The sequence below is a fragment of the Vibrio sp. C8 genome (assembly GCF_054051265.1).
Genome location: NZ_JBPAOE010000053.1, coordinates 1 through 115,343 on the forward strand (window position 1 = coordinate 1; position 115,343 = coordinate 115,343).

Genomic DNA, 115,343 nt, shown 5'->3' on the forward strand with positions numbered 1-115,343 from the left:
AATCAGCGCGTGTTGGGAGTTCGAATCTCTCCACCCCTGCCATTATTAGAAGCCTCAGTCGAAAGACTGGGGCTTTTCAACATCTGTCGTCTGGCTGGTTGCTGGAATGTTCAATTGGCAGAGAAGAGGATTCCGCCAACACAAAAAAACTAAGGCCACATAGCTTATTACCGTGTGGCCTTATTATTTTATTAGCGCTAATCAACTAACGCTTATTCAGAGGTTTCTCCGCATTCTGTTTGCTGAGCTTCAACGCCTTTTAGACGCAAAGTCATGTCCTTTAATGCTGTGATTTTTTGCTGCTTAGCTTGAGCAAATTGAGAAGCTTTTTCACGCAGTTCTTTTTCGTCAACAAGCCATTCTCGCTGTTCTTTTGCCAGTAGTTGATGAGTGCTTGGTTTTGAATACAGAACCATTTCATCAGGAATCAATGAATGTACGCCTTCTATGCTAGGTTTGGCTTGTATACGTATTTCTCCTGCTTGTAACGAGGTGCGGATCATTGCTGGTGCTGTTCCCCATTCGACTAATCTTGGATTCGAATTCATGCGCTCTGTCGAAATCAATTCGGCCTCACCCAGTACCGTAAAAGTAATACTGTTTCTTGCTAAGCGTTTGATGTTGCCGCTTTCGTCTGTCACTTCAGCGACTATAGTAACCAACTGAGAACCGTCTGCGATGATAGGTGTGCTGTCATCCAATAAGCGGAGTCGTATACGCGTAGGGCGCCTTGCCGGATATTTAACTTCACGACAAACCATTTCGCCGTCAACTAATCCTTCTGCAATAAGGCAAGCATCCTCAAACAAGTCTGCTCGGTGTTTATCTTTTACCGTCATAAAGTCATAAGCATTTTTAAATTTGGCAGGTTTAAATGGAATGCCTGTGGTGGTGTTTTTGACCGAAACGGTTCCCACTTCAATACCACAGAAAGTTAATCTAACTTGGTCTGCATTACTGCACACGATGACGTCTGAAGAAGAAATAGGCGTCATTTCATGCAGAATCGCAATGTGATAGCCGCTTTCAGCAATAGGGTGTTCCACGAGAGGATTACGTTGGCCGCAGAACAGATCATAAGCGTATTTGGTCTGACGGAATGCATCCATGATACCGCCCCAGAACTGTTCTGGATGATAACCTCGTTGATGGTCAAAGCCATGCCATAGCGTGCCGCCTACATGCTGTCTTGGGGTTTGAAAAAGGGTGTTGATGCTGGTCGCATATTGATGACTGCCATCTCCAGAACCGAGAGCATAGTGCATGGCTTGGATAATTTGAGCTTGTTCCCCCCAACTGCGATGAACGCGGCTGCTTGAATTATGGGAGTTCCAGTCATCCACATTGTCTCCCCATTCTCGGGTAAAGCTAGCCTTGCCTTTGAATAAGTCAAACTTAAACTCGCCTGCTGAGAGTTTGTTACTTCTCATTTGATTCGGGTGGGCATAAACCATATCGGAAAACTGTTGGGCTTCAAGGTAGCTATCTAGAGGTACGATAGCGCCATACGGCTGCTCTTCGTGGACTATATAATAGATATCTTTGAGGAAACTCTCCGGCTGGTGAGTTTCATTAAGAGCGGGTTCGAAAGCCATAATCGATGGATGATTACGATCTCGACGGATCTTCTGTCTGATATTGGATTTTGCTTGCGACACAAACTGCGGAGAATCATTCCAGAATTGCCAACCGATGGAAGGAATAAGAAGCAACATACCAAGTTCATCTGCCGCATCCATGAAAGCCGGAGACTGAGGATAGTGCGCTGTTCTGATGACGCGCATACCTGTATCTCTGAGCTTTTTTACATCATACCAATGTAAGTTGTTGCTCAGAGCTGTACCAACATATGCGTGATACTGGTGACGGTTAACACCAATAAGTTTATCTTCAAATGCTTGTCCGTTGATATATAGGCCATCTTCGCCACGCAATTCGATAGTTCGAATACCAATTCTGATACGGACTTCATCCACTTTTTCTCCTGCCTGATTGAAGAGCGAACACTCTAACCAGTAAAGATGCGGAGAGTCAGGGTGCCAGAGCTTTGGATTTTCAACCGTAATCGACTGTTCTGCATGTAGGTTCTGCTGACTTGTTAGCACAATATCTGCGTTGGTCGATGTAATTTCGCTTCCTTGAGAATCAAATAAGCGGGTGTGCAGAGTCAGGGTGCAATCTTGAACATCTGTATTCGCTAAATGGGATTTAATATTTACAGTGGCACTTTGCAGTGAAACTTTATCGAAATGCACAAATATGCCACCTCCAGCAACTTCATCGACTTGATTGGCATGGGTAATGTAGGTGTGCGCTGTGGTATACAGCCAAACATGTCGGTACATACCACCGACATAGGTGAAATCGAGCTCGGACTGATTTTTACCCGCAGGGAAACTGGAATCATCGCTATTGTCGGCCATTACGCAGATCAGGTTGCTTGAGCCAACGTTTACATATTCGGTGATATCCAAAACCATACCGAGAAAACCTTCGCAATTTTCTCTTACTTTCTGCCCATTGATCCAAATTTGAGATTTGCCCTGAATCGCTTCGAAATTAATGAAAATACGTTTGTGAGAGAAATTATCGGGTAGGTCAAAGTGTTTGCGATACCAGACTTCTCCCTGATAGTTAATACTTCCGCTGGCATCCTCTGGGAGCAATTCAACACAATGCGGAGCATTGATGATTTCCCAGTGGCTGTCATCCAAAGACAGTTCACCCCCTTGAGGATGTGAGCCCTTAAAGAATCGCCAACCAGTACCAAAATTAAACAACTCTCTGGGAGATGATTCGGTGTGAAAGAAACCAGCCGTAGAGAATTGTTGATGGTTGGCACTCACCGTAGGTTTATTGGTTAATGAGCGATGCGATTGGCAAGGTTTGTATTCTGGGGAGTAGAGTTTGGTCATTGATGAAGCCCTAGAGAACGAAAGAGAACAACGCTTATCGACTAAATTACTTTGAAGCGAGGTAAATAGTTCTTAACGGAGCGCTGAAGAAAAAGAAACGGTATTTTATTAATCTTTGACCAATGGACTTAAGGTGCACCAGATGTTATTTCGATGCATTTCATAAAAATAGAGGCTCTTTAATTTTGCTATCGCAGCCAGAGAAAATGGCGAGTTGGAAGAGAATGCCTAAAACCTAATCTCGCGTTTTTAATTGTTACAAATTTGATAAATTTTGTTCTCTTAAGTCGCAGAGCATGGTCTAAGATTTGTTAAGTAAAGGCGAATGATTCGTAATGAACTAAGGACATTTCATGACAGAACGTATTGATACCCTAGCAAGCCAAAACCAACAAACAAGGGAAATACCGCAAGAAGCATTTGACTGGTACGACGAATATGCTCATGGACTGATTGACCGTAGAGAGTTTATGAGACGACTATCTGGGCTCGCAGTATTGGGTTTTAGCATGACAGTACTCACTTCTGCTTTACTACCTAATTACGCTTTGGCAGAACAGGTATCTTTTAACGATGCAAAGATCAAAGCCACTTACGTGGAATTTGATTCTCCAAAAGGACATGGCAAAGGACGAGGCTATTTAGTTATGCCTCGTGAGCTGACAGGAACTGCGCCAGTAGTTTTGGTTGTGCATGAAAACCGAGGTTTGAATCCTTACATTGAAGATGTTGCAAGACGTCTGGCGATGAATGGTTATATCGCATTTGCGCCTGATGCGTTATTCCCTCTCGGTGGTTATCCGGGCAATGACGACGATGGTCGAGCGATGCAAAGCAGTATGGATAAAGCCAAGATTGAAGAAGACTTTATTGCTGCTGCAATGTTTATTAAATCTCATGCCAATAGCTCAGGAAAATTGGGTGCTGTTGGATTCTGTTTTGGTGGCTATGTTGTGAATATGCTTGCTGCCACGATGCCAGACGCTCTGGATGCCGGAGTACCTTTTTACGGAACACCTGCAGCTGAAAGCATTCGTTCCAATGTCAAAGGGCCGTTGTTATTGCAGTTTGCAGAACTTGACCAGCGAGTGAATGCTACATGGCCTGATTATGAAAAAGTGCTGATGGCAAACAAAGTTCCATATACTGCGCACGTATACAAAGGCGTTAATCACGGCTTCCATAACGACTCTACGGGGCGTTATAACGAAGAAGCAGCGGAGTTGGCTTGGGAACGCACTTTGACCTTTTTCGGTGAACATTTAAAAGCATAGTAAATGGAACCAAGTGGCTCTTGTATTGAATGTTAAGACCTGAACTTTGATGCAAGAGCCGTTACTTACTGTCGCTCCCTATTTTTGAAGCTGTTATGATGTTCAAAAAGAAGGAGTAAGTTATGCCACATTTTCGTTTCCGCGCTGTAGAACCTCAAACGGTGCAAAACTTGTCAAAACCTCTCACGGATTCACTTCAGTCTTTGATGAATTCTCCTCGTGAAGATTTCACTTTCGAATATATCTACACCACTTTCTATGCAGAAGGTGAGGTAGCTGCTGCATACCCATTTGTGGAAGTATTGTGGTTTGATCGTGGGCAGGAAGTGCAAGATAAGGTGGCAGCGATTGTGACCGAACAAGTGAAAGGCATTGTTGGTCAGGATTCAAATGTTGCAGTCATCTTCACCGCTCTAAGTCCTACTGGCTACTACGATAATGCTCAGCATTATTAAGGGGTAAGTTGATGAATTCCGTTATTGATACGATTTTAAACCATCGCTCGATACGTGCTTTTAAAGATACTCCGATCACTCAGCAGCAGTTAGATACCATCATTAAGTCTGGTATTGCGGCTTCCAGTTCAAGCTTGCTTCAAGTGGTTTCGATTATTCGCGTAACCGATAAAGAGAAGCGTCAGAAGCTGGCAGAGCTATCTGGCAACCAACATTACGTTGCTCAAGCTGCTGAATTTCTGGTGTTCTGTATCGACTATCAACGTCACTATGAGATGAACCCAAATGTGAAGCCTGAGTTTATGGAACTGACATTGATAGGGGCGGTAGACTCGGGAATCATGGCGCAAAACTGCTTATTGGCAGCCGAATCAATGGGGCTGGGTGGTGTTTACATCGGTGGTCTACGTAATTCACCAAAACAAGTGGATGAGCTACTAGGATTACCGAAATACAGCGCAGTGCTGTTTGGCATGTGTCTGGGTCATCCAGACCAAGATCCTCAACTTAAGCCACGTTTAGGGGCGGATGTGATTGTTCACGAGAACAGTTATCAGCCTTTAAATAAAGAGGCGGTAGCTGAGTATGACCAGACTATGATTGAGTACTATCAAAGTCGTTCGAGCAATGTGAAACAACAAGGTTGGTCGGATCAAATTACCGCTAAGCTGAGTCAGGAATCGAGACCGTATATGCTTGGTTATCTGAATGACAAAGGTCTAGCTCAGAAATAATTGAGATTAGAACGCAACAAAAAGCCCAGTCACTGACTGGGCTTCGTTTTAAAGTGTTTAGAGAGCGATTACGCTAATCCCTGAATAATCACAAACTTCTCAAGCAACTCTTCTTCCGTTTCTACATGCTGCGGATCCGTCACGATACAGTTGGTGATCGGGCATACAGACTGACATGTCGGATTCTCGTAGTGTCCTTTACACTCAGTGCAAAGGTTCGGATTAATCTCATAGATGTTGTCACCCATAGAGATGGCACCGTTAGGACACTCAGGCTCACACATGTCACAGTTAGTGCATTTCTTTGTGATCAATAACGCCATGATTACTTGCCTACTGGGTTACGAGTATCTTGTCCAGCATTCAGGTTACGCATCAGTAGCGCATAGTTAAGATCCATGTCTTGAGGCACAGGGATATAAACAAAGTGACCGTTGCCTTTTGCGTCATCAACTGCTTCTGCTTTACGGTTTTCCATTGCTTCAAGAGTGAATACAACGTTTCCTTTTGGCGTCATCAGTTCTAGGCTGTCACCAAGCATGAATTTGTTCTTAACTTCTACTTCAGCCATATCGCCACGGCGCTTACCGGTAAACTCACCAACGAACTGTTGAGCATCAGACACTGAGTAGCCGTAGTCGTAGTTTTGGTATGCATCGTGAGTGTGACGACGTAGGAAACCTTCTGTGTAGCCACGGTGAGCTAGGCTTTCTAGAGTACCCATTAGGTTCTCATCAAATGGTTTACCCGCAACTGCGTCATCGATCGCTTTACGGTATACCTGAGCAGTACGTGCACAGTAGTAGAAAGACTTAGTACGACCTTCGATCTTCAATGAGTGAACACCCATCTGAGTCAAACGCTCTACGTGTTGAACGGCACGCAGATCTTTTGAGTTCATGATGTAAGTGCCGTGCTCATCTTCGTAAGCCGCCATTTTTTCTTCTGGACGGTGAGCTTCAGAAAGAAGCACAACTTCATCAGAAGGTTTACCTAAACCGAGAGTGTTATCAGGACGCTCTTCCTGAACTTCAATAGCTTGCGCAGCATTTGGATCAAACTCTTCTACGATTTGACCGGCTTCGTCTTCTTTGCCTTTTTCTACTTTGTATTCCCAACGACAAGCGTTAGTACAAGTACCTTGGTTCGGGTCACGTTTATTGATGTAACCTGAAAGTAGGCAGCGGCCAGAATAAGCCATGCAAAGAGCGCCGTGGACGAAAATCTCAATTTCCATTTCAGGGCACTGTTCGCGAATTTCTTCAATTTCTTCTAGAGATAGTTCACGAGAAAGAATGACACGCTCAACGCCTTGCGTTGACCAGAATTTAACTGTTGCCCAGTTAACCGCGTTTGCTTGAACAGAAAGGTGAATAGCCATTTCTGGGAACGCTTCACGAACCATCATGATAAGACCCGGATCAGACATGATTAGAGCATCTGGGCCCATATCAATCACAGGTTTAAGGTCACGGATGAAGGTTTTTAGCTTTGAGTTATGCGGTTGAATGTTGCATACCACGTAGAATTTTTTACCTAGAGCATGGGCTTCGTTAATACCGATCTGTAGGTTTTCGTGGTTGAACTCATTGTTACGTACGCGCAGGCTGTAACGAGGTTGGCCAGCATAAACAGCATCAGCGCCGTATGCGAATGCGTAACGCATGTTCTTAAGGCTACCCGCTGGAGATAATAGCTCTGGTACAAAAGTATTTTCAGTTGTCATTGTTTGTTTCTCAATCTGATCACAAGTCAGGCCAATACCACCTGATGGTATTGGAAGGGGCGCAAATTTTACGTCAAAACGTGAGCTGTGCCTAGTAAAGATTAAGAATATAAGGGGAAGAAAAGTAGGGAAAAACTGACTCCGCGAAGGCAGAGTCAGAAATGAAGAAATTAAGCGTCAGCTTGTGGAAGACCACCAAGCACTTCAAACAGATTTGGTAGAAATGCTGAGAATTCACCGCACAGTAGAGATAAGTCAGCATCTAGGCGAGCTGCTTGATCTTCACGAGGAATATCTTCGTTTTGATCTTTGAGTTCATCGCTGTACTGAATTCGTTTAATGCTGCAATCTTCCGCCAACACAAAGCTCAAACGATCTTGCCAGCTTAAGGCGAGTTTAGTGACCACTTTGTTCGCCTGAATATGGCTAAGGATTTCATCGCTGGTCAGCTCTTGTTTCTTACAACGAATTACTGCGCCGTCATCTAAGAAAGATTTCAGTTCGGCTTCATCAAGCAACTGGAAACCCTGCGGCAAATTGCCGTCTTTGACCCACTCAGTCAGAGTTGTTTCTACTGCCACTTCAGGAATAGCCGGTACTACAGGCAAGCTGCCCATACTCTTACGTAGTAATGCCAGCACATCTTCCGCTTTCTTATAGCTGCTTGCGTCAACCAGAATCAGGCCTTCTTTTGGCATGATCAGAACGTAAGTTAGATGGCTGCGGCTAAAGGCACGAGGAAGAAGATCAACAATGATGTCATCTTTGATGTTGTCTTTTTCTGTTTTCTTCAGCGGACGACCTTCTTCCGCTTCCATCAATGCGACTTTCTCGTTAAGAGAGTCTTTAATCACTGAAGCGGGTAGCATTTTTTCTTCTTTCTTGGCGCAGATGAGAATGCGGTCTTCGCTAACGTGAGTCATCATGTCGCCGTGTTTGCCCAGTGCGTGAACCCAGCCAAATTTTTGTTTGTCTTGGCTGCCACATGGCGTGAAACGGAACTCTGCCAGTTGTTTTTCTAGCTGATCGGCGTTGAAATTGACTTCGCGATTAACACGATAAGCCATACAGTTTTTAAACCACATATCTTTTCTTTTCCTTGTTCGAAAGGCCAACATGATAGGGGATTTTCCCGTCTATGTCTTAGGCGAAACACAAAAATTATCAACTTGTGCCAAGTAATATAAAACCATGAACAAGATAAGAAACTTATATTAAAAATTGTTTGCAATAGTCACAAAAGTGTCATATTCATTTTTCATAATGCATATGCTCAAGTGACTTCAAGATGCTTGGTTATACTGTTAATTAAAATAAAGGTTATTCAAATATGTCTAGAAGGATTCTAGTTGTTGAAGACGAAGCGCCAATCCGAGAGATGCTTTGCTTTGTTCTTGAACAGAAAGGCTACCAAGCAGTGGAAGCAGAAGATTACGACACTGCGGTAGAGAAGTTAGCTGAACCCTTCCCTGATCTTGTTCTACTTGATTGGATGCTACCTGGTGGTAGTGGCATTAACTTTATCAAACACATGAAGCGTGAAGAGCTGACTCGTAATATTCCGGTTGTTATGCTGACTGCTCGTGGTGAAGAAGAAGATAAAGTTCGCGGATTAGAAGTGGGTGCTGATGACTACATCACTAAACCTTTCTCACCTAAAGAACTTGTCGCTCGCTTGAAGGCGGTGATCCGCCGAGTCACACCAACAGCATTGGAAGAGTTGATCGATGTGCAAGGTTTGAAGTTAGACCCTGTTTCACACCGAGTGACAGCCAACGATGTCCCGCTAGATATGGGGCCAACTGAGTTTAAAATGCTGCACTTCTTTATGACTCACCAAGAGCGAGTGTACAGTCGTGAGCAACTATTGAATAACGTATGGGGTACCAATGTGTATGTGGAAGATCGTACCGTTGATGTGCACATTCGTCGATTGCGCAAAGCCCTTGAAGATGCCGGGCACGATAAGTTGATACAAACGGTTCGTGGTGCTGGCTACCGCTTCTCAACGAAAGCGTAAAGAGTTAGGCTCATAAGCGCCAGCCTTGAAAATAAAAGGCTTAAAAAGGATCAAGTTCGAGAGATTATGGTTGAACGATTGACTTGGAAAAAGCTGGCTTGGGAGCTGGCTTTTTTTTACCTTCCATGGATAGTGGTTGGATGGATTTTTGGATATATGCCGTGGTTGCTACTGGCAGCAACGGCGATTCAGCTTGTCTGGCATCTGCATAACCAGTTGCGCTTATCGGCATGGTTATGGGATGAGAAACGCCTGACCCCACCTTCTGGTTCTGGCAACTGGGAGTCTTTGTTTAACGGTATTTACCGACTACAACAACGCCAACGCAAAAAACGCAAAGAGCTGACTAACCTGATTCGTCGTTTCCGCAACGGTGCAGAATCATTACCTGATGCGGTGGTGGTTTTTCGTAGCGAAGGAAACATCGTATGGTGTAACCGCTTAGCTCAACACCTGCTCGGCTTTCGCTGGCCTGACGATTCTGGTCAGCCGATTTCCAATTTGATTCGTACGCCGGATTTCATCAAGTATCTGCAAAAAGATGACTTTTCCGAGCCTCTGGAAATGCGCTCACCACTCAACGTAGAACGTATGCTCGAACTGCGTATAGTGCCTTATACCGAAGGTGAGCATTTGATGGTGGTTCGTGATGTCACTCAGCTTAAACAGCTAGAAGGTATGCGCCGTAACTTCTTTGCCAACGTTTCTCATGAGCTACGCACACCAATGACAGTGCTACAGGGCTATTTGGAAATGACCGAAGACCCAGAAGTCTTGTCTGGGCCGATGTGGGGCAAGGCGCATGGCGTGATGACTGAGCAGCTCAACCGCATGAACAGTTTGGTCAATCAGCTTCTGACTCTGTCGAAAATCGAAGCTGCACCGATGCACGAGCTTGAAGAAGTGGTTAATGTACCTAGCATGCTGGAAATTCTGGAAAAAGAAGCCATCAGTCTCAGCGGTAGTGACGAACACAAGCTCACTTTTGAAGTAGATAAGAAGCTTAAAGTTCTGGCGGACGAAGATCAGTTGCGCAGTGCGATCTCTAACCTTGTCTACAATGCGGTGAAATATACGCCTCCGGGTGCTGAAATTTATGTCCGTTGGTATCAAAACGCGCAAGGTGCTTGTTTGGAAGTCGAAGATAAGGGCGATGGCATTGAGCCACAGCACTTACATCGTTTAACTGAACGTTTTTACCGCGTAGACAAAGCTCGTTCTCGTGATACTGGTGGTAGTGGCCTTGGTTTGGCTATTGTAAAACACGCACTATCACATCATGATTCGCACCTTGATATCGCAAGTGAAGTAGGCAAGGGAAGTAAGTTCTCTTTTGTTCTGCCTAAACGTTTGGTCGTACGATGATAAAACTCAGTCAGTGTTGTATTGCTGCATCGTTAATGCTTGCTCAGATGGCTTATGCGGTTGAGAAGTTACAGGACTATACCAAAACATCGGGTGTTGCTGGCAGTTTGTTGTCGGTAGGCTCAGACACACTTGCAGGTATGACAACACTGTGGGTCGAAGAATTTCAAACGCTCTATCCGAACGTCGATTCTCAGGTGCAGGCATCCGGCTCAGCTACTGCTCCTCCAGCGTTAACCGAGGGCACTGCGCAATTTGGCCCGATGAGCCGACCAATGCGTATGAGAGAGATTGAAGCCTTCGAGCGCGCTTACGGCTACAAACCCACAGAGTTGCGCGTCGCGATTGATGCCATTGGCGTATTTGTCCATCGAGATAACCCGATTGAAGGGCTGAACTTCAACCAGCTAGACAGCATTTTCTCGGAAACACTGCGTTGCGGAGCGGCCAAGTCTTCACAAACTTGGCAAGATCTGGGTTTGAGCTATGACTGGGCAAAGCGTGGCATACAGATGTTTGGACGCAATTCAGTATCCGGTACTTATGGTTACTTTAAACAGAATGCGCTTTGCGGCGGTGACTTCAAACGCAATGTGAACGAACAACCGGGATCGGCTTCGGTGGTTCAGTCGGTGGCATCATCAATTAACACCATTGGCTATTCTGGTGTCGGCTATCAGGTATCGGGCGTGAAACTTCTGCCGATTGCCAAATCTGGTACCGATTATGTATTGCCGACCCACGAGAATATCCTTTCCGGTCAGTATCCACTTTCACGTTATCTGTTTGTTTATGTGAATAAAAATCCGTTGCGTGATTTAACGCCGATTCAACGGGAATTCATCCGCTTTATCTTCTCCAAACAAGGGCAAAGCCTAGTAGCAAAAGATGGTTATGTGCCGATTTCCGCTGAAATCGCCAGTCAAGAACTGCAAAAAGTAGGGATTGAGTAACGGACAAAAAAGCCTCGTCGAAATGCGAGGCTTTTTAATGAACGGGTAAAATTAGAACTTAAGATCCCAACCGACGGCACGCCAGTACTCTTGTTCTGTGAGTAAATCGGCATGCAGCAGTTTGTTGTTTTCCAGCCAGTCTTTATCAACACAGCTTAAAGTCCATTCATCATCTTTGGCACTTAAGGTGAGTTCTGGTAATGCATCATCATTACGTTGTCCGTTGACTAAAATAGCCAGACGTAAAACGCGGATCAGACCAGTAATGTGTTTCTTCTTAAACAAAGAGAAGTCTGTCATTTCATTGAGCTTTAACGCTTTGCGTTGGAAACGAACCAAGGTTGAAAGCACCAGTTGTTGTTCACTGTTAAAGCCCGGCATGTTGGTATGACGCAGGATATAAGCAGAGTGACGATGGAATGCTTGTAAGCTGATGCTCAAACCTACTTCGTGCAGCAATGCGCTCCATTCCAGTAGATCAAACAATTCGCTGCCTGCTTTTAAGCCGAGTTCAGAGGATACGTTGTCGAGAAAATCGCGTGCGTAGCCTTTTACCTGAGCGGCATGTTCAAGGTCTACTAAGTGTTTAGCCGCAAGATTCTCTGTGGTGCGTAGACGAATATCAGAATATTTAAAGCGATCTTCCATTTCGTAAAGCAGACCTTCACGTAATGCACCGTCGGAAAAGTGCATCTCCTTGATATGAAGATCTTTAAATATCGCAGACAGAATCGCCACACCCGCCGCAAATACCGGCTTGCGATCATCAGTCAGCGTCGGCAATTCAATATCGTCAATCTTGTTCCATTCGCACAACTTGTCGATTAACTTGTTTAATCGATCTGGAGTGATAATGCCGTCTTCGTCGCCCAAACCGATAAGAACTTCGTGAATTGCTTTGATGGTACCTGAAGAACCAAACGCACTTTGCCAGCCTTTTTTACGATACTTAGAAGCCATAGACTCAAGTTTCTGCTCGGCTGCTAAGATGGCTTGCGCAAAGTTTTTCTTCGACAGTTTGCCATTGGCAAAATGCTGGTGGGTGTAACTCACACAGCCCATCTGTTTACTATTGACCAGCTCAGCTTCAAAGCCTTTGCCTATGATCATTTCGGTACTGCCACCGCCGATATCCACCACCAGCATCGAATCAGATTGAGGCTGAGTGTGAGCAACACCGAGATAAATCAGACGAGCTTCTTCACTACCGGGAATGATCTCGATAGGAAAAGGCATCACTTCACGAGCGCGCTGGATAAAAATGTGTGCGTTGTTGGCGCGGCGTAGCGTGTGGGTAGCTGCAATGCGAACATTCTCAGGTTCAAAGCCCTGAATTCGTTCTGCGAACATGGCTAAACACTCAAGACCGCGTTCAATTGACGGATTATCAAGATTACCGAGAGAATCCAACCCAGATGCTAAACGAACCCTCTGTTTATGACGGCTGATAAGTTGTAAATCTTGATCGACGACTTTAGCAACGACCATATGGAAACTGTTGGAGCCTAAATCAATGGCGGCAATTTCACGGCTTGAAATGGGTTGGTTCATAGGCGGTAACTTACTCTTGATGGGCGCTAGCCCCTTGTTTACGTGTCTGCTTTTCTACATTTTTAAGATAGTCATAAATCGCTATTTGAGAACGTATTTTTTTACGATTGCCACGTTTCACATAGCTGTTACTCATCTCTTTATCTATAACACGCGCTTTTACAGTATCTGTAAACTGAATGTTTAATATATCGATGATTTTTTTCTTCAAACGCTCATCACGAATAGGCGCGGTAACTTCGATGCGGTAATCGATGTTACGTGTCATCCAGTCTGCGGAAGAGATATAGATTTGTGGGTCGCCATCATTGTGGGTCATAAACACGCGCGGATGCTCTAAGAAACGGTCAACGATACTGATCACTTCAATATTGTCACTTACCCCTTCAACACCTGGAACCAGTGAACACATCCCTCGGATGATCATTCTGATTTTTACTCCGGCTGCACTGGCGCCATAAAGTTTGTTAATCAAACCTTTATCGACAAGGTTGTTCAGTTTAATGGTGATAGCCGCTTTTTTACCTGCTTTGGCATTAGCTATTTCGCTGTCTATCAAACGATATAAGCGGGTTCGTGAGTTTCGCGGTGAGACAATTAAATGGTTAAATTTAACCGGACGGAATGGGTTTTCAATATAGTTGAAAACACTGCGAACTTCCGTTGTCAACTCCTCATCGGCAGTCAGTAGAGAGAAGTCGGTATAAATACGGGCTGTTTTCTCGTGGAAGTTACCTGTACCGATATGCGCGTAACGAACAAAGTTATCGTCTTCTTTACGTGTGATAAGTAATAACTTGGCATGAATCTTCATACCCGGCGCGCCAAAGATAACGTGTACGCCAGCTTCGGTGAGAATTCGAGACCATTCAATATTGGCTTCTTCGTCAAAACGCGCTTGCAGTTCAACCACCACAACCACTCGTTTACCGTTATGGACAGCATCGATTAATGAGTTCATCAAGCGTGAATCTTTTGCTACGCGATAAACGTTAATTTTGATACTGATGACTTTTGGGTCAAAAGACGCTTGTCTCACAAACTCGGTAATGTGGTCAAAACTGTGATATGGATAGTGAAGCAAAATGTCTTTGGCTTTGATTGCTTCAAACGAGTTAGGGTAACCATCAAAATCAGCGCAACTTAGCGGTGGTAACGGTCTGTTTTCCAAGTAATCACGGCCAAAGTTTGGAAAACCAATAAAGTCTTTAAAATTGTGATAGCGACTGCCTGGCAACAAGCTGTCATAGTGGGAAATTTTCAGCTTATCGCATAAGAATCGCAGCATGGCTTCTGGCATTTCACGTTCATAAACAAAGCGAACGGGCATCGCGGTAATACGCTGGCTCAAACTTTCAGACATCTGCTCCAATAAGCTGTATTCAACTTCGTGGCCTAAGTCGTATTCGGCATCACGGGTCATTTTCATTGAGTAGCCCGCGATACTGTCGTAATCGAAAAAGCCTTGGAAAATACTCTCAAGACAGTAACGAATAATGTTGTCGAGCAAGATAATGGTTTTACGACGTTTGCCTTTTTGTTCTGGCACCATGACAAAGCGAGGTAGGTGATCGGTTGGGATTTCGATTAGCGCGTATTGGCAGTGGTCACCTTTTTTCAACTCAACGGTGATATAGGCGTACTCGTCTTTTAGGAACTGAAGAACGTCAATGTCGTCACGCATCAACAGGGGAGTGATATGAGGAAGTACTTCTTTCTGGAAGTACTTGGTTATCCACCGTTGCTGAGCTTCATCAAGTTGGGTCTCATTAACCAAAAAAATACGTCGTCTTGCCATTTCTAAGATCAGATCGCTGTAGAGCTGATCAAAATCTTGGTTGAGTTTGTAAGCTTTGGTTTGCATTTGCGATAGCAGATGTTTGGATTCATCGCTGCCACCACGTTCGCGGTTAATGAGGATCATGCGTTTCACATCCGCAAATCGCACCTTATAAAATTCATCTAAGTTGTTGGAAAAAATGCCTAAAAATCGAATGCGTTCGATAAGGGGTACGGTTTTATCAGCGGCTTCTTGTAATACGCGTTCGTTAAATGAAAGCCAACTCAGTTCCTTGTCGATATACAGCTTATCCGTACTCATGATACACCTACTGACTAGTTCTTTGACGTTGATAACAGTGGTCGTTAACTATGGTAGCTAACTCATGCAAAATATTGCTCCAATGTGACATTTTTATTGCAGTGAGTATTTTTGTTCGTAGAGTTGTTTTATTTTCAGTTGTTTAATGCGCTTTGTAATATAATTGTCACCTAAAGGAAATAGTATGACAAATTGGTTAAATAGGTAGATTTTTAAATGGTTCAAAGCACATTTTCATTGAAAGAACGAGATCAAAAACGATTAATCAAAGATCGTTTGGTTCGTCTTGCAGTGACATGCGGCGGCGTCAGTGTGCTGGGGGCTTTGGTACTGATCTTTATCTACCTTGGTATGGTCGTTCTTCCTTTATTTTCAGATTCAAAGTTGGAACCTAATTTTGCCAGTCAGCCTATTTCAGCTTCTTCACCTCAGTATCTGGCTATTGATGAATATGGTGAGCGTGGTTTTATCGTTCGTTCAAACGAAAGCGACAAAGATGCGAGCGCCGAGTTTTGGTTGTTGAATCACGAGAAAAGCTCTCCTATTTGGATTGAACACCTCAACATAAAACCCACTGTGTTTGCCACGTCAACACGAGATTCTGGCTGGTTTGCTATGGCAGATAGCGAACGAAATGTAGTTGTGGTTCGTCCTCAATTTCTTTATTCAATGACCAAACAAGGGCGCGGTTTTACGCCTGAACTTGAACATCTGTCATTGCCTAAAAACTTTAAGCTTTCTCCTCAAGGGGCATCGGTTCAGCAATTCAGCTTTGCGGTCACTGACGAGGAAACCGTGTTTGCCAGTTATCTCGATGACAGCTCAGTGTTGGTTCGTTGGGTGGATACTTCCACGCAAAACCAGCAAGGAGAGTTTCGATTCCCGACTCAGTTTGGCAAAGTCGACCAGTTGGTACTGACGCCGGATGCGAATACCTTGTACATTCGTTCAGGCACAGACCTCGTGGTGGCGCTTCGTGATGGAGGGCGTTTTCATATTCGTGAAGTGGTTGATTTGAGCCTTGGTGATAGTAAACATCGGGTTACGACAATTACCCTTCTGTCTGGCGCTCATTCTCTATTAGTTTCTCACAGCGACGGTTTGGTCTCCCAGTGGTTTGATGTTCTGCACACTGGCGATTCTGAACAAGGTGAACGCAAACTCACGCATATTCGCGAGTTTAAGTTGGCATCAGAAATGACCATGCTTTTGCCTGATACCTATCGCAAAGGTTTCTACAGTTTTTATAAAAATGGCTCGGTTCAAAGTCATTACACCACCAGTGAAAAGTTGGTGATTTTTGAACGTGCTTATTCCAAAGCGCCGACATTGGCTGCGATGTCAGATAACGAGCGTTATTTGGCTACTTATTCTGATGGCATTATCAGTGTCGCTGAGGTGGATAACGGCTATCCGGAAGTATCATTTTCATCCTTGTGGCAGAAAGTGTGGTATGAAAGCTACCCAGAGCCTCAGTACGTATGGCAGTCGACATCTGGTGGCGATGATTTTGAAGCCAAATTTAGTTTGGTGCCTATTGCATTCGGTACATTGAAAGCGGCGTTTTATGCGATGTTGTTTGCTGTGCCAATTGCTGTTTTAGGGGCGATTTATACTGCGTATTTTATGGCGCCGAAAATGCGCCGCGTCGTTAAACCAACCATTGAATTGATGGAAGCTTTGCCGACGGTGATTATCGGTTTCTTAGCTGGATTATGGTTTGCTCCGATCGTTGAGACGAATCTGGCATCTATCACTGCATTGTTTGTTTTGTTACCTGTCGCTATCTTCATGGTGGGGCTGGTTTGGTCGTGGTTACCACGTTCAATTATGCGTAAAGCTCATGGCTGGCACTCTTTAATATTGATACCTCTGCTGATTGCTTTTGTTGCTTTGATCTTATCGTTTACCAGTGAAATAGAGATGTGGTTGTTTGATGGTGATATACGTTTGCTATTAGCGTCACACGGTATCGATTTCGACCAAAGAAATGCGCTGGTGGTTGGTTTTGCTATGGGTTTTGCGGTGATTCCAACCATATTTACTATTGCGGAAGATGCGATTTTCTCTGTGCCGAAACACCTGTCTGACGGTTCGTTAGCTTTAGGCGCAACGGCATGGCAGACGTTAATTAATGTTGTGTTGTTAACCGCGAGCCCAGGTATTTTCTCAGCTATTATGATGGGCTTAGGTCGAGCTGTGGGTGAGACGATGATCGTCTTGATGGCAACAGGTAACACACCAATTATGGATTGGAATATTCTGGAAGGCATGCGTACTTTGTCTGCGACCATAGCGGTAGAGCTTCCGGAATCCGAAGTGGGCAGTTCGCATTTTAGAATTCTGTTCTTGGCTGCATTGCTTTTATTTGTGTTTACATTTGCAGTGAACTCGATCGCTGAGTGGGTTCGTCAGCGTCTTCGTGCGCGTTATCGTTCACTGTAACGGGTTGGATGGCTAAATGTCGTTATTGAAGTGGTTTAAATCGGGCTCTCCTTGGATATGGCTTACCGGCGGTGCGGTGAGCCTAAGTTTGATCTCGGTTCTTGGATTATTGCTGTTGATCGGCTGGAAAGGATTGACCTATTTCTGGCCTGCACCTCTGTATCAATGGCACAACTTAGCAGAGCCCAACAAAGTAATTATTGGGCAGCTATACGCTTCTGAAAGTGTGCCTGTCAGCCATTTGAAAGAGATGAATATCATTCTGTCTGCCGACGCTTTAGAAGAGGGAACAACAGAGCGTTTAAGCATTAAAGTCGCAAACCGAGACCTCTATCAGGCGGATTTTATTTCACTGTTGGTTGACAACGTTTCTGCACCTGAAAAGCCAACGGGTTGGGCGGTGATTGAGCGCACTCGTGATGGACAGTTTTTTGGAAAACCGGTCGGGTTTGAAAGAGCCGATGGTGAGAGCAGTGCTTATATTTCAACGCTTCTTGAGCGAGGATTACAAGAAGTGACGACGCTGCGTGAGCAGATCGATACAGTGATTGAACAAGAGATTCGGGTTGTCAGCAGTGCTTCAGAAAAGTTGAGACTTGAGAGAAGACGTTTAGAGCTCAACGGTAAGTTAACCGATGAATATCAGGTTGCCTATCAACAGCAAAAGCAAGTTCTGGATGGAAAACGAAAACAAGCTGAAGAACATCTGGATTTACTGAGAACTCAGCTAGGTCAGCAAACTTTGATTGTTGAAGACATGGCTGGAACTCGGGTTAGAATTCCTGTGAGTCATATTCTGGATATCTGGTATCCCAATGATATGAACACATTGGAAAAATTGACGCAGTGGTCGAAACAGGTTTGGGCGTTTTTATCTGAAAATCCACGCGAATCTAACTCCGAAGGCGGTGTGTTCCCGGCGATCTTTGGTACTGTATTTCTGGTGTTGCTGATGTCGGTTATCGTGATGCCCCTTGGCGTGGTCGCTGCGGTTTATCTGCATGAATACGCCAAAGACAATACCTTTACCCGCATTATTCGCGTAGCGGTGATCAACTTGGCGGGTGTTCCGTCGATTGTTTATGGCGTATTTGGTTTAGGCTTTTTTGTTTACACCATAGGTTCATCTATCGATAGCGTGTTCTATGCAGAGCGTTTACCAGCACCTACCTTTGGTACGCCGGGTTTGTTATGGTCAGCGCTGACATTGGCAGTATTAACTTTGCCTGTGGTGATAGTGACGACCGAAGAAGGTTTAACCCGTATTCCAAACTCTGTACGCCACGGGTCTTTGGCATTGGGGGCCACACAGTTTGAAACCATCTGGCGAATTGTTCTGCCTATGGCTAGCCCTGCTATGATTACAGGACTGATATTAGCGATAGCCCGTGCTGCGGGAGAGGTTGCACCATTGATGCTGGTAGGTGTGGTAAAAATTGCCTCAAGCTTACCAGTAGACACAGAGTTCCCTTATGTTCATTTGGAACGTAAGTTTATGCATTTGGGCTTTCATATTTATGATGTGGGTTTCCAAACCACCAATATCGAAACTGCGCGCCCTTTGGTTTATGCAACGTCATTTTTGCTCGTCACTGTTATTGTGGCTTTGAACTTAACCGCCATCAGCATTCGTAATAATTTGCGCGAGAAATATCGTACTTTAGGACAAGATTAAGCATGTTTTCTGTTAATCAAACTTTGGGCTATCAAGCCCCGTTGGATGTCAACAATCTAACTGACCAGCAAACCTCAATTTCAATTGAAGGTTTGAGTCTTTTCTATGGTCAGACAAAAGCGTTGAGCGATATCTCCATGCGCATTCCTAAAGGACAAGTAACGGCATTTATCGGTCCTTCTGGTTGTGGTAAGTCGACCTTGCTGCGTTGTATCAACCGAATGAACGACTTAGTGGAAGCGTGTCGTGTAGAAGGTGAAATCAAGCTGCATGGCAAAAACGTTTATCACCCGGATGTGGATGTTGCCACGCTCAGACGCCGAGTGGGCATGGTGTTTCAGCGCCCCAATCCATTTCCTAAATCTATTTACGAGAACGTGGTTTACGGTCTACGTTTACAGGGAATAAAGAACAGCCGAGCGTTAGATGACGCAGTTGAGCGCTCACTGCGCGCAGCGGCACTTTGGGATGAAGTAAAACATCGTCTGCACGAAAATGCTTTTGGCTTATCTGGTGGTCAGCAACAGCGTTTGGTGATTGCTCGCGCGATTGCTATTGAACCGGAAGTGCTATTGCTGGATGAACCGACATCAGCTCTTGACCCTATTTCGACTCTAACTATCGAAGAGCTGATCCACGAGCTGAAAACCAAATATACGGTTGTGATTGTTACCCATAATATGCAACAAGCAGCAAGGGTGAGTGACCATACCGCCTTTATTCATATGGGAAAATTGATCGAGTACTCAGATACGGACTCTATTTTTACTTCGCCATTGAAAAAGAAAACCGAAGACTACATTACTGGTCGATACGGATAAACGAACAAAAGCAGTTTTTGCAGAAGAACTTTGCGAGTTAAGGAACCATCATGCAGTTAGGTCGCCACATCTCTGGTCAATTCAATGTTGAGCTTGAATCCATTCGTACTCATGTATTAACCATGGGCGGATTGGTTGAGCAGCAGCTTTCGTTCGCGATGCAAGCGGTGAATAAGCAAGATATTGAGCTAGCAAGAAAGGTTGTGCGTGATGATCACAAAGTGAATGCGATGGAAGTATCGATTGATGAAGCATGTACTCGCATTATCGCTAAGCGTCAGCCTGCGGCAAAAGATCTGCGTTTGATTATGGCGATCATCAAAACCATTACCGATCTTGAACGTATCGGTGATGTCGCAACCAAAATGGCATACGTAGCGATTGAAAGCCCTTCTTCAAAAGAGAGTCATTTTCAGGTGTCTCTAGAACCGTTGTGTCGCAGTGCTGTAGCCATGCTGCACAAAGTTTTGGATGCGTTTGCTCGTATGGATGTGGAAGCTGCAGCAGAAGTCTATAAGTTGGACGATAAGTTAGATAAAGAGTACGAATCTGTGATTCGTCAGTTGATGACTTATATGATGGAAGACCCGAAAAACATTCCGCATATTCTGCAAGTCATGTGGTCTGCACGTGCGATTGAGCGTGTTGGCGACCGTTGTCAAAACATCTGTGAATACATTATCTACTTCGTTAAAGGCAAAGACGTTCGCCACTTGGGCGAACGGTCTATTGATGATGCATTACGTTAAAATCCAACGCGAATAATCATTACATAAGCGATTTTACAATTTCCGCGACTTTGCGTATGGCTTCTGGATTCGTCACAGGAACGATGAAGTCATCGAGGTTTTGATTTCCCATTTTTGCGCTGTTTGCCACCAACATCATGTGGCTTGCTCGCGTTGATTTTCCTGATAAGTGTACTTCTTTGACCAAGGTGTGAGTGACAATGACTTCCACGTTGTCACTTGATACACCTGCTCCCGCCATAATGGATAAGCGTCCATCTGCAAGTTGTACCATTTCTGCGATGACATCTGCCCCCGCTAATGCATTGCTGGCGAGACCTGAAGTTAGTACTCGCTCACAGCCGAGTTCGATGATGTCTTCTAATGCTTGGCGATAGTCTTGGCATTGATCGATGGCTCGATGAAAAGTCACACCTAACCCATTCAGTTTGGCGTGATTGACGATTCGGGCGCATTTCTGAGTATCAACCTTTCCTTCAGGGGTCAGAATACCAAACACGATACCTTGTAAACCCGCTTCAGCCGCCGCATCGATGTCATACAACATGGATTCCATATCGTCTTCATCGTAAAGGAAATCGCCTTGGCGAGGGCGGATCATGGCATAAACAGGAACAGACGAAATTCTCGCAGCTTGCTTCATCATGCCAAGACTTGGTGTGAGTCCACCTAAAGCCAAAGAAGAGCAAAGTTCGATGCGGTTAGCTCCCCCTTCGATCGCTAAATGTAGAGATTCAAGATTGTCGATACACACTTCGATGTTGTAGTTCATGATGGGCTCGCAGCTATTTGATGTGGGGATAAGTGTATACCAATCAGAGATGTTTTTATCTAATGGCTGTGCGATCTTTTTGCCCAATAAAAAAGCTCAAAGCGGATGCTTTGAGCTTTTACAAGACTTTACTTCTTAACTGATTGGCGGTGCGTTATCGCTTTATATATTGTCCAACCATTAACCCGAGTTGAGCGCGGGCTAAGAAGTGATTATTTTTTGCCTAAATCGTCTGAGTGCTCAGATAGGAATGCTGCAACACCTTTAGGAGATGCGTCCATACCTGCTTTGCCTTCTTCCCATTGCGCTGGGCAAACTTCACCGTGTTTTTGGTGGAAGTTTAGTGCGTCAACCATGCGTAGCATTTCGTCGATGTTACGGCCTAGTGGTAGGTCGTTAATAACTTGGTGACGTACTAGACCGTCTTCGTCGATTAGGAAAGAACCACGGAAAGCAACGCCAGCTTCTGGGTGCTCAACATCGTAAGCTTTTACGATTTCGTGCTTAACGTCAGCAACTAGAGGGTATTTAACTTGACCGATACCGCCATCAGCGATAGCCGTGTTACGCCATGCGTTGTGAGAGAATTGAGAATCGATAGAAACACCGATAACTTCAACGCCTTTAGCTTGGAAGTCTTCAAAACGCTTGTCGAATGCGATCAATTCAGATGGGCAAACGAAAGTGAAATCTAGAGGGTAGAAGAATACAACTGCTTTCTTACCTTTAGTGAATTCTTTGAAGTTGAATGTATCAACGATTTCACCGTTACCAAGTACCGCAGCAGCAGTAAAATCAGGGGCTTGACGACCTACTAGTACCATTTTTTTGCTCCTAAGCATTAAATTATGATAAGCCGACTTTCATTGTTGTCGGCTTAGTCCATGTATGTACGAGACAAACTATAGTACATTTTCTTAAATAGAAAAAAGCGAATTAAATAGATTAACTTAATCGAAAAAAGCGATAATAGCCCAAATCATAATTCACTGAACCGAAATACCTCAAAGATAATAATTACTATGAATAAATGGCCAAGCTTAAAGCAGCTTCATTACTTAGTGACACTGCATGAAACCCGCCACTTCAGCGAGGCGGCATTACGTTGTTTTGTGAGTCAATCTACCTTGAGCAAAGGCATTCAAAACCTTGAAGAGTTAATTGGTTGCCCGCTGTATGAAAAGAAAGATAAAAAAAGTCCTCTGGTTTTTACCCTTGCCGGAGAGCAGGTGGTAAAAAGAGGGCGAGAGCTACTCGCTAAAGGACAGGATTTAGTCGAAGTTGGTAAACTGTGTCAAACCGATGCGATGGAAGGGCAACTGAGACTGGGTTGTATCCCGACAATAGCGCCGTTTCTGCTGGTGGATTTGGTGCAAGAGGTTAACTTGCGTTATCCGAAGTTGCATCTTTTACTACGCGAAGATACTACGACGAATCTGCTTCAGAGCCTGAGAAATGGAGAGTTAGATGTTCTGATCCTTGCTCTGCCAATGGATATTGGAAATCTGGAAAGTCGCATTGTCGGCCGTGATGCTTTTCGTATGGTGATCAGCCGACATCAAGCCGATGCTATTCGAGTTCCCATCAAGTACGCAGACTTGCCTGATGAATCTGTATTCTTGTTGGAGAACGAACATTGCTTAACGGAACACGCGGTTTCTGCCTGTAAGCTAACAGAGAAAGAGAAGATTAATCCATTCACAGCCACGAGTTTACATACCTTAGTACAGATGGTTGCCAATGGATTGGGGACGACGTTTATCCCACAAATGGCGATTGAACACGGTCTATTAGAAAACCAGAATCTCGTGGTTATCGATCCTCCCGGTCAGCAGGCCTATAGGGAGATTGGTTTGATATGGCGTCCAAGTTCATCTCGCAGTCATACTTTTAACCTCCTTGCGGATTTGCTTTCAGAGATGTTGTAGCGCTTAGTCGCATGTCCTGCCGGTTGAGGTTTCTGCTTTTTACAGACTTTGAACACCTTATTCGCTCTCTGCTGAGTAGAAACTTCAATTGGTTCGCAAATATAGACGATCAGCTTATAGTTAAAATGCACTGGTGAAGGTGCATTTTTTAGTTTTTTATACTTTTCGAATCGCTTTTTCTGTGAAATTTCACAAGACTAAAAATTATGAAGCTTTCATAAAATTGTAAAAATTCACAAAGTTAATTTTACAGTTTTTGTCTTGCTCGATGTTTAAAGAAAAACGGCTTTCTCCGTCTAAGCTACCACCACTTCTGCACTCTTTGATCTTCAAAGCGCCTTTGCTGTTGTTTAAAGCGATTTTACACTTCGATTTTTAATGTAATTATATTACGTAATTAATTACATTTTTGTTGCCTGCGAAGTACTTAAAATATCAACCGAACAAAACTTTGAATTTTGCCGATATGCATTTTTGGGCTTTTACTAAACCCCTTTGTAAGTTAGTGTTTGTTTAGGTTTTGTAGACCTATGTCTAGTCTTAAATACGTTGCGATCTGATGTTGTTTGAGGGATTGTATAGGCATGGGAAGCAAGGGAAGCTCAGGAAATTAAAAATTCAATTTGTAGTTTTAAAGTTACAAATGAAATTTTAAATAAAAAGGAAGAAGATATGTTCGCTCAAACGTCAGATTCGAATATTGCTCTCGAGAGAGATGCTAGTTTTTGTTCCCGATTAAAAATCACTGGAGAGCTCAACTCAGAGCACGAAGCAATTTTTCCTAGTGAAGCGCAAGCTTTCTTATCGGAACTGTGTGTTCGTTATGCAGCAAGAGTAGATGAGTTACTTGCAGAGCGTGAACGTAAACAGCAAACAATCGACAACGGTCAGTTGCCGGACTTCCTGAGTGAAACCAAAGATATTCGTGAAGGAAGCTGGAAAATCCTCGGTATTCCGAATGATCTTAAGGATCGCCGCGTTGAAATTACGGGGCCAACCGATAGAAAAATGGTTATCAATGCTCTGAATGCAAACGTAAAAGTATTCATGGCTGATTTCGAAGACTCAATGTCTCCGGCTTGGGATAAGGTTTTGGATGGTCAAATCAACTTGCGAGACGCAGTGAATGGCACCATCAGTTATACCAATCCAGACAACGGTAAAAACTATCAACTCAAGGAAGACCCAGCAGTATTGATTTGTCGCGTTCGAGGTCTGCATCTACGTGAAAAACATGTGACGTTTGACGGGCAGATTATTCCGGGAGCGTTGTTTGATTTTGCTTTGTACTTCTTCAACAACTACAAAGCTCTGTTGAAAAAAGGCAGTGGTCCTTATTTCTATCTGCCAAAACTGCAAGCGTACCAAGAAGCGAAGTGGTGGAGCGATGTTTTCCATTTCACAGAAGACTATTTTGGTTTAGAAACAGGCACCATCAAAGCCACGGTATTGATTGAAACACTGCCTGCGGTTTTCCAGATGGATGAAATTCTGTTTGCACTGAAAGAACACATTGTTGGCCTCAACTGCGGTCGATGGGATTACATCTTCAGCTATATCAAAACTCTGAAAAAACATGCTGACCGTGTACTGCCTGACCGCCAAGTTGTGACTATGGATAAACCATTCCTAAACGCCTACTCGCGCTTGCTGATTTATACCTGTCATAAGCGTGGAGCATTTGCGATGGGTGGTATGGCGGCATTCATTCCAGCTAAAGATCCACAAGTGAATGCACAGGTTCAGGACAAAATTCGCAATGACAAATTGTTAGAAGCGAATAACGGTCATGATGGTACGTGGGTTGCTCACCCTGGGCTTGCTGACACAGCAATGGATGTTTTCAACCAAGTACTTGGTGAACGTGGCAATCAGTTGGATGTGAGCCGTATGTCTGATGCGCCTATCACAGCAGAAGAATTGTTGGCGCCATGTGAAGGTGTAAGAAGTGAAGAGGGGATGAGACATAACATTCGCGTTGCGCTGCAATACATCGAAGCTTGGATCTCCGGCAATGGTTGTGTACCGATTTACGGACTGATGGAAGATGCCGCGACAGCAGAAATTTCGCGCACATCAATTTGGCAGTGGATACAACACGAAAAGTCGTTGGATAACGGTCAGACCGTAACCAAAGAGCTGTTCCGTCAATACCTTGCTGAAGAAATTCAGGTGGTGAAATCAGAACTGGGTGAAGAACGTTTTAACTCTGGCAGATTTAGCGAAGCCGCTGAGCTGATGGAGAAACTCACCACCAGTGATGAACTGACCAACTTCTTAACCGTACCGGGGTATGAATATTTAGATTAAACAAAACCTTATAACCAATAACAACATTAACGTGAAACTTAACTGAAACAAAAGATAGTCAGATCAAAATCAGCGAGTGCAGTGCTGATTGCGAAAGGACGCACATATCAAGAGGGATAGATTATGACACTGACACGCCGCCAACAAATTGAAGCGTTAGAAAAAGATTGGGCAACGAATCCTCGTTGGAACAACGTAAAACGCACTTATACCGCTGAAGAAGTCGTGAACCTACGAGGTTCAATTATTCCAGCCAATACGATTGCACAACGTGGTGCAGAAAAGCTGTGGTCACTGGTTAATGGCAGTGCCAAGAAAGGTTATGTGAACTGTTTAGGTGCGTTAACCGGCGGTCAGGCTGTACAGCAAGCAAAAGCAGGTATTGAAGCGATTTACCTATCAGGCTGGCAGGTTGCTGCTGATAACAACACTGCATCAACAATGTATCCAGACCAATCACTTTACCCAGTAGACTCAGTACCGAGCGTGGTTAAGCGAATCAATAACTCTTTCCGCCGTGCGGACCAGATTCAATGGTCAAATGGTGTAACACCAGAAGAGGGCGTTGATTACTTCCTACCTATTGTTGCGGATGCGGAAGCGGGTTTTGGTGGCGTACTCAATGCTTATGAATTGATGAAGTCTATGATTGAAGCGGGTGCAGCAGGGGTTCATTTTGAAGACCAACTTGCATCCGTGAAAAAGTGTGGTCACATGGGCGGTAAGGTACTGGTTCCTACTCAAGAAGCAGTACAAAAATTGGTTGCAGCACGTTTAGCGGCAGATGTAGCGGGCACTACCACTCTGGTTATCGCACGTACTGATGCGAATGCGGCAGACCTACTTACTTCGGATTGCGACCCATACGATGCTGATTTCATTGTCGGCGAGAGAACCAGCGAAGGTTTCTATCGCGTCCGTGCGGGTATTGATCAAGCGATTGCTCGTGGTCTGGCGTATGCACCTTATGCTGACCTTGTTTGGTGTGAAACAGCGAAACCGGATCTGGATGAAGCGCGTAAGTTTGCTGAAGCGATTCTCGCAGAGTACCCAGATCAACTGTTGGCCTATAACTGTTCGCCTTCATTTAACTGGGAGAAGAACCTTGATGCAGAAACTATTGCTAAGTTCCAGCAAGAGCTTTCTGACATGGGTTACAAATACCAGTTCATCACATTGGCGGGTATTCATAACATGTGGTTTAACATGTTTGAGTTATCACACGCCTACGCTCAAGGTGAAGGAATGCGTCACTATGTTGAAATGGTTCAACGTCCTGAGTTTGCTGCAGCAGAAAAAGGCTACACCTTTGTTGCTCACCAGCAAGAAGTGGGAACGGGTTATTTCGATAAAATGACCAACACTATCCAAGGCGGAAATTCATCCGTAACTGCCCTTACTGGTTCCACTGAAGAAGACCAGTTTTAAAACCATTGATAATAACTTTTTCTGTGCATGAACTTTGAGCGGCTTCGGCCGCTCTTTTTTTGTTAGTTAAATTGTTACAACTAGAAATATATTTCGTCGTCAATATTAGAACTAGGGCGTAGGAAAATTCTTTTATTATCGTGTCTTATTTTTAAGAACTGAATAAGTGCAATAAATTCAATTAGTTAAAATAAATCTACAAATGTCCATTGTTTGACATTACCTCCCAGTGCATAAACAATCCGCAGTTCGTCGGTGGTTTACATAGCTATAGGTTAAGTGTGAAGCTATATAAATTCGTTAACATTCACGTTGTAAAAGTAAATTGATACCTATGAAAGAACTCGCAGCTTTAATTGTTGATGACAACCCAATACAATTAAGCGCAATGGAACGCCAATTGACAAAATTCGGCATCACCAATCTTATGACCTGTAATAGTGGTCAGGAAGCATTGCGTGCTGTTTCTGAACATCAGTTTGACATCATATTTAGCGATATCATGATGCCTGAAATGGATGGCATCACTTTGATTCGCAACTTAGATAATCTTGGTTATCAAGGTGCTTTAGCTATTACCAGTAGTGTCGGAAGTTCTATCGTTTCCTCTTTAACTTATATGAGTAAGAAACTAGGGTTTTCCAATGTTTATGAACTGAATAAGCCAGTAGCGGATTCTGTTTTGGAAGAGATGTTTCAAAAAGAAATTATCATTAAAAAAACCGCAATTAAACAGAAACTCAAAAGCGTAGATATGGAAGAGCTGATCAACGCTTTGCAAGATGGTCAGTTTAAAAATTACTATCAGCCTCAATTAGACTACACCACCCGTAATATTGTAGGTTTGGAAGCCCTTGCCCGTTGGGTGCATCCGACCAAAGGTATGATTTTTCCTGATATTTTTATCCCGATGTTGCACGACGGAGGAATAGAGTATCACCTGTTCAAAATTGTACTTGATAACGTATTGTCGGATCTTTCAGAAAATCGAATTCAATGTCGCGTGGCAATTAATGTTACGCAGCAAGATCTTGAGATTCCAAGTTTTGCTGATTATCTACTAGAGCAATGCACTAATTACGCAGTTGACCCAAGCTTCATAACTCTTGAGCTGACAGAGCAGGATATCTATAACGAATCGATTGAAATGATTACCAATGTCACACGCCTGCGTTTACACGGTGTGGGTATCTCAATTGATGATTTTGGTACAGGTAGCTCGTCTTATCTCAAGTTATCTCATTTGCCATTTACTGAAATTAAAATCGATAAGAATTTTGTATTCGGTTGTTTGAGCGATGCAACAAAGCAGTCGATCATACGCAGCATGTGTACACTTTCTAAAAGTTTACACATCAATCTCGTATCTGAAGGGGTTGAAGACGATGCTACTTGGACATTAATGCAGAGCCTGGGGGTGGATGTTTGTCAGGGATATTTGACTGGTAAACCAATGCCGATTGAAGCACTCAGCTTTATCGATGTTTCTCAGCGCTAGTCGGCTTGCCAAACATTATGATGCACTACTTTAAAATCTCAGTTGTCGCTCTGATTGCCAGTACTTCTCTGTTCTATGTCGTTATGGCTTCCAATATGGAAAGACTGGTAAACGGGAAGTTCACTCATGTTGATTCCATCGTAAAAACGTTAGAAATCAAAAAACAGAAAATGATTCTTCTTGGGCTGCTGGCTGAAACTGAGCGTCAGTTACCTGTGCTAATCAATGATTCAAATCTTGAGGAGTATGAAGTTTACAGTTATGCCGTTGAAGGGCATGAAGATCTGACAGAAAATGAGCGTACCATCATCCGAGTCATGCAGCTCAGCAATAAGTATGTTCCTTCGCTATTCGATTCCAAAGATGTATTTATGTACTTTCGTTCCTATGAAGGAAAGAAAATTTTTACCCATGAGTTGATCCCTGACTTTCCAATTTCAGAAGAACTTTTCGGTATTGAACGTTGTAGCATAACCGAAACGTGCTCGATATATGCTCGGCCATTTCAATTGATCGATAGAGTCATTGTCTCCCCTGTGTATAAAGACTTATTGTCAGGTGCTTACATTATGTCTATGTCGTCACCGGTAAGGGACTTTTCCACCAAAAAAATCGTTGGTGACTTTGTTGTCGATCTTCACATCCCGGTGTCTTGGGATCATGGTTTAACGTTTAGAACAGAAAAAAACAACAGCTTTAAAAGTACCATATTTGAGCATATGAATATTAACTTTGGCCGTACTTATACCCGTGAACACATCACTGATAATCGAAGTCGGATCATTTATAAACTCTCTTCATCGAATATTGCCATTGAATTTTTCTGGTTGTGGGTGCTTCTTTTTGTCTGCGCTTTCTTTGTTTATTGGAAGTGGGACGATTCCCGATATAACCGCAATCTACTTAAAGAAGTGCTTATTTCAGCAAATGAAGACGAACTTACAGGACTGTACAACCGCAAAATCTTCAAAGAAGACGAATTCATTTTTGCAACATCAAATAGGAAAACCTGCGTTATTGCTATTGATGGCAACAAAATAAAGAAAATTAATGATTTGTTTGGTCATGCTATTGGCGATAAAGCGATAAAACATATTGCGGACTCTATGAAAATCGTATTTGGTTATGATGGCTATTTGGTTCGAAACGGTGGTGATGAGTTCATTGTCGTCTTACCAGATTGTGACATAGACACAGCGGAAGCACTCGCTGATCAACTGAAAAGTGAAGTCCGTTCTTCTGTTATTGAACCAACGAGTATGCGGGTATCAGTGGCTACGGGTGTGACTGAAAAAGAAGAGTTTGAGAGTATTGAAGCGGCCATTTTACGAGCAGATGAAAGCTTATACCGAGACAAATATCAGCTATCTCGCTCTAGTTAGATATTTCATATTTATTTTTAATCCTAAAAAGCTGCCAATAAGGCAGCTTTTTTTGTCGCTAGATCTCAAAGTGTTGAGTTGTCGTGACCGTTTTAGGCACCCTTATTTGTTGAATGAATGCAGGTACTTGGCAAAAATGGGAGCAACAGTTTCTAGCAGTGATAGCTTGTATTCACTCTGGCAGCTTAGCGTTCCTACAATGACATTTTTGTACATCAACGGAAAGGTATAGAGTAGTTCGCTATTCTTGGTTCCTTGTGATAGTGCAATTGACTCTTCTTTGTCTGCGCTTTTCCATTCTAATGCTATATATGAGACCGCATCTAAATCCTGAATAAGGCTGATAGCTGATTCCAGCTTATTTTGGTGTGGCTCAGAGTTAAGAAGAATAATCGAGAGCTTGGAGAGCAAAACGTTTTCTTCTACTGCCAGTTCCAAGGCTTGGTTGTTTTGGCTAAGTGATTGCTCCAACCCTGAGTAGATATGTCCCATTTTTTCCGCCATACGATGAAAAGTGGAAGACAGCAGACCAATTTCATTGTTGAGGTGGTAATCAAGCGTAATATCGAAGTTACCCTGACGTATGTCTTGGCTCGCATTAGATAATTGAACGATTGGACCAACGACCTTATGGTTAATGTAATGAACAAAGTAAGTCACGATTAGCCCGACGAGTAGTACACCGACACAACTTGCCCAGATTAAATAGTGAAGTTTGTTTTCTGAGTGAAGTTGGATGTTGTATACCAGCTCATCAATGATATCGACAAAACTTGGAATGATAGGCAAAACTTCTTGCTCTCTTTGTGTGAGCAGCTTTTCTTTGATGCTTTCCCAATGTCTAACAACTTGAAAATAGTGTGTCTTGATCTCGTCAGTCGAGTGCCAGTCTGTAACAGATTTTAGGGCGTCTGAGTACAATACTGAGTCATATTTCTCTATGTACTTGAGTTTGTTCTCTGAGTTGTTTGTTGTGATGTCATAAGCAAGACGATAGCTTTGCATTCGTAAAGAACCAGAGAGATTAATAATTTCTGCATCTTTATCTAGAGAGATAAAAATAAGTGCTGAAAAAAGGCTGATCACAGTGCACAGAGCAAAAATGAGTGACATCGAATAGGAGGTTATGCCTGAAATAGATTTGTACTTTTTTAATTTCATAAGGTTGTAACGCAGATACGGATTAAGAGAAACATGACGACTTCGGCAGAAAAACAAACAGCCGGATTAAAATCCAGCTGCTTGCTTTTATCGATTTGAGAATTACTTCAGCTTGAAGAATCGCATCAGCTCAGCCAATGTTACCGACATTTTAGCCAGCTCTTGTGAAGCTTGGTTGCTGTCTGAAACCATGTTGACTGTTTGGTCTACTTTGTCACGAACGACCGTGATGCTTTCACTGATCATCTCTGCTGTTGTGCTTTGTTCTTCTGTTGCTGTTGCAATCTGAGTATTTAGGTTGTTGGTTTGAGCGACGCTCTCGGTAATAGTTGAGAATGCCACATTTGCCGATTCAGACTGTGTCACCGTCTCTTCAAGCATTGTTTGGCTTGCATTGATAGACTCTACAACATGAGAGGTATTGGTTTGAAGGGTGGTGATTTGACCTTCAATCTTTTCAACTGCTTTTTGCGTTTGCTGCGCTAACTGTCGGACTTCATCTGCCACAACAGCAAAACCACGACCTTGTTCACCTGCTCGAGCCGCTTCAATCGCTGCGTTGAGTGCAAGAAGGTTTGTTTGCTCTGCAATGTTTTGAATCACATTCATTACATCACCAACTTCTTCAGTACCAGTGCGAAGAGTTGAAATTTCTGCACTTAGGTCACCCATTTGTTGAGCAAGAGAACTGATTTTCTCCATCGACGATGACATGACTGTCATGCCTTTGTTTGCTTCTTCAGTTGCAGATTCTGCTTCTTGAGACGCAGTATTCGCACCAACAGCCACTTCATTAATTGCCGCAGACATTTCATTCATTGCAGTAGCAACTTGATCAGTCTCTTGTTGCTGAGTAATAGAGCTTTGCAGAACTTCGTGGTTGATAGCCGATAGCTGCTCTGAAGCAGAAGCCAGCATTTCACAGTTTTGTGTAATCTCTTCTACTGTGCTGTAGAATTTCTGTTCCATTTGACCCAGTGAGATGCGCATTTGTGCTACTTCATCAACACCCTCGACAGTGTGGTTAGTATGTAACTCACCGTTAGCCATGCGTTCAATAATGGATTTGGTGGTATTAATTGGACCTGTGATACTGCGAGTAACCCATTGACAAATTAACATCACCAGCGGCATTGAAATCACTAAAGCCATAATGACAGTTAATACTGCACTTTCAGCAACATCTGAAACTTGTTGTGCAAGCTTCGTTTGGCTCTCAAATGAGTTTTGCTTAATGTCAACGATATTATTTGTGATTTGGTTGCCTAAATTGGCTAGGTTTACATACCAAATTTCGTTACGTTGACCAATGATTGAAAATATCTCTTCAATGTTGCGATTAAAGACATCAACTTGTTTAACGACAGTGCCATTACGATACTGCGGATAAGTTTTATCGAACTCAATCATCATTTTTTGCAGTTGAGCAAATGCACTTTGGTAAAGCTCAAAATCACTTTCTTCGTTATCAATGAGGAAATCAGTGGCGTGTTGCAGCGCGATGGTAAATTGATATTCCGTTTCAATTACTCTCTCAAAAAGATCCATACTTATATTTGCGCTAGTATTACGAAGTTGACTGATATGCTTTTGTAGTTCTTCAGTGACGGACTGATTTGTACGCACAAGCTCGTTTCTGTGTTTCATCAAACGATTCACTTCGTTCAATTCAGCTTCATACTGATTAACACTATTCTTCATTTCAGTGAGAAGAGTCACCTGCTGAGGTGAAGTGCTGCTATTGATCTCTGCTTGAATAATGCTTTCCGTTGCCTTTAGTTCTTTCACTGCATCATTAAAGTTTTTTTCGTCTCCGCTAGCGCGGAAAGTCAAAGCTCGAATACGTGCAGTTAGCATATGCTCTTGAACATTGCTCGCTTGAATTGCGTTTTGGTTTACCTCTCTGAAATCATTGAAATCAGATTGAATGTCTTTAATCGCGAACGCTGCAACCCCTGAAATTATAAGAGTTGAAAGCGTTGTAAAGGCAATGATTAAGTATATTTTATACGATACCTTAGTGATTCTATTAAGCATGTGTTTCTTCTATATGGACAAACGGAATTAAACAAATTTTATACAAATAATCACTATCATCCAAAAAATCTTATTGATGAAATTTTATTTAATTTATTGTTTTGTATGGATAAATTTGCTTTGTATGACATAACCATTAGTCAAAAAAAAACAATCCTACATCTGTGGAGGAAATAGTCTGACAAGGACTGACATTTATAAAGTAAGACTGGGGAGCAAAGGTTAATATTATTGAATATTAACCTTTCATAAATGATGAGAAAGTGGCGGATTAGACGAAAAGATCGTTATAGGTCATCTTCGATTTCTTCGGGTTCGACTTCTTCTTGTAATTCAAGCAGGCTGATTGCTATCGAAACAAAGTCGCTATCGGTAATAATTCCGACTAATTCTCCTTTAGAGATGACAGGCAGGCAGCCCACTTTATGCTTCTGCATGTACATGGCACTTTCTTTTAACCCAGCTTGTGGGGAAACCGACATCACTTGAGTATGCATAAGTTCATAAAGTGGAGAGTCGTCCGTATACGAAGTCGTTCTTGAGGTTTTTTGCAGACTCGATTCTTGTGCGGCCAGTATGTCTCTTTGTGTGACAACACCAAGCAACCTTTTACTTGCATCGACAATCGGAATATGTCGAATATCTAACGCTTCCATCATGTGTTTGGCATCAGAGAGTGTGTTTGAACGCAGTAATGTGTGTGGATTACGAGTCATCATGTCTTCGACTTTAATCATATCCAACTCCTATCTCTTCAGGCTTGTAATAACGCGTTGGTTCTTGATTAAAGCATAGTTTTTCTACGGACAAATATCTGAGAGCTTGACCACTTTTATCTCGAATTGAGCGAATTCATTGTTGATTACAAACTATTGCTGATTCATTGGTGGTTAGTCGTGCACAATCCTGTATCTTGATGTGGCTTAGGTATATACTACCGCGCCGCGAAAAGATTCATCGCTAAACCCTGAAGAGAACGAATATACAGTCATGCAAGTTTCAGATTTTCATTTTGAACTTCCAGACGAGCTGATCGCTCGTTATCCAAAAGCAGACCGTACAGCCAGCCGTTTGCTGCAGTTGAACGGTAATACCGGTTCATTGACCGATAGCACCTTTAAAAATGTGCTCGACCTAGTCGAACCGGGTGATCTTTTAGTGTTTAACAATACCCGTGTTATTCCCGCTCGTATGTTTGGCCGTAAAGCATCGGGGGGCAAACTCGAAGTATTGGTTGAGCGTATACTTGATGAGCACACGATTCTTGCTCATGTTCGCTCTTCTAAGCCACCAAAGCCGAATACAGAATTGTATCTGGGTGAAAATGATGAATACCATGCCGTAATGGTTGCGCGTCATGATGCTCTGTTTGAAATTCGCTTTACGGACGAAAAAGCCGTATTGGAAATTTTAAATGACATCGGTCATATGCCATTGCCGCCTTACATTGATCGCCCTGATGAAGATGCAGATAAAGAACGTTACCAAACGGTTTATAACCAAAAGCCGGGTGCGGTAGCTGCTCCGACTGCTGGCTTGCACTTCGATGAAACTTTGCTTGAGCAAATCAAAGCTAAAGGTGTTGAGTTTGCTTATGTTACTTTGCATGTGGGAGCTGGGACATTCCAACCTGTTCGTGTAGATAATATCAACGATCACCATATGCACGCAGAATACGTAGAAGTCTCTCAAGAAGTTGTGGATGCGATTGCTGCAACCAAAGCTCGTGGCGGTCGTATTATCGCTGTGGGTACAACCTCTGTGCGTTCTTTAGAAAGTGCTGCACAGGATGCATTAAGCAAAGGTACAGAATTGGTTCCTTTCTTTGGTGACACTGAGATTTTTATTTTTCCAGGTTATCAATATCAGTTAGTGGATTGTTTGATTACCAATTTCCATCTACCTGAATCAACGCTAATTATGTTAGTAAGTGCATTCGCGAGTTACGAACATACTATGGCGGCCTATGAACATGCTGTGAAAGAGCAATACCGTTTCTTTAGTTACGGTGACGCAATGTTCATTACCAAGAGAACTATTTGAAGCGAAAAGCGTCATACTCTTGATTTATATTTGAAGCTATCTGGACACTTTTCCGGGTAGCTATTTGTACCTAGGCTAGTGTTAATTTAATACTGGGTGTAGGTATCAATCCGTCAGACTGTTTCTCTGACATTTGGAGGCTTTGTGAAACTACAATTCAATCTAAAAAAGAAAAATGGCAATGCGCGTCGCGGTCAACTGACTTTTGAACGTGGCACTGTGCAAACGCCAGCGTTCATGCCGGTCGGCACCTACGGTACGGTAAAAGGTATGACTCCTGAAGAAGTGGCTGATACTGGCGCACAAATTCTATTGGGTAACACTTTCCACCTTTGGTTACGTCCTGGCCAAGAAGTAATGAAAATGCACGGTGACTTGCATGATTTCATGAACTGGCAAGGTCCAATCTTGACTGATTCAGGCGGTTTCCAAGTGTTCAGCCTTGGTGATATTCGTAAAATCACCGAGGAAGGTGTGCATTTCCGTAACCCGGTAAACGGTGACAAGATTTTCATGGACGCTGAGAAGTCGATGGAAATTCAAAAAGACCTTGGTTCTGACATCGTCATGATTTTCGATGAATGTACGCCATACCCTGCAACTCATGATGAAGCGAAGAAATCAATGGAGATGTCTCTTCGTTGGGCTCAACGTTCTCGCGATCATTTTGACAAGCTTGAAAATCCGAACTCTTTATTCGGCATCGTTCAAGGTAGCGTATACGAAGACCTGCGTGATGTTTCTGTAAAAGGCCTGACTGAAATTGGTTTTGATGGCTACGCTGTTGGTGGTCTTGCGGTTGGTGAACCTAAAGAAGACATGCACCGTATGCTTGAGCACACTTGTCCACAGCTGCCGGAAGATAAACCTCGTTACTTAATGGGCGTTGGCAAACCGGAAGATTTAGTAGAAGGTGTACGCCGTGGTATCGATATGTTTGATTGTGTTATGCCAACACGTAACGCGCGTAACGGTCATTTATTCGTTACTGGCGGTGTAATCAAGATTCGTAATGCGGTTCATAAAACAGATACTTCTGCATTAGACCCGCATTGTGATTGTTACACTTGCAAAAATTACTCGAAATCGTATCTTCACCATTTAGATCGTTGTAATGAAATTTTAGGTGCTCGCCTGAATACCATTCATAACCTACGCTACTACCAACGTTTGATGGAAAGTATCCGTACTGCGATTGATGAAGACCGTTTCGAGCAATTTGTAGAAGAGTTCTACGCACGACGCAATCGTGAAGTTCCACCTCTACAAAAAGAGAAAGCTTAATGTTGATGCCAGCATGTGTGCTGGCATTAATGTAATTTCGTGCGCTAAGTTGGATTTATCTCTATTCCTGACTTGAATTCAACGTTGCGCAACCCAATAGATTTCAAACTAGACAAAACAACTTAGAGGACGTTTCTCAATGAGTCTAATTTCTGTAGCACACGCGGCACCTGCTGGTACTCCAGCTGGTGGTGGTTTTGAAATGCTAATCATGCTTGGCATGTTCGCGGTAATCTTCTACTTCATGATTTACCGCCCACAATCAAAGCGTGTAAAAGAGCATAAAAACCTAATGGCTTCTATGGCTAAAGGTGATGAAGTGCTTACCAGTGGTGGATTAGTAGGTCGCATTACTAAAATTGCAGAAGACAACGATTATGTGTCTATTGCTCTTAACGAGAACAACGAAATCGTTCTTAAAAAAGACTTCATTACAGCAGTATTACCAAAAGGTACGCTGAAATCTCTATAAACAGCTAGAGGATCTTCTCTGTGCTAAACCGTTATCCGTTATGGAAGTACTTGATGGTGGTATTTGTTATTGCCGTCTCTGCTTTGTATGCACTTCCAAATATTTACGGTGAAGATCCAGCTATTCAAATTACAGGGGCGCGTGGCGCCTCTGTAGATCTGACCACGCTGGATTCTGTCACTCAAGCGCTCGATAAAGCGCAGCTTTCTCATAAATCCATTGGTCTTGAAAATGGATCTATCCTTGTTCGATTTAATGACACTGATACTCAAATCAGCGCACGCGATGTTGTAAGTGAAGCTTTGGGTAAAGATACAATTGTGGCATTAAACCTTGCAGCATCAACCCCTGATTGGCTTGAAGCGATAGGTGCAGCACCTATGAAGCTTGGTCTCGACCTTCGTGGCGGTGTTCACTTTCTGATGGAAGTGGATATGGATGCCGCGATGGAAAAACTGGTCACTCAACAAGAAGAAGCATTCCGCAGCGAACTGCGAGAAGACAAAATTCGCTACCGTGCAATTCGTCCTCTTAAAGATTCAGTAGAAGTGGTGTTACGTGATGCTGAGCAACTTGCTCAAGCAAAAGCCTCTTTGGAAGCAAAACACCGCGATATGACATTCATTGCTTCTGATGAAAGCAATCAATTCGTTCTTAAAGCGCAATTCTCTGAAACTCGTCTACAAGAAATTCGTAATTACGCTGTTGAGCAAAACATCAGCATCCTACGTAACCGTGTAAACGAACTGGGTGTTGCTGAGCCTTTGGTACAACGTCAAGGTGCAACTCGCATTGTTGTTGAACTGCCAGGTGTTCAGGATACTGCTCGTGCGAAAGAGATTCTTGGCGCAACGGCAACTCTCGAATTCCGCGAAGTGGATGACAAAGCAGATTTAGCAGCAGCGGCTGCGGGGCGCGTACCTGCAGGCAGCGAAGTTAAGTTTGACCGTGAAGGTCGTCCTGCAGTACTTAAGAAGCGTGTGATTCTTGGTGGTTCAAGTATCACTGATGCAAGCTCAAGCACTGATGAATATGGTCGTCCTCAGGTAAACATCTCACTGGATAGTGAAGGTGGCGCGAAGATGTCAGCGTTCTCTAAAAAGAACATTGGCAAGCTTATGGCTACAGTGTTTGCTGAATACAAAGACAGCGGTCGTAAGACTCCAGAAGGTAAAGTTATCTTAGTTAAGCACGAAGAAGTGGTTAACCAAGCAACGATTCAATCTGCTCTTGGCCGTAGCTTCCGTATTACTGGTATTGATTCAGCCGCTGAAGCTCATAACCTAGCTCTTTTATTACGTGCTGGTGCTCTGATTGCGCCAATCTCGATTGTAGAAGAACGCACCATTGGTCCATCTATGGGGCAACAGAATATCGATATGGGTATTCAAGCGTGTATCTGGGGTATGGTTGCAGTAATGCTGTTTACGCTACTTTACTACCGTAAGTTTGGCCTGATTGCCAACGTAGCACTGTTTGCAAACCTTGTGTTGATCATCGGCGTTATGTCAATGATTCCTGGGGCAACCATGACCCTGCCAGGTATTGCTGGTATCGTATTGACCGTCGGTATGGCCGTGGATGCGAACGTACTGATCTTTGAACGTATACGTGAAGAGCTGCGTGACGGACGTAACCCTCAACAAGCTATTCACCAAGGTTACGCGAATGCGTTCAGTACTATCGCCGATGCGAACATCACTACCTTAATCACAGCAATCATTCTATTTGCTGTGGGTACTGGCGCGATTAAAGGTTTCGCGGTGACTCTGTCTATCGGTATTCTCACTTCAATGTTTACTGCAATTATCGGCACTCGTTGTATCGTCAACTTGTTGTACGGTGGTAAACGCATTAACAAATTGTCGATCTAAGGGTAGGAATTGGTATGTTTCAAATTCTGAAAACAGATAAATCGATCGACTTTATGCGTTGGTCGAAGTTCGCGTTCATTTTCTCGATACTCATGATCGGAGCTTCGATTTTCACACTATCGACAAAATGGCTGAACTGGGGCTTAGACTTTACGGGCGGTACACTGATCGAGGTTGGTTTTGAACAACCTGTAAACCTTGAAGAGATCCGTGTCGCGCTAGAAACGAAAGGCTTTGGTGATGCAACCGTACAGAACTTTGGTTCAGCTAGAGATGTGATGGTTCGTCTTCGCCCACGTGAAAATGTGGCAAGCGAAGCGCTGGGTAACCAAATCTTGGGTGCGATTAAAGAAGGTACCGGCGAATCGGTTGAAATGCGTCGTATCGAGTTTGTTGGTCCTAACGTAGGTGATGAACTGACAGAAGCTGGCGGTTTGGCGATTTTAGTGTCGCTACTGTGTATTCTTCTGTACGTGTCTATGCGTTTCGAATGGCGTTTAGCGGCAGGTGCTGTATTGGCTCTGGCGCACGACGTGATTATTACGCTTGGTATTTTCTCGCTTATGCAAGTTGAGGTGGACTTAACCATCGTAGCGGCATTGCTAACGGTAGTCGGTTACTCACTCAACGATACCATCGTTGTATTCGACCGTATCCGCGAGAACTTCCGCAAAATGCGTAAAGGTGAATCTGCTGAAATCATGAACAGCTCGATCACACAAACATTAAGTCGTACTTTGATTACTTCAGGTACAACATTGTTTGTGGTTATTGCCTTGTTTACTCAAGGTGGTGCTTTGATTCACGGTTTCGCAATGGCACTTCTACTCGGTATTACTGTGGGTACTTACTCTTCAATCTATGTTGCTTCTGCACTAGCATTGAAATTAGGTATTACTCGTGAGCACTTACTAACTCCACAAGTGGAGAAAGAAGGTGCCGAGTTCGACGAGATGCCATAAGAGAATAGAAAAGCCACTGAGTTCAGTGGCTTTTCTTTTGTCTCTTCAGCTACAGTCAGACACAAAAAAGCCCCAACCGTTAGGAAGGGGCTTTCTATTATCAGCTGTGACGGAGCTGTTATTTCAGAATCGCACTGTTACCGTTTTCACGGATGTGGTTCAGAATAGCCTTCACACCGCGTGGGCTAGAACCAACGATGTTGCCTGATTTCATGTAATCAGTACCGCCAGAGAAATCTGTTAGGATTGCGCCCGCTTCACGAGCAATCAGTTCACCTGCTGCAAGATCCCAAGGTTTCAAACCAAGTTCAAAGTAACCGTCAACACGGTTAGACGCTAGGTAACATAGGTCAAGAGCTGCAGAGCCAGTACGACGGAAGTCAGCACATTCAACAAATAGAGACGTCATAATCTTCATGTAAGATTCTGAGTGTTGCTTTTGTTTGAATGGGAAGCCAGTTGCCAAAACGGCACCTTGCAGGTCTTTGATTTGTTTGATACGGACACGAGCGCTGTTTAGCTGTGCACCTGAGCCACGTTGAGCTGTGAATAGCTCGTTTAGCATTGGGTTGTAAACACAAGCCACTTCAGTCTTGCCTTTAATACGAACAGCAATTGAAACGCAGAAGTGAGGTAAACCTTTTATAAAGTTTGTTGTGCCATCCAGTGGGTCGATAATCCATTGTACATCCTGATCTTTACCTTCGATCAGACCGCCTTCTTCGGCAATGATGCAGTGCTCTGGGTAAGAGCTTTTAATCGTAGAAACGATAATGTTTTCAGCTTCTTTGTCTACGTTAGTGACAAAGTCGTTCATGCCTTTTTGAGTGGCTTCGATTTTCTCAGGAGTTTCTAGAGATTTAGCAATATGATTGCCAGCCTTTCGCGCAGCGCGAATGGCAATGTTTAGCATAGGATGCATACGGATTTCCCAACGGATGTTAAAGAACGAAAAAAGCGGTGCGCAGTATACCAAATGTTTATCAAAATGGAAGTGGTTATTTTTTATTCATTCGACTCTAGGGGGAGTGAAGCTTCTGACCATTTTACTCAGGTTTATGTTAATATTCTGCGGTTATAAGTTGAGTAGCGTAAATACATCATGTTAAGCAATGTTAAAGTGGTTTTAGTGGGAACCTCTCATTCAGGCAATATCGGCTCTGCAGCACGTGCTATGAAAGTCATGGGGCTCAGCGAAATGGTCTTGGTTGATCCTCAGTGTGAGGTAGATGCTCAAGCTGTCGCTTTGGCCGCTGGCGCAAGTGAAATCGCACTCAATGCTCGAATTGTTAGTAGTTTAGAAGAAGCTGTAGAAGACTGTGGCTTGGTGGTTGGCTCCAGCGCTCGTTCAAGAACACTTGAATGGCCAATGCTTGACCCTCGTGAATGCGGTGAAAAGTTTGCCAGTGAAGGGCAAAAACATCCGGTTGCTTTAGTCTTTGGACGTGAGCGCACAGGGCTAACCAATGAAGAACTGCAAACTTGCCATTACCACGTCTGCATCCCTGCAAATCCCGACTACAGTTCTCTGAACTTAGCTATGGCGGTTCAAACAATATGTTATGAAATCCGCGTTGCACATTTAAATCAGGTTCAATCTCAATACGCGCCTCAAGCTGAAGAGGAATACCCTCGTCATAAAGAACTGGAAATGTTCTATGAACACCTTGAAAAAGTGATGATTGAAACCCAGTTCATCTCAGAGGCACAACCGGGCCAAGTGATGAATAAACTTCGTCGCCTTTTTAATCGTGCACGTCCAGAATCTCAAGAACTCAACATCTTACGTGGTGTTCTCACAGCTGTTGGCAAGAACTTGCAGAATAAAAATTAACCACTTTTTGTGAATGGTTAAATACTTGACTGTTTTAGTCAAATAAATACTTGACCATATTAGTCAGGTATGTGAAACTTCTAACCACATAATCAATGTGGATACGGTGTGATATGAGACTTACATCTAAAGGAAGATATGCGGTAACAGCCATGTTAGATGTGGCTCTGCATTCGCAACAAAGCCCAGTACCATTGGCAGACATTTCTGAACGCCAAGGCATCTCGCTTTCATATTTAGAGCAACTGTTTTCGAAATTGCGTAAAGCCGGTTTAGTAGCTAGCGTTCGTGGCCCAGGCGGTGGTTATCGCTTAGGTACGAAAGGTCACTCGATTTCAATTGGTACAGTGATTGCTGCAGTTGATGAATCCGTTGATGCGACCAAGTGTCACGGTAAAGGTGATTGCCAAGGTGGTACTCGCTGCTTAACACATACACTGTGGCGCGACCTAAGTTCTCGCATCAGTGACTTCCTTAACAACATCACTCTTGGTGAGTTGATGGTGGATAATGAAGTGCTAGAAATTTCAGATCGCCAAGATATCGGTCTTGCGATTAACCACGGGATTGCACACAAAAATTCGAACACAGTCACCATTGGTGCGGCACCCGTAGGTATTAATGTTCGTTCTTAAGAACGACGTTTACATTGCATTGGAGTAGAAAATGAAACTGCCTATTTATTTAGACTATTCAGCAACTTGCCCAGTTGATCCACGTGTTGCTGAAAAGATGGTTCAGTACATGACGATGGATGGTACTTTTGGTAACCCTGCATCTCGTTCTCATCGTTATGGCTGGCAGGCAGAAGAAGCCGTTGATACTGCTCGTGAGCAAATTGCAGATTTATTGAATGCAGATCCTCGTGAAATTATCTTCACTTCAGGCGCAACAGAGTCTAACAACCTAGCGATTAAAGGTGTTGCACACTTTTATCAAAAACAAGGTAAACACATCATTACCTGTAAAACTGAGCATAAAGCTGTACTAGACACGACTCGTCAGCTAGAACGCGAAGGTTTTGAAGTGACCTATCTTGAGCCAGAAACAAATGGCTTGATTGATCTACATAAATTAGAAGCAGCAATGCGTGATGACACCATTCTTGTTTCTATTATGCATGTGAACAATGAAATCGGTGTTATTCAAGATATCACTGCTATTGGTGAACTGTGTCGTTCACGTAAGATTGTTTTCCATGTAGACGCAGCACAATCTGCAGGTAAGTTACCAATCGACGTACAAGAGATGAAAGTTGATCTTATCTCTATGTCGGCGCACAAAATTTACGGTCCTAAAGGTATTGGTGCTTTATACGTACGTCGTAAACCACGTATTCGTCTTGAAGCGCAAATGCACGGTGGCGGCCATGAGCGTGGTTTCCGCTCTGGTACACTTCCTACTCACCAAATCGTGGGTATGGGTGAAGCATTCCGAATTGCAAAAGAAGAGATGCAACAAGATTTCGACCACGCTAAAAAAATGCGTGATCGTTTACTCGCTGGCATCAAAGATATGGAAGCAGTTTCGATCAACGGTGACCTAGAACAGCGTTTACCGAATAACCTAAACGTGAGCTTTGCTTTCGTTGAAGGTGAATCACTGCTTATGTCTCTGAAAGACCTTGCGGTATCTTCAGGCAGTGCATGTACATCAGCAAGCCTTGAACCATCGTACGTACTACGTGCTCTTGGTCTTAATGATGAATTGGCTCACAGCTCAATTCGTTTCTCATTCGGTCGTTTTACGACAGAAGAAGACATTGATTATGCGATTGAATTGATTCGTGTAGCTGTCAACAAATTACGCGACATGTCCCCGTTATGGGATATGTACAAGGAAGGGGTAGATTTGGACACTGTTGAGTGGGCTCATCATTAATCTTTCCAGCGATTTAGAGGATTCGAGGTAACTATCATGGCATATAGTGAAAAAGTAATTGATCATTACGAGAACCCACGTAACGTAGGTTCATTTGACAAGGAAGATCCATCAGTAGGTAGCGGCATGGTTGGTGCTCCTGCATGTGGTGACGTAATGCGTCTACAAATTAAAGTATCTCCTGAAGGCATCATCGAAGATGCAAAATTCAAGACTTACGGTTGTGGTAGCGCAATCGCATCAAGTTCGCTTGTAACTGAATGGGTTAAAGGTAAATCAATCGACGAAGCAGCAGCGATCAAAAACGCTGAAATTGCGGAAGAACTAGAGCTACCACCAGTGAAAGTTCACTGCTCAATTTTGGCAGAAGATGCAATCAAAGCCGCTGTTGCGGATTACAAGAAAAAACATCAAGAATAATAAATAATTGGGGAGTAACCCATTGTTACTCCCACTTTAATTAACAGAAGACCCAAAGGTAGCAGTATGGCCATTACTCTAACTGAATCAGCAGCACACCGAGTGAAAACCTTTTTGGATAACCGAGGAAAAGGTATCGGCTTACGTTTAGGCGTAAGAACGACTGGGTGTTCAGGTATGGCATACGTACTAGAATTCGTTGATGATCTTGAAGACGGTGACCAAGTATTCGAAGATAGCGGTGTGAAAGTTATCATTGATGCGAAAAGCTTGGTTTACTTAGACGGGACAGAGCTGGACTACAAAAAAGAAGGCTTGAATGAGGGCTTCGAATTCAACAACCCAAATGTCAAAGGCGAATGTGGTTGTGGTGAAAGCTTCAACGTCTAAGAGTTCTCTGAATTTAGGGTGAGCAACCGTTCATCCTAAATCGAATTAAAGGACCGATATCTACATGAATTATTTCGAATTATTTGGGCTACCAACTCAGTATCAACTGGATGGTAGCCTTCTTTCTTCTCAGTTCCGCGAGTTGCAAAAGCGTTTTCATCCAGATAACTTTGCCACGGCTTCTGAGCGTGACCGACTGATGTCGGTACAAAAAACGGCAGAGATTAACGATGCCAATCAAACTTTAAAAAGCCCAATCTCTCGCGCAGAATACCTGTTGTCACTTAATGGTGTTGAACTCCGTGGTGAGCAACAGACTCTTCAAGATCCAATGTTCCTGATGGAACAAATGGAACTGCGTGAAGAACTTGAAGCAATTACCGACAACTCTGATGCGGAAAGTGCGTTGTTCGACTTTGATAGTAAAGTCGAGAAAATGTATAAACAGCACTTAATCCAAGTAGAGCAAGAGCTAAACAGTGAGCAGTGGAGTACCGCAGCAGACACTGTTCGTAAGCTCAAATTTATTGCCAAATTAAAAAATGAAATAGAGCGAGTCGAAGACAAACTCCTCGGCTAATTCTAAAAAAAGGACCCATAGATGGCATTACTTCAAATTGCAGAACCGGGTCAAAGTTCTGCACCGCACCAGCATAAACTGGCTGCAGGCATTGATTTAGGAACCACCAACTCGTTAGTGGCTTCGGTGAGAAGCGGCACGGCAACCACTTTAGTTGATGAGCAAGGACGAAGCATCCTGCCTTCCGTTGTGTCTTATTCCCAAGAAGAAAAAGTGGTCGGTTATGACGCTCATGACAATGCTCAAGCTGATCCTGCTAATACCATTATTTCGGTAAAGAGACTTGTCGGTCGTTCATTAACCGATATCCAGTCTCGTTACCCAAATCTACCGTATCAATTTAAAACCAGTGAAAACGGTTTGCCGATCATGCAAACCCCTCATGGTGATAAAAACCCGATTCAAGTGTCTGCAGACATTCTGAGAACGCTAGGTCAAAGAGCTGAAAGCACATTAGGCGGTGAATTGGCAGGCGTTGTTATCACTGTTCCTGCTTATTTTGATGATGCTCAACGAGTCGCTACTAAAGATGCAGCCGCTCTTGCCGGATTGCATGTATTACGTCTGCTTAATGAACCAACGGCCGCAGCTATCGCTTATGGTCTGGATTCTGGTCAGGAAGGTGTGATTGCTGTTTATGACTTAGGTGGCGGTACGTTCGACATTTCTATTCTACGTCTGTCAAAAGGCGTATTTGAAGTGCTGGCAACAGGTGGTGATTCAGCATTGGGCGGTGACGATTTCGACCATCTGATAGCCGAATATCTGCAACAGCAAATGGGTATTGAAGGTCAGTTAAGTTCAAGTAAACACCGTGCTCTTTTAAATGCAGCAACGGCTGCGAAAATTGCATTGTCAGATAGCGATCAAGTAGAAATTAATGTCCTTGATTGGTCTGGCGCGCTTACCAAACAACAGTTCAATGAACTGATCCAGCCACTAGTGAAGAAGACGCTGATGTCTTGTCGCCGCGCGCTCAAAGATGCGCAGATTTCGGCTGATGAAGTATTGGAAGTAGTCATGGTTGGCGGCTCCACTCGTACTCCATATGTGCGTGAGCAAGTTGGAGAGTTCTTTGGTCGTACGCCATTAACCAGTATCAACCCTGATGAAGTGGTTGCTATTGGTGCAGCAATTCAAGCGGATGTTTTAGCGGGCAATAAGCCTGATTCTGAAATGCTGCTGTTGGATGTGATCCCGCTTTCACTTGGTATTGAAACCATGGGTGGTTTAGTAGAAAAAATCATTCCTCGTAATACCACTATTCCTGTGGCGAGAGCGCAAGAATTTACCACCTTCAAAGATGGCCAAACAGCGATGAGTGTGCACGTTGTTCAAGGTGAGCGTGAGTTAGTGGATGACTGCCGTTCACTGGCGCGTTTCTCACTTAAAGGCATTCCACCAATGGCCGCTGGTGCTGCACATGTTCGCGTTACTTATCAAGTGGATGCGGATGGTCTGTTATCTGTAACCGCAATGGAAAAGAGCACAGGCGTACAAGCTGAAATTCAAGTTAAGCCGTCTTACGGTTTAAATGATGACGAAGTTGCCCAAATGCTGCGTGACTCTATGGCGTATGCTAAAGAAGACATGCAAGCGCGAGCGTTGATGGAACAGCGTGTTGAAGCGGATCGAGTTATCGAAGGCCTGATTGCCGCAATGCAGGCGGATGGTGACGAGTTACTGAGCGAAAATGAGCGACAGCTTTTAGTTAACGCTATCGAATCATTGATCAAAATACGCAACAGTGATGATGCAGATGCCATTGAGCAAGGAATAAAAGATACCGATAAAGCGAGCCAAGATTTTGCGTCGCGCCGTATGGATAAATCTATTCGCGCCGCATTGGCCGGTCATTCCGTTGACGAGATTTAAAGAGAAGACAAAAAATGCCTAAGATTATTGTTTTACCCCATGAAACACTTTGCCCAGAAGGTGCGGTATTAGAAGCGCAATCTGGCGAAACGATTCTTGATGTGGCGTTGAAAAACGGTATCGGAATTGAGCATGCGTGTGAGAAATCCTGTGCATGTACCACTTGTCACTGCATTGTCCGTGAAGGTTTTGACTCGTTAGAAGAGAGTGATGAACTCGAAGATGACATGCTGGATAAGGCATGGGGTTTAGAGCCTGAATCTCGTTTGAGCTGTCAGGCGAGAGTCGCGGATGAAGATTTGGTTGTTGAAATTCCCAAATACACTTTGAACCACGCTTCTGAAGATCATTAATTATCGTTCGGGCTTGATTCAAGCCCGAGAATATGACACTGGAATAACATTATGAAATGGACAGATTCACGCGATATCGCAATTGAACTTTGCGAAAAGTATCCTGATATTGAACCGCAAAATGTACGTTTTACTGATTTACATCAGTGGATATTGGACCTTGAAGATTTTGACGATGAGCCTAATCACTCAAACGAAAAAATTCTTGAAGCGATCATTATGTGCTGGATGGATGAGCGGGATTAATTTCGCCAACCTAGCCTTGCTAAGTTAACAGTTTTAATAAAAAAGCGGGCCTAGTAGCCCGTTTTTTTATCAAGTTGATATTTTTAACTGGCAAAATGCTAACATCCCCGAGTTATTGAAAAGATGTGGCGAAGAGACGCCATTACTAAGACAAGGAGAAACCATGTCTACACAAATGTCTGTATTTATTAGCCTGGAAGCTGCCCAGCCTCAGTGGGGAGAAAAGGCGTTATTATCATTTTCTGAGCAAGGTGTGACGATTCACCTTACTCAATCTCACGATATGGGTGCGATTCAACGCGCTGCTCGTAAGCTGGATAACCAAGGTCTGCGTTCTGTATCTCTAGTAGGTGAAGGCTGGGATCTCGAATCTATTTGGGCTTTCTACCAAGGCTATCGTGAAGCGAAGAAGAGAAACACGGTTGAATGGAAATCACTAGAGCAAGAAGCACAAGCAGAACTAGAAGCTCGCATTAAAACCACCGATTGGGTTCGCGACATTATTAACAAGAGTGCCGAAGAAGTCGCTCCTCGTCAGCTTGCGACTATGGCGGCTGAGTTCGTGAAATCTTTGGCTCCTGAACAAATTTCTTACCGCATCGTTAAAGACAAAGATCTTTTAGCTGAAGGTTGGGAAGGTATTTTCGCTGTAGGTCGGGGTTCAGACCGCACTTCAGCAATGCTACAACTGGACTTCAACCCAACAGGAAAAGAAGACGCACCAGTGTTCGCATGTTTGGTCGGTAAAGGTATTACTTTCGATTCAGGTGGTTACAGCATGAAACCGTCTGGCATGATGTCTGCGATGAAAGCAGACATGGGTGGCGCAGGCATGATTACTGGCGCGCTGGCGTTATCCATCCTTCGCGGCTTAAACAAGCGCGTGAAATTGATTCTTTGTTGTGCAGAAAATATGGTTTCAGGCCGTGCTCTTAAGCTGGGTGATATCATCACTTACAAGAACGGCAAAACAGTCGAAATCATGAATACTGACGCTGAAGGTCGCCTAGTCTTGGCTGACGGTTTGATGTATGCAAGTGAACAGAAACCTGAGCTTATCATTGACTGCGCAACGCTAACTGGTGCTGCGAAAAATGCGTTAGGCAATGATTTTCATGCACTAATGAGTTTTGATGATGAACTTTCACACCAGGCTCTGACGGCTGCGAAAGAAGAACATGAAGGTCTGTGGCCACTTCCACTGATGGATTTCCATCGTGAAATGTTGCCATCACCTTTCGCGGATCTATCCAACATCAGTTCTGGTGATTATGCACCGGGCGCAAGTACAGCGGCTGCATTCTTGTCTTACTTCGTTGAAGACCACAAGAAAGGCTGGTTACACTTTGACTGTGCGGGAACTTACCGCAAGTCAGCAAGTGATAAATGGGCTGCGGGCGCAACGGGTATGGGCGTAAGAACCATCTCTCGCGTACTGATGGATCAAGCTAAGTAATCGATGTAATTAAAGGTGGCCTAAGAGCCGCCTTTTTAAAATAAAACGACAAGTAAAGTAAAAGGACATCTTATGGCCCTAGAAAGAACATTTTCTATCATTAAGCCTGACGCCGTGGAACGTGATCTAATCGGTGAGATTTATCATCGTATTGAAAAGGCAGGACTACGTATTATCGCAGCGAAAATGCTTCGTCTGACTGATGAACAAGCAAGCGGTTTTTACGCAGAACACGAAGGAAAACCATTCTTTGAACCGCTAAAAGAGTTTATGACTTCTGGCCCAATAATGGTTCAAGTTCTTGAAGGTGAAGATGCAATTACCCGTTATCGTGAGCTGATGGGTAAGACCAATCCTGAAGAAGCAGCATGTGGCACTATCCGTGCTGATTACGCACTCAGCATGCGTCATAACTCAGTACACGGCAGTGATAGCCCTGAGTCTGCTGCACGCGAAATTGAATTCTTTTTCCCTGAATCAGAAATCTGTCCTCGCTCAGAAGCTGTAGTTTAATTTTAAAAAGCTCCTGAAAGGGAGCTTTTTTCTGCCCGCCAGATACTTCTTGCGACACTGAAATCTCTGTTTTTTAGCCACTTCACTTAGTATTCATCTCTTGTTTGCTATTTTTTTATTTTTCTGTTTATTTTTTATTCAATGGCTTGTAAATACCCCAGTAAACTCATGGTATTGCAGCCCTTGTCGTTATTGACTAAAGGCTGTACAATTCGCGCCCTTAATTATAGTTCCATCTTTGAGAGGCTACATGACCACACAAAAAGTCAATTTACTTGATTTTGATCGCAAGGCTATGCGTTCATTTTTCGCTGATGAACTGGGTGAAAAAGCATTCCGCGCAGACCAGGTGATGAAGTGGATTTACCATTTTGGTTGTGATGACTTCGACAAGATGACCAATATTAATAAGCAGCTGCGCGAAAAGCTGATTCAAAAGTGTGAAATTCGTGCACCGTACGTTTCTGAAGCTCAACACTCTAGTGATGGCACCATCAAATGGGCGATGAAAGTGGGTGATCAGGACGTAGAAACGGTTTATATCCCAGACGAGGATCGTGCAACACTTTGTGTCTCTTCTCAGGTAGGCTGTGCGCTTGAATGTAAATTCTGTTCAACTGCTCAGCAAGGCTTTAACCGTAACTTACGTGTATCTGAAATCATCGGTCAGGTATGGCGTGCAGCGCGTGAAATTGGTTTAGAAAAAGAAACAGGCCGTCGTCCTATTACTAACGTAGTGATGATGGGCATGGGCGAGCCACTTCTGAATATGAAGAACTTGATTCCAGCGTTAGAAATCATGTTGGATGACCTAGGTTTTGGTCTTTCTAAGCGCCGTGTAACGGTTTCGACTTCTGGTGTGGTTTCAGGTTTAGACCAAATGACTGGTCAAATCGATGTTGCTTTAGCGATTTCACTTCATGCGCCAAACGATAAGCTGCGCAGTCAAATTATGCCGATCAATGACCGTTGGGATATTCAAGATTTCCTAGCGTCTGTTCGTCGCTATATTGCTTCATCAAATGCAAACCGTGGCAAAGTGACGGTTGAGTATGTACTTCTCGATCATGTGAACGATGGTACAGAGCATGCCCACGAGTTAGCTCAATTAATGAAAGACACACCTTGTAAGATCAACTTGATTCCGTTTAACCCCTATCCGGGTTCACCGTACAAGAAACCAAGTAACTCACGAATTGATCGTTTCCAGAAAACTCTGATGCAGTACGAACATACCGTAACGATTCGTAAAACACGTGGTGATGATATTGATGCGGCGTGTGGTCAGTTGGTTGGTGATGTTATTGACCGTACCAAACGTACTAAAATCAAGCAGGTGGATGAGCAAGCTATCCCTGTAAAACAGATTTAGAAAGAAATATAAGTAAGCCAGAGTTCACTCTGGCTTACTTACTTTTGGAATTAATCCTACAAAATATGCCTTTTTGATGTCAGTTTAAGCAAAAACCTTGACGTGTCTGTAATTTCTTTTCCAAATGCTTGTTGTTTACAGGCTAATATCTATTAGAATGTTTCACTATTATCAAAAGTAAATGCAAACTACTGGCGATATCCAACATAAATGAATTTTCACCTGTTGAAGTCATCGACATTGATTGCTACTAACAAATCAATAATAAAAGCGACGAAGCGATACTTGAGCACAAAAACACGAGACAGACATCGCGGATGAATACTGAACATAAAGAACAAGAAAACCCAATCGTCGAAGAAACATCAACTGTAGAACAAGAAGCAGCATTTGTAGAACCAGGAACCCTGTTAAGAGAAAAGCGCGAAGCATTAGGGTTAACACAACAACAAGTCGCTGATCGTTTGAGATTGCGTTTATCCATCGTTCAAAACTTAGAAGCTAACAACTTTGAATCTGATTTAGTCGCTACCTTTATTCGCGGCTATTTGCGTTCTTATGCCAAAGCGGTTGGATTGAAAGAATCTGAAGTTTTGCAAGCCTATGAGAAAAGCACAGCAGCAGAACCTCAAGAGCAAACCATGCAAAGCTTCTCTAAGAAAACCAAGCGTGCGAAACACGATAGCCACATTATGACAATTACTTGGGTCATATTGGTGATTCTTATCGGTATGTCATCACTTTGGTGGTGGCAGAACCACAGAGACAGTGGATTCGAAGCGGACAAAGATGCTGAAGTTTCAGCGGTTTTGAGTAATGAGTCCTCATTGCAGGATTCTCGTAACGATCAAGAGTTTGCAACGGTTAGCGAATTAACTGAAGAATCAGGCGAAGAGCCTGTTGAATCATTCTCTCCTGCTGATGAAGTTCAAGCGGCAGAACAAACTGAAGAAACGGCAGTTGAAGAAGTTGAACCTGCGATTAGCGAACAAGCGTCAGTTGCAGTGGAAGAAGAACCTGCTGTTGTTGAAGAGCCAGTTGCTGAAGCGCCTGTTGTTGAACAATCAGAAGCAGGCCACTTGCTAACACTTTCTTTCTCAGCGGATTGCTGGATTCAAGTTAAAGATGCTACGGGTAAAACCTTGTCGACAGGCATTAAACAAGCAGGTCAAACACTGAATTTACGCGGGCAAAAACCTCTACAAGTGATTCTTGGCGCTCCAGAGAGCGTATCAATGACATTTGCAAGTGAACCTGTAGACCTTTCTGGGTATACTTCAGGCAAAGTAGCAAGACTCACCTTACCTTAGACAATACTATGCAACACGAATCTCCGATCAAACGTCGTCCTTCTACACGTATTTATGTAGGGGATGTGCCAATTGGCGATGGTGCGCCAATTGCTGTGCAATCAATGACCAATACAAGAACGACTGACGTGGAAGCGACAGTCGCTCAGATCAAAGCTTTGGAAAATGTAGGCGCAGACATCGTTCGCGTATCTGTTCCGACGATGGAAGCTGCCGAAGCATTCAAGCTCATCAAACAGCAAGTCTCTGTGCCGCTCGTTGCGGATATTCATTTCGATTATCGTATCGCATTGAAAGTGGCAGAGTACGGTGTCGACTGTTTACGTATCAACCCGGGTAACATTGGCAATGAATCTCGCATCCGTTCTGTTGTTGACTGTGCGCGTGATAAAAATATCCCGATTCGTATCGGTGTAAACGGCGGCTCATTAGAAAAAGATCTGCAAATGAAATATGGCGAGCCAACACCAGAAGCATTGGTGGAATCGGCGATGCGCCATGTGGATATTCTTGATCGCCTGAACTTTGATCAGTTTAAAGTCAGTGTGAAAGCTTCCGATGTGTTCCTTGCGGTTGACTCATACCGCTTACTGGCGAAGAAAATCGACCAGCCACTGCATTTAGGTATTACTGAAGCTGGCGGTGCTCGTGCTGGTTCGGTGAAGTCTGCGGTTGGCTTAGGCATGCTGTTAGCGGAAGGTATCGGCGATACTTTACGCATATCTTTAGCTGCCAATCCGGTTGAAGAAATTAAAGTCGGTTTCGATATTTTGAAATCACTGCGTATCCGTTCTCGCGGTATTAACTTCATCGCTTGTCCGAGCTGTTCTCGTCAAGAGTTTGATGTTATTTCTACTGTGAACGAGCTGGAACAACGATTGGAAGACATTTTGACGCCAATGGATGTTTCCATTATTGGCTGCGTAGTAAACGGCCCGGGCGAAGCGGAAGTTTCCCATTTAGGTCTGGCAGGCAGCAATAAGAAAAGCGCATTTTATGAAGACGGCGTTCGTCAAAAAGAACGTTTTGACAACGACGACCTAGTTGCTCAGCTTGAAGCGAAAATTCGCGCCAAAGCATCAATGTTAGATGAGAAGAACCGCATCAACATTCAGCAACTTGAACAAGATTAATCTAAACGATATTACGGTAACTATTTTGGCAAAGACTATTCAAGCAATCCGAGGCATGAACGACTGTCTCCCAACTCAGTCTCCACTTTGGCAAAAAGTGGAAGGCACGGTAAAAAACGTAATTAGTGCTTACGGCTATAACGAAGTTCGTATGCCTATCGTTGAGATGACACATCTATTTAGCCGTGCGATTGGTGAAGTCACTGATGTTGTTGAAAAAGAGATGTACACCTTTGAAGATCGTAACGGTGATAGCTTAACGCTCCGCCCAGAAGGTACCGCTGGTTGTGTACGTTCTGGTATCGAAAATGGTCTATTGTACAACCAAGAACAACGTCTGTGGTACATGGGCCCAATGTTCCGTCATGAGCGCCCTCAGAAAGGTCGCTACCGTCAGTTCCACCAATGTGGTGTGGAAGTATTTGGCCTTGATGGACCAGATGTCGATGCTGAATTGATCATGATGACGGCACGTATGTGGCGCGAACTTGGCATTTCTCAACATGTACGCCTTGAGCTGAACTCAATCGGTTCACTTGACGCTCGTGCGAACTACCGTACAGCTTTAATTGAGTATTTAGAGCAGTATATGGATGTACTGGATGACGACTGTAAGCGTCGTTTATACACCAACCCTCTGCGTGTACTGGATACTAAAAATCCAGACGTTCAAGCCGTATTAGGTGATGCACCTAAGCTGTCTGATTACCTAGATGAAGAGTCAAAACAACATTTTGTAGGTTTATGTGAACTTCTTGATGTTGCAGGTATCGAATATACGGTTAACGAGCGTTTGGTTCGTGGTCTGGATTACTACAACCGCACTGTATTTGAGTGGATCACTGAAAGTCTTGGTTCACAAGGTACTGTATGTGGCGGTGGTCGCTACGACGGTCTTGTTGAGCAGCTAGGTGGAAAACCAACACCAGCTGTAGGCTTTGCTATGGGTCTAGAACGTTTAGTGTTGATGATGGAAACATTAGGCAACACAGATGTTCGTCGCAGCGTTGATGTTTATGTGGTGACGGCTGGCGAAGGTACTCTCTCTGCGGGCATGAAGCTTGCCGAGCAAATCCGTGAACAAGTTCCAGGTCTTCGCGTAATGACACACTTCGGCGGCGGAAACTTTAAGAAACAGTTTAAGCGTGCAGACAAAGTTGGTGCTGCGATAGCATTAGTTTTGGGTGAGGACGAAGTTGCAGCTAACACCGTGGTTGTAAAAGACCTAGCAGGCGGCGAGCAAGAAACAATTTCTCAAGCAGAGATCGCGAGCAAGCTGGCTCATCTGATCTAATAGCGCATTTTTAGAGATACATATGCCAATGCTCGTCATTGGCATTTATAAAGAGGATAGGAAGTGGAACTCTACGATACTGAAGAACAACAAGTAGAAGCGATCAAAGATTGGTGGAAGGAAAATGGCAAAGCCGTAATGTTAGGTGCTGTCATTGGCTTAGGTGGTCTTTTTGGTTGGCGTTTTTATCAAGATAGCGTAACCGAAGCGAAAGAGGCTGCTTCAGAAGCTTATACTCAAGCAATCCTGTCTCTATCCTCTAAAGGTATTGATGCGAGCGGTGATGTTCAAAGCTTTATTGATGGCAATAAAGACACTGAGTATTCAGTGCTAGCAGCAATGCAACTTGCAAAAGCTCAAATTGAAGCGGGTAACTTAGACGAAGCTTTAGCACAACTTGAGTGGGCGAAAGGCACCACTAAAGATGCAGCGTTAAAACCAGTGATTACTTTACGCGTTGCTCGAGTTCAGGCTGAGCAAGGTGACTTTGACGTTGCATTAACTGAGCTGAACAATATTACAGAAGAAGGTTGGGCTGGCCGAGTGGCTGAATTGCGCGGTGATATTTCTCTGCGTAAGGGCGACACTGCTGCTGCTTATGCCGCTTACACTGAAGCGCAACAAGCTACAGATGCAAGCCAAACGTTGCAAATTAAACTGGACGACCTAGCCAAGTAAGGGCACAAGTTGATGAAAAAGATGTTCAACAAAGTGCTTCTGTCCTCAGCTGTGTTAGCACTGCTAGCCGGCTGTGCCAGCGAAGAAGAAAACGTTGTGATGGCACCTGTGCCAGTGGTGAAAAGTGAATTTACGCCTCAGTCACTGTGGAGTACTTCTATCGGTGATGGCGTTGGTCATTACTTTTCTAAGCTGTCACCCGATTTTGCTTACGGCAAAATTTTCGTTGCAAGCCGTGACGGTATTGTAAAAGCGCTTGATCCTGAAAATGGCAAAGAGATCTGGAAAGTCGATCTGGAAGAAGATGTTTCTGCCCGTCTTTCCGGCGGCATTGTTGCTGCGTATGGTCAAATTTACATTGGCAGTGAAAATGGCGTTGTTATTGCTTTAGATGCTGAGACTGGTGAAGAGTCTTGGAAAGTGAAAGTTGAAGGTGAAGTATTAGCTTCACCTGTGGCGGACAACAACCTTGTTATTGTCAATACCAGTCGTGGTGCGTTAGTTGCACTGGATCAGGCGACAGGTAGCCAGAAATGGACAATCAGTACGGAAGTGCCGAATTTAACGCTACGTGGTGACAGCCAACCTGCCGCTGTTTCTGGTGGCGTGTTCTGGGGGACTCCAAGTGGTCGACTAGCTGCGGCAATTTCTGCTCGTGGTCAGCTTATTTGGCAACAGCCAGTAGGCCAACCTAAAGGTGCGACTGAAATTGACCGTTTAGTGGATGTCGATGCGTCTCCTGTGATCATCGGCGGAACGCTTTACACGATTGGTTTCAATGGTCAGTTAATTGCAGTTGATCTGCGTTCTGGTAATCCTATCTGGAAACGTAATTACTCTTCTGCAACTGATATGGCTACTGATGGCGGTCGTCTATTCCTAGTGACTGATAAAGATCACTTAGTTGCGGTGGATTCTCGCAGTGGTACTGAGCTATGGAAGAATGACCAATTAGAGAACCGTTTGCTAACAGCGCCAAAAGTTATCGAAGGTTACGTGGTCGTGGGTGACAGTGAAGGTTATCTACACTGGATTGATCGTAGCTCAGGTGAGTTTGTTGCTCAGCAGTTGATTGACGATAGCGGTTTTGCTGTTGGTCCAATGGCGATTGATGGCGGTTACGTTCTAGTTACTCGCGATGGCGATGTAAAGAAACTGACGATCAAAAAGTAAATTGTGATATCATTCACACACGGCTCCTAGCTGGAAACAGTTAGGAGCCGTTTTATTGAAATAAACAATGTGGTTATAGGTAATACTTATATATAACCTTCCTACTTGAAGCTGCAGCGGTGTTGACTAAGTTCGTTCACATCAATCACGCATGGTAATTTGCGGTCATTTGCCGCCTACCTGCAACTCCAAGTAGTTTGGGTGTAATTCGCGTAGGCGGATATATTGGTATAAAGCTGATTGGTTGTTTTCTCAGTCATTACCTATAACTACATATGATTAATAATTGTAGAGGTTGTTATGATACCTGTTGTTGCTCTTGTAGGGCGTCCTAACGTAGGTAAATCGACACTGTTTAACCGTTTAACTCGCACGCGCGATGCTTTGGTTGCAGATTTTCCTGGTTTAACTCGTGACCGTAAATACGGTCAAGCAAAGCTAGGTGAGCACGATTTTATTGTGATTGATACTGGTGGTATTGATGGCAGTGAAGAAGGTGTCGAAACAAAAATGGCTGCACAATCGCTCGCTGCGATTGAAGAGGCTGATGTTGTACTGTTTATGGTGGACGGCCGTGCAGGGCTAACTGTAGCAGATGAAGCGATTGCACAACATCTCCGCCGCATTGAAAAGAACAGTATTTTAGTTGTAAACAAAGTGGATGGTATTGATCCAGACGCAGCAAGTGCTGAGTTCTGGCAACTTGGTATGGAAAGCATGTATCAAATCGCGGCAGCACACGGTCGTGGTGTTGGCGCTCTGATTGATCGTGCGTTAAGTCCGATTGCTGAAGAGATGCAAGCTGAAGATGGACTTCTAGAAGATCTCACTGAGTTTGAAGATTCAGAAGAAGAACAACTTGAGTACACAGAAGAAGAAGCTGAAGAAGTATACAAACGTTTGCAAGATCAGCCAATTAAACTGGCGATTATCGGTCGTCCAAACGTTGGTAAGTCAACGCTAACTAACCGTATTTTGGGTGAAGAACGTGTTGTAGTTTACGATATGCCGGGAACTACGCGTGATTCTATCTATATTCCGATGAAGCGTGATGAGCGTGAATACGTGCTGATTGATACGGCCGGTGTTCGTCGTCGCAAACGCGTTAACGAAACGGTTGAGAAATTCTCAGTAGTCAAAACGTTGAAAGCAATTGAAGATGCCAACGTGGTTCTACTAGTTGTCGATGCACGTGAAAACATCTCTGATCAAGACTTAAGCTTGTTGGGTTTTGCTCTGAACGCAGGTCGTTCAATTGTTATCGCTGTTAATAAATGGGATGGCTTAGACACTGACGTTAAAGAGCACGTTAAGAAAGAGCTGGATCGTCGTTTAGGCTTCGTTGACTTCGCTCGTATTCACTTTATTTCTGCGTTACATGGCACAGGTGTTGGTCACTTGTTTGAATCTGTTCAAGAGGCATACAAGTCTGCGACAACTCGTGTTGGTACATCGGTTCTGACTCGTATCATGAAGATGGCGACGGAAGATCACCAGCCGCCGATGGTTCGTAGCCGTCGTGTGAAACTGAAATACGCGCATGCTGGTGGTTATAACCCACCAATCGTGGTTGTACACGGTAACCTTGTTAAAGAACTACCAGACTCTTACAAGCGTTATCTGATGAACTACTTCCGTAAGTCACTGGATATCATGGGTACACCGATTCGTATTCAGTTCCAGAACAGCGAAAACCCATTTGAAGGTAAAACCAACAAAATGACGTTATCGCAAGAGCGCAAACGTAAGCGCCTAATGACCATGATGAAAGGTCGCAGAAAATAACGCTTTTTAAGAGCCCAAGCATTGCTTGGGCTTTTTTCTGTTATCTGTAAACCTCTGCTTTATGCGGAGGTGATTGCTAATCATAACCGTCCGATAATTTGATATGCCATATTCACCTACTCAAGTCACTTTTACACAATCCATTTATCACCTCTCAAGCGAGGTACAATTTGTTAGAGTTAGCGAAGAAGCACTTTATATTGTGACCTCCCAGACTCCTTTTCATCCTGTGAGCCATATTTGGCCTGACCATCCAGCTGATCGAGGAACACTCGCTATCGGAGAGCATGTCTACACAGTTGAGCACTGCCTTGTAGGGGCTATTAATCAGGCCGAGCATCAGTTGCTGGTCGGTAAAGAGATTCCCGTAAAACGAGATGAACCCGGTTGGGTGTTCGTTGTGGTGCATCAACTCAAGGCAGAAGAAAATGCTGTCAAAGTTCATGATGTAGTGAGTTTAACTGTTGACGATATTTATCAGAACCAGCTTAGCCGTGGTCATAGCGCAGGTCACTTAGCTTACTTAGCGTTAAATAAAGTGTTAGCGGATGGATATTGGCGTAAAGATGCAGACAGGAAAGACCCTCACGGCCACAATGATTTCAATAGTTATGCGCAAGTGACGAGCTTTGTCACAGAAGATCGTTGTGTAGACACGTATCGTCTAGGGAAAACATTGCGTAAGCGTGGTTTGAATAGCGCAGATATGCTAGAAAACTTAGCTAAGATTGAAGAGCAGGTAAATGCTCAGCTTGCGTCTTGGCTAACACTGGGATCAAAAATCGAGATCACCAGACAAGGCGAAAACCTGACGGATTCACGATACTGGCAGTGTGATTTGCAGGAAGGTGAAATAGCGATAATCCCTTGCGGTGGAACGCATTGTGATTCATTGGATAGCTTCAAAGAGATAAAAGTGAAGCTAGTACAACGTGACAGTGAACATATCGAAATGCACACGCATGTAACTCATTAATTGGAAAATGATCCTTTTGTTAAGTTCTGATTTGTTGAGGTTTTAAAGTTACTTGTAGATTATTAGTCTGTTTAAAATCCAAATGCAGAATATGTAACTTATGCTTTCGGTGTGTGGTTATATAAATGTTCTTTTAAGGGTAGATCGCTGAACAAAGCAGATAAAGCGGAAGATCGGATTGAGATCTCTTTAACGATCTTTAATATGTAAGCAGGCGTTTAAACCAAAGATTTAGAATTAGAAGTTGGAGTAGTGTAATGGAAAACTTGTGTCCTCAATGTGACAAAGAGCTTGTGTGGGATGGGCAGTACCACTGCTCATCATGTGAGAGTCATTTTAAAAAGGTTGGATTTTGTCCCGACTGCGAAGCTGAACTCGAGAAATTGCAAGCATGTGGAGCCGCCAACTATTTTTGCAATACCTGTAATGAGCTGAAGTCAAAATCACATATTCGTTTTGAGTTTCAAAAAGTTGACTAATCGGTTTCTTTTAAGTTCTTCTTAATAATAAATCTCACTTATATATCGAGTGAGATTTACCCTACATCCATATCAGTACTTGATATCTATTCTATTCGCTTTTCATCTGTATCATTGGTCGGCTGGGGATCCATACATAGAGTTGGATAAACACTGAAATGAAACAGAAAGAACTCGCGAACATGACCGACAAAGTGTTGCAACGATATTTACTTTGGCTACCAAGCATTCTGATGACGTGTGCCATTGGTACGTCTTTTATCAATCAGCAGCTATTTTCAAATAACTTAATCGCTTCGGTCATTACTAGTGTCGAAGAACAATACATTGCCATGCGAAAAGCTGAAGTTGTCGAACGAGTTGATACAACAATCAAAATGTTGGATGTCATTCGCCAAAGTAACGGTTTCGCGGAAGGTGATATTATTCCGACTGAACTTTTCAATAAGACAATGAATTCTTTTCAGTTGTTAAACGAAAATAATGACGGCTATATTTTTGTCATCGACAAGAACAAAAAGTTCGTAGTACACCGAAATTCAGACAATTTGTTTCGCGATGATATCGACGATAAAGTCGTTCACTATATTTATCAAAGCGCTATAAATGGTCTCTCTTGGGTTGAATACAGCGATAAAGCTTTTAATAACCGTAAAAGTGATGCAGAAGCACAAAAGATCACACACATTCGTTATGTTGATGATTGGGACGTTGTTTTAGGTAGTGGTGAGCTTTTACACGATATTAAAAACTATTCTGAGTCTGAAGCGAAAATGGTAACCGACTTAGTCTTGGAGCAAAAATCCAACCAAAATTTGTTCCATATTCTGGTTTTCATTCTCTTCGCTGGCATCATTTATTACCTAAAAAATATTACAGCCCAAAAGTTGTACGAATATAAATCGGCGATTGAAGAAAAACTTATCCAAATTGAAGAGAAAGACAATGAAATTGCTTTCCGCTCTCTTTATAACGATGTAACTGGTTTACCTAATCGAAAGGCTACTTCCGATTATATTGATAACCTATGTCTGCAAGAAAAAGGTGAAGAGTACCAATTACAATTGATCGACATTGTCGACTTTCAGAAAGTAAATAACCAGTATGGTTTTGCCGTCGGTGACCGAATACTTCGTCAAGTAAGCAGTGCACTTGAAGAGTTAAAGGATGAAACCATGTTCATCGGCCATGTTGGGGCAGACCAATTTGCCGTGATTTGCCAAAAGTCAGTCAGTTTGTGTATTGATATAGAAAAAGAAACAGAAACGTTTGAGAAGTTTGATATCTGCGGTGAAATGATCTCTCTACGTGTCCGTAATGCAGTCGTGAACTTCAAGAACCGAAATATTTTGGGTTCGATCATTGTCCGCAACAGTGAGCTGGCAATGAAGTATGCGAAGGCAAATAATCTATTTCACGTAAACTATTCTTCGTTTATGTCTAAGAGTTCAGAGCGTCATTTTAAAATTTCGAATCTTTTAGATTTAGCTATAGAAAACAAAGAGTTTTATGTTCATTATCAGCCACAAGTCAGTACATTAAACAGTCAGATCATAGGCGTAGAAGCTTTAGTTCGCTGGGATAATGTGGAGCTAGGCCGAGTTGCGCCGTTGGATTTTATTCCTATCGCAGAGAAGAAAGGAATCATTGGCAAGATCAGTGATTTGGTATTGACTCAAGCTTGTAATGACATTCAATCAGTTAGCCCGAATGGTGATGGTGCATTGACTCTTTCAGTCAACATTTCTCCTAATCAGCTTATGGGTAAACGGTTCGTTGAAAATACTATTGAGATCATTGAATCGACAGGTATTGATTCAAATCGTATCGTGTTTGAAATTACTGAAGGTACGTTTTTAAACGATATACCAGGCACTGTTGCAGTGATTGAGCAGCTCAAATCCGTAGGTATTAAGTTCTCAATCGATGATTTTGGCACCGGTTACTCATCTCTAAGCTATCTATCTAAGTTACCCGTTGATGAAGTGAAAATTGATAAAAGCTTTATCAATGATTTAGTCGACGATGAAGATGCTTACAACTTAGTGAAAAGTATCTTGGCGGTTGCGAATATTAAGCAGCTAACCATTGTTGCCGAAGGAGTTGAAACCAAAGAGCAGTCACAAATTCTTGGTGATCTAGCTTGTCACCTACTACAAGGTTATTACTTTTCTCGACCAGTAGATGTAGAGAATCTGACTAAGAAAATAAAAGATAACTTAAAGGTTGAGTAAACCCCGAGTTGTGTTGGAATTCCACTGTGATATTTGCCACTGATAGCCTCAGTGGCATTTTTATTACGGGATAAAACGGGATAAAGAGAAGGGCCTATTTTACGATTGAGCGAATCTCGCCCTCTTTGAGACGAGTGACGATTAGATCACCTTGTCGAACGTCATTGGCATCATGAATAACGTCACCTTGATCGTTTTGAGTGATCGAATAGCCGCGTGACAAAGTCGCTAACGGGCTAACCGCATTCATTTTATCTGTAAGACGTGTAAAGGTATGGCGAGAAGAGACAAGGTATCGCTTCATCGCATCATTCAGTTCTTTTTGCTTACTGGTTAACAGATACTGTTGATTGCGCAATATCTTTTCCGGTGACAATAATTGAAGCTGATGTTTTTGTTTATCGAGATGTTGTTGCGTTTGGTTGATTTGAGCTTGAATTGCACGCTCTAAACGCATGCTGTATTCGTCTAACTGTTGCTGCTGACGTTGTAAACGATTAGCGGGGTGCTGTCTGTCTAAACGATGTTGCAACTGTTTCAACTCCACTTTCTGCTGAGCAAAATAGTGACGCATTGCGCTGGCAATTTTATGGCGATAGTTTTGAAACGCTTGCTTCTTATTGGTGTTGTCTCGGCTAACCAGTTCAGCGGCAGCTGATGGAGTCGGCGCTCGAACATCGGCTACGAAATCGGCAATGGTAACGTCAATTTCGTGCCCAACCGCACTGATAATCGGGATTTGACTGGCAGCAATAGTACGAGCAACAATTTCGTTGTTAAAGCACCATAAATCTTCTAATGAACCACCGCCACGACCTACGATCAACACATCACATTCCGCACGGGAATTCGCACACCCAATCGCTTGAGCAATTTGAATAGCAGCCTCTTCTCCCTGAACAAGAGTAGGGTAGATGATCACAGGCAAGCTTGGATCTCGGCGTTTAAGTACTTGAAGAATATCGTGCAGAGCTGCACCGGTTTTTGATGTGATTACACCCACGCATCTTGGATGTTCAGGAAGGCTTTGCTTTAAGGTATGAGCGAACAAGCCTTCAGAAGCCAACTTCATTTTTAGTTGGTCGAATTCCTGTTGTAAGCGACCATCACCTTCAGGCTGCATACTTTCAATGATGATTTGATAATCACCACGCGGTTCATACAGGGATAATCGTGCTTTCACCAATACTTGCTGGCCATTCTTCGGCTTAAAGTTCACAAAGCGATTATTGCCTTTGAACATGGCGCATTTTACTTGGGCGCGAGAGTCTTTAAGCGTTAGATACCAGTGACCAGAAACAGGAGCAGAGAAATTGGAAATTTCACCAATTAACCAAACGATGCCCATTTCATTTTCTAGTAATAATCGGACTTCAGCATTAAGACGAGAAACGGTGTAGATGTTTGGATTGGTATTGGAAGGCACTAATTTTTCAACCAGACGTGAGTATGGAAATTAGCGGCAATATAATACATAGCAAGGGGCGGAATGCAAATTAAAATGAAAAAAATGTGTAGCCAAGCGATTGCGTCGGGCGTATAATCCGTCCGCAATATCTAATCCAAATGTAAATTTTCGGGATGGTTAAACATTCTATTCGAAAAGGACATTTGGATTGTTTTTATATTTACCCTCTAAATTGTGAGATATTGCAAATGCTTAGAATTGCCAAAGAAGCGCTGACATTCGACGATGTTCTACTCGTACCAGCACACTCCACCGTTCTCCCAAACACTGCCGATCTACATACGCAGCTAACCAAAAATATTACACTAAATATTCCAATGATTTCTGCGTCTATGGACACAGTGACAGAGGCTCGTTTAGCTATCGCTCTTGCACAAGAAGGCGGTATTGGCTTTATTCACAAGAATATGTCAATCGAGCAGCAAGCAGCTGAAGTTCGTAAAGTTAAGAAATTCGAAGCTGGTGTTGTTGTTGACCCTGTCACAGTAAACCCAGAAGCGACGATTGCAGATGTTATTGAACTGACAGAAAAGCACGGTTTTGCTGGTTTCCCAGTGGTAACGGATAACAACGAACTTGTTGGTATCATTACTGGTCGTGATGTTCGTTTTGTTACTGATTTAACAAAAGAAGTTGGCTCAGTGATGACGCCTAAAGAGCGTCTTGCAGCTGTGAAAGAAGGCGCAACCCGCGCTGAAGTTCAAGAAAAAATGCACGAAGCTCGTGTTGAGAAAGTACTGGTTGTGAACGATGAGTTCCAACTAACCGGTATGATCACAGCAAAAGATTTCCACAAAGCAGAACGTAAACCAAACGCATGTAAAGATGCTCGTGGTCGCCTACGTGTAGGTGCTGCAGTAGGTGCCGGCGCTGGTAACGAAGAGCGCGTAGCCGCTCTTGTTGAAGCAGGTGTTGACGTTCTCCTTATCGACTCTTCACACGGTCACTCAGAAGGTGTTCTAAACCGCATCCGTGAAACTCGTGCAGCTTACCCAGACCTAGATATCATTGGTGGTAACGTAGCGACTGGTGCTGGCGCTAAAGCTCTTATTGATGCTGGTGTTAGTGCTGTAAAAGTAGGTATCGGCCCTGGTTCTATCTGTACAACTCGTATTGTAACGGGTGTAGGTGTTCCTCAAATCACAGCAATTTCTGATGCCGCTGAAGTGGCAAATGAATATGGCATTCCAGTCATTGCTGATGGCGGTATCCGTTTCTCTGGCGACATCTGTAAAGCAATCGCAGCTGGCGCATCTTGCGTCATGGTTGGTTCAATGTTCGCAGGTACTGAAGAAGCACCGGGTGAAATCATTCTATACAACGGTCGTTCTTATAAGTCATACCGCGGTATGGGTTCTTTGGGTGCTATGTCTCAAGGTTCTTCAGATCGTTACTTCCAAACTGATAACGCAGCTGACAAGCTCGTTCCAGAAGGTATTGAAGGTCGTATCGCATACAAAGGTCGTCTGAAAGAGATCGTTCATCAACAGATGGGTGGTTTACGTTCAAGCATGGGTCTAACTGGTTCAGCTACTATCGAAGACATGCGTACTAAAGCAGAATTTGTACGTATTTCTGGTGCTGGTATGGCCGAGTCTCACGTACACGACGTTCAAATCACAAAAGAAGCGCCAAACTACCGTTTAGGTTAATTTCGCTAAAGAATATTAATCTAACGTAAACGTTTGCTTTTTACTTGATGACTTATAGAGAGGCGAGTAGACTCGCCTCCGATTCTCCATTTAGCTGATAAGATTGCTCAATATGACAAAGAACATTCATGATCAACGAATTCTGATCCTAGATTTCGGCTCACAATATACTCAACTTGTTGCTCGTCGCGTACGTGAAATCGGTGTTTACTGTGAACTGTGGAGCTGGGACGTAGAAGATGCGGATATTCGCGAATTCAATCCTGATGGCATTATCCTTTCTGGTGGTCCAGAAAGTGTAACTGAACAAAACTCTCCTCGCGCACCTCAATATGTATTTGACTCTGGCGTTCCAGTTCTAGGTGTATGTTACGGCATGCAAACAATGGCAGAACAGCTTGGTGGTCGCGTAGCAAGTTCAGAAGAACGTGAGTTCGGCTACGCACAAGTTAAAGTATCTGGTGAATCTGCGCTGTTCAAAGATCTTGCTGAGATTCAAGATGTTTGGATGAGCCACGGTGATAAAGTTGTTGAAATTCCTGCTGACTTCGTAAAAGTTGGCGAAACAGACACTTGTCCTTACGCGGCAATGGCTAATGAAGAGAAGAAATACTACGGTGTTCAGTTCCACCCAGAAGTAACGCACACGAAACAAGGCCTACAAATGCTAGAGAACTTTGTTCTTGGCGCATGTGGCTGTGAGCGTTTATGGACATCTGAATCTATCATTGAAGACGCAATTGCACGTATCAAAGAACAAGTAGGTGACGATGAAGTTATCCTTGGCTTGTCTGGTGGTGTCGATTCTTCTGTGGTCGCAATGCTTGTTCACCGTGCAATCGGCGACAAACTGACTTGTGTATTCGTAGACAACGGCTTACTTCGCCTTAATGAAGGTGAGCAAGTGATGGAAATGTTTGGCGATAAATTCGGCCTAAACATCATCAAAGTGGATGCTGAAGAGCGTTTCCTAAATGCTCTGGAAGGTAAGTCTGATCCAGAAGAGAAACGTAAGACAATTGGTCACGTGTTTGTTGACGTATTCGATGAAGAGTCGAAGAAGTTGAAAAATGCAAAATGGTTGGCTCAAGGCACCATCTACCCAGATGTGATTGAATCAGCAGCATCTAAGACAGGTAAAGCTCACGTAATCAAATCTCACCATAACGTTGGCGGTTTGCCAGACGATATGGAAATGGGCTTGGTTGAGCCACTACGTGAATTGTTCAAAGATGAAGTACGTAAGATCGGTCTAGAACTTGGTCTTCCATACAATATGCTTTACCGACACCCATTCCCTGGACCAGGTTTAGGTGTTCGCGTTCTTGGTGAAATCAAGAAAGAATACTGTGACTTACTTCGTCGTGCGGATGCTATCTTCATTGAAGAACTACATGCAGCGGATCTATACAACAAAGTATCTCAAGCATTTACGGTATTCCTACCAGTACGCTCAGTAGGCGTAATGGGTGATGGTCGTAAATATGACTGGGTTGTATCGCTACGTGCAGTAGAAACTATCGATTTCATGACTGCGCATTGGGCACACCTACCTTATGATTTCCTAGGTAAAGTGTCTAACCGCATCATCAACGAAGTGAATGGTATTTCACGCGTGGTTTACGACATTTCTGGTAAGCCGCCAGCGACAATCGAGTGGGAATAACATTCGATTAGAGAAAATAGCAAAGCCCCAGAGAACCTCTGGGGCTTTCTTTTTTAAGTTAGAAAATATGTCTGAGTTATTGCAATGCTTAAATATCAAGCAATCGTCCTACGGTGGGTAATTTGCTCGCGTTTTAAATCTATGTTTTTTATAAGGTTATCTTTTCTTTGTACAGTACAAGTAGCTTTTGGTCTTCTGTAACTCAATAACTATAAAAGTGGAATATAAGTTTTTGTAAATGAGGTCTTTATTTTATCTAGCCGTCCATTAAAATCCGCGCGTAAATTTTATCCACTTTTTTTAAGGTACATGAGTAATGTCTACTAAATTAGCTAACCCAGCACCACTTGGTCTAATGGGTTTCGGTATGACTACAATTCTGCTTAACATCCATAACGCAGGTTTCTTTCCACTGGATTCTATGATTCTTGCTATGGGTATTTTCTACGGCGGTTTAGGTCAAGTTATTGTAGGTATTATGTGCTACAACCGTGGTGATACTTTCGGTACAACAGCATTCACTTCTTACGGTCTATTCTGGTTAACACTTGTTGGCTTAATCGTTATGCCAAAAATGGGTCTGCCTGCTAGCCCAGAGCACTTCATGGGTTGGTACTTAGGTCTTTGGGGTATCTTCACTGGTTTCATGTACATTGGTTCTCGCTGCTATCCAATGGCTAAGCAAGTAGTGTTTGCTTCACTTACAATCCTATTCGCTTTACTAGCTCTACGTGATTTCACGGGTAGCGCACTAATCGGTACTATTGCTGGCTTTGAAGGTATCTTCTGCGGCGCAAGCGCAATCTACTTCGCAATGGCTCAAGTTCTTAACGCAGAATACGGTCGTGAAGTGCTACCAGTTGGTAAACCAGCTTTTGTTAAAGAAGAAGTTAAAGTTGAACTAGAAGAAGTTGCAGCTTAATTAACTTTTGAATTCTAGAAAGGTCGACCTATGGTCGGCCTTTTTTTTGTGCGTAAGTTCTAACCCACAGTAAATGTCTGGTTGTTTTATATTCAAAGAGTGGAGTAACGTATTCCTGATACTAGAGCTATGAGTCTAGTTATCCCTTATCGCATGTTGTCATCTAAACGGAAGTGGCAAGTCAGTTGGTAAGGCTTATAAATATAAAATTAAACAGGAATGTATATGTTAAGGATTATCACGCAGCTATTCCCCCTATGGGCAATATTGTTCTCTCTTTGTGCTTACTTTGTACCTAACTTATTCGTTGAGCACAAAGGCCAAATTGTTCCACTTCTCACGATCATTATGCTGGCTATGGGGTTAACCCTAAAACCTAAAGACTTTCTTAATGTTATCCATAATAAGAAGGCAATAGGTGTTGGCTTAATTTTGCAGTTCTCCGTCATGCCTATTGCGGCTTTGTTAATTAGCTTACTGTTGGGGTTCGATCCTATGCTCACTATCGGCATGGTATTGGTTGGCAGCGTGGCAGGTGGTACATCATCAAATGTGATGTGTTATCTGGCAAAAGGGGATGTGGCTTTGTCGATTACTATGACATCAATATCCACCTTGCTAGGTGTGGTACTGACCCCGCTATTGGTTGAGTTATTGGCGGGTAAAGCTGTCGATGTACCTGTCGCTGGTATGCTGATGAGCTTATTGAAGATTGTACTAGTACCCGTTGCTGGTGGCGTTCTGTTGAATGTCTTCTTACGATCAGTCACTGAGAAACTAGAGCCAGTATTACCACTTATTTCAATGGCGGCTATTGTTCTTATTATTGCCATTGTCGTGGCGTTGAATGCTGGAAACCTTGCGACAATCGGTCCAATCGTAGCCCTGGCCGTTATTTTACATAACGGTGTGGGTTTAGCTTCTGGCTATTGGATTTGCCGTGTACTTGGCTTTAATGAAACTGTGTGTCGTACAGTTGCGTTTGAAGTTGGTTTGCAGAATTCAGGCTTAGCAACTGCATTGGCAATGAAATTCTTCACTCCAGCTTCAGCTGTGGCAGGAACTATCTTCTCGATTTGGCATAACTTGTCAGGATCGGTGTTGGCTGGTTACTGGGCAAAACGTCCAAATGCTAATGAAAAAATTATTCAGGAAACAGTGAAAAGCTAAGCTGTCGTTTTCACTGCAAATAAAAAGGGTTAGCTTAGCTAACCCTTTGTCGAACTGTCTAATCTTAGTTAGATGGTTGTTCTGCCGGAGTTCCTGAAACATGTTCTATTCCAGAGTCAGAATCAACAGTTGGCACTTTACCTGTTCTACGTTTGTATTTTTCTTCCCAGTAAGTTGCATTCTTGATGCCAAGTTTTACAGGGTTAAATAGGTAATCTTCTACGCCTTGTTTTTGTTGCTGTTCGTAGTCTTTTAACGCTGCCATTGTTGGTTTAGCCATGAAGAAAATAATCACGATACCAACAATGTTCAACCAAGCCATCATACCTACACCAACGTCACCCATTGCCCACGCAAGGTTTGCTGTTTTCACCGTGCCGTAGAACACAGCAGAAATGATAACCAGTTTTAGGAAGAACATTAGACCGTCAACTTTGAAAGTACGACGAATGTAAGCCACGTTAGTTTCAGCGATGTAGTAGTACGCCAGAATGGTTGTAAATGCGAAGAAGAACAACGCGAATGCAACGAATGGTTTACCAACACCTGGAAGTGCACTTTCAATCGCCATCTGTGTAAATGCAGGGCCGTTTGCCGCTACATCCGCTGCGATGTTCTGCACTAGGAACAGACCTTCAGCACCACCGTGTACGTTGTAAGCACCAGTAATTAGAATCATAAATGCAGTTGCTGAACATACTAACAGTGTATCGATGTAGATAGAAAACGCTTGCACAAGACCTTGTTGAGCAGGGTGATCAACACTTGCTGCCGCTGCAGCGTGAGGACCAGTACCTTGACCCGCTTCGTTAGAGTAAACACCACGTTTCACACCCCAACCAATTGCTGCGCCGATACCAGCCATAGGTGTAAATGCGTCTCCAATAATCATGCCGAAGATTCGTGGTACTTCACCAATGTTTAGCAGAATGATAACGAACGCAGTTACCACATAAGCCAGAGCCATGAATGGCACTACGATTTGTGTGAAGTTAGCTATACGTTTCACACCACCGAAAATAATGAATGCAAGAAGGATTGAAACAATCGTACCAGTGAGAATTTTTGCGAAACTGAATGTACCGATAGCAGTGTCAATCATTGGTCCTGAACCAAATGCAGTCTCAACGGCATTACCAATGCTGTTTGACTGGACACCCGGAAGTAGGACACCACAAGCAAAAATAGTCGCGATAGCAAAAATCCACGCGTACCATTTTTGACCCATTGCTTTTTCGATGTAGTAAGCAGGGCCACCACGGAACTCATGGTTATCTTCTTCTTTATAGATTTGCGCTAGTGTTGATTCTGCATAAGCGGTAGCGGCACCAAAGAATGCTACAACCCACATCCAGAATACCGCACCAGGACCACCAAATCCGATTGCAGCTGCTACGCCTGCAATGTTACCTGTACCTACACGACCTGACAGAGAAACTGCAAGTGCTTGGAACGAAGATATGCCCTTAGAAGAACTTTTACCAGAAAGCAAAAGGCGCCACATTTCGAAGAAATGACGAACCTGAACGAAACGAGTTAGAACTGAATAGAAAACACCTGCGCCAAGACACAGATAAATCAGTGCCGGGCTCCAGATAATTCCATTTAGAAAATCAACAAATGACTGCATTAGTATTTTCCCTGTTGAGTGATAGTTGTGTTTGTTTTGCGCGTTAGATAATAATCTTTTGTAACAGTAATGTTAACCAAATTTTCTCTAAGACTTAATTACTGTGATTTTTCACACGAAATTCTGATTAAAGAGTGAGCGGTAAGTTATAAATTCTAGATTTTGTTAAAAAGTGGTCTTTTATAAATCAGATGTTACTTTTATAAGAATTATACATGCCTATATGAATAAATTTTCATTTTGAGGTTGTTTTGAAATTGCGAGGTTTTGTGGTGGATAATATGTATATACATTAATGAAAAAGGGTCTGAATAGACCCTTTTTCGTGATTGATAGGATTTTTAGCTGTAATAACGAGAAACGCCTAATCCTGTTACATCAATTTTTGCATCACCATGAGTGATGATGTCTGAAAGAATTTGCCCTGATCCGCAGGCCATAGTCCAACCTAAAGTGCCATGGCCAGTGTTGGTGTATAGGTTCTCAATCGGTGTCGAGCCGATGATAGGTGTACCGTCTGGAGTCATAGGGCGGAAGCCAGTCCAGAATTCCGCTTTACTAAAATCGCCACCCTGTGGGAACAAATCACGAGCCACCATCTCAATAGTTTCTTTACGAGCGGTTGGGATGGCAGGATCAAAACCAGCTAATTCAGCGGTGCCTGCAACGCGGATTCTGTCATCAAAACGGGTTAGCGCAACTTTGTAGGTTTCATCCATTACCGTAGAGGTTGGTGCCAATTCCTCATTCACAATCGGTAAGGTTAATGAGTAACCTTTTACTGGGTAGACAGGTACGTCAACGCCCAAAGGCTTCAACATCTGCTTAGAGAAACTGCCTAAAGCAACCACATAAGCGTCTGCTTTCAATAGGCCTTTATCCGTTTGGACACCCATGATCTTTTTGCCTTCAATCTCTAATGATTGAATTTGAGTATCGAATTTAAATTGTACGCCTTGGGATTTCGCCAATTCCGTTAATTGCTGGCAGAAAAGGTAGCAGTCACCCGTTTCATCATCAGGTAAATAGAGACCACCAACCAGCTTGTCTTGCACTGGAGTTAATCCTGGTTCTTGCTTAATACAAGAAGCTACATCCATTAGTTCGAAGCGCACACCGCTTTGCTCTAATAGCTTCATGTCTTTTTCGATAGAAATGAGCTGTTTTTCGGTACGGAATACTTGTAGTGTGCCTTTTTGGCGACCTTGATATTCAACGTTGTGATGCTTCTTAAGTTCTTTCAAACACTCGCGGCTATGATTCGCAATGGCTAGCATGCGAGACTTGTTGATTTGGTAACGAGCAAGTTGGCAGTTCGCCAACATCTGCGTCATCCATTGCAGCATTTGAGGATCAAGCGATGGTTTAACTTTTAAAGGTGCGTGTTTTTCAAATAACCATTTGATCGCTTTTTGAGGAATGCCTGGAGCGGCCCATGGAGATGAATAGCCATATGAGATTTGCCCAGCGTTCGCAAAACTGGTTTCTTCAGCACTACGTGGTTGGCGGTCTACTACCGTCACGCTGTGGCCTGCCTGAGACAAATACCATGCGGATGTTAAACCTACGACACCACTTCCAAGAACGATAACTTCCATTTGAAACTCCTCATTTGTTATAGCGGTAGTTTCTTTGCTTTACCTTTTGTTAACAATCGATAAAAATTATCAGCAGTGTTTAGTAAAACTATAAGCAAAGCTATGTTAAAGAGTTCTCAAGTATCAGCGTTACACACCTTCATGTTAGTTGCTCAATATCCAAGTTTCAGTGCAGCAGCTAAGGAGTTGCACATAACGACAGGTGCAATTAGTCAGCAGTTACTCCAATTAGAATCGAAAATAGGTTTTAGTCTATTTGAACGCCATTCGCGTGGAGTGAAATTAACCGAAGCAGGAGAGGCACTTAGAGCGGTTGTCCAACGCAGCTTTCACGACATCGAAGAGTCGTTACATAACTTGGAGCAACGTGAGAATCGTAAAGAGATCCGCCTTAAACTCACTCCGTCGTTGGCGTTCAAATGGTTGTTACCCAAACTTGAAGATTTCTATCATCAGAATCCAGATATTCAGGTACAGCTTTTTGCGGAAGGGGCGCTGGTGGATAGTGAAAGAAAGGACTTCGATCTCGCAATAGATTACGGCCCTTTTCCTTATAACAGGAAAAACTCTGAGTTACTTATGGCGGAATCTCTGTTACCTGTCATGAGTCCATCTTATTTAAAGGCTCACCCATGGCTTGAAGATATTAGTAACAATAAAAACTACTGGGATGAGGTGAACCTACTTCATGACGCAATGCCATGGGCAAAAGCACCAAGAGATTATGAATGGCTTTATTGGGCGTCCGAAATGGGCGTTGAGATTTCAACTCTCAAAGGTCACTTCTTTAACCGTACCGATATGGCGATGTCCGCTGCTGAAGCAGGGGTAGGGATTGCCATGGCTCGCTCAATGCTACTGCAAAATGAACTGGAAACAGGCAAGCTCATCTCACCATTCAAACCCATACCCGCAAACGCAGGGTACTTTTTGATCACTCATAACCCAAATGAAACCACTGCGGTGTTTACTGAGTGGCTGAAAAGGCAAGTTAGAGACAATGAGGTTGGGTGAGCTGTCTCATGTTTGTTCATACTTTTATCAAACTTTCTCGCGTTAAAAACAGACACGACTTATGATTTAGAAAACTGAATTTTAAGAGCTTGCGATGTCACTACATTCTGATTTCTATAACAAAAATGCTCAAGCTCTGTGCTCTCAGTACGATGCTTTGAGATTTGAAGATGTACATCAGTCGTGGTCACGTTACTGGCCTGCTTCTGGTTCAAAAGTGTTGGATTTAGGCGCAGGCTCGGGGCGAGATGCTAAATGGTTTGAAGAGCAAGGATGTGAGGTGTTTGCTGTAGAACCTAGCGAAGCTATGCGAACACTAGGTCAAAAGAAAACAGGGTTAAACGTTTCATGGTTAGATGATTCTTTGCCAGCTTTAACTAAGACTGAGAACTTGGGTATCCAGTTTGACCTAATTTTGCTTAGTGCTGTTTGGATGCATATTGCTCCTAGCTATCGGGAAAGAGCGTTTCGTAAGCTTTCAAATCTATTAGCACCTCATGGGAAATTGGTGATTTCTTTACGTCATGGTCAATTTGATGATGGTCGCAAAAGCTATGAAGTATCGGTTGAGGAACTCGAAACTTTGTCGAAAAGTAGTGCGCTTCACGTCACTCAGGTTACAAAGAGTGATGATTCTATGAAGCGACGCACCGTATGGTGGGAAACCGCCGTTATGACTCTGCCTGATGATGGGACTGGTGATCTTAAGAAAATTCGACACATCATAGTGAATGACAGTAAATCAGCTACATATAAGTTGGCTCTGCTTCGAACACTATTAAGAATCGCTGATGCCCACTCTGGGGCTGTTATTGATCGTAGTGACGGTAAAGTAGCTATTCCACTTGGACTTGTCGCCTTGTATTGGATTCGACAATTTAAACGGTTGATTGATAAAGAAGACATTCAGCAAAACTCGAATTCATCTATTGGTTTGGGGTTTATTAAGCCAGACGGTTGGGGAAAACTAAAAGAGTTTAAACTGGGGGCTGATGATTTATCTATAGGTGCTATGTTCCTTGGTGAACAAGCTAAAGCGTTTGATAAAACGATTAGAGATTCAATCGCAACGATTAAAGACAATCCAGTTAAGTTTACTTATCAAGGTAGCGCAGAAAACAGAAAAACTTACTTTACTGTTGAAAGAGAAAGGTCTAACCATGGTGATTCGATCGTCATAGATACTTTGTTTCTACAAAGTTACGGGAAGTTTATTCTGGACGAAAGCTTGTGGGATTGCTTTCGCTTATACCACTCATGGATCGAGCCTTTGGTTATCAATCAGTGGATAAAAGAAATGCAGCGATTCAAGAGAAACAAAGATCGAGAGATTTCACTGCAAACTTACTTTGATTGCTTAGTTTGGATTGATAAAGATCACGACACAAGAGATGTCCGAAAACGCGTTGAACAGTTGCGTGAGCAAGATATAGATATTCATAGTGTATGGAGTGGGAATAAACTCAGAAATGAGTTCCATGTCGATCACTGTTTGCCGTTTGCTTATTGGCCAAATAACGATAGATGGAACTTGTTACCAACAACTACTAAAGAGAATTTGAGTAAAAGCGATAAGGTGCCTACTGCACATCGCTTGCATGACTCGAAACAGCGTGTTCTTGATTGGTGGCAATTGGCTTGGGGCGAAAATACGATTTTGAAGTCTCGATTCTTTTCAGAAGCGTCATTGTCTCTTCCAACACTTCCACATCAATGTTCTGAGTTTGAAGAAGTATTTGAAGCTATGGGGTTGCAAGTAAAAGGTGTGAAAAGCCGCTTACTTATCAACGAGTGGTAACAAAAAGGGCGATAACTCTAAGAGTTATCGCCCTTTCCAAACGTTTGGTGGGCTGGCGGGAGTTGAAATGGTTTCTCATTTTTCATTAATTCAGTAACTTATAACGATGTTACCAATTTGGTGTTGCATCAAATGTTACATCAATTTCCTGCTTCAAAAGGAACTGAACCCGCATCCATGTATTGCTAAATCATTTAAAAATGCTAGCTTGTTATAGCAATTTAATCTAAAGCAATAGCGCTGATACTGAGTATTTTACCCAGCCTCACCATCTATTAGTAGCGATTTTAACACATCGGGAGAAGACGGTAGCATTCCGACTTTTAAGCCAAATGGTTTGAATACCTTGTTGAGAATCTCTGTATTGTAGCTGCCCCGATCATTCTCTATATCTGAGAGTGTTTTTCTTGAGACATCTACAAGTCTTGCGAACACATCCTGTTTGAGTCCCAGTATATTAATGCGTAGACTTTTCAGCGCTTGGCCCTGTGTTAGCTCTCCAAGCAATAAGTGTTTGATGATTTTGTTTGCCTCTGTTTTGCGTTCTGCTGCACTTACTGCTTTGGCGTTTTTTGAGGTTTTCGATCTAGTCGGAGTATTAAGTTGCGATCGTTCTTTGGTCGAATGAGTTGCATCCGTCCCAGTCTTGGGCTGATGTTGATTTCGGTTTGCTCTTAGACGAGCAACTGTATCTTGCACGGACTCTTTATTGCTTGGCTTATTCATAGTAGCCCCCATTTAATGAGCTTTTCTGATATATGATTAAGTCCAACGGCTGGCATCTCTAAGATTTGTTCTGGTACTCCTCGTAATGCTAGTCTCAGCTTTAAATCAAGGCATTTACTTGCAGTAACCTCTAGTTCTTGTAATAACACTTCTTTTGGCACGAGATCAGATAAGGTGTCCGCTATTCCTACGAAGTCGTAAGTTCCGCCAACCTCTAGTGGGGCTTTCCATTTTGTTGTTCTTGGAATGCCTTCAGGATCAGCTTTCATTGGTGCGAAGTCGTAAACGGGAGCAAGCTTTATGACTCCATCACCTTTTAAGAATGAAGTGTTTCTGCCATGGTTATCACTATTACCAAACAAGATGTTGAGTAGATCTCTCTTCACCCATTCAATGACGAAAGCTTGGGTATCAAACCTATACCCTTGGTGTTTAACCATATTGCTTTCAGTAATTTTTTCTATGAGAGTTCGGATTGTTGTTTCGTGATCAAGAGTGACCCCAGCGCCTTTGTTCAAAATGGAATACACAGATTCCATGCCAAATCTCTCTATTTGTTGCTCATTAATTTGAACGTCAAATCGAGGAAGCCACAAGGAAGGGTAGTTTAATCCTTCCTCCAAGCGCATACCGTCGGTGGAGATCGTTTCAACTCCCATTTCAGTTAGCTCGTGGTAGAAGTAGAACTCAGCTCTTAGAATATTACAGTCGATGGTGCTTCTTGAGCCTCTAGGGTACTTTACTAAGTAATGTAAGTCGTGGTTACTATTGTCATCTTGGTATGGATCAATCCATATTTTTTCGCTGCCAGATCCATGATCGAAACCACATCGGAGGATCAGCTTTGGCGCCTCACCTCCAGCCCCTGTTGCACCACCTGCGGCTGCCCCTCTTTGCTGTGCATAGTCGAGGAAATCACCTGCTCGATTTTTAACATCATCAACAGAGAAGTAGAGGTTGTCTGCTACTTCGTAGCGCTCAGGAAGAGAGTCTTTTATTCTTAAGTTACCAATAGGCGACATTGTGCCAAACTTGAGCAAAACATAGTCTTGTTCATCAGAACTAAGGTCTTCAATATCTAGGTGTTTGACCCAGTATCGTCTACTAGCGCCACTAGGCATAATATCGTCTAGAAACTTTAACCATCTAGGTTTACCCATGTCATCAAAAAAGAATGAGACAGGGTGGTTTAGTGAAACAGCGTGAAAGTCATCTTTATCGTGATGTTCTAGCGCATAGTCGCTGAGGTAGTTGAGTTCAGTCACTCGGAAATTATGTTGGCTACTTTTAGGGAATGAGATGATACCAATATCTATCCATTCACCTCTTATAAAAGCTTGTACGGTTAGTTCTTCCATCGACAACACCTCTACTTATCAATGAGTAAAACTTTACTCTTAAAGTCATTTTTTTTCAAGTTGTGAGTGAAATATTACACATTAATGTGTGGCGAGACTCTTTATGAGTAAATGATTACGCATAGCTTGTAAGTCAAAATTGTTGATGAGCAGAATGGATTATTTTAGCTATGAAAGCTGCGATAGGGAGTGGGGCGTTAATTATTTGTTCAGTTATGCAGGCTGTTCATAATAAATGAACAGTTGCCTTAAATGAACAAAATGAATGAGGAGATTAAGAATGGCTGCTACATACAAAAATACAGTTAATACACTTTAATGCGCGAAAAAGTGTTTGAGCGTTACTTTTTAATGCGCATAAAGGTGTTGTTTGCTGTGCAGATAGATGATGAACCTGTACATAATTCCTAGGGTCTTATTCACAAGGTGAGCAATGAGCAATGAGCGAAGTGAGAAAGCCCTAGCGGACTTTCAGATGCCGAAGTCTATTGTTGGCTAGCTCTTATAGGTAATAAGCTTTATTAGTAAGTAATCCACTGGTTAAGCGGACAGAACCCTTGGGGTTAGAAATGAATGTGGTACTACCGTCAGCGATCACTTTCTCTACAGCATCATGTTGATGCCCTGCAACCCAATACCTAGCTCTTGAGATCAACTCATTACTCAACCCTGCATGATAATACGGAGCATAATCGCTGCTGGCATTTTGCTCGAAAGCAAAAGCTTCTTTAGAGGGAAGGTGGTGAGATATTGCTAGATCAACTTTCTCTGGAAAGTTGTTAATGAATGCTTTGTGCTGCTCTTCAATCATAGAGCTGCCAATAAACTTAGTGTCGTTCATCAACTCAGAATATGCATTTACAAGCTCGACCGAATAGGTGTGAATGGGAAACCAAAGGGTTCCACCGAAGATAGTGTATCCGTCCAACTCAATCGACTCATTATTCAAAAAGAACAGGTTTTCAGTGGTATCGCTATGAGCCTTAAGCTTTGCTAATACTGAACTCTTAGAAACGTTGAGAGAACCTGAGTTAGTACTAGATTCGCACTCACTTGTATATCGGTAGGATTTACTCGTATTGCTATACCATTCATGGTTTCCTGCAATCATGATGACCGCCTTAAAGTGGCGGCAAAGTACATTCTTTACGTATGCTATGCCTGATAGACCGTTTGCCGTGTCACCAGCAACGACCAACGTGGCTTCTTTATCGAAGTCATGCCAAAAATCGCGGCGTATTCCGTGAATATCCAGGTGTAGGTCAGAAAAAACGTAAAACTTCAAACTATCATGGCCTTAAGATTGATTGACTACTCCATGGTACATTGGTTAGTTGGATTAGAGAAGTGAGCATATACGCTAAGTATTTTAACACCATTAGCTTCAAGTGGAGCTTCTATGCAGGGTAATGACTGGACGCTTTGTTTGATTTATCGGCACTAAGATTTAGACACTAACTTTTAGTGTCTAAATCTTAGTGGTTTATAACCATTTGAAATTAATTATTTTTATTGAAAATTATTGAGGTTCTTTGCTGAGGCAACTTCTCAGAGGCTGGCGAGAGTGTAATTGTGCTACAGCCGTGTGTACGGCAGGCATTTTTATGAGCGAGGCTGATATGAAGAACGAGGCTAAGGCTACAAGAAGTGATAACGAGCAAGCCGAATCAAAGGATAGTGAGGTTACGCTAAATGGACTTCTTGGTTTGCTTGATCACGCTATCTCTACCAATACTGATAAGCTGGTTGAAGTAACTGAAGCCCTCAAAATAGAACTGGAAGAGAGCGTCGGTGACTACCAAGTTGGCCTAGACGGGAAGTATTAAGAACAATCACCATTCGAGTCTGCACAGCATAAAGCTGTGCTACCCAAGCGGCATGCGCCGCAGTAACGAGTGGTGGGTATCATGCAAGATAGCTTTCTTGCAGTGTAATCTCCAATTCTTTGCCCAGAAGGACCTCAAAGTCAGTAAATAGAGCGATAGGTCGGCAAGCATTCCCTTTCTCCTCGAACTGGATAAATCCTTTTGATGATAAGGCGTCGATTTTTCGTGACAGTTCGTGGATATGATGACCGCTAATCTCCGCAAGATCAGCTAGAGTTTCAGGCTTTTCTCTACTGATCAGCAGCATTAGTTCGATATTCTCATTACATAGTAGCTTTGAAGCTTCATTTAGTGACGTGAACCAAAATGTAGGTAGATGCTTATAATGGCTAATGTTGCCTGCGGCCACACTAATCATGTGCCTACGAATGAGATCTTCCGATGCAACCCCAATGCGAGCTTTCATGAGTATCCTTCTCAGAACGAAGTAATAGAACCCTAGTGTATACGACGCTGTTCTGAAAGAAAAAGTGGATAGATATATTCGCTATGCGAATGGATGCCACTTTCATGACAGAAAGGTCAAGAGAAACAACGATATCCTATTCTCATCGATCCCCTTTCGATTCAGCGACCTAAGGTCTACGAGCGATCGTATCCATAAAAGCCCAGGTGCAGGAGCGAGCAGAACGAGATACGTGAGTGGTTAGATGAATAGAAGAATAACGATACCAAAGTACTGTAAATGGTCATTAACTCACTGATAGTAATAGAAATTGTGATATGTTGCGATCACGTAACCTTTGACCGATCATAAACATCGTTGGGTCAGATTCAAAAATCTATCTTAGAGGTCAAGGAAAACAACGATACCAGAGGACGTCACTTTCATGATCGAGAGGTCAAGAGAAACAACGATGTCCAATTCTCATCGAATCCCTTACGATTCAGCGACCTAAGGTCTACGAGCGATCTCTAAAAGCAGATTTATATGGTCTATGAGCGATCCTCACCATAAAAGCCCTGGTGCAGGAGCGAGCAGAACGAGATACGTGAGTGGTTAGATGGAATAGAAGAACAACGATGCCAAAGCACTGAAAATGGTCATTAACTCACTGATAGTAATGGAAATTGTGATATTTTTCAATCACGTAACCTTTGACCGATCATAAACATCGTTGGGTCAGATTCAAAAATCTATCTTAGAGGTCAAGGAAAACAACGATACCAGTGAATGCCACTTTCATGATCGAGAGGTCAAGAGAAACAACGATGTCCTATTCTCATCGACCCCCTTTCGATTCAGCGACCTAAGGTCTACGAGCGATCTCTAAAAGCAAATTTCTATGGTCTAGGAGTGATCCTCTTCTCTATGGATGTGGCTGTAAATTATTGTATTTACTTTATTATTTATTTAAGTGCTCTTGGTCTACGTGCGATCTCAATAAACAGTTTTTTGTGGTCTATGAGGAGCGATCCTCTCCATAAAAGCCCAGGTACAGGAGCGAGCAGAACGAGATACGTTAGCGGTTAGATGGAATAGAAGAACAACGATACCAAAGTATTGCAGATTGTCATTAACTCACTGATAGTAATAGAAATTGTGATATGTTGCGATCACGTAACCTTTGACCGATCATAAACATCGTTGGGTCAGATTCAAAAATCTATCTTAGAGGTCAAGGAAAACAACGATACCAGAGGACGTCACTTTCATGATCGAGAAGTCAAGAGAAACAACGATGTCCAATTCTCATCGAACCCCTTTCGATTCAGCGACCTAAGGTCTACGAGCGATCTCTAAAAGCAGATTTATATGGTCTATGAGCGATCCTCACCATAAAAGCTCTGGTGCAGGAGCGAGCAGAACGAGATACGTGAGTGGTTAGATGGAATAGAAGAACAACGATGCCAAAGCACTGAAAATGGTCATTAACTCACTGATAGTAATGGAAATTGTGATATTTTTCAATCACGTAACCTTTGACCGATCATAAACATCGTTGGGTCAGATTCAAAAATCTATCTTAGAGGTCAAGGAAAACAACGATACCAGTGAATGCCACTTTCATGATCGAGAGGTCAAGAGAAACAACGATGTCCTATGCTCATCGACCCCCTTTCGATTCAGCGACCTAAGGTCTACGAGCGATCTCTAAAAGCAAATTTCTATGGTCTAGGAGTGATCCTCTTCTCTATGGATGTGGCTGTAAATTATTGTATTTACTTTATTATTTATTTAAGTGCTCTTGGTCTACGTGCGATCTCAATAAACAGTTTTTTGTGGTCTATGAGGAGCGATCCTCTCCATAAAAGCCCAGGTACAGGAGCGAGCAGAACGAGATACGTTAGCGGTTAGATGGAATAGAAGAACAACGATACCAAAGTACTGCAGATTGTCATTAACTCACTGATAGTAATAGAAATTGTGATATGTTGCGATCACGTAACCTTTGACCGATCATAAACATCGTTGGGTCAGATTCAAAAATCTATCTTAGAGGTCAAGGAAAACAACGATACCAGAGGACGCCGCTTTCATGATCGAGAAGTCAAGAGAAACAACGATATCTGAATAGCCACCGATTTTATAGACATGCTTCGGTTAGACTCGTTTCTGCCCCTTTCCTGATTAGAATTGTTACTCTTATCATTTCTAAACAATCCCATTTGAACAAATATTACTAATGCCGATATAGTGCAACTAACTACATAAAGGATGGTCACGTACGGATTATGGGTAACAGAAAAATCGCTGTATTAATTGATTCAGAAAACACTCCGCACTCAAAGCTAAACCTGATTATTGAAGAGCTTTCTAGTTTTGGGCAGATCATCGTTAAACGTGCATATGGCGATTTTTCTGCTGAGCAACTAAAAAACTGGAAGCAGCCTTTAAATGAGTTAGCTATTCAAGCCAAACAGCAATTTGCCTACACATCTGGAAAAAACTCCACAGATTCTTTAATGATTATTGATGCAATGGATCTCTTATATAGTCAACGGTTTGATGCTTTTGCTTTGATATCCAGTGATAGTGACTTTACAAGTCTTGCTACGAGGTTAAGAGAGTCAGAGATACACGTTATCGGTGTTGGAAAAGCGATGACACCGACTTCTTTTAAAAACGCTTGTGACGACTTTGTTGCAATAGAGAACTTAAACGCTGATGTGGATCTTGAGGAGGCACAGTCAAGCTCTAATCAAGACGCAGAACGCGAATTATGGCGATTAATGCATCAAGCTTGGCAAAACTATAGAGATGAATCGGGTTGGGCAAAACTAGGTGAAATTGGCAAATATTTAAAAAGATTGAAGCCAGATTTTGACCCTCGAAACTACGGTTTGAAGAAGTTATCTGACTTTTTTGATAAATATCCAACGCGCTATAGAACCCGTAACACTAAACGCTCTGGTATGGAGTTTCAGTTGATAACAAAGGCTAGCAAACAAAAATGATTTGCAGTTTGGCCGACGTTATACGGCAATTGGGTAACTCAAAATTGCCCCAAAACGAGTCAGCGACTGCATGAGCCATTACTCTCCATGCCATCATTTGGAATATTTTTTCTAACCCAAAGTAAGGGACTAATCTGCCTGTGAGAAACATAGATATTTAAAACCTTAGCGCTCCCATAGCTATAGACTTTATGCAATCTGTTTGACTTCAATAACAACCCTTCCAATTTTGTTGTGCTAGCATCGGAAGCATAATTTTAATTTGCTCATAGGAGAAATGCATTGGCCAGACGAGGAAGTGGTTTAAGGACGGCTATAAAGGTTGTTAAAGCTATAGATAGGGCCAACAAACAAGCCGCCCGAGAAGCTCAGCGTAGAGAGAAAGCTCGGCAACGTGCTGAAGCTCAAGCACTTAGAGAACATGAAAGAGGTGTGCGCGAAGCTCAGCGAGAACTAAAGCGGCAAGTAAGACAGCAACAATCCGCAGCAAAGCAAGCATTCAAAAATGCGCTATCAAATGCAAATGAAGAGTACCAAGACCGCTGCGAAGAACGAGCCGCCCTTAGAAAGCAATTCATACAAGAGGTTTTAAGGTAAACAATGGATAATAATTTACTGATATTAGCAGGTATATCTTTGTTAGCAGTTTTGCTGACCTATATAGTGACGAAACGCTCTGCGGATAGAAAAGTTGGACAGTACAAGTCAATTGATGAAGCGTTAACGAAAGCCAAAAAAGAACACGAGACATTAAAGAAAGCAAATGAATCACTACAGCAAACTACTGAGATAGCAAAGCAGGCGCTTTCCAAAATTAACGCTGAAACTGCCGACCTACAAGCTTTGAAAGGACAAGATAACTCTCTTAAAGTTAGTATTCTAGAACAGCAACAGTCTCTTGACGCTGCCCAAAACGCTCTAAATGAACTTAATGACAATATTGAAAAAGGCGAACTGGATCTGAACGAGCTAATGGGTGGGATAGACTTGTATTCACGACTCGATGAATATACTGCTCATGGTCATTTTGAAATGCCACAATATCTCTACGAAACATCAACTCGCTATTCTGAAGAGATCAAAGACATACGGCAGCAACAAAAAGACATGATTAAAGCGAAGACCGCAGTCACCTTCCCAGAAACGACCGTTATTTCTAATGATAAGTCTCTGAATAAAAAAATCCTCAATGGTCAAGTTAAGCTAATGCTAACTGCGTTCAATATTGAATGTGACATGCTTATTGGCAAGGTTTCTCCAAGCTCATTTGGTCGTACGCTGGAACGAATCGAGAAGCTAGCAAACAATCTAGAGAAGTCAGCTGCGACACTGGAGTGTGGCTTTGATATTGACTACATCGAACTAAAATTCGAAGAATGTAAGCTTCAGTATCAATATACCCTGAAGAAACAGGAAGAAATTGCCGAGCAGAAGCTCATCAAAGAGCAAATTCGTGAAGAGCAGAGAGCAATAAAGGAGTTTGAAAAAGCTATTGCTGAAGCTGAGAAAGAAGAAAAAATGTATCGAAACCTTCTTGATAAAGCTCAGCAAGAGCTTGCTCAAGCTAATGAACAAGAACGTAGTGAAATGGAACAAAGAATAGCCATTCTAGAGCAGCAATTGGCCGAAGCTGAAGCCAAAGAAGAGCGTGCTAAGAGTATGGCGGAACAAACTCGTAAGGGCCATGTGTACGTAATAAGTAACATTGGTTCCTTTGGAGAAGATGTTTACAAGATAGGTTTAACGCGCAGGCTAGAGCCTATGGACAGAGTTAAAGAGCTTGGTGATGCCAGTGTACCATTCCCATTTGACGTACATGCTATGATTTATACTGATGATGCACCTGCACTCGAAACAGCTTTGCACCGTGAATTCCATTCTCAACGTGTTAATGCCGTTAACCTTCGCAAGGAGTTCTTCAGTGTCGATCTAGAGGAAATTAAAGATGCGGTTGAAAAGATCGCTGGAGTAGATGCTGAGTTCAAAATGACCGCTCTGGCGGAAGACTATTACGAAAGCCTCCGTCTTAGTGATGCCGCATGATTTAACAGTTTTGTCCGTCTTCGAGTCAGCCAGATCAGCGCTGGCTCACCTTTGACCTATTATCATTTGGAGCTGTGTCTCATAACATTCTGAATATGGGTCTTTTTGAACTAATTCTACCAATGACAAGACTTTAAGTTTAGTAGACGGCATTTTAATGCAATTTATATCAAGTTGTATTCACGCAGACTCTCATAACTTATTCATATGGCTTGTATTGCCCATTTAGCTTAAGCAAGATATACGTCAACAGCGCATTAACCTAACTTAGGGAATTATGAAGTACTTTAGTGATACTGAAAGAGGTGCATTGCCTCGAACAAATAATGAAATTCCATACAATGTTTGGTGTGGAGTAACTGCTTATATTCAAAAGTTAATCGATACAGGGTATTTCGGAGAACAGTTTCCAGAGCTTTGTCCTGATGGGCAAGGGTGCTGTGGCACCGATGAAAAAGGATTCTCGTTAGCTTTAAAAGCTGAAATATTGGGAGTTGAATATCCATTTATTACAGAGAAGGAAGACCCTGATGATTGGATGGCTAAAAAAGCCCCCTTCACCCCTAACTATTTAGACATACTAGACTTAGTTCAGTTTTGTTATGTGAATGTATCTAAGCCTACGTTGGGGCAGTTTCATTCATTCTTTGGACATCACCACATAACTTCATTTGATCGCTCAACTGGGCAAGCTGAATTTTTAGATAAAATTGACACCATATTCCCTAGAAATGGTGTGGCTTATCAATTACAAGCAGATGGACAAATCACAAGAGTGCTCAATTCATCATTAGGTTCGGTTACTGGACAAGTAAACAAGACTCTTGATCAGGAACTTAACGATTTAATTGCAAGAGCAAATACGAAAATATGTAATGCGGACGTCCAAATACGTTATGACGCTCTCAAAGAGCTTTGGGATGCTTTCGAGCGCATAAAAACAGTATTCAACCCTAGTCAAAGTAAAAAACAATCTATGACACAACTGCTCGATGCCTGTACATCAGATAAAGAATTCAGAGTTCAGCTAGAGTCTGAGGCTACAGCCCTGACGACAATTGGTAACTCGTTTTTTATTCGTCACTCAGAGGTTACTCAGGTTAAGTTGAATGATAGTGACCACATTGAATACCTTTTTCATCGTCTAGCAAGTTTCATCTGCTTATTGGCGAAAAAGTTGAGTGGACAAAACATTTAGATAGATTCTCAATGCATAACATCCTTAGTTTAAATAAGGTTTTATATCTAAGTTACAAGGGCTTAGATTTGGTGGTAAGCGTTGTTCATTCTTTAATGCAGTGTCATGTTCTAGAGGAAAATGAATGATCATCAGTAGTAAAACGAGCGAAAAGCTTCGAGAGCTTATCAATGAAGAAACTGAGTATCGCTCAGGCCCCAACTTGGTTAAGTTTTTTAACGCATTAGGATTTAACCATTCTTATGGACAAGGCTTCCCTTCTCGTTGGAAGTATACGGATGATTGTTTAGAGACTATCAATGGTACACCCAACCTCGATACTTGTATCAGAAGCGTATTTAATCCAGTCAACTTTATCGGGCGTATTGGAGAACTAGACGGTTATATTGCTGACTTCAATCAGTATCTTGCTTTCGACAAATGGCGAGTGATCAGAAATGAAGCCGAAATTACCTTTAAAAAGCTCCAAAAAGTAGAATTAAATGAAAATGGAACGCATGCGCCCAGCATGTCTGAATCTGATTTCTTGAGCCGAGAGTTTAGCGGTTTCTCGGTCTCTGACTTAGGTCTGGATCTTAATGTCACTGACGTATTAAACAAACGACTAGTTGAAATTGAAAAAACTTACAATTCTGGGGCATATTTATCGACTATTCTACTAGCGGGTAGCTCGTTAGAGGGGATATTTCTTGGACTTGCATCGAGTAATCCCAGGGCGTTTAATACCGCTAAATCATCGCCGAAAACCCGCGACGGTAAAGTACAGCAGTTTCATGATTGGACATTGGCGACGTTTATTGATGCTGCAAAGGATTTAGAGTTAATTCAACTGGATACCCATAAATTTTCGCACACGTTGAGGGATTTTCGAAACTACATACACCCATATCAACAAATGTCGTCAGGTTTTACACCCAGAGAGCACACAGCTAAAATCTGCCTGCAAGTTCTAAAAGCTGTAATCATGGAAATTTCGCAAAACATCCACAAGCTAGGTACATAAAAAGTGTTTAGTGCTTAAAGATACTTTTTCTCATCAGAGTAAAGAGCGTTAGAGTGATTCGTCTAACGAGCTTTTGTCCAAAAGTGAGTTGTGTGGTTTTTGGGAGTGCCAGCATCTGCCTAATCGTGATCCGTTACAATCAAGTGCGTGTTTCTGCCAACCCTCTTCAAGTCTCGAATGGCAGTCTCTTTACTAGCAATCCGCAGGGGCCGATCTGAAGTTACTGTATTGTTGATAATGTCAATATCATCACGTTTCGTATGTGTGAACTCGATAACGCCGTAAAGGGTCCTAAACTCTCCCTTGCGTCCAGTCGTCATGATCGTAATTCGATCTATCATCACTTGAGAAATGACACTGTATTCTGAAAGCGCCGATTCTAGAGAGATGTAGTTGTACTCTCCTCGTCGCAAGCATTTAGCAATGTATTCAATGGTATAACCTCCCTTATGACGGCTGTATGAGAATACATAAACACCGTTACACGCCCGTTCTAGTACACCAGCTTCTACCAAACGGGGCAAGCTTTGCTGGAATGCAGTAAGTGAATCATCAAAAAATAACCTTCTGAGATCACTCTTCCGATAAACGTGTATACCTTGCCTGTCAAACTTATGCAGTCGTTCTAATGCAGTCTCGATTTTCACTTCAATACTCATAAGTGGTCACAAAAAGTAAGTATGACATATATTTTTGGCCACTTGTGATTGAAGGTAACAATTGGTGATCGCTAATACCTTTCGTGATCCCTGATTGGTTTTTCCGAGTTAGGATCCTAACGTGGAATACGTAGTGATGAATGTGGTTGCTGTGAGGCTAGGGAAACAGAAGCACTAATCGTAGCCAAATTCCGATGTGTATTTTCGGTTAGGATCCTAACTCGGAATTTGTAGTGATGAATGCGGTTGTTATGAGGCTAGGAGAAACAGCAGTACTAATCGCAGCCAGACTCCGATGTCCATTCTCGGTTAGGATCCTAACTTGGAATTTATAGTGATGGGCGTGGTTGCTATGAGGCTAGGGGAAATAGCAGTACTAATCGTAGCTAGAATCCGATGTTCTTTCTCGGTTAGGATCCTAACCGAGAATTCATGGTGATGAATATGTGGTTCTTTGAGGAGAGAAATCGCATCACTAATAGCCCAGAATCTGATCTTTTCATTTTTAGTTTAGGTAGAAGTTTAACTAATTACTATTTTTCTAATTTAATAATTAAAAAAACAAACGGTTTTTATTTAATAATTAAATGTTAATGTGATTTTTAAAATAGTGATTAAAGGTCCTTTACAAAGATAATATTACTTGATAAATATAATAGTCATTGAATTTATCTATATATATCAAAAGGGTTGTCGATATGTCTCAAGTTTTGGTTTATTCTAAACGTAATCGTGAAATGATTTATCTATCTACAAAAGAAGAACGTGAAACTAAGTCGAATAGATTTCAAGTCGTTTATAACGACATTTCCGATGAAGAAGCATTGCGTAGAGCAAATTCTATTAATTTAGATGAAAAGAACAATGTTCCCCAAGTTCGTTTAAAAAGACAACCTATTAAGGAAGAGAAAGAATGCCGAGTGCCTGGTTTATATGGTTGTAACCGTTATAAGTCAAGAAGAAATGAGACATTCAACGTGTTCTAACGTTGTTCTTTTTTTGCACAACGTTAAAGCCTGTGAGCTTGTATAAGGCAAGTGATAAAAGCCTTAAAAATTCCGTCATTAAAGCAGGTGGCAAGAGAACTTGCCAAGATTGGCAATCAATGTGCCATTGCTGGCGTTGAAAGTACCAGTAGTGGCAGAAGAATTTTTGCAATAAATTAAGCTTGTTTCGGATTAACCTTCATTTTTTAAAAGGCCAACCTTATATTAGAATTATAACTTTATAATAGTTATAACAGTTATAATAGTTATATCATGAAAAATTGAATAAATAAAATTTAATTTTTCATGTTGGGTTTTAATGTCAAGGTGTTTTTAAACTGAATTTGTTTTTAATTATATATAAATAACTTTAGAGTAATGATATTTGCCTATGCGTATTAATTTATTTACTCGATTTTTATTAAGGCAAAGGTGGTTTGCCAAAACTATTGACTTAACTAGTCAACTTTAGCGAGATGTAAACATCCCTGTAGTATCAACAAACATCCGTTTTCTGATACTAGAATGGAGTGAGCTGTTTTCAGTGTCATAAAGTGGCGTTTTGATTTTTATGATACCCAACTGATTGATGATACTAGTTGTGATGCCAAAAAGGGGGCTATTGTGGAGAGTATGGGACGGACATTCGCTTATTGTCGTGTATCGACTAGCGAGCAAACAGTGTCAAATCAGATTTTAGCAATTCGGAATGCTGGCTACGATATTCAAGAACACCGAATTGTACATGAAACAGTTTCTGGTAGTGTGCCTGCAACTGAACGACGTGAGTTCAAAATGTTGATTGAGCATAAACTTGAACCAGGGGACAAACTGGTGGTACTAAAGCTTGATCGACTTGGAAGAGATAACATCGATGTTCAGCATACGATCAGTATGCTGTTAGAGAAGGGCGTTACGCCAATATCTCTTGATCTGCCTACCGCTGATCTAAGCTCAGCAGAGGGACGATTGATGCTACAAATGTTCTCAGCATTTGCTGAGTTTGAGCGAAACCGTATTCGAGAGCGGACGCTAGAAGGTCAGGCTAGGGCTAAGTCTGAAGGTAAGCGGATTGGTAGACCAGAAGCACTAACCACTACTCAAAAAGTCCAAGCATGTAGGGCAAGAGGGCTGAGTCAATCCAAAACAGCAAATGCTCTTGGTATCTCCATTCCGACGGTCAAGCGGCATTGGAACAAGCGGCTAACTGAAAGAGTTCAATGAGAACAATGTTCCATGATACTGTTGAGTTGAGTTCTGCCAGAAGTAATTACTCGTTAAGAGGTTAACGATATTGCAAGAACCTTGTTCTTGCTTAGAGCAAGGCTACTAAGATATCACGCTGATATTTGATACAAGAACATTGTTCTGACTGGAAAATCGGATAACCTTCCTGCTAGGAAACGACGCTGATAGAAAGGGATGCTTGTGGGCTTATTCATCAATACTCAAAAACTAACGGTAGCAAAAGAGGATCACTTAACTGAGTTCTTCGCTGCGGCGTTAGGGTCTTCAGAAAGTTTCAGTCGAGCATTTGTTAGGTTGATTTTTGGAGACGAAGATAACAGATTGATCTGCAAGGTCGAAACCCAAGTTATCTATCCTGGATGCCGACCAGACATGCGTCTGATATTAAGTGATGGTTCAATTGTTCTTTGTGAAAATAAACTCGATGCTGCCGAAACGATCGGTAATGTTGAAAGTGGCAATCTCTTACAATTGGAGCGATATCTACAACTGCCTGTGGATCATGTGATTTATATTCGCTCTGAGTTACTGCCGCCTTCATACCAAGTTACGAGCCATCCTAAGTATCTATCGCCGATAGAAAGGCCTCATTATTTGTGGCGTGATATTTACCCTTTGTTATGCGAAGACTCCAATCCAATCGTCAAAGAATTACGAGATGGTTTTAAGAGCATGGGATTTGTTCCTGCTCACCCAGTGATTGGCGATCTGACACGTAATGCGCCAAGAGAACAGAGAGAGAATTTCTCTAAGTTTTGGATGCCGACAACGACTGCGGCCATTCAACAAGGTTGGAAAGTAGCAATTGGAGATGTAGTAGAACGATACTTTTACCATGAAACAGCAGAGCTAGCTCGGGAGGTGTTCGTAAGTCCAATAAACCCTACCCGATTTTTGATTCGTTACACACCGCAAATATCTCAATGTGACGCTCTATTAAGTGCACTAGATACCGTTGAAAGTGAAGCCGAAGCACTAGTAGTGGTAACGAAAAAAACGGTACCACGAGCGAGTGGATTGGCCACTGTTATAGATGTTGAAACTCCTATGAACAATGTTCTACCAGATCAACTAAAAACAGTGGAACAGATAGAGTCTAAGCTCAAAGGGTATGTATTGCCTTATCTAAGGTTAGCTTTTAAGTAACCCCTGTTTTGATATGATGTTAATAACCATCTCGACAGTGAGATGATATTTACTTGGAACAATGTTCTTATCGCAATCTTAAAATAGTAAAGATTGGCTATTTGAATAATCAATAAAAAACTGTGTAGAAGAACAATGTTCCGAATGATAAGTAGGAGGATCTTCCTTTTAATAAGCTAGGCTTCCAGAGTTAATCATTAAAACTAAAGAGATAATCTTCTAAAAATAGAATTGATTTAAAGTTCTGAGAACAGTATTACAATTAATAATAAAAGGCCGAGATAACCTCGACCTTCTATCCAACGCTTAACCGCCAGTTGTCGCGGAAGTGTAACCATCTATTAGTAGATAAAATAGTGATACATTTACTTGTGTTAAACTAATTTTTCTTTAAGCCACCAGTGAGGTGGAAGGAATTACTTTTACTTTTAAAGGTTAAGTAATATTAGTTTAAATATATCTTTAAGCCACTTTCTAGATAGAAGCTCTGCTTCCTGTTACGGGATTTAATATATTAGATTGTTTTTTCTTAATCAAGAGTTTTTTCAACTTGACTAAAAGGTTTTTTATGTATAATGAAAAACATTAAAAACTATATTGAATTAAAATTTTTTAGTTGAGTGGTTTTAATTGGTGTGTATGTATCATTAACCTATATGATCACCTAAGTTTGATACTGCGAGAACATTGTTCTCGCTAGGTTCCTAAAAGATGAAAGTTATTCAATTAAATTAGCGAATAAAAAGTCGTGAGTAGGGGGCGAGTGAAAGATTTAAAGCAATGAGCAGTGCCTCCTGACATTTTCAAAGTGCAGTAGACTCCGCTAGATCCCCATCCCAGAACGCTCTACCTCTTCATGCAGTTCTTTCCAGTCAGGACAATACTTGGCGACTAGTTTCCAAAAGTTTTTGCTATGGCTTTTTTCTACGGTATGACATAGCTCATGAAGGATTATGTAATCCATCACCTTATTGGAAAACTCCATGCAACGAGGGTGGAACTCCAGAACATTGTTCTCGGTACAGTTAGCCCAACGAGCATCAAACTTTTTTATGTGGAAAGTTGTGGCTTGCATGCCCGTTTCCTGTTGCCAATAGCGTAAGCGAGAAGCGATTTTTTCTAAGGCTTTCTGTTTGTAGAAGCGCTCCAACGCTGGTTTGAATCGCTCACGGCTGACGAAGTGGCCTTCGGGAGAAAGAACTTTAAAACGGCTTTGGTTAAACTTCACTTCTACCGTCGATAACTCTGGCGCAGGGATCACTTCACAATAGAAAGAACGACCACGGTAAGGCGCTCGGCTACCTGTGACGATTTCTTCTTTTAACGGTTGATTGACTTCCGCTAAGCGCTCTTTGATCCACCTTGCTCTATACCGAATCAGCTCTCGTTGCTCGTCCTCAGAGGCACTTGGGCCTCTGAGAAGAACAGTCTTCCCTCTTTCTACAGTAACGTAGTGGTGACTGAGTTTTGAGTCGAGCTTAAATTCCCACTCGATTTCAGTTGTACCGTATTGAAAAATTGGCATCTGTTTCTTTCGTCTTTGGTGAAGCAAAGGCTCAGTTGTTCAGCATAATACTGAAAATTTCAGCAGAGTGCTGACGTGCTACCGTCATATCCCAGCCTCCAAGACCACGTAAAATAGTCCTGATTGTTTTTTTGATCTCATTATGAATATCAGTCTGTTTTTTCCATATCGGTGACAACATGACTTCAGCGATATCAGGGTGGCTAAAGATGCCTTTAGTCCATGCCAAAGCTTCTGCTTCCTCTACCTGCTTTTCCAAGTAGTTGAACACGGCTCGCTCTGTTGCTGTTCCCAGGCCCATTTCAGATGGCTTGGCATCTTTATCACGAACACGCTGAGCAAAAAGCTCTAGCTGTTCAAGGAATAGAGCTTGTTCAATACGTCCTTCACGTTCATCTTGGATAAGCTTTTCTAGCTCTTCTTCCAAGTCACCAAAGAAGGCAGGATCTTTACCTTTACCCGTCTTGATGGTGTGCTTGAGTTTGTTCTTCATGACCAATGCTGCACTTCCTGCACTTTTTTGTTTGCGGAGTAGATCCATATCCGCAGCATCCAGAATTGAAACTTCACGACCTAGCAAGCTCTTAACTTCACTTGCTTCTATATGCTCGTCGAGCATGTTTTTAAGCAGCTCAGATTCAGATGCGGTGATGCGAACCGTATCAGCACTCTCAGGCATTTTGTTGCGCAGTTGGAGTTTTATCTCATTCAGCACTTTGAAGTAAGGCTGATATTTAGATGCGCGTTCGTCGGGTAACACGATATCTAAGCGGCTATTGAATCCAGCGAGAGCAACGAGGAAGTCTTCAACAATATCTAGACGAGTATCTGGGTCTAGGTAGAGATCGGCATCCTCTTTGTAAGGTTCTGGTTGCTTCACGGGATTGTGCTTTTTCGGAAGAATGTCTAACACTTTTGTCAAAGCTGATTGAAGACGTGGTAACTCCGCTTCTACGTCCGTCCATACTTGATCGGGTTGTACGTCACCCCCATAAACTTTCAGCGCTTCATCTAGGTACTCAACTACACCGAAATAATCGACAATGTAACCCGCTTTCTTACCTTTTCGAGTTCGGTTTACACGAGCAATAGCCTGAAGCAAAGTATGTTCTTTTAGCGGTTTATCCAAATATAGAGTGCTGACAATAGGAGCATCCCAGCCAGTTAACAGCATGTCAGAAACGATGATTAACCCAATGTTGTTAAACTTGGTTTCTTCTTTGGTATTAGCAGACTCATCACCATAAGGCAGCTTAAATTCATCATTCACGAAGCTTGGGATCTTTTCAGACGGTACGGCTATCGGTGTTTGGCCTTGTTTGAGTTCCCGTTTGATGCGCTCTTCGATAGTTTCAAGTTTTGATGTTGAGCCTGATGCATAGTGAGCTTGTTGTTCACTAATACCTGTGCGCTTATCGGTCATACTACCGAGAGAGATAACCACTCGGCTTTCAAAGGTCGGCAGACCTTTGTTTTGACGCTCCTGCACGATTTGGTTTAGTACGTCTTTATAGCGAACAGCCATATCACGCCCGTCACATACCAGCATGGCTTTAAAGCCGCGAGGCTTCACGCTTGATAGAAAATGTTCGACGAGATGGCGAGCATTCTCGTCAATACGCCCGATAGCACCACGACGTTTTTTGAGTAACTCTTGCTTTAGTTTCTTCTTACGGGCTAAAGGCTCATTACCAAATTCATCCTCAAAAGCTTGTTTTAGCTTTCCGTCGCTACCCCATTGCGCCATACCTTCAAGATATTTAATAGGCAGTGTCGCGCCATCTGCAACCGCCTCGTCGAGGCGGTAAGTATCGATGTATTCTTTACCGCCGAATGTACCCAGGGTTTCTTTATCGTCTTTAAAAAGCGGGGTGCCAGTAAATGCTATGAACTTGGCATTAGGTAAAGAAGCACGCATAAATGCAGCAAGGAATCCATACTGGCTGCGGTGAGCTTCATCAACCATCACGAAGAAGTTTGGCTTGGTACTCAGAACTCGAAAATCAACTTTCTCTTCGCTGATGAGTTCCCATTTGGCTTTTTTAGGGGTGCCATTAGCATCAGTTTGGCCGTGAAGAACATTGTTCTCCTTTAAAATCCAGCACTGTTCTTGCCCCGAATCATCTTTCCTCAAAACGCGTCTGACGCGACTTTTAGAATCTGCAATGGAATCCTCATCTTCAGACTCTTTTGCGGCCTGTATCTGCTTACCATCGCTTTCTTGAAACTTTTGAACGGTCGAAGTGAAAATGGTGCCGTAGTCATTGCTGAGCATGGCTTCTAGCCCTGCGACGGAGTCTGCTTTAATCGATTCAAGACCGACATTAGTAAAAGTATTATGGATCTGACGGTCAAGGTCAGTGCGGTCGGTAAGAATCAAAATACTTGGGTTATTGAAACCAGAAATTTCGGCTCGCATTAAACGGGCAAGTAGTGCCATCGTCAGTGATTTACCACTCCCTTGCGTATGCCAAACCACGCCGCCAAGTTTTTGGCCTAATAGCTGCGGGTCTTTACCCTGTAGACGAAGTAGCGTCTTTTCTACTGCACGCCACTGTTGGTAACGTGGCAACTTCTTGATCATGACGCCTTTCTCGATTTCATACATAGGATAGAAACAGACTAAACGCACGAAGCGGGAAGGCTCGAATAATGCCCACAGTAGCTTGTCTTGCTCTGTAGGTTTCTTTCCTAATTGATTTTCTAATTCGGTAAGAACAATGTTCTCGTCAGGCTTTTTCGGATCAAATTTGTAAGTTAGATAAAACTGTTCAGACGCATATATAGCGCCATATTTGGCTTGGCTGCGGTTAATGGCGGCACAAACCATATTAAAGGCAAAATGCTGTGTAAAGGTGCCTTGGTAGCCATCAATTTGTGCAATGCCTTTGCTGAGCTTAATTGAGCTGTTTTTACACTCAATCAAGCCAAGGGGTAAGCCATTAATAAATAAAAGTAAATCGGGTTTAAAAAGTTCATCGTTAGCATTTTTGCCGACGTACTGATCCACCACATGGAATAAGTTACCCTCGGCACCCGTTTGGTTGATAAAGCGGATGCTACGAGGCTGACCATTTTTGTCTTTTTGTTGCAGATTCGATTGAAACAGAACATGCTTCCAGAACGCATGGTTAGCCAGCATTAAGTCGCTGTTATGCTCAAACCATATGTCTCTGAGCTGTTTAATCGCTTTGTTTGCACCTTTCGGAACCTCGGCCAGCCAAGGGTTAAGGGCGTGTAGTCTGTCAGTTAACACTGACTCCAGAATAACAGGCTCAGTCTTGTGTGTTTGTTCTACATCTCGACCTTTAATGTGCTGATAACCAAGGGTTTTTAACCATTCAATCGCTGGGCGTTCTACCCCAACTAGCTCTGGATTCGATGATTCAGCCTGACCTGACATACCTTATTCCTTTATTTATTGTTATTCATTTTTTATTGTTCATTTAAATTACGTTTTTTGCTTTTCAGATGCCTTCGCTTGAAGGCATCATGAAGCAATCGCTAAGCGGCTTCAGTTTCCTCAACAGGAACTCGCCATTCGCCCGTAAGTAGCTTCTGCATCAAGCCTTTTTTAAGTTGTTGGGTTTCGGCTTTTTGTAGTTCGAGAAAATGCTTTTTTCTATCTACTTCATTCAGAATATCTACTATCATTATTTGTTCATTGATACTTGGCAAGCATACAAGCATAACGTGAAGTCGCTTTCCCTTGACTCCTAACACTGTACTGCCAGTAGCATTTTGGAGTAGCTCTTTTTGAAAATAGGTAGATAGCATAAAGTGTTTCAGGTACCCGCTATCTAGACAAATGTCGTCTTTGGGGCGAAACTTTATAACTCGTTGAGCAATGGCTACATCGGAGCGATCTATTAAGGCAACATTACCTAACGGAGCTTCTGTTGTGAATACAACGTCACCCAGCTTAGGTTTCCCACGACTCATAACGTCATCATATAGCTCTGATGGGATGTACTCTTTCGAGCATTCATAATCTATAAAGCCATTTTTTATATTTTTAGCAGTTACTAAAAATGTACCGCTTTCGACTTTTGGAGGAGTCTTTCCTCGATAATCAACATAATCAGTAACTTGGTTTAGCTTAAACAGTTTCCATGTTTTCGGGATATTGCCATATATGGAATCCTGAAACTCAGTATGCGGTTGCCACTCCCCGTTCTCGTCCTGAACACCGACACCTTCTGAAAACAGTTTTTGCATCAAACCTGTTTTTAGCTTTTCGGTTTCTGCAATTTTCTGGTCGATAAGGTCGATTTTCTTATCAACAGTTGAAAGGATTTCCGCTATTTTTTGTTGTTCTTTTTGGTCGCTTGGAGCTTTTAACATTTGAGCATAAATGTTATTTCGGCTCAGACTGGGAACACCTGTAGCTTCGTTCAGCTTCTCTATGTTTAAACTACTGAATACGTAATATAACCATTTAGTATCGCAATTTTTGGCTTCGACATAAAAAGTAGTATCGATTGTCCAGAACGGTTTATTTACATAGTGAATATTACCGATAGACCCTTTTCGTCCAAGAATGATACTCGGCTTATCGTATAAATAATCGTTGGTACTTCCAACTATGCCACCAGTGCCATAAATCGGGTAAATGCCATCATCTGAATCTATGCCTTTAGGAGATTTGCCGTAGTGTAAGGTGCAAAGCTCTTCTATTTTTGAGTCTCTCCAGTTATCCATAGTTTATACCTCAATAGATACTGAGTTGATGAGGTCTTTGAGCTTTGAGTCTACTTCACAAATCTTTTCGTCAATTTGAGCTAAGTTTCTAAGAGTGGTTGTAATACAAACTTTTTCTTCTTCATCTGAAGAATCGATATAGCGGCTGATATTGAGGTTAAAGTCATTCTGCTTGATTTCAACGATATCGACTACGCGTAGATATTTATCAACAGTGACAGCATCCAGTAGCTCCGAAAGTTTATCTTCCGTCTGATCTCCTGCATCAATTAGTGTTTGTTTCGCTTTGCTGTACTCGGTTGTGATGCGTTTGATATCACCTTCGCGAAGATAGTTCATCGCCTTGCCTTCACCAAACTCAGCAGATGCATCAACGAAAATCACTTTGTTCTTCAGTGCAGCAGGTTTGTCTTTATTGATGATTAAAACCGCAGCCGCAATGCCTGTGTTGAAGAAAAGTGCTGGCGGCAAACCAACGACACCTTCGATCAAGTCACCCTTAAATTCATCGTTGCCGATAAGCATACCTTTACGAATTTTACCCTCATCACCTTCACGGAAAAGTACACCGTGAGGGACGACAACGCCGATACGACCGTCATCTTTCGTTGAGGCAACCATATGCTGAACAAAGGCTAGATCTGCTTTAGTCCTCGGTGCAACGCCAAGGCCAAATCGACCATAAGGATCTTTAAGGTCAGTGCTGTATTTAACATTTCTCTCTTTGCCGTTATCGCCAACTATCTTGCCGCCATTCAATTCCAATGGTTCCCACCAGTCTTTGATTGAAAATGGAGGGTTGGCAATGACACGGTCGAACGTTTGAAGACCTTCGCCGTCTTTATGTAATGGGTTTACGAGAGTATCGCCGCGCTTAATGTCACCATCTAGGTTGTGCAGGAACATGTTGAGTTTGGCAATTGCCCATGTTCCTAGGTTCTTCTCCTGACCGTAAAGTTTACAGTTAGGTTTACCCATGATGGTGCCATTCTCGTAGTTTTCTTTAATGTGACGAGCGGATTCAACCAACATGCCGCCACACCCACAGGTCAAATCGTAAATCTCATGGCCTGGTTGTGGGTCAATCAGCTTAACAATAAGCTCTACCACTTCATGAGGGGTGTAGAACTCGCCACCTTTCTTACCAGCATCATCAGCAAATTTGCCAATCAAATACTCGTATGCATCTCCAAGTAGGTCGGCTTTGTAGAGGTTTTTATTGCCCAGCTTGTGTTGGTTAAAGTGGCGGAGCAGGCGAGTCAGTAGCTCATTGCTGAGCTTCTCTTTATCACCGAACTGAATGGCGGTAAGCACTTTTTCTAGTGATGGGTTTTGATGTTCGATTTCAGCAAAGGCTTCATCGATGTACTCACCAATATTTTCCGTTCTTTCGATCAGCTTGTTCCAACGTGCATACACAGGAACGAATTGCTCTGGGTTATCTTCCTGAATGAGCGCCATTGCTTCTTCAGCGTTGCAACCTTCCTCTTCCATCACGGCTTCTACACGCTCGTCAAATACGTCTGAAAGACGTTTTAAGAACAGGAGACCAAAGATATAGTTTTTGAAGTCTGAGCTATCTACAGTGCCACGCATGATGTTTGCGCTGCCCCAAAGCCATGTTTTTAGCTCTTCAAGGCTGATTTTTTCTACTGCGGTATTGTTTGTCATAAGAATCTCTTAAACGTTCACGGCTCGCTCAGAACCTTGGTTTGAGCGAAGAACAAAATTGTGGGCATTATAACGCAACAAGCTTCGATTGAGAGGCTTTAGATCCAGGAATTGAGCGCTGTAGTAAGATTATGATTTGATGTGGGATATTCCCTGCTACCTTCTGAGTGTCGTGGTAGCAGGGCAGTGTTGGTTGTTAAGCTGCGGACTTGGTAGTTTCAGATGGGGCTGTATAGTAAGCATAATTACGAGCGTTTTTATGCATTTCTACTTTTGCTTTCTTGCTACTGCTGCGGAATGTCCCAACTTCGAAGCCCAATGAGTTTAAGAGTCTTTTAAGGTATGACGTCGCCTTGTTTGGGTTTGCCTCCTGATGAAGAGGTTTGGTAATGTGTAAGCTATCTTTAAAAGCCCAGTTCAATAGCTTTCGGTTAACATAACAGGTTTTTACAATCTGGCGAACCTCATCTTTATGAATCCAAAAGGCGTCACCATCGACAGAAAATCCATACTTTTTCAAAATTCGGTCATAGATGAGATGAGCGATACGATGGTGCTTAGTTTCGATTTCCACTTTGTCACTAGAGCGATTCACGAACGGGAATGAATCAAACACACTTCGGTTGGCTAAGAACTTGAAGTGGAAGTGAACGTCATCTTCTGTAACCTTCTTCACTCCGTAATCCCGTTTGATCTGAAACTTAGTTAAAGAAGCGTTATCAGAAGACGTCCTTCTGTCTTTAGCCCATAACCAGGAAGCTTGTTCTTGAGTTAAATCAGGTGAGGATACAATCGCTTGCACTTCTAACTCTTTGTACGCTTTGGCTGCCAGAGTAACACTCTTTTGAGCAAACAGTTGTGCTGTAAAAGAGGATGGGGCCGATGTAGTCATGAAACCGAGTTCTTCCAACGTTAAATGTAAATGCAAGGCTAAAGGAGCGAAGAAGCGCTTTTTAACGTTGTTGAATGCAATGTTTAACTTGTCGGTTGGTTGAACATGGACTGTTGGTTTGTACGTCGTCTCTTTGGTATGTGGCGTAATGAAATCTTTGTATGCATCAACGGCAAACCAAATTTGTTTTGCTGTACGAAATCGACGTGCGAAATTAATCAGCTCTAAAGGTGTCAATGTCTTATCGCAGAAAACCACAACCTTGTTAGTAAAGTGCGTAGTAATTGAGAATCCTGAACTTAAGCAAGGAGATGCCATGATTGCTTTATACTTCTTAATCTCTTCGTTTGGATTCTCCAAAAAGGCTTTTTGAGCAGGCATGTCTTTATTGTGAGCGTGGATAATTAAGACACCGTCTTTTAGTGCTTCATCTTCACTATCTAGCTTATTAGTATCTTTATAGCCTAGTGATTGGGTAACCTGACGAAGTGTGACGAGAGAATCAAACAGGAACACTTTATCTTTCTTAGTAAGCCGCTCTTTAAGATAAACGTCAGAGAGGTACTGGTTTTTATCTGTGATCACCGCTTTGATTGAAGAATACGGGTTCTCAGTGCAATCCAATAGCGTCACTTCGCTTCTTAACTCTTTGATATAACCCAAGCTGATATCTGAAAGATCAGCATCACCCACAATCAATTGTGGGACATTACGAATGGCTTCTGACAAGCTTTCAAAAACTTGTTGCTTTGGCAACTGTTTACTTGGTTCAGAACATACGACAGTCGTCAGTACTTTTTCGAACTCATCAATGATAAGGATATCCGCCTGATTAAGCACAGAGCGAATATGAGATTTCCAAATGCTGTTTACAACAACCCCCATCGCATCCGCCTGTTCTAGCTCGCATAAATCTTGGTTGTAGCTGACTGCGAGATTGTCATTGCAGTATTGTTCGACCAGTGCAGTCAGGTAAGACAGGTAAACGATCTTCTTGTTTTTGCTTCGAGCCGCTTTCGCTAATGGACCAAATAGATGCTTGGTCTTCCCTGTGCCTGTTGCCGCTCTTACTGCAAGAGTTTTGCTGTCGTTGATAAGCTGTGAGCACAGCGGAGAGCGCAATGAATCAACGGTGATGGTCTTAGTTTGAAGAGTTGGAGACATGAATTTTCTCACTCTATTGCGATTCTGTTCGAGTTGCTCATCAAGTGCAGCTCTCAATAACTTAATACTCTGAACGCCCTGTAAATCTGACAGAAAGGTGTTAACACATGCCTCGGTTGTGCTGTTTGTCAGAGGAACAGTACGAATCAATTGTCTGGAAAGCCACTGCGATGTCTCTTTGCACGGTGATAGAGAGTTGCAAAGGGTTAGATAAGTCACAGTGCTTCTAAAGTTCTCTAGGCTGTAGTAAATCCCTGTCGCGCTATCTAACATTGGAACACGACTTCCACAGTAGTTGCTTTTCATTAATCTAGCCGTTTGAGTCGGGAACAGCTTTGAATCGGCGACTAATGTAATCGTATAGCCAGCATCTAGATAATATCTGACGACATCCATCGCATTGCTTCTGTCGTTGCGTAGAGCAACGACTCGATGATCATTCGAGCGATGCTGAAGGAACGGGTCGAGCATAATGAAAACCGACTTAGCTTTTGAGGTTTGAAGTAGAGTGTGTTCTGTAGCTTGAGATTGCGCGATGACGTTCATTTATTCTAATTCCTGCTTGAACGTAAAAGTGCAAAATTTCTAGATAATATATATAACTAAAAAATTCTGCACTTCTACCAGCATGCTAAAGCATGCAGTAAACAATTGATTTATTTGTGCTTAGTGAGAATTTTTAGTTATGCGGCTAGTGCATAGAGACTGTTGTCGAAAAGAGACTGTCTTTGCTCAACAAGATGAGAAACAGTTTGCTGTAGATCTTTGCCTAGTGCCATGGCTGCGATAATTGCATCGACCTCATGAGACAAGAAACCAACAGAGTTTGCGCCTAAAGGAATTGACGGTGGGAAAGTTCCATCATTGATTTTGCGATGGAGAGTCGCTCTTGAGAAGGGTACGCGTTGTAGAACGTCAGATTTACGTACGATTTTGATTTGTTGTTCAGTCATAACTAACACCTTTGTTATTTTTTAATTTTTCGTTTGTGTTAAAGACCGCTGGCCAGCGACGGAATTGAAGTTATGACAAGTGATTGGTCAAAAACAGAGGGGGGTTCTTGACCAATCGTTAATTTAGAGAGTTTTTCTTCTTATTTATTTGATTTTAAAGGTTTTGTTAATGAAAAGAAGTTGGAAAACACAGCTTCAGCTTCAAGATCATCAGAATATGACAAGCTAGGCAGTTTGTTTATGGACTGAGATGAGTAGTACTTCCGTAGGTTATCTCTGTAACGTTTGAACTCATTATGTCTTTCAGAAAAACCGATCTCTGATAATCTAATCATCCATGGGTAATCAGATTTTTTGTATAATTTCAGATGGTTATCAAAATTCATCAAAGACTGTATCGAACTTGGTGTTTCTTTTGATGGGAAACCTGAGTAATGAAGATGGGAATGTTCAACTACCTCATCAAAGCACGAAACCATGTCAAGGAAAAATTCCTTGTAAGATGATAAAAATGTAATGTCAAACTCGAAAATTCTTATCATGTTTTGATGGACCTCCCTTTTTGATTTGTTTCGCGCTTTGTAAAGAGTTAGCTCTGTTTGTTCTTTGTTCAGTTGGATAAAAGAGTAGTATTTTTTCTTGACTTGGCTTTTAGAAAGCTTAGTGATCTTTGTCACATTTGCGATTTTTTCATAGATCTTTTCTAAAGATTTTTCAGGAAAAATTTCTTTACCTAGCAAAACCATTCGATAAATATCCTCATCATCAATCTTTTTAGGCTTTTTGCTCTTTGTTAAGCCTAACTGATCTGAGTAGTCTCGCATTATTTGGTTAATTTCTTCGGCGTTTTCTGAACATAAAATATCTAGGGCAGCTGCAAATGTGTCATCGATTAAATACTGCAATTCTGTATAAACTCTTTCACTAGGCGCAGATTCGATTAGGCTAAATCCAAGATAGAGAAGAAAGAGAGCTGTATTTTCAGGAGTTTTTGTCCTGTCTTTAAGAATTCGTTCCCTGTGTTTATGTACAAATTTGTAGAGTGCAGAATCTTTATACGAAAGATCATCATATATTCTACTCATTGCCTTATCCCTTGTTCTTAGCAATTGTGTTGGCATTTTTAGAAGCATCAAGTATGAAATTACTCCACCATTCCATGATCTTGCGTCGTTCTTCCAAGTATTCAGCATTGTTGTAGATGTCACGAATCGTGTTCTTGTCTACGTGTGCTAAACACAGCTCAATAGCATCTTTGTTAAAGCCCTGTTCGTTGAGTGCTGTACTGCCAATGGAACGCATACCGTGACTTACTAGCTTTCCTTTCATTCCAGCACGTTTTAGTGCCGCGTTGACGCTCTGGCTGTTCATGTGCTGATCAACTGATGTTGAGCTAGGGAATACATAGCGTTGTCCGTAGGAAATAGGCTTCATAAAGTTTAAAAGTTGAATCGAAGCGTCTGAAAGAGGGATTTTGTGATCGCGCTTCATTTTCATTTTATCCTTGCTAATGACCCAAAGTTTGTTTTCGAAATCAATTTCACTCCATTCTGCAGCGGCACATTCAACAGGACGGGTCAGAGTGTGGAGTTGGAATTCAAAAGCGCAGCGGGTGGCAAGCTTGATATTGGCTAACGACATCGCTTGCATAAGAAGATGAAGTTCGTCTGGGCTGATAGTACTCATGTGATCAGCTTTCGACTTTTTAAAAGCATGCTTTATCCCGAATAGTGGGTTGGACTGAATCTTTCCGCAATTCACCGCGTAGTTCATCACTTCATTTATTCGCTGACATACTCGTTTAACTGTCTCTAATGCGCCCTTTGCTTCCACAGGCCGTAAGACTTGAATCACTATCGGGGCAGTTAATTCACTTATCGGCATGTTACCGAGGTTAGGAAAGATATGTAGCTCCAGAGAGCGCCAGATATCGCTGGCATAGTCTTCGGAAACGTCATGCTTTTTTACTTCAAACCATTCTTCGGCAACGGATTTAAGAGTTGATGACTGAGCTATCTGTGCGGTAATGAGTTGGTTATCTCTGTGGGTTTTTGGATCAATGCCTTCAGCGACTTGCTGGCGCATCTCTCTTGTTTTCTCTCTCGCAGATGCGAGAGTAATATCAGGAAATGCGCCGAGGCTGATGTTCTTACGTTTTTTAGTAGTTGGATGGATGTAGTTGAAAATCCAAAGTTTTGCGCCATTCGGCTTTATACGTAAGTACAGACCATTGCCATCTGCAAGCGAATACTCTTTCTCTAAGGGCTTAGCTTTGGTTACTTGAGTTGGTGATAAAGGCTTGATTTGCTTAGCCATTTTAATAGTTCCTTTCTGATGTAACACCAATTTGTGTTGTTATTGGTTAGTGTTACGCAGAATGTTACTAAATGACTGAGATTAAGTGAATCTCGATGAGACGCCCTGAACCACTTAAAGCTAGATAGGACAAGGGTTTAGAAAAGAAAACGGGACGTCCTGAGACGTCCCGTTACTAGTGATTGGTGGAGCTGGCGGGATTTGAACCCGCGTCCGAAAATCATTCATCATTGGTACTACATGCTTAGTCGATCTTTAATTTCGCCACCCACCTGCGAACCGACACGCTAATGAATGACTATCCTGAATTATAATTCGCTGTTCATCTCTCAGGCTGGAGAATCCGAGCTAGCTTGTTTGGGTTTGACTCTTTGTTATTCCCCGTCTTACGAGCGGAAGCTAGGGCAAAGAGGCTCTTAGCAGGGTATTAAGCTGCTAGTGCGTAGTTTTCGTCGTTTGCGACTATTTTTTTGCGGTTTGTTAACGAGGCCTACCGCACCTCGGCATGCACCTCAGACTTCAAAATTCCCGTCGAATCCAGAATCAGCCCCAAGGTTGTTGATGCATAGTACCAGAAAAGCATTGCCTGTCTAGCGCTGTGCGTCTGTTTGGTCAAGATTAACGCAATGAGCTCTTCATTACGCGTGCTTTCTCTCTCGCCCAATCTTTTTCTTTTAAATCATCACGTTTATCGTGAAGCTTTTTACCTTTCGAAACGCCAACTTTGAGTTTTACCCAAGAGCGAGACCAGTAAAGAGACAACGCTGTTAAAGTCATACCTTCACGGTTAATTCGACCGAATAGGTTGTCGAGTTCACGACGGCTTAATAACAGTTTACGTACACGAGTAGGGTTAGCAACAACATGCGTTGAGGCTTGTTGTAGCGGAGTAATAGTCATTCCAGAAATAAAAGCTTCTCCGTCTCGCATGAAAACATAGCTTTCAGCGATATTCGCTTTGCCTTGACGAAGAGATTTAACTTCCCAGCCTTGTAGCTCAAGCCCTGCTTCTACTTCATCTTCAATAAAGTATTCATGGCGAGCTTTTTTATTAAGCGCGATAGTGTTGCTACCCGCTTTTGTCTTTGAATTTTTCTTTACCATAGTGGGCGCATTATACGGATTTGGTGAATAGATAGGAAATGCTTTTCTTTGCGTAGCATAAGGTTAACTGCGTTGTCTAACAAGTAGCAATGTGCGTTTACTTGAGGTGACATAAGTATGACAGTACAATCAGCGCTAACCGATATGTCCGGGCAAAGATGAGGAGTAAAGATGAAACAAATTAGTCGTTCTGCGTTGGTGTCGTTTAGTGCAGAGCAGATGTTTCATTTAGTTAATGATGTCGCTCGCTACCCTGAATTTTTGCCGGGTTGCTCAGGTTCTCGTGTATTGGAATCATCGCCAGAGGCTATGGTCGCGTCTGTTGATGTGTCTAAAGCCGGTATTAGCAAAACATTTACTACATCAAACGAGTTGCGTCATGGTGAGTCGATTATGATGAATTTGGTTGATGGCCCATTTAAAACCTTACGTGGTGGGTGGCATTTTACGCCACTGGACGAGCAGGCTTGTAAGGTCGAACTGAAGTTAGAGTTTGAGTTTTCGAGCAAAATGATTGAACTGGCGTTTGGTAAAATTTTTAATGAGCTGACCAGTAACATGGTTAATGCTTTCACAAAACGAGCAAAGCAGGTGTACGCATAATGAGTATTGAATCGGATATTATTCATGTTGATGTGGTTTATGCCTTGCCGCATGAGCAACGAGTTCTGAATCTTGTCGTAAACAAAGACATGACGGTAGAAGAGATCATTCAGACGTCTGGTATTTTGTCCATGTATCCAGAGATTGACTTGAAAGCAAACAAAGTGGGCGTGTTTAGCCGCAATGTGAAGCTTGACTCGACAGTTCGTGACAGAGACAGAATTGAGATTTACCGCCCGTTATTGGCTGACCCGAAAGAAATTCGCCGTAAGCGAGTAGAGCAGCAAAGAGCTCAAGCAGCCAGTTCGAAATAATGTATGTGTATAAAAAAGAGCTTGTATGAAACAAGCTCTTTTTTGTATTTAGGACCTGAAATTCTTTAGAGAAACCTTATATGGGAATTACTCTAGTTGATGCCTTCGAAAAACGAATCACCAGCTGGAAAATCCCCAGAAACGTTGGTCAATGTACCCGCAGGGTTGAAACTGACGATAAGGTTTTTTTGTTCAGAATCTTTGTGCCCTTCAGTATGGTGATAGATGTAGTACCAAGTATCAGGGTAACCATTTTCTACCAACATTGGTGATCCAAGAACGAAACGTACCTGCTCTTTGCTCATACCAAATTTCAATTTATTTACGGATTCTTGTTCAACATAGTTGCCTTGGTTGATGTCGATTCGATAAACCAATTTTTCTAGTAATGAGCAGCCAGACAAGGTAGTCACTGCTAGGGGAATGGCAATAAGCCATTTGGTAAACTGCATATTCAAACTTCTATAAACCGTAAAATAAAACTCGCAAGATAATAAACAAGCTCACAGCGAATGTAAAAACATCAAATCACTATGAGCTAATTGAGACTACGAATTTTGAATTTGGTTGCAAAGCGTAGACAAAAAATCGCGACTTTTGTGTGCTATGCAGCAATTAACAGCTCTTTTGCGTTGGCTAGCGTCGATTCAGTAATCTGACTACCACCGAGCAGACGTGCTAGTTCAGAGACTCGTTGTTCGTTATCGAGTTTCACCATCTGCGTTTCGGTTTTACCGCCTTTGGTTTGTTTTGCAACAAACATTTGGTTATGACCGCAACCCGCAACTTGAGGTAAGTGAGTTACACAAAGAACCTGAGTAGATTCGCCCAGTTTTCTCAACATTTTACCAACGACTGCCGCAGTTGGACCTGAAATCCCCACATCTACTTCATCAAAGATCAAGCTAGGTGTATCCACTTTCTGTGCAGTGATCACTTGGATAGCGAGTGATATACGTGAAAGCTCACCACCCGATGCCACTTTCGCAATAGGTTGAAGCGGTTGACCTGCGTTGGTTGACACCAAGAAGGTCACAGAGTCGATACCTAATGGAGTTGGGTGACCTAATTGGCTACTAATATCAATCTTGAATTGGGCTTTCTCCATGCTCAATTCATGCATACTTTGACTAATGAGTTTATCCAGATCTTTAGCGTAGCGTATGCGAGATTTATTTAACTTCTCAGCTTGAGTAAGAAACGCTTGATACTGTTTCGCAACATCAGCTTCCAGTTCAGAGAGCTTTTCATCAGAGCTATCAAGTTGCTCAATTTGTTTGAGTAGGTCTTGATGATGCTGATACAACTCTTCAGGGAGAACGTGATGCTTACGTGAAAGAGACATAATCTTTGAGTAGCGTTCTTCTACATAAGCCATGCGCTCAGGGTCTACATCAATATGATCGAGGTATGAGCGAAGTTCATTATTTGCTTCTTCCAACTGAATAATCGCTTCGGCAATCATATTTGGTAGCGCTGAAAGCGAGCTGTCCATTTCTGCTAGTTCAATTAAGGTATGACTGGTGGACTGTAATAAGCTTAGAGCGTTAACTTCTTCGCCTTCATCAATCAAAGTGATCGCTTTTTGGCAATTCAAAGCAAGATCACCGCTGTTAGATAAGCGCTTATGCTCTTGTTCTATTTCGTTGTACTCTTCTTCACCAATTGAAAGTTCATTCAGTTCTTTAATTTGGTATTCCAAAAGTTGTAATTGTGCTTGGTTTTGTAAGCGGTTTTCTTTGAGCTGCTTCAGTTGGCTATTCGACTGTCGCCAGTTTTGGTAACTGATACGAGTACTTTCCAACAGGCTTGTGTGGTTAGCATATTGATCCAACATTGCCAATTGTTGCTCTGGCTTCATCAGTTGCTGATGCGCATGTTGACCATGGATATTAATCAGTAACTGACCTAGCGCTTTTAGTTGTGATCCCGGAACAGGACTACCGTTGATAAATGCACGTGAACGACCATCTTTAGTAATGGTTCTACGCAGTATGCAGTCTTTGCCGTCCAGCAGGTCATTATCTTCCAACCAGCGGGTGGCGTTAATATTGTTGTCTAGGATGAATGAAGCGCTGACTTCGGTTTTGTCTTCACCTTGTCGAACCATACTCGCTTCTGAACGGCCACCAAGACATAAGCTTAGAGCGTCAATAGCAATAGATTTACCAGCGCCTGTTTCGCCAGTAATGGTCGTCATTCCTTGTGAAAGCTCAAGCTGCAAAGATTTCACGATTGCAAAGTTGTTTACGCTTAAATGAGCCAGCATTTTTCGTCACCTGTACAATTAAATAATACTGTATTTTTGAACAGTATATACTGTTTCTTTATACAGTAAAGATGGCTGTGTGAAAATTTTTAGTGTTGGAAATGGTGCTGTGTTTAATGCGTTAAATGGGATTCAAGTAGAGTTGCTTGATAGCACTAGCTTTCTAGCAATATGCCCTTTGAACAATGTGAGAATCAATTTTGAATTGATTACTAAATGTTCATTAAATAATTTGACGAGGTTCACAAAAAAGATAGAATACGCAACCTGTATACAATGTGACAAGGTGTAGAAAATCATGAACTCAGCACTTCTTTCGCTATTAGAAAAGAAAAGCACTTCGGGAAAAAGTAAATCGCAATCGACATTGGCTGACAAACTATCAAGTGTCATGATGTTTGGCGCGACACTTGCTGTAGTTGGTGTATTAGGGCTAACGTACATTGCATAAATTCAAAAAAAAAAGACGCTTCAAGCGTCTTTTTTATTATCTAGCGAATAGCGCTTACTTGGTCGCTATCACTTCAATTTCCACTTTTGCATCCATTGGCAGGCGAGCGACTTCTACGCATGAACGCGCTGGAAAAGAGGCTTTGTGGCTTTCAAAGAATTCGCCATAGACTTTGTTTACTAATGGGAAATCATTTAAGTCTTTAACGAAAACCGTAGTCTTAACAATGTTGCTTGCACTTAAACCTGCCTCTTCAATGATAGCCAAAGCATTGTTTAGTGATTGTAAGGTTTGCTCTGCAACATCTTCAGGCATCTGTTTCGTTTCCGGATTAATTGGTAACTGCCCGGAAGTAATGACCATTCCACCCAGATTAACGCCTTGAACATAGGGTCCAATCGCCAGGGGGGCTTTTGTTGTATTGAGTATTTCTGCCATTGTAATTCTCGTAATTAGTGGGTTGTCATTGGGTTAGTAAAACTGACTTAACCGCTGAATGTAGGTAATAGGTTCATCATTGACATAAAGTGGAACACAGCGGTCGCGATACCAAATAAGATCAGCATGCCGATCATGGCGTTACCACCCGGAGCCATAAATCCTTCTTGTCCACCTTCTAAAGTGCGTGATTTGCGAGCTAATAAAGCTGGAATTAAACAAGCCCAAATTGTTGCTGCTGCACCTGCATAGCCAATCGCCAGAACAAAGCCGAAAGGGAACAATAAAGAAAGGAGGAGTGGTGGAATAAATGTCACTACCCATGTTTTAGTGCGACCTTGTTTGTTGTCTTCAAATTTGAACAGGTCTGCCAGAAAATCAAAAACACCTAAGCCCACACCGATGAACGACGAAAGAATGGCCGCCATTGAGAAGGTGTTGATTGCGTGGGATACCTTGTCTGAATCGATCACAGAACCTAATGCCGACAACAGAACTTCAACGTTACCGCCTTGCTCAATCACTGGGCCGAAATTGCTACGTGGTAGGTTACCGTAAATACTGACCATCCATAGGAAGTACAGACACAGCGCGATAACAGTACCACCGAGAATGGCGTATTTTGCGCGATGCTCACATCCGTAGTAAGAACGCATACTGGCTACTGAGTGATGATAGCCAAACGAAGTTAACGCCACAGGCAGCATAGCCATAGCGTATGGAGCGTAATTGGATTCTTCGCTGATGCGGTCGAACAGTACGCTCGCATCGATGTTGACGGCTAAACCCGAAACACCAAAAATAAAACTCAGTACCATAAAGGCAATAAGAACAATTGAGATCCTGTCGACTGCTCGAGTAGAGTGCCAAACGAAAAGAGAGAAAACAGCAACAAACAGGACTGACGCGATTTTATTATTAATGCCTAAAACACCTTCCAGAATTAAACCTGAAGAAGTGATGTACGCATAAAGTAAGATACCGCCAACAAAATACACAGCTAAATTATTAATTCGATTGACGTTATCGCCGAGAATATCTTTGGTTACAGTGTTAAAAGACACTTTAAGATCATAGCGTTTGAATGCTTCCAATAGCATCCAACCCGAGAGTGTCATCATGATCATGGTGAAGGTAATTGCGATAAGAGACCAAGTTGTCCAAGCGCCAGCTCCCGCGCTTGGCAAACCTAACATTCCAGCCCCTACACAGACACTTGCTATGATACAAGCTCCGCCTACTAAAGATGGATTATTGTTCATAATCGTTACTCTTGTTTAAGTTTCATGTTGAGGAAAAAAGCCCGCTAAATTTATAGATTTTGTTTTGCTAGATTTAGAGGGAAATAGCGCGCCAATTAGGCGCGCTTGATTTAGTTATTATTCAACTTCTTTTAGACGAGCGGTGAAGTGGCGTAGCACTGGTGGCTCGTAAGTAAAATCCAGACCTTTTACGTTGTGAGCATTCTCTTTTACTTTCCCAAATGCTTCGATAACGAAGTCCATGTGTGTTTGAGTGTAAGTAGCGCGAGGAATGGTTAGACGTAACAACTCAGCAGGACAAGGGTGTTGTTTACCGGTTGCAGGGTCACGTCCTAATAGTAACGAACCGATTTCCACTGCGCGGATACCTGCTACTTTGTAAAGTTCACAAGCCAAAGCATGAGCTGGGAACTGATGTGAAGGGATATGAGGTAATAGTTTGCCTGCATCAACAAATGCAGCGTGGCCGCCTGCTTGCTGGCAAACAACCCCAATGGCTTCTAGCCCATCAACAAGGTACTGAACCTGACCGATTCGGTACTCTAGCCAGTCTTGGCGCATACCATCATAAAGACCGACAGCAAGGCGTTCCATTGCACCGCCTTCAAGACCACCATAGGTAGGGAAACCTTCCTGAACCACACAAAGCGTACGACACTCAGTGTAAACGTCCATCATCGATTCATCTTTGAAACATAGAAGGCCGCCCATTTGAACCATCGCATCTTTCTTAGCAGACATCGCTAAGCCGTCTGCGTATTTATAAGTTTCACGAGTGATTTCTTCGATAGTCCAATCTTGGTAACCCGGCTCACGTTGTTGGATAAAGTAAGCATTCTCGGCAAAACGTGCAGAGTCCATAATGACTGGAATATCGTAGCGTTGAGCAATTTCGTATACCGCTTTTAAGTTAGCGATAGAGACAGGTTGACCACCTGCAGAGTTACAAGTAATCGTGCTAACAATGTAAGGTACGTTCGCAGGTCCTGCTTCTTCAATCGCCATTTCCAGTTTCGCGATGTCAAAGTTGCCTTTGAAATCTGCATTAACAGACGTATTGAAAGCATCTTCGGTATAGACGTTTTTCGCTACACAGCAGTTAACTTGAGTGTGACCTTGCGTGGTGTCGAAGAAGTAGTTAGACAGCGCCACCATTTTCGAACGGTCTAGGCCTTTCTCTAGCTCGCGCTTTTTAATCAGAACTGGAATATAAATTTGTTCTGCACCACGACCTTGGTGTGTTGGAATAGTTAACTCATAACCGAAGATATCTTTCACTGCATTCGAAAGCGCATAGTAGCTGCGGCTGCCACTGTAAGCTTCGTCACCCATGAGCATTGCTGCTTGCATTCTTTGTGTAATAGAACCGGTGCCACTATCTGTTAAAAGGTCGATAAACACATCATCACTGTCTAGCAGGAATGGGTTCATACCCGCTTTAAGAATGGCTTCTTCACGATATTCACGAGTTGTACGTTTTACTGGCTCAACAACACGAATGCGGAATGGTTCTGGTAGGTGTTTAAAGTTTTCCATGATAATACCTTTGAATATTTTAATTTTCGTCAGGCGATATTATTCGACACCAGTTATATATTTAGGGTGCAAAATATCGCGCTAAATAATTAGCGATAAAATTCGAGTTAAATAAATCTATTTAAGAATAACCAAGCAACAACTTTAAATTAATAAAGAAGAATGCAAGTATCGAAAAACGATATAAATAGATTTAGTGGTGATGTTGATTGTTTAATAGATTCGAAAGAATGAAGAAACAACCAAGCAGACTAGGCGTGTGCAAAAGAAGGTAAGATTGAAATTTGATAGTCGTGTGTATACCAAGCTAGGGAGCTTGACCATAACTTATCTTGAATTTTTAGATTTTTACTCATATCTAAATCCGCTGTGAGTTATAGCTGGTTGACTGATGGATGGATTCTTAACCAAGTTTGTGGGTAAGTAAATTGATATAAATAATAATTGTGACCGAAGTCCTTAACCTGAATATGGAATAAATCATAGCTCACAAATAACTGGGTGTAGGATAAATGAATGCATGATGGAAAATAAATGGAAATTAAAAAATATTTTAAATATTAATAATTCCCTATAAAAAGACCTCGATATTATTAATCGAGGTCGATAGTCAATAGAAGGTGGAGTGGTTGGTTTAAAACAATTTACTCGACCAACCCAACTTGCTTCTCAACACACTGTAGTAACTATAGTCCTTCGGATGGATTAACTTGAGCACATTTGGGCTTTGATAAATGATCACTTCATCACCAGGAGATACTGGTAGTGATATTTGACCATCGCAACTGACTTCCTGAGTACCTCGGTTGTCTGGTGACACCACCAATTTAATACGGCGCTTACCATCAACCACTAATGGACGACAAGAAAGTGTGTGCGGGAACATAGGTACCAGTGTAATCGCATTGAGGCTAGGGGAGACAATAGGTCCGCCACCAGAAAGAGAATAGGCTGTGGAGCCTGTTGGCGTTGAGATGATCAAACCGTCTGAGCGCTGAGAGAAAGCGAACTTGTCATCAATGTACACTTCGAATTCGATCATATGAGCAATTTTGCCTGGGTGAAGCACCGCTTCGTTCAAAGCTGCATTGTGACTTTTGATTTGCCCATGGCGGTGAACTTCCGCTTCCAGCAAGAAGCGTTCTTCTTCCATATATTCACCTTGCAAGACCGCTTGCAGGCGTGTTTGGAAATCCTCAGGGTTTAGATCGGTCAGAAAGCCTAAATTGCCGCGATTAACACCGATAACAGAGATATCAAAGCGAGAGAGTACGCGAGCGGCACCCAACATATTGCCGTCACCCCCGACAACAATTGCGAGATCGGCCTGCCTGCCAAGTTCGATTAAACTTGAGAAGTGGTCTTGAGGAATATCCGTTAAGATTTCTTTGAGCCTGTCGTCAATAAATACAGAATAACCTAGAGTTGTAAGCCACTGATACAATTCTTTGTGAGTCTGAATTGCTTGTTGATCTCTAGGCTTGCCAATGATGGCGATGACTTCAAATGGTTTTTTCATAAGTTTCCAACTGAATTAGGCTTGAATCAAAATTCTTCATCCCCATAATAAAGGCAAGTTACGCTTTTATGCGAATTTTTGTGTCAAGAACGTAAAAGAGAATTCAGTTCCTTAGCGGTTATTAACGTAAAAGAGATAACTGAAGGAATGCAGGAGATATCATGAGCAACGAAGAAAACAAAGTTAAAGATGAAGAGCTGAAGCCAGAAGCGGTTGAAGTTGAAGCTGAAGCTGTCGGCACTGATGCTGATATCGATTGGAATCAAGATGACGCGCAAGAAGGCGAAGTACTTGATGAGCAAGAAGCAAAAATTGCTCAACTAGAAGCGGCATTGCTTTCGACTGAACAGCGTTTGAAAGATCAGCAAGACAGCGTATTACGTGCGAAAGCTGAAGTTGAGAACATGCGTCGTCGTTCTGAGCAAGAAGTTGATAAAGCACGTAAATTTGCTTTGAACCGTTTTGCTGAAGAACTGTTGCCGGTTATCGATAACCTAGAGCGCGCGATTCAAGCGGCTGACATGGACAACGAAGCGATTAAACCTGTGATCGAAGGTGTTGAACTAACACACAAAACTTTCATTGGTGTGATTGAGAAGTTCGGTTTGAAAGAGATTAATCCAGAGGGTGAAGCTTTCAATCCTGAATTCCATCAAGCGATGTCAATCCAAGAAAGCCCAGAGCACGAATCAAACACCGTTATGTTTGTAATGCAAAAAGGTTACGAGTTAAACGGTCGTGTCGTTCGACCTGCAATGGTAATGGTTGCTAAGTAATCTTACTGAAAAAGAACGAAAACGGGAGGCAAGAGCCTCCCGTTTACTTTGCCTTAAGATAATTTTTATCGGGTTATATCCGGTGGTAGAGCGCTGAGTTTTTATCCAGCATCAAAAAAAACACTCGAAAAGCCGATAATTTTTATTTTTTTTCATTTTTCCCCTTGAAATGCTTTTTGGCGCCCTTATCTATGGGGCATACAAGAAGCAAACATACATGTTTAGCTTTGTAGCCCGATAAGGGCATAACAAACGAACAGAGAATTTATTTCGGAGATAGCCTGATGGGTAGAATCATTGGTATTGACTTAGGTACGACTAACTCATGTGTTGCTGTACTAGACGGCGACAAACCTCGCGTAATTGAAAACGCAGAAGGTGAGCGTACCACCCCTTCTATTATTGCATATACAGACGGCGAAACATTGGTCGGTCAACCTGCAAAACGTCAAGCTGTAACGAACCCAGAAAACACGCTATTTGCTATTAAGCGTCTTATCGGTCGTCGTTTCGAAGACGAAGAAGTTCAGCGCGATATCGAAATCATGCCATACAAAATTGTACGTGCTGATAACGGTGACGCATGGGTTGAAGCGAAAGGCCAAAAAATGGCTGCACCTCAAGTTTCAGCAGAAGTTCTTAAGAAAATGAAGAAAACTGCAGAAGACTTCCTAGGTGAAGAAGTAACTGGTGCTGTAATCACAGTTCCTGCTTACTTTAACGATGCTCAACGTCAAGCAACGAAAGATGCTGGTCGTATTGCTGGTCTAGAAGTTAAACGTATCATCAACGAACCAACAGCAGCTGCTCTAGCTTACGGTTTGGACAAGAAGGGCGGTGACCGCGTTATCGCTGTATACGACCTTGGTGGTGGTACATTCGATATTTCAATCATCGAAATCGATGAAGTTGAAGGCGAGAAGACTTTCGAAGTTCTATCTACCAACGGTGACACTCACCTAGGTGGTGAAGACTTTGATAACCGTCTAATCAACTACTTGGTTGACGAGTTCAACAAAGAACAAGGTATCAACCTGAAGAACGATCCGCTTGCAATGCAACGTCTAAAAGAATCGGCAGAAAAAGCGAAAATCGAACTGTCTTCAGCACAGTCAACTGATGTGAACCTACCATATATCACTGCAGATGCGACTGGTCCTAAGCACATGAACATCAAAGTTTCACGTGCGAAACTAGAATCTCTAGTTGAAGACTTGGTTCAACGTTCACTAGACCCACTAAAAGTTGCTCTAGCGGATGCTGATCTGTCTGTAGGCGACATCACTGACGTTATCCTAGTTGGTGGTCAAACTCGTATGCCTATGGTTCAGAAGAAAGTTACTGAGTTCTTCGGTAAAGAAC

At 42.6% G+C, this 115,343-nt stretch carries 96 protein-coding genes and 1 other RNA gene (1 of these 97 running past the window's edge); 61 read left to right on the forward strand and 36 right to left on the reverse strand.

The window, feature by feature from the left end; all coding sequences use genetic code 11:
• Positions 1 to 212: 212 nt before the first annotated feature.
• Complete coding sequence (locus ACRQQK_RS20325; RefSeq protein ID WP_457514449.1) at positions 213 to 2,915, reverse strand: sugar-binding domain-containing protein; 2,703 nt, start codon at positions 2,913 to 2,915, stop codon at positions 213 to 215.
• Positions 2,916 to 3,268: 353 nt separating this feature from the next.
• Between ACRQQK_RS20325 and ACRQQK_RS20330 the strand changes: the two genes are divergently transcribed.
• The 3 genes from ACRQQK_RS20330 (at position 3,269) to nfsA (ending at position 5,378) form a co-directional block, all read left to right on the forward strand.
• Positions 3,269 to 4,189, forward strand: coding sequence for a dienelactone hydrolase family protein (locus ACRQQK_RS20330; RefSeq protein WP_457514451.1), 921 nt, complete (start codon positions 3,269 to 3,271; stop codon positions 4,187 to 4,189).
• 122 nt (positions 4,190 to 4,311) lie between these two features.
• Complete coding sequence (locus ACRQQK_RS20335) at positions 4,312 to 4,644, forward strand: DUF1904 domain-containing protein (protein WP_457514453.1); 333 nt, start codon at positions 4,312 to 4,314, stop codon at positions 4,642 to 4,644.
• Positions 4,645 to 4,655: 11 nt separating this feature from the next.
• On the forward strand, positions 4,656 to 5,378 hold the full coding sequence (nfsA, locus tag ACRQQK_RS20340) for an oxygen-insensitive NADPH nitroreductase (protein ID WP_457514455.1): 723 nt from the start codon (positions 4,656 to 4,658) through the stop codon (positions 5,376 to 5,378).
• Between the two features lie 68 nt (positions 5,379 to 5,446).
• Here the strand turns inward: nfsA and ACRQQK_RS20345 are convergent, their stop codons facing one another.
• The 3 genes from ACRQQK_RS20345 to rdgC form a co-directional block, all read right to left on the reverse strand.
• Positions 5,447 to 5,701, reverse strand: a complete 255-nt coding sequence (locus tag ACRQQK_RS20345) for a YfhL family 4Fe-4S dicluster ferredoxin (protein ID WP_457514457.1) — start codon at positions 5,699 to 5,701, stop codon at positions 5,447 to 5,449.
• Between the two features lie 2 nt (positions 5,702 to 5,703).
• Positions 5,704 to 7,104, reverse strand: a complete 1,401-nt coding sequence (gene trhP / locus ACRQQK_RS20350) for a prephenate-dependent tRNA uridine(34) hydroxylase TrhP (protein WP_102969662.1) — start codon at positions 7,102 to 7,104, stop codon at positions 5,704 to 5,706.
• A 170-nt stretch (positions 7,105 to 7,274) separates the two neighbouring features.
• Positions 7,275 to 8,189, reverse strand: a complete 915-nt coding sequence (gene rdgC / locus ACRQQK_RS20355; protein ID WP_042489601.1) for a recombination-associated protein RdgC — start codon at positions 8,187 to 8,189, stop codon at positions 7,275 to 7,277.
• A 245-nt stretch (positions 8,190 to 8,434) separates the two neighbouring features.
• Here rdgC and phoB point away from each other — a divergent pair, with 245 nt between their 5' ends.
• The 3 genes from phoB to ACRQQK_RS20370 all read left to right on the forward strand — a co-directional run bounded on the left by phoB (position 8,435) and on the right by ACRQQK_RS20370 (position 11,442).
• Entirely contained in the window at positions 8,435 to 9,124 is a 690-nt protein-coding gene (phoB, locus tag ACRQQK_RS20360) for a phosphate regulon transcriptional regulator PhoB (protein WP_042489603.1), read from the forward strand.
• 66 nt (positions 9,125 to 9,190) lie between these two features.
• The gene (gene phoR, locus ACRQQK_RS20365) at positions 9,191 to 10,489 is read left to right on the forward strand and encodes a phosphate regulon sensor histidine kinase PhoR (protein WP_457514460.1); all 1,299 of its coding nucleotides are present in this window, start codon (positions 9,191 to 9,193) and stop codon (positions 10,487 to 10,489) included.
• Between the two features lie 35 nt (positions 10,490 to 10,524).
• Positions 10,525 to 11,442, forward strand: a complete 918-nt coding sequence (locus ACRQQK_RS20370; protein ID WP_457514661.1) for a PstS family phosphate ABC transporter substrate-binding protein — start codon at positions 10,525 to 10,527, stop codon at positions 11,440 to 11,442.
• A gap of 51 nt (positions 11,443 to 11,493) precedes the next feature.
• Here the strand turns inward: ACRQQK_RS20370 and ppx are convergent, their stop codons facing one another.
• On the reverse strand, positions 11,494 to 12,993 hold the full coding sequence (ppx, locus tag ACRQQK_RS20375) for an exopolyphosphatase (protein ID WP_457514461.1): 1,500 nt from the start codon (positions 12,991 to 12,993) through the stop codon (positions 11,494 to 11,496).
• A 10-nt stretch (positions 12,994 to 13,003) separates the two neighbouring features.
• Positions 13,004 to 15,094 (reverse strand): polyphosphate kinase 1, encoded by a 2,091-nt coding sequence (ppk1, locus tag ACRQQK_RS20380; protein ID WP_457514463.1) that lies wholly within the window; start codon positions 15,092 to 15,094, stop codon positions 13,004 to 13,006.
• Positions 15,095 to 15,310: 216 nt separating this feature from the next.
• Here ppk1 and ACRQQK_RS20385 point away from each other — a divergent pair, with 216 nt between their 5' ends.
• From ACRQQK_RS20385 to phoU, 4 genes are read left to right on the forward strand one after another with little or no spacing between them, the layout of a single operon-like run.
• A complete protein-coding gene (locus ACRQQK_RS20385; protein WP_457514465.1) occupies positions 15,311 to 17,539 on the forward strand; it encodes an ABC transporter permease subunit in 2,229 nt (742 codons plus the stop codon).
• A gap of 16 nt (positions 17,540 to 17,555) precedes the next feature.
• On the forward strand, positions 17,556 to 19,214 hold the full coding sequence (gene pstA, locus ACRQQK_RS20390) for a phosphate ABC transporter permease PstA (protein ID WP_457514466.1): 1,659 nt from the start codon (positions 17,556 to 17,558) through the stop codon (positions 19,212 to 19,214).
• A 2-nt stretch (positions 19,215 to 19,216) separates the two neighbouring features.
• Complete coding sequence (gene pstB, locus ACRQQK_RS20395; protein ID WP_102954635.1) at positions 19,217 to 20,035, forward strand: phosphate ABC transporter ATP-binding protein PstB; 819 nt, start codon at positions 19,217 to 19,219, stop codon at positions 20,033 to 20,035.
• 50 nt (positions 20,036 to 20,085) lie between these two features.
• Positions 20,086 to 20,784, forward strand: a complete 699-nt coding sequence (gene phoU, locus ACRQQK_RS20400; protein ID WP_457514468.1) for a phosphate signaling complex protein PhoU — start codon at positions 20,086 to 20,088, stop codon at positions 20,782 to 20,784.
• Positions 20,785 to 20,803: 19 nt separating this feature from the next.
• Here the strand turns inward: phoU and ACRQQK_RS20405 are convergent, their stop codons facing one another.
• Together ACRQQK_RS20405 and ACRQQK_RS20410 are read right to left on the reverse strand one after the other, a co-directional pair.
• Positions 20,804 to 21,556, reverse strand: a complete 753-nt coding sequence (locus ACRQQK_RS20405) for a copper homeostasis protein CutC (RefSeq protein WP_457514470.1) — start codon at positions 21,554 to 21,556, stop codon at positions 20,804 to 20,806.
• A 212-nt stretch (positions 21,557 to 21,768) separates the two neighbouring features.
• Positions 21,769 to 22,380 carry a peroxiredoxin C gene (locus ACRQQK_RS20410; RefSeq protein ID WP_457514471.1) on the reverse strand — a complete coding sequence of 204 codons (612 nt, stop codon included), beginning with the start codon at positions 22,378 to 22,380 and terminating at the stop codon, positions 21,769 to 21,771.
• A gap of 198 nt (positions 22,381 to 22,578) precedes the next feature.
• Between ACRQQK_RS20410 and ACRQQK_RS20415 the strand changes: the two genes are divergently transcribed.
• The 5 genes from ACRQQK_RS20415 (at position 22,579) to ACRQQK_RS20435 (ending at position 30,102) form a co-directional block, all read left to right on the forward strand.
• Positions 22,579 to 23,484 (forward strand): hydrogen peroxide-inducible genes activator, encoded by a 906-nt coding sequence (locus ACRQQK_RS20415; protein ID WP_102963922.1) that lies wholly within the window; start codon positions 22,579 to 22,581, stop codon positions 23,482 to 23,484.
• Positions 23,485 to 24,156: 672 nt separating this feature from the next.
• Positions 24,157 to 25,794, forward strand: a complete 1,638-nt coding sequence (gene aceB / locus ACRQQK_RS20420; protein WP_457514472.1) for a malate synthase A — start codon at positions 24,157 to 24,159, stop codon at positions 25,792 to 25,794.
• Between the two features lie 123 nt (positions 25,795 to 25,917).
• Complete coding sequence (gene aceA / locus ACRQQK_RS20425) at positions 25,918 to 27,222, forward strand: isocitrate lyase (protein WP_457514474.1); 1,305 nt, start codon at positions 25,918 to 25,920, stop codon at positions 27,220 to 27,222.
• 334 nt (positions 27,223 to 27,556) lie between these two features.
• On the forward strand, positions 27,557 to 28,720 hold the full coding sequence (locus ACRQQK_RS20430) for an EAL domain-containing response regulator (protein WP_457514476.1): 1,164 nt from the start codon (positions 27,557 to 27,559) through the stop codon (positions 28,718 to 28,720).
• A 17-nt stretch (positions 28,721 to 28,737) separates the two neighbouring features.
• Positions 28,738 to 30,102: a GGDEF domain-containing protein gene (locus tag ACRQQK_RS20435; protein WP_457514478.1), complete on the forward strand. Its 1,365-nt coding sequence runs from the start codon at positions 28,738 to 28,740 to the stop codon at positions 30,100 to 30,102.
• A gap of 102 nt (positions 30,103 to 30,204) precedes the next feature.
• Here the strand turns inward: ACRQQK_RS20435 and ACRQQK_RS20440 are convergent, their stop codons facing one another.
• The 3 genes from ACRQQK_RS20440 to ACRQQK_RS20450 form a co-directional block, all read right to left on the reverse strand.
• On the reverse strand, positions 30,205 to 31,263 hold the full coding sequence (locus ACRQQK_RS20440; protein ID WP_457514480.1) for a type IV pili methyl-accepting chemotaxis transducer N-terminal domain-containing protein: 1,059 nt from the start codon (positions 31,261 to 31,263) through the stop codon (positions 30,205 to 30,207).
• 102 nt (positions 31,264 to 31,365) lie between these two features.
• Positions 31,366 to 33,300, reverse strand: a complete 1,935-nt coding sequence (locus tag ACRQQK_RS20445) for a methyl-accepting chemotaxis protein (RefSeq protein WP_457514482.1) — start codon at positions 33,298 to 33,300, stop codon at positions 31,366 to 31,368.
• 287 nt (positions 33,301 to 33,587) lie between these two features.
• Positions 33,588 to 34,037, reverse strand: coding sequence for a CBS domain-containing protein (locus tag ACRQQK_RS20450; RefSeq protein ID WP_457514484.1), 450 nt, complete (start codon positions 34,035 to 34,037; stop codon positions 33,588 to 33,590).
• Between the two features lie 253 nt (positions 34,038 to 34,290).
• Here ACRQQK_RS20450 and queA point away from each other — a divergent pair, with 253 nt between their 5' ends.
• From queA to secF, 5 genes are all read left to right on the forward strand, one after another.
• Positions 34,291 to 35,343: a tRNA preQ1(34) S-adenosylmethionine ribosyltransferase-isomerase QueA gene (gene queA / locus ACRQQK_RS20455; protein WP_457514485.1), complete on the forward strand. Its 1,053-nt coding sequence runs from the start codon at positions 34,291 to 34,293 to the stop codon at positions 35,341 to 35,343.
• 144 nt (positions 35,344 to 35,487) lie between these two features.
• Positions 35,488 to 36,627, forward strand: a complete 1,140-nt coding sequence (gene tgt, locus ACRQQK_RS20460) for a tRNA guanosine(34) transglycosylase Tgt (protein ID WP_457514487.1) — start codon at positions 35,488 to 35,490, stop codon at positions 36,625 to 36,627.
• A gap of 139 nt (positions 36,628 to 36,766) precedes the next feature.
• Positions 36,767 to 37,099, forward strand: coding sequence for a preprotein translocase subunit YajC (gene yajC / locus ACRQQK_RS20465; RefSeq protein ID WP_042489647.1), 333 nt, complete (start codon positions 36,767 to 36,769; stop codon positions 37,097 to 37,099).
• A 20-nt stretch (positions 37,100 to 37,119) separates the two neighbouring features.
• Complete coding sequence (gene secD / locus ACRQQK_RS20470; RefSeq protein ID WP_457514489.1) at positions 37,120 to 38,973, forward strand: protein translocase subunit SecD; 1,854 nt, start codon at positions 37,120 to 37,122, stop codon at positions 38,971 to 38,973.
• A gap of 14 nt (positions 38,974 to 38,987) precedes the next feature.
• Positions 38,988 to 39,935 carry a protein translocase subunit SecF gene (gene secF, locus ACRQQK_RS20475; RefSeq protein WP_457514491.1) on the forward strand — a complete coding sequence of 316 codons (948 nt, stop codon included), beginning with the start codon at positions 38,988 to 38,990 and terminating at the stop codon, positions 39,933 to 39,935.
• A 118-nt stretch (positions 39,936 to 40,053) separates the two neighbouring features.
• Here the strand turns inward: secF and suhB are convergent, their stop codons facing one another.
• Entirely contained in the window at positions 40,054 to 40,857 is an 804-nt protein-coding gene (gene suhB, locus ACRQQK_RS20480) for an inositol-1-monophosphatase (protein WP_457514493.1), read from the reverse strand.
• A 180-nt stretch (positions 40,858 to 41,037) separates the two neighbouring features.
• On the opposite strand from suhB, the gene trmJ reads away from it, so the two are divergent.
• The 21 genes from trmJ (at position 41,038) to ACRQQK_RS20585 (ending at position 61,917) form a co-directional block, all read left to right on the forward strand.
• Positions 41,038 to 41,769 carry a tRNA (cytosine(32)/uridine(32)-2'-O)-methyltransferase TrmJ gene (trmJ, locus tag ACRQQK_RS20485; protein WP_457514495.1) on the forward strand — a complete coding sequence of 244 codons (732 nt, stop codon included), beginning with the start codon at positions 41,038 to 41,040 and terminating at the stop codon, positions 41,767 to 41,769.
• A 113-nt stretch (positions 41,770 to 41,882) separates the two neighbouring features.
• The gene (iscR, locus tag ACRQQK_RS20490; protein ID WP_457514497.1) at positions 41,883 to 42,404 is read left to right on the forward strand and encodes a Fe-S cluster assembly transcriptional regulator IscR; all 522 of its coding nucleotides are present in this window, start codon (positions 41,883 to 41,885) and stop codon (positions 42,402 to 42,404) included.
• Positions 42,405 to 42,435: 31 nt separating this feature from the next.
• A complete protein-coding gene (locus ACRQQK_RS20495) occupies positions 42,436 to 43,650 on the forward strand; it encodes an IscS subfamily cysteine desulfurase (protein ID WP_457514499.1) in 1,215 nt (404 codons plus the stop codon).
• A 36-nt stretch (positions 43,651 to 43,686) separates the two neighbouring features.
• Positions 43,687 to 44,070 carry a Fe-S cluster assembly scaffold IscU gene (gene iscU / locus ACRQQK_RS20500; RefSeq protein ID WP_042489659.1) on the forward strand — a complete coding sequence of 128 codons (384 nt, stop codon included), beginning with the start codon at positions 43,687 to 43,689 and terminating at the stop codon, positions 44,068 to 44,070.
• Between the two features lie 66 nt (positions 44,071 to 44,136).
• The gene (iscA, locus tag ACRQQK_RS20505) at positions 44,137 to 44,460 is read left to right on the forward strand and encodes an iron-sulfur cluster assembly protein IscA (protein WP_457514501.1); all 324 of its coding nucleotides are present in this window, start codon (positions 44,137 to 44,139) and stop codon (positions 44,458 to 44,460) included.
• A gap of 64 nt (positions 44,461 to 44,524) precedes the next feature.
• Entirely contained in the window at positions 44,525 to 45,040 is a 516-nt protein-coding gene (gene hscB, locus ACRQQK_RS20510) for a co-chaperone HscB (RefSeq protein WP_457514503.1), read from the forward strand.
• A gap of 21 nt (positions 45,041 to 45,061) precedes the next feature.
• The gene (gene hscA / locus ACRQQK_RS20515; RefSeq protein ID WP_457514505.1) at positions 45,062 to 46,915 is read left to right on the forward strand and encodes a Fe-S protein assembly chaperone HscA; all 1,854 of its coding nucleotides are present in this window, start codon (positions 45,062 to 45,064) and stop codon (positions 46,913 to 46,915) included.
• Positions 46,916 to 46,929: 14 nt separating this feature from the next.
• Positions 46,930 to 47,268: an ISC system 2Fe-2S type ferredoxin gene (gene fdx / locus ACRQQK_RS20520; protein ID WP_102963912.1), complete on the forward strand. Its 339-nt coding sequence runs from the start codon at positions 46,930 to 46,932 to the stop codon at positions 47,266 to 47,268.
• A gap of 51 nt (positions 47,269 to 47,319) precedes the next feature.
• Complete coding sequence (gene iscX, locus ACRQQK_RS20525) at positions 47,320 to 47,514, forward strand: Fe-S cluster assembly protein IscX (RefSeq protein ID WP_042489665.1); 195 nt, start codon at positions 47,320 to 47,322, stop codon at positions 47,512 to 47,514.
• A 163-nt stretch (positions 47,515 to 47,677) separates the two neighbouring features.
• Positions 47,678 to 48,970 carry an aminopeptidase PepB gene (pepB, locus tag ACRQQK_RS20530; protein WP_457514507.1) on the forward strand — a complete coding sequence of 431 codons (1,293 nt, stop codon included), beginning with the start codon at positions 47,678 to 47,680 and terminating at the stop codon, positions 48,968 to 48,970.
• 72 nt (positions 48,971 to 49,042) lie between these two features.
• On the forward strand, positions 49,043 to 49,483 hold the full coding sequence (gene ndk / locus ACRQQK_RS20535) for a nucleoside-diphosphate kinase (protein ID WP_042489669.1): 441 nt from the start codon (positions 49,043 to 49,045) through the stop codon (positions 49,481 to 49,483).
• A gap of 250 nt (positions 49,484 to 49,733) precedes the next feature.
• Entirely contained in the window at positions 49,734 to 50,855 is a 1,122-nt protein-coding gene (locus ACRQQK_RS20540) for a bifunctional tRNA (adenosine(37)-C2)-methyltransferase TrmG/ribosomal RNA large subunit methyltransferase RlmN (protein ID WP_457514508.1), read from the forward strand.
• 317 nt (positions 50,856 to 51,172) lie between these two features.
• Positions 51,173 to 52,165: a cytoskeleton protein RodZ gene (gene rodZ, locus ACRQQK_RS20545; RefSeq protein ID WP_457514510.1), complete on the forward strand. Its 993-nt coding sequence runs from the start codon at positions 51,173 to 51,175 to the stop codon at positions 52,163 to 52,165.
• A gap of 8 nt (positions 52,166 to 52,173) precedes the next feature.
• Positions 52,174 to 53,298 (forward strand): flavodoxin-dependent (E)-4-hydroxy-3-methylbut-2-enyl-diphosphate synthase, encoded by a 1,125-nt coding sequence (ispG, locus tag ACRQQK_RS20550; RefSeq protein WP_457514511.1) that lies wholly within the window; start codon positions 52,174 to 52,176, stop codon positions 53,296 to 53,298.
• Between the two features lie 25 nt (positions 53,299 to 53,323).
• Positions 53,324 to 54,592 (forward strand): histidine--tRNA ligase, encoded by a 1,269-nt coding sequence (gene hisS, locus ACRQQK_RS20555; protein ID WP_457514513.1) that lies wholly within the window; start codon positions 53,324 to 53,326, stop codon positions 54,590 to 54,592.
• Between the two features lie 63 nt (positions 54,593 to 54,655).
• The gene (locus ACRQQK_RS20560) at positions 54,656 to 55,270 is read left to right on the forward strand and encodes a YfgM family protein (RefSeq protein ID WP_457514515.1); all 615 of its coding nucleotides are present in this window, start codon (positions 54,656 to 54,658) and stop codon (positions 55,268 to 55,270) included.
• Between the two features lie 12 nt (positions 55,271 to 55,282).
• Positions 55,283 to 56,443, forward strand: a complete 1,161-nt coding sequence (gene bamB / locus ACRQQK_RS20565) for an outer membrane protein assembly factor BamB (protein WP_457514516.1) — start codon at positions 55,283 to 55,285, stop codon at positions 56,441 to 56,443.
• A 300-nt stretch (positions 56,444 to 56,743) separates the two neighbouring features.
• Positions 56,744 to 58,228 (forward strand): ribosome biogenesis GTPase Der, encoded by a 1,485-nt coding sequence (gene der, locus ACRQQK_RS20570; protein WP_457514518.1) that lies wholly within the window; start codon positions 56,744 to 56,746, stop codon positions 58,226 to 58,228.
• Positions 58,229 to 58,331: 103 nt separating this feature from the next.
• On the forward strand, positions 58,332 to 59,204 hold the full coding sequence (locus ACRQQK_RS20575) for an alanyl-tRNA editing protein (RefSeq protein ID WP_457514520.1): 873 nt from the start codon (positions 58,332 to 58,334) through the stop codon (positions 59,202 to 59,204).
• Between the two features lie 257 nt (positions 59,205 to 59,461).
• Positions 59,462 to 59,683: a zinc ribbon domain-containing protein gene (locus ACRQQK_RS20580; protein ID WP_042489686.1), complete on the forward strand. Its 222-nt coding sequence runs from the start codon at positions 59,462 to 59,464 to the stop codon at positions 59,681 to 59,683.
• Between the two features lie 158 nt (positions 59,684 to 59,841).
• Entirely contained in the window at positions 59,842 to 61,917 is a 2,076-nt protein-coding gene (locus tag ACRQQK_RS20585) for an EAL domain-containing protein (RefSeq protein WP_457514522.1), read from the forward strand.
• Positions 61,918 to 62,011: 94 nt separating this feature from the next.
• Here ACRQQK_RS20585 and xseA read toward each other — a convergent pair whose 3' ends face one another.
• Entirely contained in the window at positions 62,012 to 63,343 is a 1,332-nt protein-coding gene (xseA, locus tag ACRQQK_RS20590) for an exodeoxyribonuclease VII large subunit (RefSeq protein WP_457514524.1), read from the reverse strand.
• Between the two features lie 230 nt (positions 63,344 to 63,573).
• On the opposite strand from xseA, the gene guaB reads away from it, so the two are divergent.
• The 4 genes from guaB (at position 63,574) to ACRQQK_RS20610 (ending at position 68,795) form a co-directional block, all read left to right on the forward strand.
• Entirely contained in the window at positions 63,574 to 65,037 is a 1,464-nt protein-coding gene (guaB, locus tag ACRQQK_RS20595; RefSeq protein WP_457514526.1) for an IMP dehydrogenase, read from the forward strand.
• 112 nt (positions 65,038 to 65,149) lie between these two features.
• On the forward strand, positions 65,150 to 66,703 hold the full coding sequence (gene guaA / locus ACRQQK_RS20600; protein WP_457514528.1) for a glutamine-hydrolyzing GMP synthase: 1,554 nt from the start codon (positions 65,150 to 65,152) through the stop codon (positions 66,701 to 66,703).
• Positions 66,704 to 67,019: 316 nt separating this feature from the next.
• Positions 67,020 to 67,625 carry an acetate uptake transporter gene (locus ACRQQK_RS20605; protein ID WP_457514530.1) on the forward strand — a complete coding sequence of 202 codons (606 nt, stop codon included), beginning with the start codon at positions 67,020 to 67,022 and terminating at the stop codon, positions 67,623 to 67,625.
• Between the two features lie 225 nt (positions 67,626 to 67,850).
• Positions 67,851 to 68,795 (forward strand): bile acid:sodium symporter family protein, encoded by a 945-nt coding sequence (locus tag ACRQQK_RS20610; RefSeq protein ID WP_457514532.1) that lies wholly within the window; start codon positions 67,851 to 67,853, stop codon positions 68,793 to 68,795.
• A 64-nt stretch (positions 68,796 to 68,859) separates the two neighbouring features.
• Here the strand turns inward: ACRQQK_RS20610 and ACRQQK_RS20615 are convergent, their stop codons facing one another.
• Together ACRQQK_RS20615 and ACRQQK_RS20620 are read right to left on the reverse strand one after the other, a co-directional pair.
• On the reverse strand, positions 68,860 to 70,425 hold the full coding sequence (locus ACRQQK_RS20615; RefSeq protein WP_457514534.1) for an alanine/glycine:cation symporter family protein: 1,566 nt from the start codon (positions 70,423 to 70,425) through the stop codon (positions 68,860 to 68,862).
• A 341-nt stretch (positions 70,426 to 70,766) separates the two neighbouring features.
• A complete protein-coding gene (locus ACRQQK_RS20620) occupies positions 70,767 to 72,023 on the reverse strand; it encodes a D-amino acid dehydrogenase (protein ID WP_457514535.1) in 1,257 nt (418 codons plus the stop codon).
• Between the two features lie 102 nt (positions 72,024 to 72,125).
• Here ACRQQK_RS20620 and ACRQQK_RS20625 point away from each other — a divergent pair, with 102 nt between their 5' ends.
• Together ACRQQK_RS20625 and ACRQQK_RS20630 are read left to right on the forward strand one after the other, a co-directional pair.
• Complete coding sequence (locus ACRQQK_RS20625) at positions 72,126 to 73,037, forward strand: LysR substrate-binding domain-containing protein (RefSeq protein ID WP_457514537.1); 912 nt, start codon at positions 72,126 to 72,128, stop codon at positions 73,035 to 73,037.
• 94 nt (positions 73,038 to 73,131) lie between these two features.
• The gene (locus ACRQQK_RS20630) at positions 73,132 to 74,835 is read left to right on the forward strand and encodes a methyltransferase domain-containing protein (protein WP_457514539.1); all 1,704 of its coding nucleotides are present in this window, start codon (positions 73,132 to 73,134) and stop codon (positions 74,833 to 74,835) included.
• Positions 74,836 to 75,090: 255 nt separating this feature from the next.
• Here the strand turns inward: ACRQQK_RS20630 and ACRQQK_RS20635 are convergent, their stop codons facing one another.
• From ACRQQK_RS20635 to ACRQQK_RS20645, 3 genes are all read right to left on the reverse strand, one after another.
• Positions 75,091 to 75,573: a helix-turn-helix transcriptional regulator gene (locus tag ACRQQK_RS20635; protein WP_029786578.1), complete on the reverse strand. Its 483-nt coding sequence runs from the start codon at positions 75,571 to 75,573 to the stop codon at positions 75,091 to 75,093.
• Positions 75,558 to 76,919 carry a type II toxin-antitoxin system HipA family toxin gene (locus tag ACRQQK_RS20640; RefSeq protein ID WP_457514542.1) on the reverse strand — a complete coding sequence of 454 codons (1,362 nt, stop codon included), beginning with the start codon at positions 76,917 to 76,919 and terminating at the stop codon, positions 75,558 to 75,560. Before ACRQQK_RS20640 ends, ACRQQK_RS20635 begins: the two co-directional genes overlap by 16 nt.
• A 502-nt stretch (positions 76,920 to 77,421) precedes the next feature.
• Positions 77,422 to 78,204: a metallophosphoesterase gene (locus ACRQQK_RS20645; RefSeq protein ID WP_343363405.1), complete on the reverse strand. Its 783-nt coding sequence runs from the start codon at positions 78,202 to 78,204 to the stop codon at positions 77,422 to 77,424.
• A 319-nt stretch (positions 78,205 to 78,523) separates the two neighbouring features.
• On the opposite strand from ACRQQK_RS20645, the gene ACRQQK_RS20650 reads away from it, so the two are divergent.
• A complete protein-coding gene (locus tag ACRQQK_RS20650; protein ID WP_243327039.1) occupies positions 78,524 to 78,745 on the forward strand; it encodes a hypothetical protein in 222 nt (73 codons plus the stop codon).
• 79 nt (positions 78,746 to 78,824) lie between these two features.
• On the opposite strand, the gene ACRQQK_RS20655 is transcribed toward ACRQQK_RS20650, so the two are convergent.
• A complete protein-coding gene (locus tag ACRQQK_RS20655; protein WP_140147541.1) occupies positions 78,825 to 79,211 on the reverse strand; it encodes an HVO_A0114 family putative DNA-binding protein in 387 nt (128 codons plus the stop codon).
• 2,270 nt (positions 79,212 to 81,481) lie between these two features.
• On the opposite strand from ACRQQK_RS20655, the gene ACRQQK_RS20660 reads away from it, so the two are divergent.
• The 5 genes from ACRQQK_RS20660 to ACRQQK_RS20680 all read left to right on the forward strand — a co-directional run bounded on the left by ACRQQK_RS20660 (position 81,482) and on the right by ACRQQK_RS20680 (position 86,448).
• Complete coding sequence (locus ACRQQK_RS20660; protein ID WP_025559098.1) at positions 81,482 to 82,204, forward strand: NYN domain-containing protein; 723 nt, start codon at positions 81,482 to 81,484, stop codon at positions 82,202 to 82,204.
• A 282-nt stretch (positions 82,205 to 82,486) separates the two neighbouring features.
• Positions 82,487 to 82,801 (forward strand): hypothetical protein, encoded by a 315-nt coding sequence (locus ACRQQK_RS20665; RefSeq protein ID WP_054203063.1) that lies wholly within the window; start codon positions 82,487 to 82,489, stop codon positions 82,799 to 82,801.
• A 3-nt stretch (positions 82,802 to 82,804) separates the two neighbouring features.
• Positions 82,805 to 84,247 carry a DUF4041 domain-containing protein gene (locus ACRQQK_RS20670; RefSeq protein WP_457514546.1) on the forward strand — a complete coding sequence of 481 codons (1,443 nt, stop codon included), beginning with the start codon at positions 82,805 to 82,807 and terminating at the stop codon, positions 84,245 to 84,247.
• A 277-nt stretch (positions 84,248 to 84,524) separates the two neighbouring features.
• The gene (locus ACRQQK_RS20675) at positions 84,525 to 85,445 is read left to right on the forward strand and encodes an AbiJ-NTD4 domain-containing protein (protein ID WP_457514548.1); all 921 of its coding nucleotides are present in this window, start codon (positions 84,525 to 84,527) and stop codon (positions 85,443 to 85,445) included.
• A gap of 124 nt (positions 85,446 to 85,569) precedes the next feature.
• Positions 85,570 to 86,448 (forward strand): hypothetical protein, encoded by an 879-nt coding sequence (locus tag ACRQQK_RS20680; protein WP_153646055.1) that lies wholly within the window; start codon positions 85,570 to 85,572, stop codon positions 86,446 to 86,448.
• 119 nt (positions 86,449 to 86,567) lie between these two features.
• On the opposite strand, the gene abiEi is transcribed toward ACRQQK_RS20680, so the two are convergent.
• Positions 86,568 to 87,107: a type IV toxin-antitoxin system AbiEi family antitoxin gene (gene abiEi, locus ACRQQK_RS20685; RefSeq protein ID WP_222801255.1), complete on the reverse strand. Its 540-nt coding sequence runs from the start codon at positions 87,105 to 87,107 to the stop codon at positions 86,568 to 86,570.
• Between the two features lie 698 nt (positions 87,108 to 87,805).
• On the opposite strand from abiEi, the gene ACRQQK_RS20690 reads away from it, so the two are divergent.
• The 3 genes from ACRQQK_RS20690 to ACRQQK_RS20700 all read left to right on the forward strand — a co-directional run bounded on the left by ACRQQK_RS20690 (position 87,806) and on the right by ACRQQK_RS20700 (position 90,487).
• Positions 87,806 to 88,093 (forward strand): hypothetical protein, encoded by a 288-nt coding sequence (locus tag ACRQQK_RS20690; protein ID WP_457514550.1) that lies wholly within the window; start codon positions 87,806 to 87,808, stop codon positions 88,091 to 88,093.
• Positions 88,094 to 88,726: 633 nt separating this feature from the next.
• A complete protein-coding gene (locus ACRQQK_RS20695; protein WP_000533796.1) occupies positions 88,727 to 89,317 on the forward strand; it encodes a recombinase family protein in 591 nt (196 codons plus the stop codon).
• A gap of 198 nt (positions 89,318 to 89,515) precedes the next feature.
• The gene (locus ACRQQK_RS20700) at positions 89,516 to 90,487 is read left to right on the forward strand and encodes a hypothetical protein (RefSeq protein ID WP_274723554.1); all 972 of its coding nucleotides are present in this window, start codon (positions 89,516 to 89,518) and stop codon (positions 90,485 to 90,487) included.
• An 823-nt stretch (positions 90,488 to 91,310) separates the two neighbouring features.
• Here ACRQQK_RS20700 and ACRQQK_RS20705 read toward each other — a convergent pair.
• From ACRQQK_RS20705 to smpB, 10 genes are all read right to left on the reverse strand, one after another.
• Positions 91,311 to 92,012, reverse strand: coding sequence for a M48 family metallopeptidase (locus ACRQQK_RS20705; protein WP_025604822.1), 702 nt, complete (start codon positions 92,010 to 92,012; stop codon positions 91,311 to 91,313).
• A gap of 31 nt (positions 92,013 to 92,043) precedes the next feature.
• Positions 92,044 to 95,415, reverse strand: coding sequence for a type I restriction endonuclease subunit R (locus ACRQQK_RS20710; RefSeq protein ID WP_457514551.1), 3,372 nt, complete (start codon positions 95,413 to 95,415; stop codon positions 92,044 to 92,046).
• A 101-nt stretch (positions 95,416 to 95,516) separates the two neighbouring features.
• On the reverse strand, positions 95,517 to 96,713 hold the full coding sequence (locus ACRQQK_RS20715; RefSeq protein WP_457514553.1) for a restriction endonuclease subunit S: 1,197 nt from the start codon (positions 96,711 to 96,713) through the stop codon (positions 95,517 to 95,519).
• Between the two features lie 3 nt (positions 96,714 to 96,716).
• Positions 96,717 to 98,384: an N-6 DNA methylase gene (locus ACRQQK_RS20720; protein WP_457514555.1), complete on the reverse strand. Its 1,668-nt coding sequence runs from the start codon at positions 98,382 to 98,384 to the stop codon at positions 96,717 to 96,719.
• A gap of 196 nt (positions 98,385 to 98,580) precedes the next feature.
• On the reverse strand, positions 98,581 to 100,986 hold the full coding sequence (locus ACRQQK_RS20725; RefSeq protein ID WP_457514557.1) for a hypothetical protein: 2,406 nt from the start codon (positions 100,984 to 100,986) through the stop codon (positions 98,581 to 98,583).
• Positions 100,987 to 101,123: 137 nt separating this feature from the next.
• A complete protein-coding gene (locus ACRQQK_RS20730) occupies positions 101,124 to 101,393 on the reverse strand; it encodes a helix-turn-helix transcriptional regulator (RefSeq protein WP_020431431.1) in 270 nt (89 codons plus the stop codon).
• 140 nt (positions 101,394 to 101,533) lie between these two features.
• Positions 101,534 to 102,478, reverse strand: a complete 945-nt coding sequence (locus tag ACRQQK_RS20735; RefSeq protein WP_457514559.1) for a hypothetical protein — start codon at positions 102,476 to 102,478, stop codon at positions 101,534 to 101,536.
• 4 nt (positions 102,479 to 102,482) lie between these two features.
• Positions 102,483 to 103,709: an integrase domain-containing protein gene (locus tag ACRQQK_RS20740; protein WP_457514561.1), complete on the reverse strand. Its 1,227-nt coding sequence runs from the start codon at positions 103,707 to 103,709 to the stop codon at positions 102,483 to 102,485.
• 183 nt (positions 103,710 to 103,892) lie between these two features.
• Positions 103,893 to 104,260: a transfer-messenger RNA gene (gene ssrA / locus ACRQQK_RS20745) on the reverse strand.
• A 67-nt stretch (positions 104,261 to 104,327) separates the two neighbouring features.
• Positions 104,328 to 104,813 (reverse strand): SsrA-binding protein SmpB, encoded by a 486-nt coding sequence (smpB, locus tag ACRQQK_RS20750; RefSeq protein ID WP_112404473.1) that lies wholly within the window; start codon positions 104,811 to 104,813, stop codon positions 104,328 to 104,330.
• Positions 104,814 to 104,984: 171 nt separating this feature from the next.
• On the opposite strand from smpB, the gene ACRQQK_RS20755 reads away from it, so the two are divergent.
• Entirely contained in the window at positions 104,985 to 105,416 is a 432-nt protein-coding gene (locus ACRQQK_RS20755) for an SRPBCC family protein (RefSeq protein ID WP_112404474.1), read from the forward strand.
• Complete coding sequence (locus tag ACRQQK_RS20760) at positions 105,416 to 105,730, forward strand: RnfH family protein (protein ID WP_112404475.1); 315 nt, start codon at positions 105,416 to 105,418, stop codon at positions 105,728 to 105,730. The genes ACRQQK_RS20755 and ACRQQK_RS20760 overlap by 1 nt, the downstream gene beginning before the upstream one ends.
• A gap of 92 nt (positions 105,731 to 105,822) precedes the next feature.
• Here ACRQQK_RS20760 and bamE read toward each other — a convergent pair whose 3' ends face one another.
• Together bamE and recN are read right to left on the reverse strand one after the other, a co-directional pair.
• Positions 105,823 to 106,182, reverse strand: a complete 360-nt coding sequence (bamE, locus tag ACRQQK_RS20765; RefSeq protein ID WP_102968329.1) for an outer membrane protein assembly factor BamE — start codon at positions 106,180 to 106,182, stop codon at positions 105,823 to 105,825.
• Positions 106,183 to 106,334: 152 nt separating this feature from the next.
• Positions 106,335 to 107,999, reverse strand: a complete 1,665-nt coding sequence (gene recN / locus ACRQQK_RS20770; protein ID WP_112404476.1) for a DNA repair protein RecN — start codon at positions 107,997 to 107,999, stop codon at positions 106,335 to 106,337.
• A gap of 298 nt (positions 108,000 to 108,297) precedes the next feature.
• On the opposite strand from recN, the gene ACRQQK_RS20775 reads away from it, so the two are divergent.
• Complete coding sequence (locus ACRQQK_RS20775; RefSeq protein ID WP_180980195.1) at positions 108,298 to 108,450, forward strand: hypothetical protein; 153 nt, start codon at positions 108,298 to 108,300, stop codon at positions 108,448 to 108,450.
• Positions 108,451 to 108,504: 54 nt separating this feature from the next.
• Here ACRQQK_RS20775 and ACRQQK_RS20780 read toward each other — a convergent pair whose 3' ends face one another.
• The 4 genes from ACRQQK_RS20780 to nadK all read right to left on the reverse strand — a co-directional run bounded on the left by ACRQQK_RS20780 (position 108,505) and on the right by nadK (position 113,205).
• Positions 108,505 to 108,888 carry a Rid family detoxifying hydrolase gene (locus tag ACRQQK_RS20780; RefSeq protein ID WP_102968327.1) on the reverse strand — a complete coding sequence of 128 codons (384 nt, stop codon included), beginning with the start codon at positions 108,886 to 108,888 and terminating at the stop codon, positions 108,505 to 108,507.
• Between the two features lie 47 nt (positions 108,889 to 108,935).
• Positions 108,936 to 110,150 carry an aromatic amino acid transporter gene (locus ACRQQK_RS20785; RefSeq protein WP_457514564.1) on the reverse strand — a complete coding sequence of 405 codons (1,215 nt, stop codon included), beginning with the start codon at positions 110,148 to 110,150 and terminating at the stop codon, positions 108,936 to 108,938.
• Between the two features lie 117 nt (positions 110,151 to 110,267).
• A complete protein-coding gene (gene tnaA / locus ACRQQK_RS20790; RefSeq protein WP_457514565.1) occupies positions 110,268 to 111,686 on the reverse strand; it encodes a tryptophanase in 1,419 nt (472 codons plus the stop codon).
• 634 nt (positions 111,687 to 112,320) lie between these two features.
• The gene (gene nadK / locus ACRQQK_RS20795) at positions 112,321 to 113,205 is read right to left on the reverse strand and encodes an NAD(+) kinase (protein ID WP_457514567.1); all 885 of its coding nucleotides are present in this window, start codon (positions 113,203 to 113,205) and stop codon (positions 112,321 to 112,323) included.
• A 161-nt stretch (positions 113,206 to 113,366) separates the two neighbouring features.
• Between nadK and grpE the strand changes: the two genes are divergently transcribed.
• A complete protein-coding gene (gene grpE / locus ACRQQK_RS20800) occupies positions 113,367 to 113,981 on the forward strand; it encodes a nucleotide exchange factor GrpE (RefSeq protein ID WP_457514569.1) in 615 nt (204 codons plus the stop codon).
• Between the two features lie 284 nt (positions 113,982 to 114,265).
• Positions 114,266 to 115,343, forward strand: partial view of a molecular chaperone DnaK gene (gene dnaK / locus ACRQQK_RS20805; protein WP_457514570.1) — the 5' portion only. 836 nt of this gene lie beyond the right edge of the window; only the first 1,078 of its 1,914 coding nucleotides appear in the window; it begins with the start codon at positions 114,266 to 114,268; its stop codon lies beyond the right edge, outside the window.

Bases quoted from the DNA above. Each gene is read 5' to 3' on its own strand.
- ACRQQK_RS20325 (WP_457514449.1), bottom strand. From the start codon at position 2,915: ATGACCAAACTCTACTCCCCAGAATACAAACCTTGCCAATCGCATCGC.
- ACRQQK_RS20330 (WP_457514451.1), top strand. From the start codon at position 3,269: ATGACAGAACGTATTGATACCCTAGCAAGCCAAAACCAACAAACAAGG.
- ACRQQK_RS20335 (WP_457514453.1), top strand. From the start codon at position 4,312: ATGCCACATTTTCGTTTCCGCGCTGTAGAACCTCAAACGGTGCAAAAC.
- nfsA (WP_457514455.1), top strand. From the start codon at position 4,656: ATGAATTCCGTTATTGATACGATTTTAAACCATCGCTCGATACGTGCT.
- ACRQQK_RS20345 (WP_457514457.1), bottom strand. From the start codon at position 5,701: ATGGCGTTATTGATCACAAAGAAATGCACTAACTGTGACATGTGTGAG.
- trhP (WP_102969662.1), bottom strand. From the start codon at position 7,104: ATGACAACTGAAAATACTTTTGTACCAGAGCTATTATCTCCAGCGGGT.
- rdgC (WP_042489601.1), bottom strand. From the start codon at position 8,189: ATGTGGTTTAAAAACTGTATGGCTTATCGTGTTAATCGCGAAGTCAAT.
- phoB (WP_042489603.1), top strand. From the start codon at position 8,435: ATGTCTAGAAGGATTCTAGTTGTTGAAGACGAAGCGCCAATCCGAGAG.
- phoR (WP_457514460.1), top strand. From the start codon at position 9,191: ATGGTTGAACGATTGACTTGGAAAAAGCTGGCTTGGGAGCTGGCTTTT.
- ACRQQK_RS20370 (WP_457514661.1), top strand. From the start codon at position 10,525: ATGCTTGCTCAGATGGCTTATGCGGTTGAGAAGTTACAGGACTATACC.
- ppx (WP_457514461.1), bottom strand. From the start codon at position 12,993: ATGAACCAACCCATTTCAAGCCGTGAAATTGCCGCCATTGATTTAGGC.
- ppk1 (WP_457514463.1), bottom strand. From the start codon at position 15,094: ATGAGTACGGATAAGCTGTATATCGACAAGGAACTGAGTTGGCTTTCA.
- ACRQQK_RS20385 (WP_457514465.1), top strand. From the start codon at position 15,311: ATGGTTCAAAGCACATTTTCATTGAAAGAACGAGATCAAAAACGATTA.
- pstA (WP_457514466.1), top strand. From the start codon at position 17,556: ATGTCGTTATTGAAGTGGTTTAAATCGGGCTCTCCTTGGATATGGCTT.
- pstB (WP_102954635.1), top strand. From the start codon at position 19,217: ATGTTTTCTGTTAATCAAACTTTGGGCTATCAAGCCCCGTTGGATGTC.
- phoU (WP_457514468.1), top strand. From the start codon at position 20,086: ATGCAGTTAGGTCGCCACATCTCTGGTCAATTCAATGTTGAGCTTGAA.
- ACRQQK_RS20405 (WP_457514470.1), bottom strand. From the start codon at position 21,556: ATGAACTACAACATCGAAGTGTGTATCGACAATCTTGAATCTCTACAT.
- ACRQQK_RS20410 (WP_457514471.1), bottom strand. From the start codon at position 22,380: ATGGTACTAGTAGGTCGTCAAGCCCCTGATTTTACTGCTGCTGCGGTA.
- ACRQQK_RS20415 (WP_102963922.1), top strand. From the start codon at position 22,579: ATGAATAAATGGCCAAGCTTAAAGCAGCTTCATTACTTAGTGACACTG.
- aceB (WP_457514472.1), top strand. From the start codon at position 24,157: ATGTTCGCTCAAACGTCAGATTCGAATATTGCTCTCGAGAGAGATGCT.
- aceA (WP_457514474.1), top strand. From the start codon at position 25,918: ATGACACTGACACGCCGCCAACAAATTGAAGCGTTAGAAAAAGATTGG.
- ACRQQK_RS20430 (WP_457514476.1), top strand. From the start codon at position 27,557: ATGAAAGAACTCGCAGCTTTAATTGTTGATGACAACCCAATACAATTA.
- ACRQQK_RS20435 (WP_457514478.1), top strand. From the start codon at position 28,738: ATGATGCACTACTTTAAAATCTCAGTTGTCGCTCTGATTGCCAGTACT.
- ACRQQK_RS20440 (WP_457514480.1), bottom strand. From the start codon at position 31,263: ATGAAATTAAAAAAGTACAAATCTATTTCAGGCATAACCTCCTATTCG.
- ACRQQK_RS20445 (WP_457514482.1), bottom strand. From the start codon at position 33,300: ATGCTTAATAGAATCACTAAGGTATCGTATAAAATATACTTAATCATT.
- ACRQQK_RS20450 (WP_457514484.1), bottom strand. From the start codon at position 34,037: ATGATTAAAGTCGAAGACATGATGACTCGTAATCCACACACATTACTG.
- queA (WP_457514485.1), top strand. From the start codon at position 34,291: ATGCAAGTTTCAGATTTTCATTTTGAACTTCCAGACGAGCTGATCGCT.
- yajC (WP_042489647.1), top strand. From the start codon at position 36,767: ATGAGTCTAATTTCTGTAGCACACGCGGCACCTGCTGGTACTCCAGCT.
- secF (WP_457514491.1), top strand. From the start codon at position 38,988: ATGTTTCAAATTCTGAAAACAGATAAATCGATCGACTTTATGCGTTGG.
- suhB (WP_457514493.1), bottom strand. From the start codon at position 40,857: ATGCATCCTATGCTAAACATTGCCATTCGCGCTGCGCGAAAGGCTGGC.
- trmJ (WP_457514495.1), top strand. From the start codon at position 41,038: ATGTTAAGCAATGTTAAAGTGGTTTTAGTGGGAACCTCTCATTCAGGC.
- iscR (WP_457514497.1), top strand. From the start codon at position 41,883: ATGAGACTTACATCTAAAGGAAGATATGCGGTAACAGCCATGTTAGAT.
- ACRQQK_RS20495 (WP_457514499.1), top strand. From the start codon at position 42,436: ATGAAACTGCCTATTTATTTAGACTATTCAGCAACTTGCCCAGTTGAT.
- iscU (WP_042489659.1), top strand. From the start codon at position 43,687: ATGGCATATAGTGAAAAAGTAATTGATCATTACGAGAACCCACGTAAC.
- iscA (WP_457514501.1), top strand. From the start codon at position 44,137: ATGGCCATTACTCTAACTGAATCAGCAGCACACCGAGTGAAAACCTTT.
- hscB (WP_457514503.1), top strand. From the start codon at position 44,525: ATGAATTATTTCGAATTATTTGGGCTACCAACTCAGTATCAACTGGAT.
- hscA (WP_457514505.1), top strand. From the start codon at position 45,062: ATGGCATTACTTCAAATTGCAGAACCGGGTCAAAGTTCTGCACCGCAC.
- fdx (WP_102963912.1), top strand. From the start codon at position 46,930: ATGCCTAAGATTATTGTTTTACCCCATGAAACACTTTGCCCAGAAGGT.
- iscX (WP_042489665.1), top strand. From the start codon at position 47,320: ATGAAATGGACAGATTCACGCGATATCGCAATTGAACTTTGCGAAAAG.
- pepB (WP_457514507.1), top strand. From the start codon at position 47,678: ATGTCTACACAAATGTCTGTATTTATTAGCCTGGAAGCTGCCCAGCCT.
- ndk (WP_042489669.1), top strand. From the start codon at position 49,043: ATGGCCCTAGAAAGAACATTTTCTATCATTAAGCCTGACGCCGTGGAA.
- ACRQQK_RS20540 (WP_457514508.1), top strand. From the start codon at position 49,734: ATGACCACACAAAAAGTCAATTTACTTGATTTTGATCGCAAGGCTATG.
- rodZ (WP_457514510.1), top strand. From the start codon at position 51,173: ATGAATACTGAACATAAAGAACAAGAAAACCCAATCGTCGAAGAAACA.
- ispG (WP_457514511.1), top strand. From the start codon at position 52,174: ATGCAACACGAATCTCCGATCAAACGTCGTCCTTCTACACGTATTTAT.
- bamB (WP_457514516.1), top strand. From the start codon at position 55,283: ATGAAAAAGATGTTCAACAAAGTGCTTCTGTCCTCAGCTGTGTTAGCA.
- der (WP_457514518.1), top strand. From the start codon at position 56,744: ATGATACCTGTTGTTGCTCTTGTAGGGCGTCCTAACGTAGGTAAATCG.
- ACRQQK_RS20575 (WP_457514520.1), top strand. From the start codon at position 58,332: ATGCCATATTCACCTACTCAAGTCACTTTTACACAATCCATTTATCAC.
- ACRQQK_RS20580 (WP_042489686.1), top strand. From the start codon at position 59,462: ATGGAAAACTTGTGTCCTCAATGTGACAAAGAGCTTGTGTGGGATGGG.
- ACRQQK_RS20585 (WP_457514522.1), top strand. From the start codon at position 59,842: ATGAAACAGAAAGAACTCGCGAACATGACCGACAAAGTGTTGCAACGA.
- guaB (WP_457514526.1), top strand. From the start codon at position 63,574: ATGCTTAGAATTGCCAAAGAAGCGCTGACATTCGACGATGTTCTACTC.
- guaA (WP_457514528.1), top strand. From the start codon at position 65,150: ATGACAAAGAACATTCATGATCAACGAATTCTGATCCTAGATTTCGGC.
- ACRQQK_RS20605 (WP_457514530.1), top strand. From the start codon at position 67,020: ATGTCTACTAAATTAGCTAACCCAGCACCACTTGGTCTAATGGGTTTC.
- ACRQQK_RS20610 (WP_457514532.1), top strand. From the start codon at position 67,851: ATGTTAAGGATTATCACGCAGCTATTCCCCCTATGGGCAATATTGTTC.
- ACRQQK_RS20615 (WP_457514534.1), bottom strand. From the start codon at position 70,425: ATGCAGTCATTTGTTGATTTTCTAAATGGAATTATCTGGAGCCCGGCA.
- ACRQQK_RS20620 (WP_457514535.1), bottom strand. From the start codon at position 72,023: ATGGAAGTTATCGTTCTTGGAAGTGGTGTCGTAGGTTTAACATCCGCA.
- ACRQQK_RS20625 (WP_457514537.1), top strand. From the start codon at position 72,126: ATGTTAAAGAGTTCTCAAGTATCAGCGTTACACACCTTCATGTTAGTT.
- ACRQQK_RS20630 (WP_457514539.1), top strand. From the start codon at position 73,132: ATGTCACTACATTCTGATTTCTATAACAAAAATGCTCAAGCTCTGTGC.
- ACRQQK_RS20635 (WP_029786578.1), bottom strand. From the start codon at position 75,573: ATGGGGGCTACTATGAATAAGCCAAGCAATAAAGAGTCCGTGCAAGAT.
- ACRQQK_RS20640 (WP_457514542.1), bottom strand. From the start codon at position 76,919: ATGGAAGAACTAACCGTACAAGCTTTTATAAGAGGTGAATGGATAGAT.
- ACRQQK_RS20650 (WP_243327039.1), top strand. From the start codon at position 78,524: ATGAGCGAGGCTGATATGAAGAACGAGGCTAAGGCTACAAGAAGTGAT.
- ACRQQK_RS20655 (WP_140147541.1), bottom strand. From the start codon at position 79,211: ATGAAAGCTCGCATTGGGGTTGCATCGGAAGATCTCATTCGTAGGCAC.
- ACRQQK_RS20660 (WP_025559098.1), top strand. From the start codon at position 81,482: ATGGGTAACAGAAAAATCGCTGTATTAATTGATTCAGAAAACACTCCG.
- ACRQQK_RS20670 (WP_457514546.1), top strand. From the start codon at position 82,805: ATGGATAATAATTTACTGATATTAGCAGGTATATCTTTGTTAGCAGTT.
- ACRQQK_RS20675 (WP_457514548.1), top strand. From the start codon at position 84,525: ATGAAGTACTTTAGTGATACTGAAAGAGGTGCATTGCCTCGAACAAAT.
- ACRQQK_RS20680 (WP_153646055.1), top strand. From the start codon at position 85,570: ATGATCATCAGTAGTAAAACGAGCGAAAAGCTTCGAGAGCTTATCAAT.
- abiEi (WP_222801255.1), bottom strand. From the start codon at position 87,107: ATGAGTATTGAAGTGAAAATCGAGACTGCATTAGAACGACTGCATAAG.
- ACRQQK_RS20690 (WP_457514550.1), top strand. From the start codon at position 87,806: ATGTCTCAAGTTTTGGTTTATTCTAAACGTAATCGTGAAATGATTTAT.
- ACRQQK_RS20695 (WP_000533796.1), top strand. From the start codon at position 88,727: ATGGGACGGACATTCGCTTATTGTCGTGTATCGACTAGCGAGCAAACA.
- ACRQQK_RS20700 (WP_274723554.1), top strand. From the start codon at position 89,516: ATGCTTGTGGGCTTATTCATCAATACTCAAAAACTAACGGTAGCAAAA.
- ACRQQK_RS20705 (WP_025604822.1), bottom strand. From the start codon at position 92,012: ATGCCAATTTTTCAATACGGTACAACTGAAATCGAGTGGGAATTTAAG.
- ACRQQK_RS20710 (WP_457514551.1), bottom strand. From the start codon at position 95,415: ATGTCAGGTCAGGCTGAATCATCGAATCCAGAGCTAGTTGGGGTAGAA.
- ACRQQK_RS20715 (WP_457514553.1), bottom strand. From the start codon at position 96,713: ATGGATAACTGGAGAGACTCAAAAATAGAAGAGCTTTGCACCTTACAC.
- ACRQQK_RS20720 (WP_457514555.1), bottom strand. From the start codon at position 98,384: ATGACAAACAATACCGCAGTAGAAAAAATCAGCCTTGAAGAGCTAAAA.
- ACRQQK_RS20725 (WP_457514557.1), bottom strand. From the start codon at position 100,986: ATGAACGTCATCGCGCAATCTCAAGCTACAGAACACACTCTACTTCAA.
- ACRQQK_RS20730 (WP_020431431.1), bottom strand. From the start codon at position 101,393: ATGACTGAACAACAAATCAAAATCGTACGTAAATCTGACGTTCTACAA.
- ACRQQK_RS20735 (WP_457514559.1), bottom strand. From the start codon at position 102,478: ATGAGTAGAATATATGATGATCTTTCGTATAAAGATTCTGCACTCTAC.
- ACRQQK_RS20740 (WP_457514561.1), bottom strand. From the start codon at position 103,709: ATGGCTAAGCAAATCAAGCCTTTATCACCAACTCAAGTAACCAAAGCT.
- smpB (WP_112404473.1), bottom strand. From the start codon at position 104,813: ATGGTAAAGAAAAATTCAAAGACAAAAGCGGGTAGCAACACTATCGCG.
- ACRQQK_RS20755 (WP_112404474.1), top strand. From the start codon at position 104,985: ATGAAACAAATTAGTCGTTCTGCGTTGGTGTCGTTTAGTGCAGAGCAG.
- ACRQQK_RS20760 (WP_112404475.1), top strand. From the start codon at position 105,416: ATGAGTATTGAATCGGATATTATTCATGTTGATGTGGTTTATGCCTTG.
- bamE (WP_102968329.1), bottom strand. From the start codon at position 106,182: ATGCAGTTTACCAAATGGCTTATTGCCATTCCCCTAGCAGTGACTACC.
- recN (WP_112404476.1), bottom strand. From the start codon at position 107,999: ATGCTGGCTCATTTAAGCGTAAACAACTTTGCAATCGTGAAATCTTTG.
- ACRQQK_RS20775 (WP_180980195.1), top strand. From the start codon at position 108,298: ATGAACTCAGCACTTCTTTCGCTATTAGAAAAGAAAAGCACTTCGGGA.
- ACRQQK_RS20780 (WP_102968327.1), bottom strand. From the start codon at position 108,888: ATGGCAGAAATACTCAATACAACAAAAGCCCCCCTGGCGATTGGACCC.
- ACRQQK_RS20785 (WP_457514564.1), bottom strand. From the start codon at position 110,150: ATGAACAATAATCCATCTTTAGTAGGCGGAGCTTGTATCATAGCAAGT.
- tnaA (WP_457514565.1), bottom strand. From the start codon at position 111,686: ATGGAAAACTTTAAACACCTACCAGAACCATTCCGCATTCGTGTTGTT.
- nadK (WP_457514567.1), bottom strand. From the start codon at position 113,205: ATGAAAAAACCATTTGAAGTCATCGCCATCATTGGCAAGCCTAGAGAT.
- grpE (WP_457514569.1), top strand. From the start codon at position 113,367: ATGAGCAACGAAGAAAACAAAGTTAAAGATGAAGAGCTGAAGCCAGAA.